Origin of the sequence: Corynebacterium sp. H78 (genome assembly GCF_037572275.1) — a bacterium.
Classification (GTDB): Bacteria; Actinomycetota; Actinomycetes; order Mycobacteriales; family Mycobacteriaceae; genus Corynebacterium.
Window position 1 is genome coordinate 1 of the sequence record NZ_JBBHKX010000001.1, and the last position, 115,343, is coordinate 115,343.

The following is a 115,343-nucleotide window of genomic DNA, read 5'->3' on the forward strand; positions in this document are numbered from 1 at the left end:
CCACCAAAAAAGACCCAGGTACCCACCAACGCAATCCATGCGCATCACAAAATAAAGTACATCGGCACACTATCGAGTTCTCAAACAACACCACCACCAACAACCACACACCAACCGTGCGCGCCCCTGGCAGCGAACGTTAACCTTACGCCACCCAGCCCGAAAAACAAAATCGAACCAAACAACCAGTTAACAAACACCAACAACAACCCCAACCACCAAGTGCTACACACCCCGCGGCCACAGCGTCGCTGACTCGGACTACAGTACACACCCCCACACAACAACACAAAACACCACGTCAAGGGGCACAAAGGCTCGAAATCTAGCGCCCCGGGAGTCACCCACAAAGAGTTTTCTCTAGATTTCGCCTCCTATTAACCTCAATTTGAGTATGGGCCGAGTCAGTTTCGCCCCTTCATCCCCAGTTCTCGAACCGTCCCTACCGCCGAGGCCGCTGAAAGCAACCCAGATACAAGGAACACCGAACCAACTCCCGTGGAGGTGGCGATGATTCCCGCTACTGGTGGCACTAACACTTGTGCCAAGCGATTGCCCATCAACCGGACAGACAGCGCGAGTGCTCGATCACGGTCGTCGACAAGCTGTGAAATCCAGGTCATGGTCATGGGCATGACAAATCCCCAAGCAAGGCCGCACACACCAGACAAAAGGGTGAGCTGAATAGAAGTGGTGGCGAACGGCATCGCTAACAGAGGTACTGCACCGACCGAGGTCGTCACGATCAGTACAAGGTTGCGGTTGGTATGCCGAAGCACCAGTGGCATAAGAGCCCGCGAAACAACCGCCATCGCCGATCGCGCCGCCAGAATGATGGTGACCTCCGCGACCGGGATCCCCAGTTCATGTCCCAGCACCGGCATATACGCGGTAAGTAGATCGATAGCGACGATCACAGCGATGGACGCAGTCATTGCACTTGGCATGCCGGGCAAGCGGAGCATTTCGAAAGTGCCGGTGCTTCTCGACGTTTCCGTGCCGGTCTTGTGCGACGAAGTGGTGAGGTCGAATCGTCGGAAAGCAGATGCGTTAAACCAACCAGCAGCAAGAGCTATCGCGGCGAGCCCGGTGAGCCACCATAATGCCGGGGTCGTGTTGACGCTCGTCGTGGTGGCGGGATCGGTGGCGCCAGTGATGTCAGATTCAGCGGCCATGGATGCAATGGCTCCGGCGAAGGAAATGCCAATGAGCTGGCCGACAGAAATGCCGAGGGTCAGATAGGCAAACAGAGAATCAAGACCTGAGCTTGAGCCCCGCAATTTGGAGGCCATTCCCTGACCAGCGATGAGAGTTGTCATGTGGGCAAAGCCAAGCGCTACATAAGAAAGGAAAAGAAGCGCAAAGTGTGACGACAGCGCCATGCCCGCCGGGGCAAACACGGTCACGATCAGCCCGGCGCGCATGATCGCTGGAGCTCGACCTGCGTCAACGAAACGGCCCGCCGGCACTGCAATAAGTAAAGGAACCAACGAGAAAGCTGCGGTGAACCAACCGATAAGAGCCGCATCGCCACCCATTGCCAGCACACGCCAACTCAATAAGACACGACCACCGTTGAAAACAGCTTGACTCAGAAGCGTCACCGCCACCAACATGGCGAACCAACGCTTCATGAATGTCCCCTTCCAGTGCTAAACCGAGTTGTGCCTGCCCCGTAAGGTTGAAGGTCATCGAAAAGACCAACCAGGTACGCGTCGTCACATCCCGGTTTAGCACTGGTGTAGCACTGATTTCATCTCGACTTTCAACGAAATCCGGCGAAACCAGCAAACCAAGAGATGTAATCTCGTGCATCCTGGAGGGTAGAACAAATTTAGATTAGCTAGAAATGAACGGATTGAAGGAGACCATGCTTGAACGCACACTTGTCTTTGTTGACACCTCTTATTTACTCGCGAGCTTCTATAACTCGTGGGAGACCGGAGCCCGCGGCCAATTAGAAATCGACCTTCGAGACGTAGTTTCAGTTTTAGACAGAATGATTAGCCAGCAGCTGGACCAGCCAGTTCAGCGTCAACTCTGGTACGACGGAATCCCCGAATCAGGCCCACACCGATATCAACGATCGCTCCGCACCATCGACGGCGTCCAGCTTCGCGCCGGTCAGCTCATCGAATGGGGTGATCGTCGCACGCAAAAGGCAGTCGATACCCGTTTGGTCGCTGACATGGTTATCGCCGCGATCCGTGGTCAAGCCTCTGACATCGTGCTGGTCTCCGGTGACGCCGACATGCTTCCTGGCGTCAACGAAGCATCAAACGCTGGTGTCCGCGTGCACTTGTACGGCTTCGGTTGGGATTCCATGTCATCCGCACTCCGCCATGCCTGCGATTCCACCACGATCCTTGATCCACGCGAAGACTTCGCAGACTCCATGCAGATCAACGTTCTCGAAGGTCCGATCCCGCCGGTCATCCGCGACAAGCCACTCGGCGACATCGAGCCGGAGGAAGAAGCCGGACCTACCGTCGTTCCAGATACTCGCATCCCGGAACCATCCGCCGTGGAGAAATCCTCCGAAACTACGCCTGACGACGATTGCTGCCCGGGCGCCACTCCCTACGCCAAGGCAGAAGTGCCGAAGGTACGGGAAGTGGAAGCGGCAGCAAAAGTGGGCGCTCGCGAAATCCCAGTTCAGGCCGAACATACGGCAGCAGAGTCAGCCAAGGTGGTCGAAGAGCAGGCACCACAGTCTGACGTGACTACTCCAACCGCTGAGGTGGCGAAGGAGGAGGTTGTTGCTGAGGGTGAGTCCGTCGCAAAGCCTGAACCGACCCCAAGTCCAGCGAAGCCAGGTCCACGTCCGAATCCATCGATGATGGCACCGCGCCGAAAGCTGCGTTCCCGATACGTTCCATTGCCGAATGAGGTGTGGGCATCGGCTGGATTTCAGACGCCATTCGATGTGGGCCAGCAGTACGCGAACTGGTGGTATGAGAATGTGGCATCTGAACAGGCTCGTGACGAAGCGCACCTCTTGTCAGGGGGCGGTCTACCTCCAGAAATTGACCGCCCACTGTTGCAGTTCGCGTGCGAAACGTTGCACGAATACACGCTGACGGAAAACCAGCGCGTGAATCTGCGCGATGGTTTCCATGCTGGAATCCGAGGCGTGCTGCTTAGTCGCAAGCAACAGGCTGAAAAGGAAGGTCGCGGAGAGTCCTAACTCCAGTCTGACAAGAATGACCGTAGCTGCAGCTGTTTGCTGTAGCTACGGTCATTGCATGTGAGAGGCGTCTCGGAAAAGACACCGAAGACGTCATTGTTACGAACTTGACGGGCTACTTGTCCTCGTCGGCGGTACCTGCAGCGCCGGCCTGATCCTGGTCAGCGTATTCTGCGTCGACCTCTTCGTACTGCTCGTCGACGGCAGTCTCCGTGGCATTAGAAGTCTGAGGGGCGCCGACAGCGTCAGCGTCATCCACGTTCTCTGCATCATTGGTGGCATCTGCAGCGCCTGCGTAGTCCGCGACGGCAGCATCCGCCTCTGGAGCTGCATTGAGTTCACCCGCTGGCTTGTCGGACGAAGAACCAGATTCGAGCGCATTGTTTTCATTGGCCATCTGCGCGCGGATCTCTGCAAGACGAGCATCCGCCTTCATGTCCACGCCACTAGCCTCGATCTCAGCCATGCGACCTGCATGGCTGTCTGCTGCCAATTCCTGAGCACCGAGAGCATTCGCATAGCGCGACTCAATCTTTTCTCGGACGGAATCAAGCGTGGGAGTATTCGGATCGTTGGAGACGCCCTTCATTCGAGACAAAGTCTCCGACGCAGTCTCCTGCATCTTTGCCTGATCCGCCTGAGCCTCCAGCTCGCGAATCTGACCCTTCATTTGCTCGTACTGCATCTGGGACTGCTTAGCCTGCTTCTGCGCTTCATCAGCAGCACGAACTGCCTGCTCATGCATCTGAGTCGTCTGCTCGAGCTCAGTTTCCACACTCACCAACTGTGAAGCGAAAACCTCTGCGGTCTGCTCGAAGTTGACTGCCTTCGCTTCATCACCAGCCGAGCGGGCAGCATCTGCCTGCTGCAACGCGGCACGAGTATTCGTGGTCAGCTTCTCGCGTTCCTTTGTCAGCCGGCCAAGCTGCATTTCCAGCTGATTACGATTACCAATAACCGCTGCAGCTTGACGCTGAATTTCCTGATGCTGCTTGCGCGCAGCTTCGGCAGCCTGGTGAATCTGGACCTTCGGATCTGCATTGTCATCGATCGACTTATCGAACGATGCCATCATGTACTTCCAGCCCTTGCTGAATGGATTGGCCATGGGAGTTGTGTCCTTCCGAAGAGTGCAGTTGCCACCTAATCTAATGACATCTCTCTAGAGATTCTACGCAACGAATACACTCCCGGCGTTAATGCCATTCACCGCTGTTTCGCGACATGACCGCCGTTAACACACCTCCCAAGCAGAAGTCCTAGTTATCTCGTTGTAATGTTTCAATCTATGTTCGCTTCTCGACGATCGGCTGTTAAGGCCTCTGCCACCGCTGTGGCGGCCGCTTGCCTCCTTGCTTCTGGCCCTGTTGTCCTTGCAGACGATGCAATGGCTCAGGACAAGACATCTACATCCTCAAAGCCTGGGCCAGAGAAGGCTTCGAGCTCGAAGGTTTCCGAACCATCGAAGGAAAAGGCGACGTCGAAGACCACTACGAAGAGCGCCGAAAAGTCTTCCAAAAAGAAGACCGCCGAGAAGCAGGCCACCTATTCCGAGACCCCGGACGATGAAGTCGAGCGCTACTCGGACGGCCCAACTACCAACCGGGGTAAGGGCATCCAGGAGCGCATGGACAAGGTCACCACCGCAATCGAGAAGGACGGTGGCGAGTTCGGTATCGGCTTCCTCGACCGCAAGACCGGCGAGTTCATTTGTAACTCTGCCTGCGATGAGTCCTTTGAACTAGCGAGTTTGTCGAAGGTCTTTATTGCCGAAACCGTGGGTTTCACTAATTACAACCAGCCCACCGGCAAGATCGAAGGTGGCGAAGGCGAAGCTCCAGTTGATGGCAATCAGGATGCCATGCTCCGTGATGACATGATCCGCTACTCCGATAATGAAGCTACAAATCAATTGTGGGCCACGTACGGCGGTACCGACATTATCGCCAGTGCGAAGGAGCGCTACCAGCTTTCGTCCTCAACGCAACCCAATCCAGACTGGGGCGCCACGGCCAGCTCCCCTGCCGACATGGTTCGCTTCTTTGACGGCGTCCTGTCGTCGGAAGGCGGAATGAGTGAAGCTGAAACTGACTACTTCATTCGCATGATGTACTCCGTGCCACGCTTTTCTTATGGCAGTGCCGACCAGAATATCGGTCTTCGCGCTGCGCTTCCCGACGAGCGAATCGCCGTCAAGGGTGGCTGGTACGACCCAGAAATCCGCGCGGTTGGCGGGTTCATGGGCGAAGACAATCGATACATTGTGGTCGCGCTTGCGAGTTACGTTTCTCCGGAAGACTTCACCCAAGCTATTGCCGACGTCTTCCCTGACGGACACATTCCAGACGAAACAAACGATGACTCCAAGGACATTGCGGCCATGGAACCGCTCGAAGAAGGCGCAGAAGCCGATGGTGGTCTCCTGAAGGTCGTCGGAGGAATGGCCCTACTGGCTGTAGGTGTCGCAATTGGTTGGTTCTTGCCTCGTCGCAAGAAGGCATAAGCCCAGTAGAAACACGAAAGTGGCTAGCCGCCCTTGACTTGGAAGGGACGGCTAGCCACTTTTTCTTGTACAGCAGCTCCTCTACCAATCCAGCGGAAGCTGCTATCAACCCTCGGTTGCCTTCGGGCTGTTGAGACAGATTTAGGCTTCTGGAGCCTTGCCCTGCTCGTCTGCGATCTGCTTACGGACATCGTCCATGTCGAGCTCAGCAGCCTGCTTCAAAACATCGTCGATAGCCTGTGGAGGCAACACACCCGAGTGCTGGAACAGCAGGACACCCTCGCGGAACAGGAAGATGGATGGAATTGCCTGGATGCCCAGCGCTGCAGAGACTTCCTGGTTTGCGTCAGTATCGAGCTTTGCGAACACAACATCCTTGTGATCTTCCGAAGCCTTCTCGAAGATCGGTGCGAACTGACGGCAAGGACCACACCACGACGCCCAAGCGTCGACAATAACTGTGTCGTTGTCCTTAATAGTCGACTCAAAGGTCTCGTTGGTGACATCAACGGTAGCCATAAAATACTCCTAGAGGTATCCGTATAGGTGGTTGCTCCCTGCAACGCTACTTCATGTCAGTTAATTCCCGATACCCCTAAAGATCCCGAAAATTGCCTATATACCGCTTTAGCGAATACGAATAGTGTTCTGCTGTTCACCCAGACCATCGATGGCCACGCGCACTACCTGGCCGTCCTGGAGGTACACAGGTGGCTTCATGCCATGCCCCACACCGGCTGGCGTACCCGTCGAAATAACATCGCCAGGGTTCAGCTGAACGAATTGCGACACATAGGACACCAACATGGCTGGCGGGAACACGAGATCGGCAATTGGGGCATCCTGACGAAGTTCACCGTCGACCCATGTCCGCACCCGCGCCGCCTCCGCGTCGAATTCATCCGCCGTCAATAACCAGGGACCGAAACCTGATGCCCTCTGTAAAGTTTTTCCCTGTAACCACTGCTGCGTCGCATACTGCTTATCGCGCTGCGTGAAATCATCCATGATCGCGTACCCGGCAATCGCCTTCTCGGCTGCTGCCTCGTCCACACCGAACACGGTCTCGCCGAGTACTACCGCCAACTCACCCTCGTAATCCAACGCTTTCACGCCAGCCGACTCTGGCACAATCACGTCGTCACGAGCACCCGCAACCGCATCCGCGAACTTCGCAAACAAAGTCGGCACCTCGGGACGCTCATGCCCCATCTCTTCGATGTGCGCCGCATAGTTCAGCCCCACGCACACGATCTTGCCCGGGCGAGGAATCAATGGGGCAAACGCCCATTCTGACTCCGGCAACACTTCCCCTGGTTGTGGATCCACAATCTCAGCTTTACGACGAACCTTATCTGCCCACCCTTCCTGTGCGAGCAATGAGCCCACACACGACTCGTCGAAAAGCAGAGCCGAAGTGGAGCGAAGAAGAGCGGCATGCGTCGAACCGTTGTGACGCAGAGTAGCTAAACGCATGTGGAGGACTTTCGTTGTGATGAGCAGGGACAGTGAATGACCACGATCACTATCGCACTACCGAGCTTAGACGGACTTCGGAGTGGTCATTCGCACAAACCAGGCCGGACGTTTAAACAACCAGCCGGCGCCAATGGAAATGAGAATCTTCTGCGCACCCAAGCACATGAGTGCAGCGAGGACGGTGGTCAGCGGAATCATGATGTACATGCCAGGATCCGCCGGCAGAATATTGTCACAGGTGAGAGCGACAACTTTGAGCATTGGAATGTGCATCAAGAAGATGGGCAGCGTTCGTTTACCCAACGCCTCGAATGGTCGAGCAAACGAATAATTCTGCACAATTGCCATGATGTTGACCGCTGCCAAGACACCCGTGATGCTCAGGAACAACCGCGTGTACCCCACGTTGCCAGCGTTGAAGGACGGATACGTCATCAAAATGTACGTCGCAACAGCCAGATACAGACCCAGGGCCACTGCCAAGAATGCTCCCTTGCGACGGTGCACCATTCGGAACAGCCACGGTGCACCATAAATGCCAAGCAAGTAGAACACGTACATCTTGGAAACAAAGTCCCACGACCAGCTGGTGCCAGCAAATGGCTCGTACACGTTGATCAATGCGGCAATGATGATCTGAACTACGGGATGAATATGCCGGGTGGCTTTCGTCAAAATGGCGAATAATGCAAGCGCCCACAAGAACCACAAGTACGACGTTGGTTCTACGGCTGCGTGCAAGGTGTTGTACGCAGCGCTAGGCCAGGTCTGCGGATCCCACAACGTTGGTCGCCGAGTGATGCCAAGGACTCCGACCCGACTGCCCGGTAGCAGGCCCAACGCAATCTCTCGCGCTGGCACCCAAATGACATACAGCCACACCATCACCCAAATACGACGGTTTGCCAGCTTCTCCCAGGATTCGGCCAACGCCTTTCCAGCGAAGAGACCCGACAGCAAGAAAAACAACGGCATACGGATGGGGCCGAGGAAGAAGTTAAACTCGGTCCAGAACTTGGTGTCATAGCCATGACCACCCATTTCTGTCACTGAGTGACCCAACACGACCAACAGGATACAAAGACCCTTTGCCGCGTCGACCCACAGCACACGAGGTTTATCGGACTTCTTTGACTTCGCCTTAGCCTGTGGCGCAGTTGTTTCGGGTTGTGCAGCAGAAGTCGTTGCCACTGTTGATTCTTCCGACAACTGACTCTGCCCTTTCCCACATTCCCACGGTACGCATCCAGCATTGCTGATTCGTCTAGTACTGGTTTGCCTAGTACTAGTTAGTTTGCGCATTATCTTCGATGGCATATCGATAGATACGCACACAAAACAGTAATCTTACCTGCGAAAAACGCTAGTTACGAAACTTCACCTGCATTAGTGTTCCGGGGCAAGGTCCACGAAACGCGAGTAATGCAGCTGGTGAGCAACGGCAATGGTGCCGATCGGGCCACCACGGTGCTTTGCCAAAATGATGTCTGCTTCGCCCGCGCGCTCGCTGCTTTCGTCCTGCGAATCTGGGCGATACAACAGCATAACCATATCGGCATCCTGCTCTAGCGAACCAGATTCACGCAGATCGGATACCTGTGGTTTCTTATCTGTACGAGACTCTGGGCCACGGTTCAGCTGAGAAATGGCGATCAACGGAACATCGACTTCCTTCGCCAACAGCTTCAATTGACGAGAGAACTCCGAAACTTCTTGCTGACGGGATTCAACCTTCTTGCCCGAGCTCATCAGCTGCAAGTAGTCGACCACGATCAAACCGAGATCATGCTTCTGCTTTAGCTGACGTGCCTTTGCACGAATCTCCATCATGGTCATGTTTGGCGAGTCATCAATGAACAGCGGAGCATCCGCAATCTGCTCTGTCCGTTCAACAAGCTTTGCCCAGTCCTTCTCTTCCATGCGACCCGAACGCAGCTTTGCCAAATTGATCTTGGTCTCCGCCGACAGCATGCGCATCATAATCTCGATCTTCGACATTTCCAACGAGAAAATGACACTGGCCTTGCCATGCGTAATAGACGCCGAACGCATGAAGTCCAGCGCCAACGTTGACTTACCAACACCCGGACGCGCCGCGATGATCACCATCTGACCGCCGTGGAGACCGTTCGTCAGTTCGTCGAGACGAGAGAAGCCCGTAGGAATACCCTGCGCAAGACCACCCTCCTCACTGATCTTCTCCAACTCCGCCAAAGTCGGATCAAGCAATTCGGACAGCGACGAGTAGTCCGTCTTCTCGTTGTCTCGACCAACACCGAAAATCAGCTGCTGCGCCTGATCGACCAACACCTCAGGTTCAGCGTCCTCAGCACCCGCGTAGGCAATCTGCGTGATCTGCGTGCCCGCCTCCACCAAGCGACGAACCAGCGCCTTCTCCGCGACAATCTTCGCGTAGTAATGAGCATTCGCTGCAGTGGGCACCATCGACATCAATGTGTGCAAATACGGTGCGCCACCGACCCGCTCGAGTTCGCCCAACCGGTCCAACCGACCCGCCACCAGGATTGGGTCCACCTCGGAGGACTCGCCATACAAATGCAGAATTGCCTGATAGACCAGCTGATGCGCTGGACGGTAGAAATCCTCTGGCCGCAAAATTTCGTACACATCCGCGACCGCCTGCGGATTCAGCAGCATGCCTCCCAGCACACCCTGCTCCGCTTCAATGCTGTGAGGCAGTTCGCGACCATAATCAGTGCCACGCGAGGCAACCTCGCCACGCCGGCGATCGTCATCGAAACGATTGCTTCGCGACGACCCGCCGGTAGCTCCACCACCACTAAAGGCTGGTTCCGGCGGCAACGGAACATCGTCGATGCTTGCATCAAACGCAGCGCTGTCATCTGCTTCGAACGCCTGGCTCATGGTTCCTCGGTACTCGTTTCTGTATATCTGGGCTTAGTCTTCATTGTGCAGAAAACCCTGGATCACTGTGGATAACTGACGTTCGAAAATGCAACCTTCAAGGTCAACTTTAGAGAGTTATCCACAGGCTTTGTGGATAACCATGGGGATAAATTGTGAACGCCTGATGAATTCCCATGACAAAGTGTGGATAGATCTCGAGAAAATTGTGAGTAGTACGAGTTCTGCGGTAATAGCTCGTTAAAGCGCCTATTTATGCAGGTCACAGCCTTTTTAGGAAGAATCCCCGTTTCAGGGGTACCCGTTAGGCCGCCATCCTCGCAACTATCTCGCAACTATTGCTTTACTTTCTATGCAGCACACCGGCTCGTCGTAACGCAAAAGCCCAGGTAATTGTCAACAGTTTCTCCACAGGCCATGTCCAACTAGTCACAACTATCCACACTGACACCACGACACAAACACTGAAGGCCCTGCGAACCCACAACGTGGGAACCAGGACCTTCAGTGCGCTGTTGTCATTGGGCTGGTGTGAGCCAGCCGCCGTCGTTAAAAGTTTTGCTCCGGATTAACCGGCGACGACCTGTACGGAGACGTGCGCGACAACCTGTGGGTGCAGCGCAATGTCAACGGTGTGCTTACCAAGAGACTTGATCTGGCTTGGAGCGAGCTCTACCGCACGCTTGTCCACTGCCTGACCAGAAGCCTTACGAACTGCATCGGCGATATCGCCCTTAGTCACGGAGCCGAAGAGCTTGCCGGACTCGGATGCCTTAACAGTTACAGTCACGTTCTCAAGAGCATCGAGAGATGCCTTGACCTCGCGTGCGTGATCCAGGTCGCGAATTTCGCGAGCCTCGGTTGCACGGCGGATGCCTTCAATCTGCTTCTCTGCGCCACGGGTAGCTACAATTGCCAGTCCGCGGGGAAGCAGGTAATTACGTCCATAGCCGGCCTTGACCTCAACGATGTCGCCTGCGACACCGAGGTTATCAACGGCGGCGGTGAGGATCAGCTTCATGATCCCTGCCTTTCGCTGGAAATGTCTAGTGAATTAAATGCTTGTTTGATCTACTGATCTATGCGAAAACGCGCTTAGAAAGGTGGCTCTGAGTCGCCACCAGCGAAACCGCCACCGGACATTGGTGCAGAGTTCCACGGATCTTCAGTTGGCGCTCCGCCACCGAAGCCCTGGTTACCACCCTGGCCACCGCCCTGATTAAAACCACCCTGATTGCCGCCGCCGAAGCCACGACCACCCTGGTTGGCACCACCCTGACGGGCACCGCCACCAAAACCACCCTGACCCTGGCCACCGCCAGAGTTACGAGGATTGCGATTGACCTGAGCCGAAGCGAAGCGCAACGAAGGTCCAACCTCGTCTACTTCAACCTCGTACACGGTACGACGCTCGCCCTCGCGAGTTTCGTAATTACGCTGGCGCAGACGGCCATACACGATAACGCGCATGCCCTTACTGAGAGTCTCGACTACATTTTCAGCTGCGTCACGCCAGACGTTGCAGGTGAGGAACAAGCCATCACCATCGGTCCACTGATTGGTGTCCCTGTTGTAGAACCGTGGCGTCGAAGCGATACGGAAATTAGCAACAGCAGCACCAGACTGCGTGTACTTCAGCTCTGGTTCAGCAACAACGTTGCCTACCAGCGTAATCGGAGTCTCTCCCTGTGCCATGTCTTACTCCTAGGTTGTTTTGGGGCTTACTCGGTTTTCTATCAACGCGAGGAATCCAGCGACATATAGCCAGCTATTGCTGACACTAGACATCGCTCGCCATCCTACGTTGAGCGTTTTCATCTCGTCAGTTGTTTAACAACCAACGAGAAAGACGCATGATTAGCGATCGCCCCGCAGCACCTTGGTGCGCAGGATGGAGTCGTTCAGGTTCAGACGACGGTCGAGCTCGAGTACCGTTGCGGACTCGCACTTCAGGTCGAGAACAGCGTAAATGCCCTCTTCCTTCTTCTCGATTGGGTAAGCAAGGTGGCGCTTGCCCCAGATGTCTACCTTCTCTACCTGACCGTTTTCCTTACGGACGACGTCCAAGTACTTCTCCAGCGACGGGCCTACGGTGCGTTCATCCAGCGATGGATCGAGGATGATCATTACTTCGTATTGACGCACGGACCTCATCACCTCCTATGGTCTAGTTTCGAATATTTCGGCCACGAAAAGCTCTTCGTGGCAGGAGGGTCGTTGCGTCAGGCAACCCTGCAAGGGTAGCCCATGACACGCGTTTTACCTAATCACAGGAAGCAAAAAGAACCCCACCCTGTGTTACGGGTGAGGTTCTTTACGACGAGCTCGTCGTCAGGCAAACACAGTGTCAGACAACAACATGGGAGTTATGGAGTCGTCGTGGCTGCGTGCGAAACGGCGATGATCACTGGAATAACAGTCACTAGGACGAATGCTCCGATACATAGGCCCCAGATAATGCTCTTTTCCCACTTAGACATGTAACCGAAGAACGCTGCGCCGAAGAAGAGGAATCCCACGCCGACGCAGGCCATGGTCAGGATCAACCAGGTATCCACTACGCACCGCCGCCGAAGAGATCTTCAAGTGCGGGTGGAATAGGAGGTGCTCCGCCACCGCCACCGTCAGCCGGTGGAGCTGGCGGCTCTGGGATCTCGATTGGTGGAATCTCAGGTACTACTGGCTCCACAGGGGCTTCCTCGATGACCGTCGTCTCTTCGGTAGTCGCTTCCGGCGTGTACTGCTGGGTGTACTGCTGAGTAGTCTGTGCTCCTCCGCCACCACTGCTGCCGCTACCGGACCAGCCCGGCGCGCCCGCGACACCACCGATTGCCTCTGGATCAGAGAATGGAATCCAGTCCTCATTCGCCAGCGAGTCGTCCATGACCGACTTCCACAAGTCGGACGGCGTGTGCGAACCGAACATGTTGCCGCCCCAACGGTTGTACAACGCGGAACCATCAACGTTGCCAACCCATACAGCGGTCGACAGCTGAGGAGTTGCGCCGATCATCCAGGCATCCTTGTTCTGGCCAGTATCACCAAGCTGAGAAGTACCCGTCTTTGCTGCCGACATGCGACCGCCAGCCAGCGCGTGACTGTTGCGCGATGCAATTGGCTTCATAGCATCAATGACATTCGTCGCTACGGCCTTGGAGACACGTCGGTCTCCCTTTTCATCCTTGCGTTCAAGCAGGACATCACCGTCGACCGTTTCGACCTTCTTGACGAAGTGGGTCTTGTGGTAGACGCCATCGTTAGCCAACGTTGCCAGGCCTACCGCCATATCCAGCGGACGGGTTAGATACTGGCCAAGCGTGATGCCGTCTTGGGAGTGGCCATTGTCTTCCATCAGGGTCTTTTCGATACCCGGAATGGACTTGGCAACACCCAGCTTGTGAGCCATTGCTGCGGTGTCATCAGGGCCATTCTTCAGATCGCGCTGGAGGCGAATGAACGGCGTGTTCAGCGACTGACGCAGTGCTTCCGAAATTGGGCACGAGCCACAGGACATACCGCTTGAGTTTTCAATCGTCGCCGCACCTGACTCCACTGGTGCAGACGAGTAGTACTTCGACAGTGGGATGCCTTGGTCAAGAGCAGCGGCCAAGGCGAAGATCTTGAAAGTCGAACCAGTCTGCAGGCCAGAATTTGCGTAGTCCCAACCATTTGGATCGTCGCCACCGTAGTAGCCAAGGACCGCGCCGTCGCGTGGGTCAACAGAAACAATGGCGGTACGCAGGCCGGTGGATTGATCGACCCACGACTCCACTGCATCCAGCGTTGCTTCCTGAACTGTCGGGTCGATGGTGGTGGTGATACGCAAACCACGAGTGTTGACGTCTTGTTCGCTAATGCCCTCGGCTTCCAGCTCCGCCAGAACCTGATTCTTGATCATGGCTTCTGGGCCCGGCTCTGGAGCAACCTCGGACACCTTGGCAGGGTCAAGCGTGTCAGGATATGTCAGCTGTGCGCGCTCTGCCTGTGGCAGGACGTTCATCTGCACCATGCCGTCAAGGACGTAATTCCAGCGCTGCTCAGCCTCTGGACGGTTCGTCCATGGATCCAACGCGGATGGGCGCTGAATGGTTGCCGCCAAAACTGCAGCCTCGCCTGCGGTCAGCTCATTCACTGGCTTGCCGAAGTACGCATCCGAGGCAGCTGCAATGCCATATGCATTACGACCGAAGTAGATGGTGTTCAGGTAAGCCTCGAGGATTTCATCCTTCGACCATTCCCGAGCCATCTTCGCGGACATGACGAATTCCTTCGCCTTACGCGTGATGGTGCGTTCGTTACCAACGACCGCATTCTTCACATACTGCTGTGTAATGGTCGAGCCGCCACCTGCAGATGCATTACCTGTAATGACGCCCCACGCCGCACGGCCGTAGCCACTGAGCGAGAAGCCAGGGTTCGTGTAGAACTCACGGTCCTCGGCAGCAAGCACTGCGTTACGGACCTCATCGGGTACGTCTTCAATCTGGACGTTACGACGGTTGCCTGCCTCAGGCACAATACGAGTGATTTCCTTTTCACCCGTGTTGTCGAAGACAAACGAAATCTGGTCATTAACCAGCTCATCTGGCTCCGGCACATCCGTCGACACGTAGGCTACGCCGAAAACAACCACCGGGAACAACACGACAAGTACAGCCGCGAGACCGATCCATGCCCAGATGTTGCCGGGCCCCTTCGACTTGCTGTCTTCCTTTTCGGAGTCGTCAGCCAATTCTTCTTCCTCGCGTGGTTCGGCTGCATCCGCAGCGTCGTCGGCACCATTCGTACCTTCGTTGACAGGTTCAGTTTCCACTGCGCTAAACGCTGCGGTGCTATCTGAATCCGTGGTGCTATCCGAGGTCGACGAATCGGGATCGGGCTGATCCCACCATTCGGAGGCCTCATTATGTGCGCCATTCGCGCCAGTGCCTGTATCCCCTGGCCCGTTGACGCCACTGTGTGGATCTTTGCTCACAGGCGTACTCCCTAAAAATTTTTGTCATATGACAGCGGTGGCAGTTCGTACTATGAAATTCCACCTACAGTCTGGGCACACCTCAACTTGTTTGACAGTGCAGTCCCCATATTGCGCAACAAGCGCTTCGAGTTCTGACTGACTACAAGCAGTTCCGGAACGGCGACCCAGATTCTGTCCGAATACCCAGGATACGAGTCTCAAGTCTCTCTTGCGACACACCGGGCACACGTGTGTTGCCTTTTGCCCGTGAAAACGAGCAGCAGCGACAAGACGCGAATCGGCATCACATAGAGAGCGAGTGGCTATTTCGCCAGCTCGCCACTGCGCTAGCGCGTTATTCCGCACCAGCGTGTGATCGACTTCGTCCTGCCACTTAAGCACCCGAACAGACTAGCAGGTACAGCCCCCACTACCCCTTCTTTATCGGTTCATCTTCTCCCCCGCGCGGTTTCAGCAACAGGTTGCTTCGCAAATAGGTATAGCGTCGGCGGAGTTGGCTCAAGTTATTAAGGAGACTGCAAGTCTATGAGTTCCGTACGCGTAGCAATTGTCGGTGTCGGCAACTGTGCATCCTCACTCGTCCAAGGCGTCGAGTTTTACCGCAATGCCAAGGCTGACGAGACCGTCCCTGGCTTGATGCATGTCCAGTTCGGCGAGTACCACGTTTCCGACGTTGAGTTCGTTGCTGCATTTGATGTCGACGACAAGAAGGTCGGCAAGGATCTTTCTGAAGCAATCAACGCTTCCGAGAACTGCACCATCCAGATCGCTGAAGTCCCTACCCTGGGCATCGAAGTTCAGCGTGGCCCAACCCTCGATGGCGTTGGCAAGTACTACGCCGAGACCATCGATGAGTCGGCTGCTGAACCCGTCGATGTTGTCCAGGCTCTGAAGGATGCCAAGGTCGATGTCATGGTTTCTTACCTGCCAGTTGGTTCTGAGCAGGCAGATAAGTTCTATGCACAGTGTGCAATCGATGCCAATGTTGCATTCGTGAACGCACTGCCAGTCTTCATCGCTTCTGACCCAGAGTGGGCAAAGAAGTTCGAGGACGCCGGCGTCCCAATCGTTGGCGACGATATTAAGTCTCAGGTTGGCGCAACCATCACCCACCGCGTCATGGCAAAGCTCTTCGAAGACCGTGGCGTCCGTTTGGAGCGCACCTTGCAGCTGAACGTCGGCGGCAACATGGACTTCAAGAACATGCTGGAGCGCGAGCGTCTCGAGTCAAAGAAGATCTCCAAGACTCAGGCTGTGACGTCGAACTTGACTGGCCCACTGGCTGGCAAGATCGACGATCGCAATGTTCACATCGGCCCATCGGACTGGATCGATTGGTTGGATGACCGCAAGTGGGCGTACGTCCGCTTGGAGGGTAAGGCATTCGGCGAGGTTCCACTAAACCTTGAGTACAAGCTGGAAGTTTGGGACTCCCCTAACTCCGCTGGCATCATCATCGATGCTCTGCGTGCTGCAAAGATCGCTAAGGACCGTGGCATCGGTGGCCCGGTTTACGCTGCTTCGTCTTACCTGATGAAGTCGCCTCCTCGTCAGCTTCCTGATGACCAGGCTCGCGCAGACCTCGAGAAGTTCATCGCTGGCGAGTAGCCGCTCAGTCCCCACCCGGGGTTGATGCCTTTATTAATAAGGCATCGTTGCTTGATAGAAAACGTCGCTAAGCAGCTTTTGCTTAGCGACGTTTTTGCTTGGGCGTACCACCACTAAAACGGGGAATCCGGTCATAGCCGGGCATATCCAATCAGTATCAATCAATTTTTTCCGAAGTATGACTGAATCAAATTGTAGCCTCATCAGCAGTTTTGTGAGGAAAATAAGGGCGCCGTTAGTTTATGCTCATTAACCTCTAATTAGATACATAGGCAAAGAGACTATTTTGTATTGGTAACTTGTACAAATCCCAGTTAGCATAAAGGCATGACTGAGAACACCTCCGCGAGCACCTCCGCACCTGAGAACACCGAGATTGATGCTCTTTCTTTGGCCAAGAGGTTGCGACCACTGCTGACGCGTGCGGAGCTACTGTATAGCCGTCGCTCAACCGAGTCTCAACTGAGCCGTGCTCAGCTCTCCATCATGATGACATTGAATTCGCTCGGCGCATGCCGCATCAATCAGATCGCGCAGGCAGAAGCAATTCGAATGCCTACCGCATCGAACGCTATCCATCACCTCGAAGATGCCGGCATGGTCGAGCGCATCCGTGACAGCCACGACCGCCGAGGCGTACGCGTCGAGCTGACAGAAAAGGGTCGTGCAGAGCTAAAGCGCGTATCCGACGAACGCGATGAGCAGATGGCCCAGATGTTCTCTACCCTCAACAAGGAAGAGCTGCAGGTTGGTCTAGCGCTCGAGCCTGTTTTGAAGCGCGTCCTGGAAACCTACTCTGACAAGCACAACCCGGCTCAGTAATCTCCGGCAGGTATACGGCAAACACACAATGCGTGGTCAGCCGATCACTTTCGTTAAGTGTTTTTGATTTCACGAATTCTCCTGGAAAAGTAGGCTGGTAAGTAAGCCTTCTACCCAACAAGGTGCCCCAAGGAGAATTCGTCATGCCCTCAAGCCCGCTCCGTATCCTGGTTGCGTGGCGCCCGGGTAAAACCGGCATGGAAGCCATGTCGTACGCTGCCTGGCTTTCGCGAACATGCAAAGTCCAGATTCGCGTCGTCACTGTACTGTCGCGCGGGTGGCCACTGACCTCGCTCGCCCGCCTCAGTGATAACGACTCATGGATCAGCAACGAAACCCAATCGGAGGCTAAGGCAGCTCGCGCCGCATTCAAGGCGGCGGGGATTCGCAAGGGCATGCTCGATGAAGATCCAATTCACACCATCGAGTCCTCCTCCGAAGCTGACTCCATTATTCGTGCTGCTCGAGACTTCAAAGCGGATATCATTCTGCTGGGAGCACAGATCCACGCGCCGGCTGGCCGATTCCACATCGGCTCCACGTCAGACGCCTTGCTGCACTGCTCTCCTTTCCCACTGGGGTTGGCGCCACGGGCACCCAAGCTGTCGAAGAATGGCGTCACCCGAGTCAATGTGGCCTACATCGACACTGCTCAGTCCCACAATGCGCTGACCAAGGCTGGAGAGCTCGCCCACCGCTGGGATGTTCCACTACGACTGGTCGCGTTCACTCCCCGTGGCGCAACGATGTATCCCACTGAGCATGGTTTCGGCACTTCCGAAGATTTGATGGTCGAATGGCGTGAACAAGCGATGGCTCTGCTTGACCGTGGCCTGGACCGTGCGCAGACTCGCTTCCCAGACCTACCTGTCGACACGGCTATCGGCTCGGGCCATGGTTGGGATGAAGCACTGTCTAGCATCAAGTGGAAAAAGGGCGACCTCTTGGTTCTAGGATCCTCGACCTTGGCGTCATTCGGTCGGGTGTTCATCGGCTCCTCGACAAATCAGATTGTCCGCCACTGCCCTGTCCCGACAGTAATTACGCCAGCGTAGGCTATGAGGCATGACTGGTACTGGTAAAGACTCTGGCGAGAATCCGGATCATTTCATTGATCCTCACGACGATCCTCTAGTTCGACTGGAGAAGGAGGAATACTCCTTCAAGCCAGCCATCAAGTTCACCCTTTCAGTCATCGCGGCGACGCTTGTGACGGCACTCGTCATTGGCATCGCCGGTGCGATCTCTGGTGGCCCCGCTTGCGATGCTGGCAAGACCACGTTCTTATGCTCCCGCACGTGGGAGCTTGCCTTCCCTCTCATTCCGGGCCTCGTAGCTCTTATCGGCTGCATCTGGGGTTTCTGGATCACCTACATCCAGTGGAAGAGTTTCAAGAACTGGCGTGCGTGGCTGGCTATGTGCTGGGTACTGATGCCATTCACTTTGCTCTGGATGGTCTCCACCTTCGGAATTGCCATTCTTGGTATCGATTAGCACAGGCAGTGGCACCTCAATTATCGGTGCAGACCAACCAATTGATAGCGCATAAAAAGCTCGGAACCACACCTGTTCCGAGCTTTTCGCTTTACGACGGTCGTTACTTCACAACAACGTTTACCATCTTGCCGGGCACGACAATGACTTTCACGACATTACCGCTACCGACAGCGGCGATCGACGCCTGGACCTTTTCGTCGGCAAGTGCGAGCGACTCGATCTCTTCGCGGGATGCGTCGACGGCGACATCAACACGAGCGCGAACCTTACCGTTGATCTGGACTGGCATCTCGACGGTGTCGTCAACAAGCCACTTCTCATCAACCATCGGCCACGGGCCGTGGGCGAGTGGCTCGGTGTGACCTAGACGCGCCCACAGTTCCTCCGCAATATGCGGCGCCACTGGGCCGAGCATCAACACGAGTGGTTCCACGGCGGAACGCGGTGCGCCCGTCTTGCCGTAGTTCTTGGTCAGGTAGTTGACATACTCGATCAGCTTTGCGACGGCGGTGTTGTCACGCAACTCTGCATAATCCAGGGTCACACCGTCAATCGTGCGGTTGATGGCCTTGAGGTCATCGTCGGAAAGCGGAGCATCCGTGACAGAGAGTTCGCCGGAGTTCTCATCCACAACTAAACGCCATGCGCGCTGCAGGAAGCGCTGGGAACCAACCAAGTCCTTGGTTGCCCATGGGCGAGAGGTGTCCAGAGGACCCATTGCCATTTCGTATACGCGGAGGGTGTCGGCACCGTAGTTGTCACAGACTTCGTCAGGGGAGACGGAGTTCTTCAGCGACTTGCCCATCTTGCCGTATTCCTGGAATACCTCCAGGTCAGAGCCATCTGCACCAGCACCTGGGATGAGGAACTTGCCGTCACGTTCGACGACATCAGCAGCCGGCTGGTACACGCCACGGGAATCCGTGTATGCGTACGCCTGGATGTAGCCCTGGTTGAACAGGCGTCGGTATGGCTCGACGGACGTCACGTGACCTAGGTCGAACAGCACCTTGTGCCAGAAACGGGAGTAGAGCAGGTGCAGCACTGCGTGCTCGACACCACCGACGTACAAGTCCACACCGCCTGGGTCGCCAGCGCCGTGGATTTCTGGGCGTGGACCAGTCCAGTAGCGCTCGTTTTCGACATCGCACATTGCATCAGCATTGTTCGGATCAATGTAGCGGAGCTGGTACCACGACGAACCTGCCCAGTTAGGCATGACGTTGGTATCGCGGCGGTACATCTTCGGGCCGTCGCCAAGATCCAGCTCAACGTTGACCCACTCGGTGGCCTTGTTCAGTGGAGCTTGTGGCTCGGAATCTGGGGTGTCTGGGTCGAAGGTGACTGGCTTGTAGTCTTCTACTTCTGGCAGTTCGACCGGCAGCATCGATTCTGGAAGTGCATGCGCGACATCATTTTCGTCGTAGACGATAGGGAAGGGTTCGCCCCAGTAGCGCTGGCGAGCGAACAGCCAGTCACGCAACTTGTACTGAGTCTGGCCGTAGCCAATGCCCTTTTCTTCCAGCCATGTGATGGTCGCAGCCTTCGCCTGCTCAAGGCCCATGCCGTTGATATCGAGGCCATCGTCGTTTGCCGAATTGACGGCAGTACCAGCGTCCGTAAACGCTTCCTTTGCGACGTCGCCACCCGCAACAACCTCCACAATTGGCAAGTTGAATTCAGTGGCAAACTCATAGTCACGGGTGTCGTGTGCAGGCACAGCCATGATCGCGCCAGTGCCGTAACCAGCAAGAACGTAGTCAGCGATGAACACTGGCACCTTAGCGCCCGACACTGGGTTCGTAGCGTAGCAACCAGTGAAAACGCCAGTCTTTTCCTTGTTTTCCTGACGCTCCAAATCCGACTTCGAAGCGATCTGGCGACGGTATTCAGCCACAGCCTCAACAGGCGTTGAGGATCCGCCTGTCCACTTCTCATCGGTGCCTTCAGGCCAGGTTGCCTCGACGAGTTCGTCGACAAGCGGGAGCTCGGGAGCGAGCACCATGTACGTCGCGCCAAAGAGCGTATCTGGGCGGGTGGTGAAAACCTCGATGGTGCGCTCAGTGCCATCGTTGGCTGGGGCAGTGAAGCCGACCTGAGCACCGCGGGAACGACCGATCCAGTTGTGCTGCATGGCCTTGACCTTCTCCGGCCAATCCAGCAGATCAAGGTCAGCGTCGAGACGATCAGCGTAAGCGGTAATACGCATCATCCACTGGCTCAGACGCTTACGGAAAACAGGGAAGTTGCCACGCTCGGAACGGCCTTCAGCAGTTACTTCCTCATTGGACAACACCGTGCCAAGACCTGGGCACCAATTGACCATCGACTTCGAGCGGTACACGAGACGTCGCGCATCGAGAGCCTCATCACGCTCCTTCTCGCTCAATTCAGCCCACGTGCGACCTTCGAACCCTTCGGGAAGCTCCACCTCGCCGGCCTCGTAGGCCTGAATCAAGGTGTCAATAGGACGAGCCTTCTGCTCGCGCTCATCGAACCACGAATTGAAGATCTGCAAGAAAATCCACTGCGTCCACTTGTAGTAGTCCGTGTCAGTGGTGGCGAACGAACGGCGCTTGTCATGACCCAGCCCCAGGCGACCGAGCTGACGCTCCATGTTCTGGATATTTGCCTCGGTAGTCACGCGTGGGTGCGTACCGGTCTGAACGGCGAACTGCTCGGCGGGAAGACCGAAAGCGTCGTAGCCCAAGGTGTGCAAGACGTTCGCGCCCTGCATGCGGTGGAAACGGGCGAACACATCGGTGGCGATGTAGCCCAGCGGGTGGCCAACATGCAGACCAACACCAGATGGGTACGGGAACATGTCCTGCACGAACAGCTTGTTGTCGGATGGGGTAGTGCCTGTTGGATCTGCCAGGTCACCGACAGGATTAGGCGCGTGGAACGTGCCTTGCTCAGACCAGAAAGACTGCCATTTCTGCTCGATCTCAGCTGCCACGGCCGGGGTGTAACGGTAGTCGGCACCCGCGTCTGGCTGCTTCTCGGACTGCATCTCAGAGTTCCCGCTGTTCGTCATGGTCACTCAGTCTAATAGGAGTGCATACAGACAGTGCAGTCGGCCGGTTATGTCGCAGGGGTATTCAGTCCTACTATTGAGGACATGATCGCAATCCCAGTCCTTCTCCTGGTTATCGCACTTACCGTTGCTGTTGTTGCAGGCTTGGCATGGACTGCCAATTTACCTGGTAACAACGTTGTGGGCATTCGTGCTCCGGAGGCTCGTAAGTCGCAAGAGAACTGGGACATCACCCACCGCGTGGCCGGCCCTTCGTGGGCCGTATCCGCTATCGCGTTCCTCGGCGCAGCTGCGTTGTCCTACCTTGCCATTCAGCCATCCGCTACGAGTTGGATGTGGCTCTGGGTAGCCGTCGCTGTGCTTGCCGGTCTCGCGATGGTCGGTGTCGGTGCCGCCATGGGTGCGCACACCATTGCTTTGTACGACGCTAAGAAAGTTGCTGCAGAAGAAGCCGAGTCTGGCTGCTGTGGTGGTACGTCCTCCGCCGATTCCTGTGGCACCGACTCTTGCGGTACTGAGGCCGCCGACTCTGCAGCAGATGCCGGCTGCTCCGGTTCATGCTCTTCCTGCACCAGTGGTGGCCTCTGCGGTACGCCTCCGCAGGTCGATCACAATGCTTTGCGACGAGCCGCCGAGAAGTCGGATACCGCAAACTAGTAACGCAGATCGCGGAGAAACTAAACTTCCCGAGACCATGTAGCCACTACGCTGAGTGGCTATGTGGTCTCGTTTGCGTTCATGGCGTCCCGATCCTCTTATCGTGCTCATTGTGATTGCCGTCATCTTGGCAATCATCATTCCCGCGCGTGGAGCCTTCGCGGATGGCTTCTCACTTGCTACCAAAATTGCTATCGGTTTCTTGTTCTTCTTGTATGGCGCTCGATTGAGCCCTCAGGAAGCGCTCGCTGGTTTGAAACACTGGCGGTTGCACCTGACAATTCTGGCATTCACGTTTGTGGCTTTCCCGCTCATCGGTCTAGCTATGAAGCCATTGGATTTCGTACTCGCGCCAGGTTTATACCTCGGCATTTTGTACATGACGCTGGTGCCATCAACGGTTCAGTCGAGTGTGAACTTCACATCCATTGCGCACGGCAATATCGCGGGGTCAATTGTGAGTGCCTCGGCGTCGAACCTGCTGGGCATCGTCGTAACGCCTGTCCTCGTGATGCTGTTGATGACTCAAGGCGGGGGAGTCACCGTCGACGGCTCAGTGTTCCTCGATATTTCCCTGCAGCTGCTGTTGCCGTTCGCAATTGGTCAGTTGTTGAGGCGCTGGGTGTTCAAGTTCGCTGCCGCTAAAACGACCAAGAATGTTGACCGTGTTTCCATCGCAATGGTTGTGTATTCAGCGTTTTCGCAGGGTGTTGTGGATGGCATTTGGTCGAAGGTTCCGGTGCTGGACATCGTCGCGGTGTGCGTCATGTCTGTGCTTCTCGTCGAAGCGATGCTGCGTGTGTCGGGCCTGGTGGCGAAGAAATTGGGCTTTAATCGTGGCGATCGAATTGCCATTCAGTTTTGTGGTTCAAAGAAGTCCCTCGCTACTGGTTTGCCGATGGCAGCAGTCATTTTCGGTGGTCAGGCAGGTTTGATTATTCTGCCGTTGATGATTTTCCACCAGATTCAGCTCATGATGTGCGCTGCCTACGCCGCAAAATGGGGCAAAGAATACGAGCGTGAGCAACAGTCCGTAACTGCCGGTAGCTAGTAGATTGAACGGTAACCCCTCGTCGAGCAACAGCGATCTGTAGGAAGCTCGACACCACGAGAACGAGAGAAGCCAGTGACGACTGACACCACCCAGCCAGGCAACAACGTCCCGCCGAACCCCAACGCGCCGCTGTTCCGCGAAGCACAGCAGGAGGCTATCGAAGCGTTCTGGGACTGGTGGCAGGAGACTGGCGCCGACGTGCTCGACGGCATGTTCTCGGCAATGGTCAACACCAATGACATGGCTGGCAGCGACACCCCTGGCTCGACCGCTGCTTCCGCCGCACCTGTCGAGACCATCGATATTCAGGACGAAGTTGGTGGCCGTCTCGCGGCTATCCACCCACGACTGATTTGGGGATTCGAACCCGGCGCACCGCTGTCGAAGCACCTCATGACTGTCACCGCCGCAGGCGATCCCGAGCTTCGACCAATCGCTCGTCGCTGGCTCAATTCAGCACCTGACGACGACGCCACCTGGGCCTTCACCGACCTTCGCCAAGCAGATCCAGCCATGCCTATCGACTGGGACATGGGTCCGGTCGTTGATGCGGAAGGGCGGCTCGTCGAAAAGCACGATGGTTCGGCGAACATGCAGACCATCGATCCAGCCGATGCACGCGTCCAGTGCACGCCGGGGAACGGCTTCGTCGATGTGCGTTTGTACCATCCGGCGTTCGAGGAGTTGGCTCGCAAGGGCGAGTCGGGGCAGCGGTCGGTGATTCAGCTTGGTTTCACCATGATGCAACTTGCTCTCGGTGAGGAAGATTTTGGGCTGTGGCTGCGCAATTTCGCGTTCTCTGAGGTGGATCCACCGAATAGTGTGGCGCTCCCGGACTTGCATCAGGAGATCGCGAAGGTTGCCGAGGATTGCCCAGGTTGGCTCACAATTGATGCGGAAGCAAACGGTGAACCGGTTCGCGTAACGACGAGCGCGCCACTGGTGCAGCTGGTCAATCCATTGTTCACGGAGCATGTGGTTATCCAGTTGCTGTACACCGGTTTGGATGAGAAAAAGCTACCGGACGAACAGTCGCATAAGGCGATTACGGAGATGAACGCCAAGCTGATCGATGCGCTCGGGGAAGACGGCGTGGTCGTTGCCACCGAGACTTCAGATGGCGTGTACTTGCTGCATGCGTATGTCGATTCGGTAAGCTCGGCTGGCTCTGAGGCTGGTCTCGTTGATGTCGAAACTGAGACTCCCGCGCAGCGTTTGGAGCGCATCGCACAAGGGTGGAGTGAAGGCCAGGTCGATGTTGAAGCGACGTATGACCCAGCGTGGGAGCGTGTAGGACACTTGCGGGTGTAGGGGGAGTGGGGGGACCGTCGTCGAATCGGAGAAGGTGAGCTGGACTTACTGCGGACAATTTAGCTACATGACTCAGAAGCCTATGCCTGGTCACGGCTTTATCGACGAAGCCGAAGCCCGGCGACGATATCGTGACCCAAGTGCGTTGTTGACGCTTCTGCCTTCGGTCGATGCTGTGACGGGGATCGTGCCCTTTTATATCGTCGTGACCACTGGCCCGCGACTCGCGTTTACTGTGTTCGAACAGATTTCTCCAGGCGTTGTTGAAGCAGAGGTAAGGTTTTCGCCGTCTGCGGATGGCCGACTGTTTGCATTTCGAGCAGTGGTCCGACAGTTTCCGCCAGTAGAGGAATTGCTGGTTCGAAACAACGCTCTCGCGACCAAGACGCTGATCGTAGAGAACAGGGAAGATGGCACCGGTCGCACAGAGATCAGGCAGCGAGACAATTCAATCGTTGATGTAACTGATCGTCGCGACGTGCCGGTAGCTTCGCTCTATCGAGATCTTCCAGAGTTCGGACAGTGGCAGACTCTGCGTGTGCTGTGACATGCGCAGACATCTGAGCTTGTGGTTAGAAAGCAGAGCTGACGGTAAGAAGGCGGTGCTTGTTCCCCCAGCCTCATACCACTACATTCACCAGCACCATATACACACCAGTACCAGCGAAAACAGAGAGCACCGCGCTTCGTCGCCACAGGTGCAGGACGACAGTAGCCAGCAGCGCTAGAGGTGCCGCCCACATTCCCCCAGGGTCGCCACCATTTTGCGCACCGATGCCCATACGTGCGAACACCGTGTATACAACGAGAGCGACCATCACGCCGACAGGCATAGTGACACCCAAGAACTGGAATAGGGAAGAGCCCTTCAGCGCCCTCACAAATGCGAAAGGCAGCCAGCGAAGAAGCACCGTCACGGCACCCATCACTAACAGTGATGCCAGTACAAAACCACTGCTAGGCACGCTTCTCACCGCCCGCCCCCGCGGTATCCTCAACATGCGTTGAGCGCCACGTCAGTGTCTTGTCCACTCGAGGATTGAAGCTTCGAAGCAGCAGCAACAAGAAGTACAGAACCAGTCCCAGGACCAGCATCTGGGATGGCCAAATCGCACCTCCGATGAGCGTGCACACTACCGCGAAAAAGGGCAGTGACCAGTCCTTATTCACCTCGAAAGCATCAAGTGCCAGCACAGCGAATAGCGCTACGAGCGCGAACTCTGCACCCTTGATTCCTTCGGGCAAGGCAGCGCCTGCCAGCGCACCGATTGTCGCTGGCAACACCCACATAGACTGGCAAAACACCTGGATGGCTAACAGCCTCGGCCCGGTCAACTTAGGAGCGCTCGGACGCCTGGAGGAGATGATGGCATACGCCTCGTCGATAAGTGCGTACGTCGAATACGCCTGACCGAGGCGAGACGTGATCACATCACGGGGAAATGTCAGCCCGTAGAAGATGTGGCGGAAATTCACCATGAAAGCGGTAACCGCCGAACCGATGAGACCCGTATGGGCCATGATTAGCCCCACTGCGAGATACTCCATCGAACCGGCGAAGATAATCACGGAAAACAGCGGTGCCCACCACCAAGACAAGCCCGCCTGCACCACGACCAGGCCAAACGCCAGCCCCAAGGGGATCAAACCCGCCGCAACAGGCAACGCCTCTTTCACGCCGCCAGCGACTTCAGTTCCGATTGAGGGAGCACTTTCCAAGGATGTCGGTGCCTCCGCCGGTACCTCTGCTGGCACTTCCGCCGGTACCTCTGCCGGAGTCCCATCGTTCGACATAATCTGACCTCCCACCCTCATCGCACACGTTTCACGTGAAACTGACTCTGCGAGCAGCCAAATTACCTGGAACTACCAGTCAGCCTCAACTAGCGGTACTGGCAGCGGGCAATGCGCCCAGTTATCAATCCGCCTAGTTATCCCGGACATCCATCGGGAAAGTTGCATACATCGGAAGTGGCCATGACTGACGACGCATCACATCACCCCAAACATCCGCACCCGCTGGAGCGAGTACATCCGACGGCAATGCTGGCGCGACGAACCAGTCGCCTCGCTGGATTTCGTCGTGAAGCTGACCAGGCTCCCAGCCCGCGTAGCCCACAAAAATACGAGCAGACTCAATGTAGTCGCTGAATCCATTCGGGTCAGCACCCAAGTTGAGTAGGGCAAAGCGGTGGGCGAGCTTCTCCATCATTGGCAGTCCATTGTCAGGGGCAACTGTTTCCGGCACATCCTTGACACCGTTCTTCAGCACGCCAATGCACAGAGGCTGCGTTTGATTCACTGGACCACCAATGTAGACCACCGGTGGCTTATGCATCAGCGGGGCCCAGGATTCCATGACGTTATGCACCGGGGTCTCCGAACGAGCAGTCAAATCCACGCCCAACGTGCCATTCGCATCGTGCTCGATGATGAAAATGACTGATCGCGCGAACTCTGGTGCCATCATGCCCGGCGCGGCCACCAGCAGCGTTCCTGCTGCCGGGTCGTTACGCTCGAGAGCATTAAACAGTCGGTCGCCGAACAAATCGGAAGATTCCATGTCGCTCATTATCTTGCGTTCCTCACCCTCAATGTCACCCTTGAAACTCTTCCCACCAGTGCTTTAGCTCCAGGATCGCATCTTCGCGTTCCAGTGGCCCCTTGTCTAGTCGCACTTCTTTCATGTGCTTCCAGGCTGCTCCGACTTCCGGCCCTGGCTTTAGGTCCAGGATTTCCATGATGTCGTTGCCGTCCAAGTCCGGGCGCACTTTTGCTAAATCTTCGGCTGCAGCGAGCTCGTCGATCCGCACTTCTAAATCATCGCAGGCTCGCGCTAATCGTGCTGCTTTGCGACGATTCCTCGTCGTACAGTCCGCCCGCACAATCTTGTTCAACCGTGGCAACAGGTCTCCGGCATCAGTGACGTAGCGTCGCACCGCTGAGTCTGTCCACTTTGCATCGCCGTAACCATGGAAGCGCATGTGCAGGAATACCAACTGCGCGATGTCCTCCGTCGTTCTCTTGGCGTACTTGAGTTTGCGGAAGCGACGTCGAACAAGCTTTGCGCCGACAACTTCGTGGTGGTGGAAAGTCACCGCGCCTGATTCCGAGTACGCCCGGGTGTTTGGTTTTCCGCAGTCGTGGAGGAGGGCTGCCCAACGAAGCACCAAGTCTGGTTCGCCGGGTTCTTCCTGCTCCATTGCCTGACGCATGACTTGCAGGGAGTGCTGATACACGTCTTTGTGTTGGCGGTGTTCGTCCTGCATCATTTTCATGGCTGGGATCTCGGGAATGATGAACTCCGCCAGTCCTGATTCCACCATGAGATCAATGCCTAACGACGGATCAGCGCCACAAATCAACTTGTCCAGTTCAGCGCCGATTCGCTCGACGGTAATGCGAGTGATCTGGCCACTCATGTCCGACAGGGCTTCCAGCACCCGCGGTGCGACGGTGAAGCCCAGTTGGGAGGCAAAGCGGCAAGCGCGCAACATGCGCAGTGGGTCGTCGCCGAAACTGACTTCCGGTTCACCTGGCGTGTCCAAGACACCTGCGACGACGTCATCGAAGCCACCAAGTGGATCGATGAATTCACGGGAGTCGTCGCCCCTCACTGCTACGGCGATAGCGTTGCATCGGAAGTCACGTCGGATGAGATCGCCCTCAAGGGTGTCGCCGAAAGTGACCTCGGGGTTGCGACTGACTTGATCGTACGTATCCGCACGAAATGTCGTGATCTCGATCTGGCGACCACGCTTCTCCGCAGATAGCGTGCCAAACTCAATGCCGGTGTCCCAGACCACCTCGGCCCAGCTATCCAGAATCTCGCGGGTGGTGTCTGGGCGAGCGTCCGTCGTGAAGTCAAGGTCATTGCCAAGACGGCCCAACAACGCATCGCGGACGGAACCGCCCACCAGATATAAGGAATGCCCACGCTTGTTGAATTCCGCAGCCAGCGGAGTCAAGATCGCCGATTCCTTTTCAATAGCTTGATCTGCCACCGCCAACATTCCCATGCGCTTAGCTGTCGCATCAGGAGTAGGCCCAGTTGGAGATGAAGTATTGAACGAAGAAGTCACGTCCGACACAATACCCGCTCGATACCCGCTCCATTTGCGCCGACCGGTAACGTATAAGGAATGAACAATGCCGATCGCACGGAGTCCTCGGCGACGTCGCAACAACAGCCACGTCGCCGACGTCCGCGACGGCGCAGTAGGAGCAACCAGCACATCACGAAGCATGCTGGTGGTCAGCAGTCCGGACACCAGCAGGCGAGCAACCAGCAGGGTGGCGGTCAGCCACGTGACGGTCAACAGGGCGGCAACCAGCAGAAGGACAGGCCGACGAATGCGAATCGCAATCGTCGCCGTCGCAGCGGAGCCACAGCTAAGGGCCAGAAGTCGAAGCAGACTGGCACAGCTAAAACTGGCACCACTAAGTCCAATACCAGCAAGTCCGGCACCTCCCAAGCACGCAACCAGCGTCGCCGGGGAAGTGCTGCTCGCAGGCCGAGTCGTCGTCCAGCACCAGCACGGAATGCGAATGCGAACCGTGGTGGGATGAAGACGTCGATCGAGACGTCGGCAGGCGGTCTTGTGGTGTCGGGTCTCGCGGAGGCGGTCCAGCCGGATGGAAGTGTCGATCTATCACGCATTTATGTGGCGCTGATCGGTCGGCTTGACCGTCGCGGTCGTTTGCTGTGGTCGATGCCGAAGGGGCACGTCGAGGCCGGGGAAGCCCATGACAGTACCGCTGAGCGGGAAGTCTGGGAAGAAACCGGAATCCATGGCAAGGTGCTGACTGAGCTGGGTGTCATCGACTATTGGTTCGTGTCGGATGGCACACGGATTCATAAGACGGTGCACCATTACTTACTGCGCTTTGTGGACGGAGATCTTAACGACGAAGACCCAGAAGTCACCGAAGTATCATGGGTGCCAGCCTCGACATTGGTTGAGAACCTGGCGTATGCGGATGAGCGCAAACTCGCCCGCCGCGCCCATGATCTTTTGCCAGAGCTAGCCAAGGCGGAGAAGCACGCCGGACGGGCCACACCACGCTCATGAGTGTTTATCGCGGACGCAGGGCGACAGCTGCATCGGTCAGCTGCGCGCTTTTAGCGGTCGTGATGCCGGTTGTGGCTACTGCTCAGCCTGCGGTTCCGACTGCACCTGACGACGACTCGATTGCCGAGCAATGGGGAAGTGCCTCCGCTCGCGGTTCAGAGTCGTATCAGGTTGTCGGCGAATCGATGGGGCCGTTGGCTTTGTCAATTGATAGCGTCAGCCCGCAGGTCGCAGCACCCGACAATTACGTGAGTGTGCAGGTCACAGTGCGCAATACATCGGAGCAAAAGGTTTCCGATATTGCCTTGCGGCTGCAACGCGGTGAACGCCTCAATGGCGTTGAGGATGCTCGGACATCTCTTGCCAATGCCGAAAACGCATTTGGTTACGTAACCAATTTCAACGATTCGTTTTCGTTGAGGCCGAAAGAGAAGAAGACAGTAACTGTTACTGCGCCAGTGGGTGCGAATGCTCCAGAAGGTCTGAGTATCAACGAGTCTGGCGTGTATCCGCTATTGATTAATGCCAATGGTGCGCCCGGCAATGACATTGTTCAGTTTCTTGCCGAAACACGCACGTTGCTGCCCGTGAACACACCACCTGACCCGGAAAACGAAGCTCCCGATGTCCCGCTGTCGCTGGTGTGGCCGTTGGCAGAAACCATTCCTGTGGTTCCAGGTGAAACGGGCGACGCACCCGAGGCTGCCGAGCTGATCATGTCAGATGAGTCCTTGGCGCGGTCATTGGAGCCTGGTGGTCGCCTCGATACCCTGCTGGCTACGTTGGAATCCGGCATGTCTGGACCGAATGGAGCCCAGCTGAAGAAGGCAACTTGCGTTGCCATCGATCCGGAGACTCTTGATGCGGTCGTTCGTATGAGCGACGGCTATCTGGTCGGCGCGTCTCGGCCAAGCCCCGTGAAGAAGTCGCAACGCTTGCGCGACTCGTGGGGCAACAATGACAACGAGGGTCTCACGGAGGGCACTGGCGCTGAGGCTGCGGCCGACTGGCTCGCCCGGTTCCGTTCTATTGCATCCGACACGTGTGTCTTCTCGCTGCCGTGGGCCTCTGCTGAGGTAAATGCCATCGCAAAGACAAATGACGTGGAACTTGTGTCAGAGGGTTTGTTTGCGGGGACGGAAGTCGTCGCAACGCAAGCAGAGACAACTCCCCTGAACAATGTCATCGCACCGCCGGAGGGCTATCTCACCCCGGAAAGTGTGCGGTGGCTGAGCCCACGCAATAACGCGCTGCGAGCGTCGTCGGAACTAACTCCGTATCCTTCGGCAGAAACGACGGCGTCGCCGGAGCAGCCGAACGCCGAGGCCCAGGATCCTGCCACACCCCCCGAATCGGCTCCCTCGGATTCGGGCGTGACGACGGCACTCGTGGCAGGCAATTCCCTCACTCGCGATGATGGAAACATTGCGCTGAGTGGTGAGACAGGAGTTCTCGCCGAAAATGCCCATGCGTTCGCTGTGCCCGGCGCGCTGACAGCAGCGTTGGCGGCAACGGGGTCGAAGCCGGAGCAGGCGGGCTTTTCGGCGCTAGAGGGTCGTTATGACTTGGCGCTCGATTCCTCGCAGGCACGTATGCAGACGGCGGTGGGAACTCTGCATCAGGAGATTGCCGATTCAGCCGCGGCTGCTCAGGTAATGGCGGAGCAGGCTGAAACTGAGGAAGCCACCCCGGGCGAGGAGACTGAAGCCGAGCGCCCTACGCCTGAGCCCGAGCAGACAGCGCGCAGTGTGGTTGCGGTGCCGCCGACGAGTTGGTCCGTATCCAAGGATGACGTAACGGCATGGCTGACCGCCGTCTCTGGCACGTTCGACGCTGGCACTACCACTCCGGTGCCTCTGTATGAGGTCATCAATGAGTCCGCAACGAAACACAACATCGGCTCCGTCAAGGCAACGGCGCCGAACCCTGACCCGGGCGCGACGCCAGATTCGGAAGTTCTGCACGTCCAGCAGTTGTCGCGCGAACTCACATCGTTGGCTCAATTTATGGCCGACGATCCGAACGTGACTCTGACTCGCTACGGTTTCACACTTCCGTTACGACGAGACCTCCTCCGGTCATTCAGCAGTGAATGGCGACGCAACCGTGCAGAGCACGTCGCCATGGACACCCGAGCCCGCTCAATTCGCAATGGCGCGGGTTCCATGGTCGATCAGCTTCGAAACTCTGTTTCGTTGGTGACTCCCGGTGGCTTGTTCACTCGCGCGACCGGTATGTCCCCGATTGTGGTGCTTGGTCGGAACGGTCTTCCTTTGCCGGTGCCGGTCGTCGTCAGGGTGAAGGGCGATGGTGGTGACGAGGCATCGAAGCACTCAGCCGTGCTGCCAGCGAAGGGCTCTGTCACTGTGCAGTTGGATCCGCAGACACATGGGCAGACATCACATAAAAGCCTCGAGATGTGGTTGGAAACGCCCGCGGGAACTCAGATTTCGACTCCAACGGATGTGGCTATTCGATCGGGTGTCAGTACGACCGCCATCATTATCTTCACGGCTTTGCTCGCTACCGGAGCTTTAATCTTCGGTGCCACTAGGTCGCGTCGATTCCGAAAGTAAGCGTCAAATCAGCCACAATGGGGGAGTGACTGATCCCGATGCTCAACAATTTGGACAGCGAAGCCGAATACGAAAACCCGCTCCGCCGGCACCCGTTCCGGTTCGGCGGGCCCCTCGGCCCTCGCCAAGCTCCGAGCTCGCGCCAAACCTGACGCAGCATCCAAAGAATCAACCTGCCGTGCCAGCTACCACTTCGACGGTGGCAACGGCTAACGACGAGTCGTCGCAAAGCGATTCCGATGTTGTACGTTCGACGGGTTCGATGGCAATTGCGACGCTGATCTCGCGCATTACCGGGTTCCTCCGTAATGCGCTGATTGGTATCACGCTCGGACCGGCGGTGGCGTCTGCGTTTAATACGGCCAATACGCTGCCGAATCTTATTACCGAGATCGTGCTCGGCGCCGTACTGACCTCGCTAGTCGTGCCAGTATTGGTTCGTGCAGAGAAGGAAGACCCCGACCGGGGTGCGGCCTTCATCAGACGACTGCTCACTGTGTCGCTGTCGCTGCTGGCGTTCATCACTGTGGTGACAGTGATTGGAGCACCGATTCTGACGCGAGTAACACTGGACGCTGACGGTAAGGTCAACGTCCCGCTGTCTACAGCATTCGCCTTCTTACTGTTACCGCAGATCATTTTCTATGGTGTGTTCTCGCTGCTCATGGCAGTGTTGAACACGAAGGGTGTGTTCAAACCCGGGGCCTGGGCGCCGGTTGCGAACAACATTATTGCCATCGCAACGCTGGCCGTTTATTGGCTTATTCCTGGCAGTATTTCGGAAACCAGCGAAGGTTCGCTGAGCGATCCACACATTCTGCTGCTTGGCATCGGCACCACGTTAGGTGTTGTTGTGCAGGCCCTCATCATGATTCCGCCTCTACGACGGGCGGGTATCGATTTGCGCCCGCTGTGGGGAATTGATGACCGCATCAAGCAGTTCGGCTCGATGGGTATCGCCATTGTCGCGTACGTGGCGGTGTCGCAGTTGGGCTATGTCATTACGACGCGCATCGCCTCCATGGCAGATGCTGCCGCCCCGACGGTGTACCAACAGCATTGGCTGCTGTTGCAGGTGCCGTACGGCATCATCGGCGTGACGTTGTTGACCGCGATCATGCCTCGGCTGTCTCGCAATGCTGCGGACGGCAACGACCGCGCTGTCGTCCGAGATTTGTCAGTCGGTACTCGCCTGACCATGCTCGCGCTGATTCCTATCGTGGTGTTCTTCACCATATTCGGTCAGCCCATCGCTATTGCCTTGTTCGCATACGGCAACTTCGATGTGGAGACAGCCAAGATCCTCGGCTGGACGCTGTCGTTCTCCGCATTCTCGCTGCTGCCGTATGCGGTAGTACTTTTGCACCTTCGTGTCTTCTATGCACGCGAAGAAGCGTGGACTCCGACGTTCATCATTCTCGGTATTACCTTCGTCAAGATCGTGCTGTCGATGGCTGCTCCACTCGTCGCTTCCTCCGGCAAGGTCGTAGTGGTTTTGCTCGGTGCCGCGAACGGCTTTGGTTTCGCTGCCGGTGCTGTCATTGGCTACCTACTTTTGCGACGAACACTCGGTAACCTTCAGCTGCGCTCCGTCGTGAAGACAACTTCTTGGGCGCTGATCGCCTCAATCATCGGCGGTGGCGTTGCATGGGTGCTGGGGCGCTTCACCATGAAGCTCAGTGAAATGGGCGAGCCGGGCACCGTGACAAGCGGTGTGGGCATGATCGTCAGTGTGGCAATCTGTGGCGTTGTTTTCCTCATTGTCACGGGTATCGTGCTGTCACGTTCGAACCTTGACGAGGTTCGTACCGTGGGTGGCATGCTCGGCCGTATTCCTGGTTTGCGCCGGTTCGCGCCGTCACCAAGCAAGGAGAAGAGCGACCAGCAGTTCAGCTCCGACTCCTTCGCTGCGGACGGCTTCACGGCTGCACCAATGGCACTCGTTGGCGAGTCTGCGGGTCTGGCTGGCGAGGGTTTCACGGCATCGCCACTCATGCCTCCAATGCCGACTGATGCTTCCCGGCCAACCCGCTTCGTGCCGGGTGAGATTGTGATGGGCGGTCGCTTCCGCTTGCGTTCCGAACAGGGCACGCGTCCGGGTATCCGATACTGGCGCGCAACGGATCAGATGAGCCCGAATCGCGATGAAGTCGCGCTCGTGTTCATCGATACCTTGGCGCTGCCATACACGGGCCTCATGCCAGTGGAAGCTGCGCGCGATATTGCTTCGCGTGCGCAGAGGTTGATGGAGATTGAGGCTCCGGGCATTGCATCGATTCGTAGTGCCGCCGCATCCCGTACCGATGTCTTGATTTCCGCCGACTGGGTTCCAGGTATTGCTTTCGATGCTCTGGCTCAGACGCCTAACCCAGATGCTGCTGCCATCGCCGTGGCTACTCTCTCGGAAGCTGCCGGCGCGGCTCACGAGAAGGACGCATCGCTTGGACTGAAGCACACCGACGCACTCCGCATTTCGACGGCCGGCGATGTCGTTCTGGCATTCCCAACACCATTGCCGGGATCCACGCCTCAGTCCGACATGCACTGCATTGGAGATTCACTCCAGGCGCTGACAAATAAGTGTCAGCACGTACCGTCTGACATTCGCCAACTCCTTGACTCAACACGTCAGCCAGTCGAGCAGGGTGCTGCTGCGAAGCTCGCTCACGATCTTCGTAAGGTCGCCTTTGGCCCGGATTCCGAAGAGTTCCAAGTGATTTCCTCGGACACGGATGCTCCATCTGATCCCGCGATGAAGTCCGTGGCGCAGCCGCTCCAGCATGAGCGCGCACCGAAGAAGCTATTGCTCAGCACCAGCGCCATCGTAATTGCGTCGGTGATCGTTATTGCCCTGCTGGCCACTGCCGCATTCGCGTGGCTGAACCGTTCCGACGATGCCCCTCTGACGCCAGACTCCGTGAAGCGCGGTCCACAGGTGGCAGAAGAGAAGATTGGGGAGCGCGTCGTCAAGCCTGCGTCCGTCGCGGAATGGCAGGCGCAGAATCCGAATCCACAAGCGGGTCCAGATAATCCGCAGAGTGCCGCGAACGCGACCGATGAGGACCCTGCAACTGCCTGGGAATCGAGCCAGTACTTCGAGCAATTCGGGCCAACGGCATTCAAGCCGGGCATTGGTGTGCTCTTAGAATTCGACGAGGACATCTCACCGGAGGCAGTCGAAATTCTTGGCTCTCCAGACGCGGAGCTCGAGATCCGCACGCTCACCGATGGCACAAACACGGATCTGACGACGACTACCGTCATCGGCAAAACCACCCTGACCGACAAGGTCGCTACGGTTTCGCTTAACGACGCACCTGCTAGTCGCTATCTCCTCATTTGGGTGACGAAGTTGCCTGAAAGCAGCCCGCAGGTCTTTGCGCCGGTGTCGATTGCGGAGGTCGTCGTCAAGCAGTAGTTCAGTGGTTCGTGCTTGGCACGAGGATTAGTCCACAGTTAGGGAAGTATCCACAAGTGGTATTTTTCTTCCAGAAATAAAGTCGCGCCCCATCTCACCGTGTGTTGAGATGGGGCTGTGAACTTCGGGGGGAGGGTCACGGCGCTGTCGGCGCGCGTAGACCATAAGCAAAGTAAGTCAGTTCGGGTTCGACCAGCAGCGGGGGCTGCGGGAGACACCGAGTTATTGGATGCTCATGTCGCGGGGGACATGCGGGCGTTTGGCAGATTGATGCACAAGTATCAACGCCAGCTGCAATGGCTCGCCCGGAACTACAGTTACGGGGACGCAGATGCGTCAGATGCCTTGCAGGATGCATGGTTCAAGGCCATGACGAAGGCGCATTCCTATCGGGGTGATGCCGAAGTGTCAACGTGGCTAAATCGCATTGTGGTGAATACCTGTCGTGATCGGCTGCGGCGTCGCTGCGAGCACACGCATGGCGGCGTCGATGACATCGCCGCCATGGCCGATGCCGAACAGTTTCGGCAAGGCACATCGGATCCGACGTTGTTGCTCACCATGCACTCTGCATTGCGTCGGCTGTCAGCAGATCAACGAATCGTGGTGCAGGCAGTCGATGTCATGGGGTTTTCGGTAGCTGAGGCTGCGCAGGTTTTCGGGGTCGCGGAGGGGACTATCAAGTCACGCCGCGCACGGGCGCGGGTACACATGCGGGAATACCTGAGCGGGTAATCATGTTGTGTGGTTCAGACACCTAGGATTTGCTCGCACCCTAATACTGTGGGTGGCAGAGTGATCTACACATGATTATTGGAGGCACAACCATGAGCGAGACCATTCACGATGTCATCATCGTCGGATCGGGCCCTGCTGGATACACCGCAGCAATTTATGCTGCACGCGCAGAAATGAAGCCGGTCGTTTTCGAGGGCATTGAGTTTGGTGGTTCGCTGATGACCACTACTGAGGTCGAAAACTTCCCAGGTTTCGCTCAGGGTATCCAGGGCCCAGAACTGATGGATCAGATGCGTGCACAGGCCGAGCGTTTCGGTGCGGATCTGCGGATGGAGATTGTGGACCGCATGGATCTCACCGGTGATATCAAGAAGGTCTGGGTGGGCGAGGAAGAGCATCAGGCTCGCTCTGTCATTCTGGCTATGGGTGCAGCACCTCGCTACATCGGTGCTGAGGGCGAGAACGAGTTGCTGGGCCACGGTGTGAGCTCGTGTGCTACTTGCGATGGCTTCTTCTTCCGCGACCACGACATTGCAGTAGTTGGTGGCGGTGACTCCGCGATGGAGGAAGCAACGTTCTTGACCAAGTTCGCTAAGTCGGTCACGATTGTTCATCGTCGGGACGAGTTCCGCGCTTCCGCTATTATGGTTGAGCGCGCTAAGGCAAACGAGAAGATCCGCTTTGCTACCAACAAGGTTGTGTCCAAGGTTTTGGGTGACGGCAATGTCACTGGGCTGGAGCTGACCGATACCGTCACCGGTGAAAAGTCTGAACTACCAGTTACCGCTATGTTTGTAGCTATTGGCCATGACCCACGTTCTACGATGGTCAAGGATCAGGTCGAGTTGGACGAGGACGGCTACGTCAAGGTCGATTCACCTTCGACGAAAACGTCTCTACCTGGTGTGTTTGCAGCAGGAGACTTGGTTGACTCCCACTATCAGCAGGCCATTACGGCCGCAGGTACTGGCTGCACGGCTGCTCTTGATGTTGAACACTACATCGCATCGCTGGGGCAGTAGTCACCAGTTGCGTGGCGCGATGTCCCACTGTGCACCACCATTGACCCTTTATTCTTCTATCCGTCGGAGGTACTCCCATGTCCGTTATCAATGTAAAGACCGATTCCTTCAAGTCCACTGTCATCGACTCTGACAAGCCAGTTCTCGTTGACTTCTGGGCAGAGTGGTGTGGACCTTGCCGCAAGCTCGGTCCAGTAATTGATGAGTTGTCTGAAGAAATGGCTGACCAGGCTGTTTTCGCCAAGGTGAACGTCGATGAGGAGCGCACGCTCGCTGGCATGTTCCAGATCATGTCGATTCCTACTGTCCTGATCTTTAAGGATGGCCAGAAGGTCGAGGAACTTGTCGGTGTTCGTCCAAAGTCCGATATCCGCGCGAAGCTCGAAGCTCACGCCTAATTGACGCGCCCTGTGCGATGTGTGGCACTGAACAGGGGTACTCCGTTGGATTCCCGGCGTTAGTCGGATCACATTATGGCGTGCCCCTAGTTTCGGTGGCACGTTAAGTGTGTTTTGGATGTAAACTTCTGTGGTTCTGGTGGGTTCGCTAGTTATCCATAGCTGAACACCGTGAACTATTAACGATCTCGATAGTCATTAACTATTGGATCGTTATTAAACACCAGGTCTAACCCGTATTTTGTTCCAAGCTTTTTTTGCTCTAGCTGGTAGTCTATTCACACGTTAGGCGCATGAAAGCTGCCTTTCACTGTCGTGAATTCGAAGGGAGTCGACGTGCCAGAGTTTCTCCAGGTTGGGGACCGTTCACCTCGCGTAGCTGAGGTTCGTTCCACTCTGGCTCGCCTTGGACTGCTCCCCAATTGGGGTGGCGATGTCTCTGGTGGCAATTCTCCACAATGGTCTGGAGATGACGACGTTTTTGACGAAGAGCTGTGCGAAGCTCTTCTGGCCTTTCAGCAGTCTCGTGGCATTCTCGCTGACGGTATTATCCGTGATCAGACTTTGAACCTTCTCCGCGAAGCGTCGTACAAACTGGGCGCACGTGTACTCAGCTTTGATCCGATGACTCCAATGACCGGCGAGGATGTCGCCCAGTTGCAGTCCACTCTGCAGGAGCTTGGGTTCCACGACGCACGGGTCGATGGTCATTTTGGTCCACGAACCGATGCCGCTGTCCGCGAATACCAGATGAACTACGGCCTTGAATCTGACGGTATTTGTGGTCCTAAGACTCTTCGCGCCCTCAGCTACCTCGGTCGCCGGGTGACCGGCGGATCTCATGTTCGTTTTCACGAGCGGGAGGCAGTTCGCGCAGCTGGCCCAAAGCTCGGTGGCAAGCGCATTGTAATCGATCCTGGCCTTGGCTCTGGAAATCCGGGTCAGGTAGTTCAGGGACCATTCGGGCGGATTACTGAAGAGGAGATCCTATGGGATCTTGCTTCACGCATCGAAGGACGTCTTGTGGCCACCGGTGCCGAAACAATTCTGTCCCGACCACGCACCGATAACCCTTCAGTGGAAGACCGTGCGGAACTTGCCAACGCATTCGGCGCGGACGTAGTGATCTCTCTGCAGGCCGATGGATACTGCAACGAACGCGCCTCTGGTGTTTCTACCTTTTACTTCGGCTCTGAAGCAGGAAATAGCTCCATTCTGGGCGAGCAGTTGTCTGGACTGATCCAGCGTGAAATTGTTGCTCGGACGTCCCTCGCGGATTGCCGCACTCATGCTCGTACGTGGGACGTACTGCGTCTCACGCGCATGCCGACGGTTGAGGTGTGCGTTGGCTACCTGACCAATCCTGATGACGTCGCTGTATTGACTTCACCGCAGGATCGCGATGCTATTGCCGAATCCATTGTGGTGGCAGTAAAGCGCTTGTACCTTGCCGACGAAGACGAGCAGCCGTTGACCGGAACCTACAGTTTCGTTCAACTTCTGGAAGCCGAGAAGAACTCGTAGTTCTTCTTTCCCATGGCCGACTGCAAGGCAACCTGACGGTCCAACGCACTACCCATCGCCTCACTCCAATCCAGATTGGGAGTGAGGTTTTTTCGTAGGCGTGGGTGCGTTGGATGGGGCCTTACGACGGTAAAGCCTGCCTCAATCAATACCTTCGTGCTAATTAGATCTCCCGGCCCATGCGCCACATCGGACATCTTGTCTGCAGTGCAAGCATGGGCAGCATTCTTGAGATCCAGAGAATCGATGACCTGCTCGGTCAGCGTGAGATTCTCTGGAAGCGTTCCTTCCTCCATTTGGTCGATGTTGCCTGAGCAACCGAATGCCTCGACAGCCTTAATGCCTCGGTTTGTGAGGTGGCTGAGAGCGACCTCGATAAGCGCTCGTTGATTCGACTCTGTGACCTCAAAGGGTGCGTAGTGGAGGCTCGCAAGAAGGATTGCGTCAGACGATACTGGCGCGGTGGGGAGGCAACGAGCACGCGGCGTGAAGCCCGGCGGGGCGAAGAGGAGGGTGGCGATTGGTGTGTGCTGGTTTGTGCGTCTCAAAGAGAAGCCGCAGAGGCCCCAGGTAAGCGTTACGGCATTGAGCCAAGACTCTTTCTCGAAGCGCGTATCTGAAGGCGTCTGGGAGCCTTCTGACGCCCGTTCTGCACCGTTTCTAGCCGAAATCAGCCCGCTACTCAACTCTGTGGACCCAGAATCGACCCCAGGTTCGTCGCACGTCTGCCAAAACGTGCTGTTGAGGGCTTCGGAGTAGATCCCATCAAGGTCAGTGAGCTCGATGGGTTGTATGTAGACGGGACTCATGGACTTGGATTCTTAACTGTCGTTGTTCTCGATCATTGACATAATGCGGTCGAAGTCGTCAAGATCGCCGAACTCGATGACGATCTTGCCCTTGCGCTTACCCATGGTTGCGGTCACCTTGGTGTCGAAGGTGTCCGCCAGACGGCTAGCCCAGGTGTTCAAACGTTCTGGTTGTTCAATGGTGTTGCGTGCACGACGTGGCTCCGGCTGCTGTCCACGGTTGAGGAGAGTGACAGCCTCTTCAGTGGCACGCACCGACATACCCTCGGCCACGATGCGATTGGCAAGTGCCTCTTGATCATCTCGACCCGTCCGAACTCCCAGTAGTGCTCGGGCATGACCTGCCGACAGAACACCGGCCGCGACACGACGCTGCACTGGGACCGGCAACTGAAGCAGACGAATCATGTTGGTGATCATTGGTCGCGAACGCCCGATCTTATCCGCAAGTTGTTGTTGCGTGACATCGAACTCTTCGAGGAGCTGTTGGTAGGCTGCAGCCTCTTCGAGAGGATTCAGTTGGACGCGGTGGATATTCTCCAGCAAGGCATCGCGAAGCATGTCGGTGTCCGACGTCTCGCGAACAATCGCGGGGATAGTCTCCTGCTCCGCCCGCTGGCTTGCTCGCCAACGGCGCTCACCCATAATGATTTCAAACTCGGGCTGCACCGCGTCAGCATTGCGCTCCCGCGCTTGCTCCAGCGCCGTAGCACGGTCCTTGTCCTGGAGCGCGCGGACAACGATCGGCTGCATGAGTCCGAACTCGCGAATGGAGTGGGCGAGTTCGTTCAGCGGTTCTTCGTCGAAGACTTCACGGGGCTGCCGTGGATTCGGCGCAATCAGCTCTAGCGGAATTTCACGGTAGGTGGCACCAATTTCGGATGGGGCTTCAGTGGCCCCGCCCTGAGTTGTTGCGCTTCGACTGTCGCCCGACATTGTTTCACGTGAAACATCTCCACGTCCAGAACTTTTTTCGTCACCGTGACGTAATGCCCCCTCACTCAGGTGCCCGCCAGAAAGACCGGAATTTCGCGCCTTTCCACCTAAAAGTGGGTTCTCACGATTCGCAGTACCGCTGGGCTTACCGTTGCCGCTGCCGTTTCCAAAAATGATGTCGGCAGCAGAATCACCCACACCCACATGCGGATCCGGGGTAGTAGGGATCAGCGCAGCGAGTCCACGACCGAGACCACCACGTCGTGGCTCGTTCTTCTCATTAGACATTGTCAGCTAATCCCTTCTAGTTGTCACCTGACGACGGCTCGTCGTCACGCTTTTTCTCCGGAGAAACACCAATTGCCCCGGAAGTATCAGACGGAGTGTAGTCACCGCGCTTGGCCAATTCCTTAGCTGCATCCAAGTAGGCGAGTGCTCCGCGAGAGCCTGGATCGTATGCGATGACAGACTTGCCGTAGCCAGGAGCCTCGGAGACCTTAACCGAACGCGGAATGATATTGCGCAGAACTGCGTCACCAAAGTAGTTCCGCACCTCGTTGGCAACGTCCTCAGAAAGACGCGTCCTACTGTCGTGCATCGTGAGCAACACGGCACTGATGTGGAGGCGCTTGTTCAAATGCTGACGGATCATCTCAACGTTATTGAGAAGCTGGGTCACGCCCTCCAGAGCATAGAACTCGCACTGGATCGGAATAATGACTTCCTCGGCCGCCGTCATTGAGTTAAGAGTCAGCAACCCCAATGATGGGGGACAGTCAATGATCAAATAGTCAAAGTCATTGTCGATCAGGAAATCATCCGAGATTGCCTGGCGGAGACGCCGTTCGCGATTGAGGAGATTAACCAATTCTATCTCCGAACCAGCAAGATCCAGAGTCGCAGGTATCACCCACAGATTTTCAGACTCGGGGGACTGGCGCATGACATCCTCTGGTGACATTTCACCAAGAAGAATCTCGTACGTAGATGGAGTACCACTGCGATGCTCCACGCTGAGCGCCGTCGAAGCGTTGCCCTGCGGATCATTGTCGACCACTAGAACCTTCAGGCCATGCCGCGCAAGCGCCGAGGCGATGTTCACCGTCGAGGTGGTTTTGCCAACACCGCCCTTCTGGTTAGCGATGGTGATCCGTCGCGGATACTTGGGCTTAGGTAGTGAAAGACGATTAGGACCCTTTACCTTAGCCGCGCGTCGAGCAGCGGCTGCAATCGGAGTATCTTCCCAAGTCTCTCGACCCATTACATGTCCCCTTTGTAGTCAGATATCGGCACAGTAGTTGGCCTTTTCACATACTTGGTGGTGACTAAAGCTGCCGAAAGGGAGAACGTCACTGTGCGACGATCATGACCTCTTCCGAGCAGCTGTAGGCTTACCACCTTACTTCTTCTCGATACGAACGACATAGGTTGGGGTAGCCAAGTACTCGCTACCGACTTCAATCACCTCTGCGTTCATACCCTTCGCCTTCTTAATATCCCGCGCATCGCGTTCAATCTCCTCAGCTGCCGTCGATCCCTTCAGCGCGATCATATGACCGCCAGTCCTCACAAGAGGCAGCGACCACTTCGCAAGTTTGCCCAGGGGAGCTACCGCGCGAGACGTTGCAACATCCACTGCACCAATCTGCTTGACGACGGCCTTCTCCTCAGCGCGGCCCCGCACGACGGTAACGTTTTCGAGTGCTAGGTCAGCAACCACTTCATCGAGAAAGGTAGTTCGTCGAAGGAGGGGCTCAAGCAATGTGATCGTGAGGTCAGGCCGAGCGAGAGCTAGTGGGATGCCCGGCAATCCAGCGCCCGAACCGATGTCAACGACTGACTTATCTTCCTCGATCGCATCGCCCACTGCAGCGCAATTCAGGATGTGACGTTCCCACAAGCGTGGCACCTCTCGTGGGCCGATCAAACCTCGCACGGTGGCTTCAGCGCTCAGCCAACCCCAATATTCACGGGCCTTGTCTGCGTTCTCGCCGAACACACGCTCAATTTCGATTGTTGGTTCAGCGGGGATTTCTTCCGCTTCTCGTGGAGCTGCAATGTCGTCAGACATCAATCTTGACCTCTATCTGTAGCCGGCTAGCTATGGGGCAGTGGCACGCTATGCTCACTGGACGATAAGCGAAAAAGGATTCCCTCGCCGATGCTCTACGCAATGAGACTCTCTAAGGAATGAAACTCTCTTGGTTTCACGTGAAACATTGAGAATGAAACCCTGGCAGTCACATTGGCAAAACCCACGACGAGAACGAATCCGAACCGCTATCCATCTGAGTTAAACGATACCGGCTTGAACTGAGAACTCGCTAAACGGGGAACTCCGCGACAGCCAAATGGAGAGGTTTCACGTGAAACCATCGATGTTCCACGTGAAACCAAGGCGACAGCGCAAACGGGCCCCTTAATTACATCAATGACATTCCACCCGGAAGGCGACTCTTTCCGTCGCGGAGCGACGAACGATGATCGTCGCCTTCCGCAGACCGCCCGATCAAAGCGGGGCGCAAGGCCCTCCTCGGTAACCCAAACGAACACGGAAATCCCGCACGGCCAAAACTGCACTCTCGCTTCCTGGCGAACTCAACACATAAAGACCCAACACATAAAGAAAGCCCCCACCGAATGGTGGGGGTTTCAATTCTTCGTAGACGCCAACTTCGCTACAACTGTGAGCGCTTAACGCTTACGCTTCTTCTTCTTCCTTTGCTGCGGGCGTTGACCCGGCGCAGGCTTAGCTCCAGGAGTTCCCGTCACTGAGTCCTTCACTGGGCCCTGCTGGCCCTTAGAAGAGTCGCCAGATGGCAGGTGGCTCGACTTCACAGCGTTTCCAGGCTTCCCGACGGAGCCGTCGTTACGCGAGCCCGCAGACTGAGGCTTGCCGCCCTTCTTAGGGTTGACAGGCTTGGCGCCTGGCTTAGGGGCGAGGTTCTCCTGAACGCGACGCTTCTCCTCGGCCTTAGTAGCGAGCTCCTCAGCCTCTTCCTTATCCAGCTTCGAGAAGATGTACTTCTGCTGGAAGAAGGTCCAAATGTTGTTTGTGAGCATGTACACCAAAAGGCCGATGTGCCACATAAAGCCAGTGCCCAGAATCATCAGAGGGATGAACCAGAGCATCATCTTGTTCATCATGTCCATCTGCTGGCCCATTGGGCCTTCCTGGCGCTGCTGGAGGCCTGCCGCCTGACGAGCCTGCGTACGGTTCACCGACATGCGAGCGTTGAAGTGGGTAGCCAGTGCGGAGATGATCATCAGCGGGATAGCGACGATCATGATGTCCGTGCGTGTGAAGTCTGGTGCAGTACCAGGCGCGGTAAAGGCTGCGTACTGATCCTGGCCCATTGCTACGGAACCAGACAGTGGAGCATTCAGAACACGTGCCAGCAAGAAAGAGCGAACTTCCTCAACACCGAACAAGTAATTCGCTGTGTTCCAGTTCTGCTCGACACTCAGGCCGGCCTGTCCCGCGCCGGTGCCGGTGCGGTTGAACGAACGGAGTACGTGGAACAAACCAATGAAGACCGGCATCTGCACGAGCATTGGCAGACAGCCAGCAAGTGGGTTGACACCCATATCCTTCTGCAGCTTGCGCATCTCGAGTGCTTGCTGCTGCTGATCGTTCTTGTACTTCTCACGAATGGCAGCCATTGCTGGCTGCATCTGCTGCATCTTGATAGCAGACCGCTGCTGCTTCAACATCGGGCGGAAGAGAAGAACGCGGATCGTCATCACCAGGAGGACGATTGCGAGCACCCACGAGATTCCCGACTGTGGATCGAGAATAAATCCTGTGGCCTGGTGCCAGAACCACAAGATGGCCGAAATCGGCCAATAGACAAAATTGAGCACGGTGTAGGACTCACTCCTTACGGTTTTTCGAGTCGTGCGTTGTATAGCGGTCGCGTCTACGACAGCATTGTTACGACAGTCTTCCTAGAGGTTACCTGTGCATTCGCCTCCACCACGGCGCCAGGCCGGGATACGAGCGGGGGACTGGGTCCCAACCACCCGGGTGCCACGGCGCACACCGCATAATGCGAAGAAACGTCAACCACGTTCCACGAATCGCACCGAAGCGACGGACCGCAGTCAGACCGTAAGCGGAGCACGTCGGTTCAAACCGACAAGTGCCGCCACCTTTTAACGGCGAAATCCGCCGGCGGTAGAAAAGGAAGATACTTTCCACGGCTCGAGCACCAATAGATAGGCGGTTAGTGGGTTCGGAATGCTTTATGACGTCGTCGTCATGCGTGATTCCGTGTTTCCGTGTGGATTCATCGTCGCGGTGCGATTTTGAGGGCTGACCGCACATCTTTCTCCAACTCCTCGCTAGTGGCATCTGCACTTCGTGGTAGAGCTCGAATGACGATATCGAGATCAGCTGATATCTCTGGGGCTACCGCTGCAGCGATATGTCGGAGTTTTCGGGCAATTGCATGCCTCACCACCGAGTTGCCAACAGCTTTAGACACAATAAGGCCGACGTGCGGTCCGCCTTGTCTGACGAACGGCACATCGGCCTTCGCTCCCTGATAAGCAGAGCGGTCAAGAATATGCAGGACTACAGTCCTGCGTCCGACTCGGCGTCCTTTACGCACCACAAACGAGAAGTCTGCGGAACTTTGCAGCTTGAACTGCTGAGGGAGCACCTTGAATCGGTGTCTCTCTTAAGCAGAAAGACGTGCGCGGCCCTTGTTGCGGCGAGCTGCCACAACGGCACGGCCAGAACGGGTACGCATACGGGTACGGAAGCCGTGCACGCGTGCACGACGACGGTTATTCGGCTGGAACGTCCGCTTCGACACGGTTGACACTCCTAGGGTCTCTGAAACATTTTCTCTGGTCGTGATTGCAAGCGAACCCATCGGAATGAATTCAAGCTGACGCAATCAGGTCCGCGGGTTGTGCACAGTGAATAGCTAACCAAGTACTCGTTAACCACGTTCTGCACTATCGCGGGGTCATACTGTGTTCGCTCGACACCGTAACAACGAAGCGTGAACTTCACGGCTACAAGACATCAAACGTCAGAATATGACAGACCAGAACAGACTACGTTGTTTGGAGCCTGGAATACAAATCAACGCCCCGTCAAGTTACGAGGTCAATGAACCAATACACGCGATGTGAGCTGTGAGAACTCCACCAATTCCACAACTTTCCACAGTCACCCATTTTCATACAACTGTGGATAACTTGAAACACACGAGTCACAGTCGAGCTGGGACTTTAGAGTAAACGCCCAGGTCAACTCGACGCCATTTCAGCGTTAACCCCGTTTCACACGGTCCTGTGAGTTGTGGATAGACTGTGGATTAGTTTGATTCGATCGTTCTCCACAGCTGTGTATAACTTTGTGGAAGGCCAGGCCAGACGGCGTGGCTCAATGTGGACAAGAATCCCACACCCGATCGTTTCGTGGAATTTCATATTTTTGCAGTTTTCTACCTACGGTTGTCATACAACGACGAACAGCGCACCGTATCGGGGGACTGTTTTTCATGGTGTCTGTAACTCTCAAAAGGAATGTGCAATTTGTCTGAAGAATCGATGGAACTCGAACAGCTGTGGAAGAGCGTTCTTGATGTCCTGCTGTCAGACGAGGGCGCACCAGATCTTGGAATTGAACCTCTAGCAGCTCGCCACAAAGTACTTTTGAGGTCTGTGTCAGCAGGGGGACTTTTCCCAGGCTTCATCTTGCTTGTGGCACAGAACGAAATCACGCAGACGCTGGCAAAACTCGAGCTCAAGGACGAGATCGAGAAGGTTCTGACTTCTATTACTGGCGAGCCATTTAGCGCGACGATCACCATTGCAGAACCCGAACAATCGGCTCAGCAATTCCCAACGCAACACAACGTCCCTCAACAAATGCCATCACAAGCGCCGCAGGGACAGGATTATCAGGAACCGCAGCATTTCGGTGATCACACACCTCCAGTTCCGATGCCTCCGCAGCCCTCATCGGCTCACCCTGGTCAGTCGCAGCAGCTACCTCATCAGCAGACACCACAGCAGGGTCAGGTCCCACAACAGTCAGCTGAATTTCAAGAACCGTATAACGACTGGCGAAGCGTGAATCTGACGCATGGGGGAGATTCTCCACAAGCACCGCAGGCTAAGAAGCCTTTTCAGCGCTATGGCCGAACAGCTGAGACCCCTTTCGAAATGATGACTCCGGATCGCGAACCATCGTTGAATCCGAAATACACCTTCGAGACGTTCGTTATCGGGCCACAAAATCAGTTCGCACACGCATCAGCGATCGCAGTCGCTGAACAGCCAGCACGTGCCTACAATCCGCTGTTCATTTCTGGTGGTTCTGGCCTAGGTAAGACACATTTGTTGCACGCTATTGGTCACTACGCTCGCAATCTGGATCCAAAATTGCGAGTTCGATACGTGTCTAGTGAAGAGTTCACCAACGACTTCATTAATTCGGTCCGTGACGACGCCCAGGAATCATTCAAGCGTCGATACCGCGAACTCGACATGTTGATGATCGACGACATCCAGTTCCTCGAAGGCAAGGAGGGTACTCAGGATGAGTTCTTCCACACTTTCAACGCGTTGCACCAGGCCAACCGCCAAATTGTATTGACGTCCGACCGCCCGCCTCGCGAGCTAAAGACACTGGAAGAGCGCCTGCGCACCCGCTTCGAGTGGGGGCTGATGACTGACCTGCAGTTCCCGGATCTGGAAACTCGCATTGCAATTTTGTCCAAGAAAGCTCGCATTGACGATCTGCAGGTACCTCACGAAGTACTGCAGTACATTGCGGAAAATGCTTCATCGTCGATCCGCGAGCTCGAGGGAAGTCTGATTCAGGTCACGGCGAATGCGTCGATGCGCAAGATTCCTGTGACTCTGGAGTTGGCGGAAGAGATCATTGGCACAAATGCCGCAGAGATCGAGTTGACCCCGGACATCATCATTTCCGCTACGGCTGAGTACTACGACCTCAAGGTGTCTGATCTGCTGGGAAGCAGCAAAACTCGTCCGGTAGCGCATGCTCGCCAAATCGCGATGTACCTGACGCGATCTCTCATCGACCTTTCCTTGCCTGCAATTGGCAAGGAGTTTGGCAACCGCGACCATTCGACTGTTTTGTACGCATATCGCAAGATCAGCAAGGAGATCGCGGAAAAGAAGCCAACGAAGGACCAGGTCAACGATTTGACCACCCGCGTCCGGGACAAGGCTCGCGGCCACTAGCTTCTCCGTACGCTCACATTGCGCACACCTTTCAGGTCTGTGCTTTACGACGACCGCCCCTGTGGATCATTTCGATGCTCCATGGGGGTGTTCGTCGTTAAGTGGGGTGAGCGAGTGGGGGATCGCGCGGAACGTGGGCACCCGTTTTTGCATGTCACGTATGTAATTACACAAATGTAATTTATGGCATCAGCTTGTTGGCAACCACCGGATTTACAGTGGAGCAAGCTGTGGATGAATAGGAGGATCTGTGGATAACGCGGTATGCATCAAATCTATCCACAGAGGAAGTAGGTTATCCACAAACTCTGCACTGAAGTGTAAACAGCAATAAAACGGCGTCGACCAGCGCAGTTCGGCTCATTCCACAGAGTGCACAGGACCTACAACTACTACCCACTATCTAAATCTCAGAAACGTGAAAAGAAAAGGGAGCTCAACTTTTCTGTGAATGACAAAATTTCAAAGAGGAACGCCGGACACCCAACCGTCAAGGATTAGAATTTGTAACTTGCCTGGAGTTCGCTGGCTTACGACTCTGGGATAAGGTTGTAGTTCAAAGAACGTGAATGAAGCACAAGATTTTGTCGGAGGATCGAGACCACGATGAGTTACGAGAACGTACGTTTCCGCGCTGCAAAGCATGATCTCGCGGAAGCAGTGGGATGGGTTGCTCGTAATTTGCCAGCTCGACCTACACAGCCGATTCTTCGTGCCATGGTTTTCGAAGCCACGTTTGAGGGACTGGAAATCGTTGGATACGACTACGAAGTTTCCACACAGATTCGAATCTCCGCTGAGGTTGAACAGCCAGGTCGATTCGCGGTGAATGGCAAACTTGTTGCAGATATCGTGTCGAAGCTACCGAATATGCCAATCGAGATGAACTTCGATGGCACCAAGGTTTTTGTCACTTGTGGCCAGTCCAACTTCGAACTGCCAAGCATGACTCTCGAGGATTACCCAGCTTTACCAGAGATTCCTGCGGCAACAGGCACCATTGACCAGAAGCTATTTTCTGATGCCATTCATCAGGTTGTGGTGGCAGCAGGCAGGGATGAAACACTGCCGATGCTTACTGGTGTGCGGATGGAAACTGAGGGCAACCATGTCACGATGGCCGCGACCGACCGCTTCCGCCTTGCAGTTCGTACTTTTGAGTGGAACCAGATTCCCGAGGGCAACGCAGCTCTGATCATTCCTGCAAAGACTTTGACCGAAGCCGCGCGTTCGTTGGAAACTTCCAGCAGCGAGCCTGTGACCTTGGCATTTGGCGACGGATCCGATGGTAAGGCTATTGGTGAAGGTGGCATGCTGGGCATTTTGGGCGAGGAACGTCGCACGACGACTCGTCTGCTCGATACTGACTTCCCAAAGTTCGGTCCACTATTGCCAACGCACCATTCGTCGCTGGCTGCAATCCAGATCGAGCCACTGCGGGAAGCTATTCGCCGTGTGTCGCTCGTTACGGATCGAAATGCTCGTATTCAGATGAGCTTCTCCGAGGGGTCGTTGGTGCTGTCTGCACACGGTGATGAAGCTGGTCGTGCTGAAGAAACCATTCCTTGCGATTTCTACGGCGAACCTTTGACTGTTGCTTTCAACCCGGCGTACTTGTCTGATGGCCTGACGGCTGTCGATAGCGATCGCGTGGTCATGGGCTTCACTCAGCCATCGCGACCTGCAATTATGATTCCGGAACCAGAGGAACTGCCAACCCCTGATGAATCCGGTATGTACCCAACTCCTGAGACGTACTACACGTACCTTCTCATGCCACTTCGCTTGTCCAACTAGTGCGCTAGCGCGCCGCTGGTCAGGCCGCAAAGGCTTCCATGTACCTTCGTTATTTGTCTCTTCGTGATTTTCGGTCGTGGCCCGAGTTCGAACTCGAGCTGACGCCCGGAATCACGGTATTCACCGGCAAAAATGGCTATGGAAAGACCAATATTGTGGAGGCCGTCGGCTATCTGTCCACGTTGTCATCGCACCGGGTGTCACAGGATGCGCCTCTTATTCGCTCTGGTGCCGAATCAGCCCGTATTTCTGCCACGGCTGTGAACGATGGTCGAGAACTCACTGCTCATCTGCTCATCAATCCGCACCGTGCCAACCAAGCTCAGCTGAATCGCACGCGATTGCGCAGCACACGCGAACTTTTGGGCACAGTGCGTTCAGTGTTCTTTGCCCCCGAGGATTTGGAGTTGGTGAAGGGCGATCCTGGTGGTCGACGTCGCTATCTCGACGATCTTCTCGCTTTACGACGACCGCGACTAGCCGGTATCCGCATCGAATATGACAGAATCCTCCGCCAGCGAAACGCCCTGCTGAAAACTGCTGGTGCATCGTTGCGTCGGGGCTATTCTTCGGCGGAAGGTGAAGCCGCGCTGGCCACCTTGGATACGTGGGATGCACAGATCGCCCAGGTAGGAGCTGTATTAACTTCGGCTCGCGCCGAGCTTGTCCGGGAACTTGGCCCATTGGTGGAGGATGCGTATAAGACGTTGGCGCCGTCGTCACGTTTGGCGAAAATCTCTTACGTGTCGAAGCTGACGGAAGACCTGGGTGGCGAGGACATCCCGGTGGATGTCGAGATGGTCGAGGCTTTGCTGCTTGCTCGGCTGGGTCGAATGCGCCAGCGCGAAATCGAGCGTGGTGTGTCACTAGTGGGGCCGCATCGCGATGACCTGGGACTTATTCTGGGCCAGGATCCGGCAAAGGGGTTCGCCAGTCACGGTGAGACATGGTCTTTTGCACTATCACTGCGACTTGCGTCGTACTTCCTGTTGAAGGAGGACGGACCAGACCCGATTCTCGTGCTCGATGATGTGTTCGCGGAGCTTGATCGACAGCGTCGTGAAGCATTGATCGATATTGCGGTGCACGCTGAACAGGTGTTGATTACCTCAGCGGTGGGCGAGGAATTGCCGAAAGCGCTGTTTGCAGTGGCAAAGGACAATAATGTGCAGGTCAGCACCTACTCTGTGACGGTAAAGGACACCCACGAGGGTCGCGTGTCCGTGTTGGCGGGGGCTGACAGTGACTGACGATACGACAGCTAAGGCAAGCGGCAAGGATGCAGCAACCGAGTCAGCGAGCCACGATCTGGTGGCGCTGACTTTTGCAAGAATGCGGTCTCAGGCAGAAAGTGCTGGGTATAAGCCACCGTCATTGCAAAGGCCACCGCGAAGGAATTCGGGGTGGAGTTTGGAGGCAGCGTCGACACGGCCGAACACGCTTGGCGAGAGTGATGTTGCTGAGGATGGCAAACCTGTGGTCAGGGACATTGCAGGAACGCGTGTTCCAGATCAATTTCTGTACTCGCCGGGTATCAAAATCTGGCGGAAGAAGGACCGGTCGCCAGTTAGCATCGGTTCGGTCTTAGCTAAGCAATCGACGGAGCGTGGCTGGCATCGAAATATTGCGCATGGCGTGATCATGACGAAGTGGCCTGAGATTGTGGGCAGTGTTGTCGCAGAGCACACGGAAGTGCGTGAGTTCAAGGATTCAACGGTGATCGTGCAGTGCTCCTCGAGTGCGTGGGCGACACAACTAAGATTAGCGCAGGCCACAGTGCTCAAAAACATTGCAGAGGCCGTTGGGGATGGCATCGTTGATGAGCTAAAGATATACGGTCCACAGGCGCCTAGCTGGCGAAAGGGTCGGTTTCACGTCAAAGGTCGCGGTCCGCGCGACACGTATGGCTGATCCCGGAAGACATAAAATCGCAACGATATTCTCTGAATTAATCCCACAACACGGACGATAGAATCGCCTCAACGGCGATTTAAGCCGGTTGTGTTGGCGGTCAAGTGGGGGACTACAGGGTATGATGGTCTAAGGTTATTATTTTGGCTCAGGACGCGAACTTTCAGTGCACTCCCGAGTTTTATTGTTGAACATAGAAGGAGACCTGCTCCACGTGACTGCTAGCGAGAAGCAATATGATGCGTCATCGATCACCATTCTCGAGGGGTTAGAGGCTGTCCGTAAGCGGCCGGGCATGTACATCGGCTCTACCGGTGAACGCGGTCTGCATCACCTGGTGTGGGAAGTAGTCGACAACTCAGTCGATGAAGCTATGGCGGGCCACGCTACCAACGTTGAAGTCACCTTGTTGGAAGACGGTGGCGTTGAAGTTATTGACGATGGTCGTGGCATTCCAGTTGAGATGCACCCATCCGGCGCACCGACTGTGCAGGTAGTTATGACGCAGCTGCACGCTGGTGGCAAGTTCGACTCTGATTCTTATGCAGTCTCGGGCGGTTTGCATGGTGTGGGTATCTCCGTCGTCAACGCACTTTCAACGCGCGTTGAGGCACATATTACTCGCGATGGCTACCAGTGGATTCAGAAGTTCAACAATGCTCAACCAGAAGCATTGGTCCAGGGTAAGAAAGCTCGTGGTTCCGGAACGGTCATTCGGTTCTGGCCAGATCCAGAAATTTTTGAAACCACTGATTTCAACTTCGATACCATCGCTCGACGCCTCCGGGAGATGGCCTTCCTGAACAAGGGCCTCACCATCACGCTCGTCGATAAGCGAGTGTCGGAAGAGGAGATTGAGAAGGAAGAGCTTGCTGAACAGGCTGAGCTTGAGTCGGCTGCAATCGCAAAGGATGCGACTGAAGCGGAATCCGAGAAGGAAGAAAAGGAAACCAAGAAGCGCGAGAAGCGCAAGGTGTACCACTACCCGAACGGTTTGATCGACTACGTCGATGCGCTGAATAAGTCGAAGACGATAATTCATCCAACCATCGTGAGCTTCGATGCTGCGGCAGAAGAGCACGAGGTAGAAATTGCGATGCAGTGGAACTCCGGTTACTCGGAGTCCGTACACACTTTCGCCAACACTATTAATACGGTCGAAGGCGGTACGCACGAAGAGGGTTTCCGTTCTGCGTTGACGTCGTTGATGAACCGCTATGCCCGCGAGCACAAGCTGCTGAAGGAAAAGGAAAGCAACCTCACTGGTGAGGATTGCCGCGAAGGCCTCGCAGCTGTTATTTCGGTCCGTGTGGCAGATCCTCAGTTCGAGGGTCAGACGAAGACGAAACTGGGCAATACCGAGATTCGTTCCTACGTACAGCGCATGACCAACGAGCACATCGGTCACTGGCTGGAGGCAAATCCAGCCGAAGCGAAGACGATCATTAATAAGGCGATTTCGTCGGCTCATGCTCGGCAGGCGGCGCGAAAGGCCCGTGACCTGGTTCGTCGTAAGTCTGCGACGGACCTGGGTGGATTGCCGGGCAAGTTGGCAGATTGCCGCTCGAAGGATCCGTCACAGTCTGAACTGTTCATCGTGGAGGGCGACTCCGCAGGTGGTTCCGCGAAGTCGGGCCGTAACTCGATGTTCCAGGCAATTCTTCCTCTGCGAGGCAAGATTCTGAATGTTGAAAAGGCCCGTCTGGATAAGACCCTGAAGAACGCCGAGGTCCAGGCGATCATCACCGCGCTGGGTACCGGCATTCACGATGAGTTCGATATTTCGAAGCTGCGGTATCACAAGATTGTGCTGATGGCCGATGCTGACGTCGACGGCCAGCACATTGCGACGCTGCTGCTCACCCTGCTGTTCCGATTGATGCGTCCGCTCATTGAAGAAGGTCACGTCTACTTGGCGCAGCCACCTCTCTACAAGTTGAAGTGGGGTAAGGGCGAGCCTGGTTATGCGTACTCGGATGTCGAGCGCGATGAGCAGCTCGAAATCGGCTTGAAGGCAAATCGCAAGATTAACCAGGACGATGGTATTCAGCGTTACAAGGGTCTCGGTGAAATGAACGCCGCTGAGCTGTGGGAAACCACAATGGATCCAACAAACCGAGTGCTTCGCCAGGTTTCTTTGGAAGATGCCCAGCGTGCGGATGAACTGTTCACCATCCTCATGGGTGACGATGTCGCTTCACGACGGTCGTTTATTACCCGCAACGCCAAGGACGTTCGATTCTTGGATGTCTAGTGTGAACTAGGCCTTAGAGCAAGTAGTACCTTTGAGCAGCAACGCCACTGTGGGCGTTGCTGCTTTTTGTTTCTATTTTTTCTATGTTCGGGACCGTTGAAACGCTGCGGTTTGGCCAGAATACGAGACCTGCGATTTCCAATCGGTTCGGTAGCTCCACTGCAGCCCATGAGAAAAACATGCGACCTGGGCTTTTGCGAAAAAGGATCGGGCTGCATAGGAGCTACCGAGCCGATTGAATGTGTTGGATACTCGCTCATTCGAACTTCGATAAGACCAGTTCAACATGCATTGATTATTGGTAAACCCCAATCATAGGCACAAATGAAAAATCAGCCAAGCCCCACTATAGGACTGGCTGATCATTTACTCTTCCCGCAATACTCGTGCAATATTCGTATGCACTTTGGCAATTGCCACCATGTATCGTCGCCGACGGCCTCAATAACCACCGAACACAACATAGTCACACCGAAGACAACATTACTCTCTTGTGGCCAATGTGAAAAGACGGGTTCCGCTACCCACGGCTGACCCAGCCAAGTTGTCAAATGTCTCATTTCTACAACAAAACCGTTATTCTATCCGCTATGACTCGACCAGATAGTGAATCTCGGCGCCCGGGCATGATGTTTAACGGTGAGCCTGCAGAGAAGCCATACATCGTCCGTCAGCAGCTCGCTGATGGTTCGGTTACTCCTATGGCGCTGCGGTGGCCGGAGGGACAGCCTCGCGGGATCGTCGTTATCTGGCCTGGTTTCGGCATGGGTTCTCGCTACTACCGTCCAATGGCAAAGGAGCTCCAAGAACGAGGTTTCTCTGTCCTGGTGTCTGAGTTGCGTGGTCAGGGAAGTCAGACGGCGATCGCTTCTCGACGAAGCAATTGGGGCTACCACGACCTTGCTAGCATCGACTACGTTGCTGCAGTTCGAGTGGCTCGTCGTGAATTCGAGACGGACGGCAAGAAATTGCCACTCTATTTCATGTGCCATTCCATGGGTGGCCAGATTGCATCGCTCTATGTGTCCAGGCCAGAAGCTGATGTGGACGGAGTTATGACCATTGGATCGGGCACCCCGCATTACATTCGCTTCTCTGGTCGAGAGAAGAAGCGTTTGATTTGGGGCGCTCCAGTGATGCAGTACGTGTCGTTCATTTTCGGCTATTGGCCTGCTGGGCGGCTTGATCTAGCACGATATGGCCGTCAGGCTGCCAATCATGTTCGTGAATGGGCAGGTTTTGCGCGAACCGGTCGAATTCGTCCGTACCGAGCTGACCAAAACTACGAGCGCGAGATGCTGAAGGTCAGAACCCCCATGCTCATGGTGACTTGCGGTGGCGACCGCGACTGCCCACCAGACTCAGCAATGGACTTGGCATCACGTCTGCCAAAGGCCGCCGCATTTGAGTTCATCGAACGCCGACTAGGTCATAACCGCTGGGCGCGAGAGCCAGAAACCGTTGCCGATCGTTTCGAGCAGTTCATCGACGATATCGCCCAGGGAAAGCACAACCCTAGCGTTCCAACGCCGAAGCGACACGACTAAGTACCGCAGCGAACTCCTCATTCGAGCTGGTCAACGGCTCCAAACGCGTGATCGTATCGACAATGGCACGATTACGCTGCCCCCGCGACCTATACAGTTCAACCCCGCCAATTTGCGCCGAAGTGACAGCCGCCACGGCCACCAATGCGGGCATTGATCTGATGGTCGCCCCAAACTCATCACAGATGACATCTGCGATGACAAGTACGTCATCAGCGTTCATGGATGCCTCCTACTGACCACGGCGAACACGGGCGCTCAACGCTCGAAACTCGGCAACTTCAGCTCGCGCCAGCTCTTGCAGTTCAGCAGTGCGCACTGTTCGTGCTGCCTTCTCGACGATCGCCCGCGCAGCAGCTTCCTGTTTTGACACGCCTTGCGCTTGAGCAAGGAGAGTCAGTGCGGTGTCTTGTTCTTGGGTTAGTCGCAACGTCATGGCCATAGCGCCGAGAATACGCCAGAAACATGCGCTGTTGGTATCACCTTGGTATCAGATTTGAGGCGTGCTCGTCGTAAAGCGGGCATCAGGAGCACGTAGAATGAAAAGGTCTGATCCCTAATAAAGGAATATGAGTGAGCGACAACAATAACGACGGCACTCTTGGTGGCGGTGGGCATCACGGAGAGATCCGGCCAATCGACATCAATGAGGAGATGCAGTCCAGCTATATCGATTACGCCATGAGTGTGATCGTGGGTCGTGCGCTACCAGAAGTGCGCGACGGCCTGAAGCCGGTGCATCGCCGCATTCTGTATGCAATGTTCGACAATGGTTATCGGCCAGAACGCGGATACGTAAAGTCCGCGAAGCCGGTTTCGGACACCATGGGTAACTACCACCCACATGGTGACGCCGCCATTTACGACACCATGGTTCGCATGGCTCAGCCATGGTCCATGCGCTACCCGCTGGTAGATGGCCAGGGCAACTTCGGTTCGCGTGGCGACGACGGCCCTGCAGCGATGCGATACACCGAGGCCCGTCTGACACCGTTGGCAATGGAGATGGTTCGCGATATTCGCGAGAATACCGTCGACTTCCAGCCAAACTACGACGGTCGTACGACCGAGCCTGTGGTGATGCCATCGCGCATTCCACAGCTGCTCATGAATGGTTCCGGCGGTATTGCCGTCGGTATGGCAACCAACATTCCTCCGCACAACCTGAATGAGGTTGCCGCGGCTATTAACTGGTGCCTGGATAACCCAGAGGCAGATGACAAGACGGCTTTGGAAGCTGTCATGGAACGCATCAAGGGACCTGACTTCCCAACGGCGGCACTGATCGTTGGCGACAAGGGCATCAAGGAGGCGTACACCACGGGTCGCGGTTCGATCCGCATGCGTGGTGTCACCGAGATTGAGCAGGAAGGCAATCGCCAGTCGATTGTCATCACTGAGCTGCCATACCAGGTCAACCCAGACCGCATGATCGCAAATATTGCGGATCAGGTTCGCGACGGTCGTCTCGCAGGCATTGCGTCGATTGAAGACGAAACTGACTTGAAGTGGGGCATGCGCATTGTCGTTAAGCTCAAGCGCGATGCAGTGCCACGCGTGGTACTGAACAATCTGTACAAGCACTCGCAGCTGCAGACCAGCTTCGGTGCGAACATGCTCTCCATCGTCGATGGCGTGCCACGCACGCTACGTATCGACCAGATGGTGCGCCTGTACGTCGATCATCAGATCGAAGTCATCATTCGACGTACTCAGTTCCGTCTCGATGAGAAGGAAAAGCGCGCTCACATTCTCCGCGGCCTGGTTAAGGCCCTGGACATGTTGGACGAGGTCATTGCCCTGATTCGCCGCTCGGCGACGGTCGACACTGCGCGCACCGGATTGATGGATCTCCTGGATATCGACGAGATTCAGGCAGACGCCATCTTGGCTATGCAGCTGCGTCGTCTCGCAGCTCTGGAACGCCAGAAGATCGTCGACGAACTCGCCGAGATCGAAGAAATCATCGCAGACCTGAAAGACATTCTGGCAAGCCCAGAGCGTCAGCGTCAGATCGTCAAGGATGAACTGGCGGAGGTCGTCGGAAAGTTCGGTGACGAACGCCGAACCCAGATCATCGCCGCAGATGGTGACGTGACGGAAGAGGACCTGATCGCGCGTGAGAACGTAGTTGTCACGATTACGTCGACTGGTTACGCCAAGCGCACCAAGGTTGATGCGTACAAGGCTCAGCGACGTGGCGGGAAGGGCGTTCGTGGTGCGGATCTGAAGCAGGATGACATCATCCGTCACTTCTTCGTCTGCTCGACGCACGACTGGATTCTGTTCTTCACCAACCTTGGTCGCGTTTACCGTCTCAAGGCATACGAATTGCCAGAGGCAACGCGTGCGGCACGTGGTCAGCACGTTGCTAACCTGCTGGAGTTCCAGCCAGGCGAGCGTATCGCCGAGGTCCTGCAGATTCAGACCTACCAGGACAGCCCATACCTCGTCTTGGCAACGCAGTCCGGCAAGGTGAAGAAGTCTCGCCTGGAGGACTACGAATCTGCACGCTCTGCTGGCCTTATTGCCATCAACCTGAAGGATGGAGACCGTCTCATCGGTGCCCGTCTGTGCGATGCGGACAACGACCTACTGCTCGTCTCCGAGCGCGGTCAGGCGATCCGCTTCAGCGCTGACGATGACGCACTGCGCCCAATGGGCCGCGCCACCGCTGGTGTCCAGGGCATGCGCTTCAAGGGTGACGACAAGCTGCTGTCCATGGTTGTCGTTGAAGAGGATCACAACTTGCTCGTTGTCACCACAGGTGGCTTCGGTAAGAAGACCAAGCTCAGCGAATACACGCCACAGAAGCGTGGCGGCATGGGCGTACTCACCCTGAAGTACGACCCGAAGCGAGGTCCGCTGATGGGCGCACTGGTTGTAGACAACGACGCGGAAGTCTTCGCTGTCACCACCGCAGGCGACATCATCCGCACCCGAGTCAACGAGATCCGCGCTACTTCGCGTGCAACGAAGGGCGTGGCACTGGTCAAGCTTGCACCAGGTAACGAAGTCCTCGCTATCGACCGCAACGTTGAAGAGGAAGGCGAAGAAACCGCATCTAAGGTTTCTGAAGCTGGCACTCTGGACGTGGTAGCTGCACGCGCTGGCGGAGTCTCCGCGGATACCAACGTGGATTCCCCGGCCGTGAACCCAAGCGACGATGCAGATGATGCTGACAACGCTGACAACGAAGGCAAGGAGTAATCCACATGTCTGATGCGACTGACACGCACCTGACGATTCGCCAAATCAGCCCCTGGGCCGTCATGCGAATCTCGGCAGCGGTCGGTGTCGTAGGTTTCCTGGCGTGGATGATTGCCGTAGGCCTCATTTACGTCGTCCTCGAAGGCATGGGCTTTTGGAACCGCTTCGCCGAGCTTGTCGGTGGCGACGGCGGCGTCTCAGCTGGTCTGGTCTTCGGCCTCGGCGCAGCAATCGGTGCTCTCTGGATGGTTTTGGTTACGGCCCTGGCTACCCTCGGCGCGATTGTCTACAACGCATGTTCCGATTTCGTCGGCGGCATCAAGATTGCCGTCCGCGATACGGACTAGTTGGTACTGAGCTTCGTACCCAGCTTCACGACGGCACCCTCCTCAGCACTTCCTCCATCAATGGGGGAGGAGTTGGGGAGGGTTTTCGCTGTGTTTACGAACTATTTAGAGGAATTTTTGGTCCGTAGGCGAGGATGCGGGGAAAAGAGCGTCGTAAAGCGTGCTTCAATGATGCTGTAAATATGGCCTTTGACCAGGCGATTTGTGTTCAGTAAGCCGTTCGGGTTAAGTTATATCCCGGTTCAGGGCCTATAGCTCAGGCGGTTAGAGCACTTCGCTGATAACGAAGGGGTCGGAGGTTCAAGTCCTCCTAGGCCCACCCCGAACTGATTTTGTTCAGACAGAACAGTCTGATACAATCTTTTTGTTCGGTAAGGGGCTTTAGCTCAATTGGTAGAGCACCACCTTTGCAAGGTGGGGGTCAGGGGTTCGATTCCCCTAAGCTCCACAACTTCCCCAGGGATTCGCGAAAGCGGGTTCCTGGGTTTTTTGCATGAGTCGGTGGCGGAGGCGGTTAGGGGCCGATGCCTTGAGATTTCATCCTCTGGCCACTTATGACCGCGTGGACAACATTTCACGCTTTTTCGGCGGATATTGTTGCTGGCACGGTCATAGGTGGCCGGTAGTGAAGTGTTTGGGCGGTAGATCGCGCTTGAGGGCTACGAAACAATGAAAAAGCGCCAGGCTCTGATCCTCGGATACCAATCGGAATCCGAGCGACCAGAACACTGGCGCGGAGTAACGCTTCGTAGCTAACTCAACCGGCTAGCTAGTTTGCCCTACTTGTTGGAGCCTGGCTTTGGCTTCTTGACCTGAACTGGCTTTGGAGCCTTTGGCTTCTTTGCAGCTGCCGCAGAACCTGGCTTTGGCGGCTGCACGACTGAGGGCGAAACCTCAGCCTGGCTGGACACCTCGTTAACTACAGCGTCGTCAGCCTTATCGTTCAGAACCTTGTCGCCGGCATCGGTGCCTGGAGCGTCCGTTTCTGGGGTCTCTGGTGCGACTGGAGCGTCCGCATCAGCGATAACGGTTGGCTCTGCAGCCTCAGCAGCCTCGGACTCGGAAACGTTGACGTCCTCGTCAGTTACCTGCGCCTCAGCGACCTTGTCTGCATTCGCAGCCTTCTTCTCGGCGCGAGCAGCCTTCGCGTCGGCTGCCTTGGCAGCAGCGGTTTCCTTAACGTCAGCTGCCTTCTTCGAGACTGCGGACTTCACCTCAGTTGCCTTCTGCTTCACTGGGGTTGGATCCACTGGGAGCTTCTCATCCTTGCGGAGCTTCCATACCAGCGCTGCAATCAGAGCAGAGACGAATACGAAAACCAGGGTAGCGGTAGCGAGGCGACCAGACTTCTCACGCTCTGCTTCCTTGCCGGAAACGCGATCCACAGCCTTCTGTGCCTTTACCTCCAAGTCCTTGCGGGTCTTGGCGGCATCCTTGCGCAGCTGCTTCGCATCCTTGCGAGCCTGCTTCTTCGCCTTGCACGACTGCTTCGAAGCCTTCTTCTTGGCCTCCTTGCTCTTCTTCAGGCCGTCGTCAAGTAGAGCCTGGCGCTTCTGTGCAACAGCATCGCGCTTTTCGGCAGCTACCTCACGAGCATCCTCCGCGAACGCAGTTGCCCGCTTCTTAGCTTCGGCATTGCGCTCGGCGGCAAGCTTCTTGGCTTCCTGAATGGTGTCGTACAACTCGACCTGCTTCTTTGCTCGGTACTCGTCGTACATCGAGTAAGCCTGCTTCGCCCCTGCAAGAGCGAGAGACAGCGTCTTGGTGTTCATTAAACTCTCCTGACGTGTTTCGCTTTCTGTCGCAGTAAACGACAGACAGTTACCTACAACAATATGCGGTTTCCGGGAACAATGTTCGTCTAAGTGAGGCATCCGCAGCACTCTTGACACACTTGTAATGCACAGTTCACCCAACCACGACTTAGATCCATGACTGTGAACGCCCTTTTCGGCGAGCTTTACGACGCAAAATCCCGAGGAAGTACTCACAGTCGAAAGTAAAGGTAGGTATCGTTGGCGACGTGACTATTAAGACTGCAACCGCAACCATGCACACCAACCACGGCGACATTGTCATCGAGCTGTTTGGCAACCATGCGCCAAACACCGTGGACAACTTCGTTGGCCTCGCTGAGGGAACCAAGGAGTACTCCAGCCAGAACGCTGCTGGTAATGACTCCGGCCCGTTCTACGATGAGGCGATCTTCCACCGCATCATCGCTGGCTTCATGATCCAGGGTGGCGACCCATTGGGCACCGGCACCGGCGGACCTGGCTACATGTTCGACGACGAGATTCACCCTGAACTGCAGTTCGACCGCCCATACTTGCTTGCTATGGCTAATGCAGGCAAGCGCGGTGGCCGTGGCACCAACGGCTCGCAGTTCTTCATCACCGTCGTTCCAACCCCACACCTGAACGGCAACCACACCATTTTCGGTGAGGTCACCGACGAGGCATCCAAGAAGGTTGTCGACGAAATCGCTCGCGTCGCTACCGACCACTGGGATCGCCCACTGGAGCCAGTTGTGATTACCTCGATCGATATCGAGAAGTAAATACCTGGTAGTTCGTGAAGTGGCGCTGCTAGATCATCTCTAGCGCTCAACTTTTTGACCGCATGCACCTTCGGGTGTGTGCGGTTTTTTCGTACCTGGGTACGGGGTCGTACGTGGACAGGGGACTGCGGTCAGGGCTTGAACCCTCATTCGAGTCTCAATGTGTACTTTAGGGGCAAACGGGGGGATCTAGTAATTCCACATATACACAACCCTGTGGATAACTTCCTCCACTGTTGCGCATGATTCGACGGCGTGATTCGAGCTGGCAGAGTCAAAACTATCCACAGATTGCCTTATCCACCGTTGTCCACAGTAGAGTCCACAGATGTGGATAATCTCAAAGTTGTAATTTACGAAAATCTGTGCGAATGCGTGACAAATCGCGTGTATACACAGTGTTATCCACCATTGTGAGTAAATTCTCAATTTTGTGCACAGAGTTATCCACAGGCTGTTAATAGTGTGGAGCGCGCTCCCAGTGGCTCAAATCCCACAATTCCACAACTTGCGGCCTCAATTCTTGCAATTTACTAGCAGTGAGTTATCCCCAGTTATCCACAAATTACAAGCTTGTTATCCAGCATTTTGTGGATAACCAACAGATACTGTTAATGCTTCTTTGGTCGGAAATCTACGCGCTAAATGTGAGATTCAGGGGTGCATAGGGGGCATCCGTTTCTGTGCCGTAAACCGCGCTACATCCGCTAAATCAAGGAATTCGCCGTATCGGAACTACAATTTCGCGCTCCGCCAGCTGTGAAACTACCCGGATATACAAAAATCCCCAGGAAGAACAGATTGCTCCGTTCTAACCCTGGGGAAGGGGGCGTTACGCCGTGAAGATCTACTTCCAACCCATCGTCATCAACAATCCGATGATGAACAAACCGAAGCCGATCAAGTAATTCCATACATTTAGCTCAATCATGAATGGAATCTGCGGGCCAGCGATGTAGTACACAACCAACCACAGCAGACCTGCAAGAATGCAGGTAAACATCAAGATCTTGTACCAGAGTGGAGTCTGGGTGCTGTTGATCTTGACAGGCGTGCGGCTGACACCGGTTGAACTTGCCTGTGAGTCACCCGAGTGGTTTACCTTTGCCTTTGGCATTGCGCCTCTTCCGTCTTTCGTCAGTAAATGTAGAGCAGCACCCGTATCTAGCCATCCAATCAGATGTCCATTACCTGCTACCCAGTCACGTATCAGGAACCAATCTAGCAGTATGATTCTGTCTCATGCGCATCCTCGTAGTCGATAATTACGACAGCTTCGTCTTCAACCTGGTTCAATACATCGGCCAGCTAGGGGAGACTGTGACTGTGTGGCGTAATGATGATGAGTCGCTACAGAATCCTGGCGACATCGTCAAGCAATTCGATGCAGTATTGCTGTCGCCGGGTCCGGGTGCACCTGCGAACGCGGGGCAGACGCCGGCTATGGTGAGGGCGTGCACGGATGCGGGTATCCCGACGTTGGGTGTGTGCCTTGGGCATCAGGCTATCGGTGAGGTTTTTGGTGCTGATGTTGTGCGTGCCGACGAACTCCTTCATGGTAAAACGTCGCAGGTCACACACGATGGCACGGGTGTGTTGCGTGCGGTGCCGAGCCCGTTTGTGGCGACTCGATACCACTCGTTGATGGTGGATCCAGCCACGCTTCCCGACGAGCTCATCCCAACGGCATGGACTGCGTCGGGAATGCTCATGGCCATGCGCCATCGCGATGCGCCAATTCACGGCGTGCAATATCACCCAGAGTCAGTATTGACGCAGTTTGGTCACCGCATGCTGGCGAACTGGCTGACAGAAGCCGGAGGAGAGTACTCCGAGGAATTGCTGCAGGAGCTAGAAAAGCAGCAAGCCGGATACCAGCGAGCTTTCGACGACGTTGTCGCGCAAGCGTAGCTAGCAACCGGCTGCAGCGGGGAGAGCGGAGAAATTATCTCTGCTGTGTTTCCCTCATTTAGTTTCCTCCGCCCAGGAGGTCATCAATGATGTTTCCGCCCGGCGGTGGCACTGGGTTCGGTAGTGGTGGCAGTGGGATGTCTGGTTGGTCCGGCGACGGCGATGGTGAAGGGCTTGGCGTCGGAGTTGGCGCCTGCTTGTAAATCACCAGCGTGACTTCACCGTCCTTCGTCAGAGCACCATTGGCTGATGGGCTCGACGACTGAACCTTGCCGACCTGGCCAGAATCCTGGGTGTCAGTTTCCTGTTCGTTAATGTTTCCCGTGAAACCAGCCGCGCGGAGAATCGACTCAGCTTCGGAGCGGGTCTTGCCATTGACATCAGGCATCTTGATTTGGTTGCCCTTCGACACCTGCAATTCAACCGTCGTGCCAACGGTTAATTCCTGACCGGCCTGCGGAACAGCAAGCACACGACCTTCCGGCTCCGTGGAATCAACCTCGGTGACCTGGACGACGAACTTCATCGACTCCAAGGTCGCGCGCGCAGAATCAAGCTTCTGACCCGCGAGATTAGGCACCTTGTGCATCTCGATGCCCGACGACACAGTCAACGTCACACGAGTGCCCTTGGATACCTGCGAACCAGCAGCAGGGGACTGCTCGATCACGTGACCACGTGGGATTTCCTCGTGAGGCTGCTCCCGCAGTACCGGATCAACTTTCAATCCGGCTTCTTCCAACAGTTTGCGAGCTTCCTCAGCCTTCTTGTCACGCACATCTGGCACATCGGTGATCTCCGGTCCCGATGACACATGCAACGTCACCGACGAACCCTTCTGCACATTCGAACCAAACGCAGGATCAGTACCGATCACGAAGTTGCGCGGAATTTCAGGATCTGGAGTGTCTTCTCGGTCAACAACAAAACCTGCATCTTCCAGTACCTTTGTTGCTTCTGCTGCCGACATTCCCTTCACTTGCGGGATTGCCAGCGACTGGCTTTGCGACGAATCCGTGAACATGCGATACGACACATACCCCACCGTGCCGACAAGCAACAGTGCAACAGCCGACCATGCCGCAAGAGCGCCAGCGGTGGCCTTCTTCTTGGTGCTTGGCGACGAATCGTCGACAGGTGCAATGTCGCCACCAGCATCGTCGCCAGCATTATCGCCGCTGTCGTAGCCGTTGTAGTCAGCTGGTGCGACGGCGGTGAGGTCGTCACCGTTGCTACCGTTGCCATTCCCACTGCCACCGGCAAAATCGGCATCAGCAGCTGGGTTTGAGCTGGCGCCTGCCATGCCTGCACCTGCTGCAAGACCTGCTGCGCCAGCACCGAGAGCACCAGCGCGACCAGCATTGCCATGCTGAGGTTCGAAAGTCGTGGTTGGAGAGTTGCTGCCCGCAAAACCATCCAAGTGCGGACGAGCTGCCAACGGAACCTCGCCGTTTGCTACCCGACGGAGATCGTCGGCAAGATCGCCGGCGGTGTCGTACCGCTCGTCTGGATCCTTCGCCATAGCCGTGAGAAGAACGGCATCGATGGCGGTGGCATCGCGATCGGAAAGGCCTTGGATGAAGTCCGACGGTAGCGGAGGTTCATCCTGAACATGCTGGTAAGCGACCGAAAGTGGAGTTTCACCAGTAAACGGAGGCTCGCCAGTGATGGCTTCGAAAAGTACGCAACCCACGGAGTAAATGTCAGAACGAGCATCGGCTGGTTTGCCGCGTGCCTGCTCTGGCGACAGGTACTGAGCGGTACCGATGACTGCAGCCGTTTGCGTCATGGTGGTCGAATCACCGAGCGCGCGGGCGATGCCGAAATCCATCACTTTCACGACACCAGTGTTCGTAATCATGATGTTCGCCGGCTTCACATCGCGGTGAATAATGCCAGTCTGATGCGAGAAATTCAGGGCATCGCACACATCCGCCATGACTGCAGCGGCGCGCTTCGTGTCCATTGGACCTTCACGACGAACGATGTCGCGAAGCGTCTCACCCTGCACGAGCTCCATCACGATAAAGGGAACCGTGCCCAGCGGACCGTCGGTCTCGCCGGTGTCGTAAATGGCAACGATGGCCGAGTGGTTGAGCCGAGCCGCGTTCTTTGCCTCGCGACGAAAGCGTTCGAGGAAGTTTTCATCCCTCGCCAAGTCGGCGCGCATCTTCTTAACTGCGACCCTGCGGCCGAGTAGAACATCGTCAGCGGTGTAGACATCGGACATGCCACCGACGCCGATAAGCTCGCCGAGCCGGTAGCGGCCGGAGAGTAGTTCGTCATCGCGAGACATGAGCCATTTCCCTTTCGATCCTAATAACGTGTGATTCGTCAATTATTGCTGGTCGATAGCGCATTTCTAAAATGCACCGCCGATCGTGGAGACCCCATTGCCCAATGCTGCGGGATCTGGAACCGCGTCCGGTAGCAAATCGTCGAGGGACGGGAGATCATTTCCACTATTCCCATTGCCACTGTCGCTATTGCCGCTGTTCCCAGTGGAGTCCGTTCCGTCACCAGTGGAATTATCGGGTGCAGGCACTTCAGTCTCAGTGTTGCCGGAGTCGGTGCCCGAATCCTGATTGCCACCCCAACCCGTATCGCCAGAGCCGGTGTCGGTGTCAGTGCCAGCTCCCGTGTCGCCGCCGGTTCCCCAGCCACCGTCAGTGCCTGAGTTGTCATTCCACGAGTAACCAGGATTCTGATCTTCCGTGGTTTGTTCCGTCGAGGACGTGGAATTGTCCAGGCCTGGAATTTCGTTGCCTTGCAACATCGAAATGACAATCGCGACCGCAGCGGCCAATAGTGCTAACAGGATGAATAGGACTGCACAGCCCAGACCATTTTTCTTTTTGTGTACAGGTCGAGGCGTTGGTCGAGCTGATGGCCGGGGAGCCGGACGCTGTGCAGATCGGGTCGCTGGGCGTGGCGCCATCGGACGAGCGGCAGTGTGTGCCACGCGCGTGTTCGTCGTTGGGCCGATGCCTGGAGCCCGAGTTTGCATGCCCGGACGCGTCATTGCACCGAGCTCACTCGTCGCAGGATTTGCCGCGTTCGACTGTTTGTAGACAGTCGGTTGCACACCCTTTGGCTGTGGTGGACGCGAACCATTGCGTACCGCTCGAACAGCACGAGCTAATTCGCGACCATCTGCGTACCGGCGCTGCGGATCCTTCCGCAACATGATTCCGACGAGCTCGCGAATGTGCGGATGCACCGTTGGAGGAAGCGGCTGAGGCGGTTCGTTAATATGCGCCACTGCGACTGCCACGGTGGAGTCACCTTGGAACGGTCGTCGTCCAGCGAGCATTTCGTAGGCAACACAACCGAGCGAATAAATATCCGTTGACGGCTGTACCTGCTTACCCTGCGCCTGCTCCGGCGACACATACTGGGCGGTGCCGACGACCATTCCCGTGCGAGTCAACGGCACAGCTTCGGCTGCCTTCGCGATGCCGAAGTCGGTGATCTTCACCGTGCCTTCCGGGGTGACCAAAAGGTTGCCCGGCTTGATGTCTCGGTGGATCAGATTGGCGGCGTGAATAGCGGACAGTCCGTGGGCGGTCTGTTCCACAACGTCAAGCGCCAGGTGCTCGGGGAGGGTCGTGCGGCGACGCAAAACCTCGGAGAGAGACTCGCCACGAATGAACTCCATGACGATGTAACACGCGCCATGACCTTCAGCGGCGCCCTCTTGGTAAGTGTCGATACTGACCACATTTGGGCTATCGACGCTGCGCGCCGCCGACGCTTCATTTCGGAAACGCTGGCGGAACTCTGGGTTGTCGCCGAGCTCTTGATTAAGAAGCTTGATTGCTACCTGGCGGCCGGCAGCCAAGTCCGTTGCCAGCCAGACGGTGGACATGCCACCGCGGCCAAGGAGCTTCTCGATGCGATACCTATCGGTGCCAACGATGTGTTGTAGCTGCGCGATATCCATGATTATCGACCCGCGCCTTCAACGGCCGCGATAAGCTCGCGACCGACGGGACCTGCAACAGACGAACCGGTTGCACTCTGGCCCTGTCCGCCACCGCTCTCGACGACAACTGCAACAGCAACGTCGGAGTCAGGTGCAAACGCGATGTACCAGACGTGCGGTGCGTACTCGCCACGAACTTCGCCGTGTTCAGCAGTACCGGTCTTGGATGCGATGTGTCCGCCATTGCCACCGGAGTAGCTTTCCGACGCACGCATCAACTCAGTCAGCATTCCCGCCGTATCAGGATGGATAGCTTCGTTGACTTCCTTTGGCTTGGTTGCCGACAGCTCCGACATGTCGCGACCCTGCACGGACTTCACCAAGTGAGGTTCCATGCGCTTGCCACCATTAGCAATCGTCGCAGCAATCACCGCATTATCCAGGGGCGTGAACTGAACGTCACGCTGACCAATTGCCGTCATACCTAGGGCAGCATCATCTGGAATTTCACCGAGTACAGACGCATCCTGGTTGATACCGAGGTTCTTGTACGTCTCGCCGATACCAAATCGCTCTGCGACGTCACGCAACGAATCAGCACCATTATCGATGGCAAGTTGCACGAAAGATGTGTTGCATGACTTGGCGAAAGCGTCGCGAAGTGTGGTGGTGCCACCACAAGAAGAGCCACCGTAGTTCTCCAACGTGGTTGCGGTTCCAGGCAGAGTAATCGACGCAGCACCGGTGACTGAGGTGTTCAAGTTAGCGCCGTTTTCGATGGCGGCGATACTGGTGAGCACCTTGAAGGTTGATCCCGGTGGGAGTGGTCGCTGTGTTGCATGGTTCAGCAGGGGAGCATCCTCGTTAGCGTTCAAGGAGCTCCACGCGTCGGCGTCGTTTGCTGCGATGTCATTTGGGTTGAACGATGGCGTGGATGCCATAGCGAGGATCTCGCCAGTCGACGGGCGAATAGCAACTGCCGAACCAACGTAACCACGACTCGACAGCGAATCATAAGCGGTGCGCTGAGCCTCTGGGATCAGAGTTAGATCGATGTTTGCGCCCACGTTTTCTTTGCCGGTCACCGCATCCCAGGCGCGGGTGGCAAACAGGGAAGCGTCGGTACCGTTGAGGATGTCGTTTTGCGACTGCTCCAAACCCGACGAACCATACGTGTCTGACAGGTAGCCAACGACTGGGCCGTAGGTTTCCGGACTGGAATCGTAAAAGCGGTTGTAGTACTTGTCTTCGTCCCGCTCAGAGCGTGCGATGACTTCGCCACCTGCAGTGATCTGACCGCGCGGACGCTGCTTGTCTTCCAGGAACTGGCGGCTATTTAGCGGATTATGCGCGTACTTGTCCTGCTGGAATCCCTGCAGCCACGTGAGGTTTGCAAAGAGGAGGAACAACAGTACGAAGGTGAAGATCAGAACTTGTCGGATGGACTTGTTCACTATCGATTCACCTCCGGGTTCTGGTGCATGTGTGGCTGGTTTTGCTGTGGCTGCTGGATGGCGTTTCCTGCTGGGTTAGTCATCGGATGCGCAGGGGACGCAATCGCTGCCGGAGCTGCCGTTCCGGTCGTTGCACCCCACGGGCGCCGTGCCGAATCAGAAATTCGAAGCAAGATGGCGATCAGGATGTAGTTCGCCAGCAAGGATGAACCACCGGCGGACATGAATGGAGTTGTCAGACCGGTCAGTGGCATCAGCTTCGAGATACCCGCTGCAACAACGAAAACCTGAATGGCAATGGTCAATGCGAGGCCGGAAGCGAGGAGCTTGCCGAAAGAATCGCGCACCTGCATTGCGCTGTTCATGCCGCGAGCAACGATGACCGCGAACAACAAAATGATGGCGACAAGACCCGCGAAACCAAGCTCTTCACCGAACGATGCGAGGATGAAGTCAGCGTGCGCGACTGGCACATTCTGCGGGTAGCCCTGACCCAAACCAGTGCCAGTAACACCGCCCCAGCTCATGCCGAACAGGGCCTGCGACAGCTGGTAACCATTGCCGTCGAAGCTTGCGAGCGGGTCCACAAAGTGCGCGACGCGGTCCTGAATCTTGGCAGACACCTGGTACACACCAACGCCACCGACAGCGACCAGCACCAGACCGATGAGCAACCATGAACCACGAGCCGTCGCAATGTAGAGCATGCCCAGTACGGTGCCGAACAGCAGCAGTGCCGGGCCGAAGTCGTTCTGCAGCGCCATGATGACAAGCGCGATTCCCCAGACGACGAGGATCGGGCCGAGGTCACGAATGCGCGGGAAATCGATGCCGAGGAAGCGCTTTCCAGCGACGTTAAATAGCGAGCGCTTATTCACCAACAGCTGCGCGAAGAAGATGAGCAGCAAGACCTTGGCGAACTCGCCAGGCTGAACCGAGAACGGTCCGATAGAGATCCAAATTCGCGCGTCCGCGTTAATAGGCGATGGCCACACGAGTGGCAACGCCAACAGGAACAAGCCCAACAAGCCCAGGAGATAGGAGTATCTGGATAAGGAGCGGTGATCACGCAACATGATCATGACACCGGTAAACATGGCGACACCCAATACCGTCCACATGATCTGGTTACGAACCAGACCCGTGTCGTTGGCAATGTCGAGGCGATAGATCATGACCAAGCCCAAGCCGTTCAGCGCAGCCGAAACGGGCAAGAGCACTTGGTCAGACCACGGCGCGAAAATGCGCAACACCACATGGGCGACACCGAAGATAAGGATGAAACCACCGAGGATGTACAGCATCTCGATGGTTACTGTGTTCTCCTGAGCGAGCTCGAGAGAAACGAGAGACAGCAGAGTCAGACCGCCAGCGAGCATCAGCAGCCAGAACTCCCGGGCACGCCCCGGACGCTTGACGTCAGTGTTGTCCTTACTCACTTGTCAGTCACCTCCCGACAGTTCTCGCCTGGAACCGAGCCAGTGGCAAGGTTCCCTTCGGCCGCATCCTGCTGTGCTTCCTTTTCGGTAGAAGCCTCTGCGGTACCGTCCTTCTCGGCATTCGCTGGGTCATCGACACCTGCAGCCGTCTTCGGCTTCACCTGAAGACAGATAGGCAACGCCTGCTCGGCTAGCCGACCAATTTGATTGCGCACGCCGTCGTAAGAATCGGCTGGCAACCCCTCGATCTGCGAGCGAGCTGCAGGGGAGAGGTCGTCGGCACGCATGAGATGGCAGTTCGTCTTCTCCCGAGGAGTGTTCGGGTCCGGCAACTTGATCTCGTTCGTATCTGACAGGCAGATGTATTGATGGTGACTGTTGAGCGAAATGCCCAACAAAGAACCAGGAACGCCGTGCATGACCTGAACCGTGCCATCGGCAACCGCCAAGTGATACATCGACTCTTTCTTTTGCCAGCCCCACGCGCCGAGACCAGCAATACCAGCAAGCAGAAGCAACACAACTGCGGCGACAAGCCAACGGCCGCGTGACTTGCCGGGGTTCTTCACCGGCTCAGCGGTGACTGCAATGGACTGTGAAGCGCGGGGGCGGAAGGCCGCGGCACGACCAGCGGCCGTGTTCGGGCGAGGAAGTTCCTCTTCCAAACTGGTGAGAGCTCCGGCGAGCGAAGGCTCGGTCGAAGTCTGCTCGGAGCTATCGACGACATCAGCGATGACGATGGTCACGTTGTCCGGGCCACCAGAACGCAGTGCCAAGTCGACGAGACGTGCTGCAGCCTCGGCTGGGGTGCCCTCTGCGAGGGCTTCGGCGATTGTTTCATGTGAAACGGGATCCGACAGGCCATCAGAGCACAGAAGATAGCGATCGCCCTTACGGACTTCGCGATACTGCAACGACGGTTCTACCGGGCGGCCAGTCAAGGCCTTCAAGATGAGCGACCGCTGCGGATGCATCGATGCTTCCTCAGCGGTGATCTGACCTTCATCCACCAACGACTGCACATACGTGTCGTCGCGAGTGATGCGAATCAACTCGCCATCCCGCAGCAAGTAACCACGTGAATCGCCGACGTGGCAGAGACCTAGGCGATTGCCGTCGAAAAGCAGAGCAGTAAGTGTCGTGCCCATGCCCTGCGTCACAGGGTTGGCTTCGATCTCCTCGGCAATAGAAGCATTGCCCTCGGCACAGGCGAGTGCGAGGGCATCGAGGAGATCCGCGCCGGGCTCGTCGGCATCGAGCTTGGATACCGCCGCGATCATGAGCTGGGAAGCAATTTCGCCAGCAGCATGGCCGCCCATGCCGTCCGCAAGAGCGAGCAGACGTGGGCCAGCGTACGCAGAATCTTCGTTATTCTGTCGGACCAAACCGCGGTCGGACAGAGTGGTGTAATTCAGTGCAAAACTCACGGCTGCAACCTCAACGTTGTTCGACCGATACGGATTTCCATGCCTGGTTGTAGCTTCTCCGGCTGATCGACGCGCTGGCCATTCAAGAACGTGCCATTGCGGGAGTCCAGGTCTTCGAGGTACCACTCGTTATCTCGGTGAAGGAGACGAGCGTGGTGGGACGACGCGTAGTCGTCATTAAGAACGAACGCAGAGTCATCGGCACGGCCGATGGTGATGTCCCGCTGATTGTCCAAATTCATACGCGAACCAGCAAGTGGGCCAGCAGTTACCAACAGCTGGCGAGGTACTTGTGGCCGGTGGAACGGATTTCCCCGCGTTTGATTTGGCAGGGCAGCACGAACTGGCCGCAGACCTGACGCGGCGTTTGCGTCAGCGCGAAGTGCCCGCATGGTCATCCAAATGAAAAACCACAGAACGACCAGCACGCCAATGCGTGACAGCAGGAAGACGATCGCCTCCACGTTGTGAACCTCCTTATTGTGGCACCATCCGTGGTGCGATTATTCCAGCACTAACGGATTCGGACCTCCATGACAGAGTGACCCATAGAGACTATGTCGCCATCTGCCAAGAGCCAGTTATCAATTGGCCCATCATTAACAATCGTGCCATTAGTTGAATGAAGGTCAACCAGAATGGCGTCGCGTCCGTCCCACGTAATCTCTGCGTGCTGACGCGAAACACCCGTATCCGGCAACCTGAAATCCGACGCGGTGCCACGGCCAATGATGTTTGAACCAGGTCGAACCTCAAACTTTCGGTTGGATCCGTCCTGCAAGTACAACGTGACAGTTGGGGTGTTCTGTTCCGGCTCCTGGGGTCCTGGGGGAACTTGTACCGGGCGCGAGGCGGTAGAAAACGTCTCGACGTGCGCATTCTCGCTCTGCTGCGCAAAGTCAGCGTCGGCGGCATTATCGTCAGCGCTAACCCCGGGTGCTGCAGGTGCTGCTTGTGCGTCGGGCACAGCCTGTGCATCGGGTGCGCCGGTCGTTGGCTTTGCGACGGAGTCCTGCCCAGGCGACGAACCCCAACCCTGGCTTTGGGCAGCCGGGTTATTGGACTTGTAGTTCGCTGGGTTGTTGTAGTCGCCTGCATCGACGTGATTGACGTTGACATGGTTGGCGTCGTCGTGTGGGCGGAATGCCGATGAGGTTGGTGCGCTTGCGGCAGCACCTGCGACTCCGGCAGCCGCGCCCGCACCAGCGGCTCCGGCAGCGACGCCCGCATTGGCACCTGCGCCAGCAACGCCGGCTCCAGCCACGCCAGCGCCGGCGTCTGCTGACTCCGAAGGGTTATTAGCATCAGGGGACTGGTTGGCTTGCGACGATTCGTCGGGAAGATCGGTGAGAACCTGCCCATCCTCGCCGAGGTATGCGGACTGCGTGCCGGACTCTTCGAGGAATTGACTGGCTGTCTTGAGCTGGCCGGTGTGCAAAGAATCGAGCTTTTGCAACACCACGGCAACTGGACCTGCAAGAACCCAGCCGTTGTTGCGACAGTAACGGGACATGCGGTTGGCAAGGTGCTCTGGCAGTTGTGGCTCGGTTGCGGTGAGGTTAGCGAAGTCCTTGGGGCTGATGCCGATGCGGAATTCGTTGGGTGCGAGGAAACGACCCTGGGCATCTTGCATCAGGAAGTCTTCGATTTCCTGCTTCAAGCACTCTTCGAGCTCATTCGGGACGACCTTGCCGCCAAAAACACGCGCAAAGCTATTGTCCAGACCACGCTGGAGCGAGCTGTCAAGCTTGCGGATGCGTCCAAGAAAATCCATCGAATGAATTATCGCCTTCTCCCGCTAAACTACGGCGGGTTATGAGAGCCACTGTGGCTCAGGTCGTAACGTGACAAAAGTATCGAGTTGTAAAGATATGTCGAGAGCGTCGGGTTGCCAAGAGTTCCGTAAAGAATAAGGCAAGCGCAGCGCAACGTACGAATGCTAATCGCTACGAGTGACACTGTAAATAGACATCTATGTATCAGCCATTCGAGCGGTTGTAGAGCACCCTGCACGCGCTGATCTAACTACGCTTACCTATCTATATGCATCCCTCAAGCTCTTGTTATGCGTTTTCAGTATAGAGGCGACGCAGTCCATTCCCAGCTTTCTATGACGCTTTCCTGCTACTTTTCCCACGTCGGGTCAGCCGTTGGGGTTGGCTTGCCGGCTTTGCGACGGCGTCGTAAAGATCCTTGAAAGTTGCTGTGAACTGCGCGTTTGGTGTTGGATATACCCGCGGTGATATAGTTCTTTCGTTGCCACGGGCGAGTGGCGGAATGGCAGACGCGCTGGCTTCAGGTGCCAGTGTCCTTCGGGACGTGGGGGTTCAAGTCCCCCTTCGCCCACAAAGAGCGGTTCTCGAACTGCGACGGCCGGAGGTCACAAACTCGAAAGGGTATGTGACCTCCGGTTTTTTCGTGTCCGGGCACGAGTGTAGTCAATTTTTGTGAATGCGGGAGTATCCCGTTCGAGTCCCGGGGATGGGATGGCGTGCCGGCGTCCTTCCGTGATCCTGCCCACCCGGTCGATGAACCGATCTGGTGACCATCAGGTACGCCGGAACCACCATCACTAGAAGATGGACAACAAGGAACTCTGACCGTGACCGCCAGGAATTTCTGCGAACTTGACGTGTCATACCCGGCCTAGCAGGTGCGCTGAGATCAGACCATGCGTTGCTTCCAAAGACGAGCGGAATCGTCACAAGGAAGCCGCGTTTGGAATCATCAACACGGCAGCGATCTCGACTTCTTGACCACAGTGCGGGCACTTGGCGTGCCCATCAGTGAGCGGTGTGACAGGCCGAGCGTTTTGCTGAGACTGGTCACGGTACTCAATGGGAAGGAGGCCAGTGATGCATCGAAATTGTCGCGCAGCATTGCCTCGGCTGCGCCATCCCACCTCGTGCATCAGTTCACCGACAGGACGTCGACTGCGCGCGAGCAGTGTCGCTCGTTGGACGCAGCGAACCCGCGTCAGGTACTTCATCGGGCTGATCCCGTACCGCCGCGTGAAAACTCGACCCAGCTGAGACGGCGAAATGTGCACCTCTTTTGCCAGTGACTCCAGAGTCCATTGCACTTCCAGCCGGTCGTTGAGCAGTGATGCAGTAATCTCAGCAGGGCCAGGTTCCGCCACTTGACGTTGAGACCCCATACGGTTGCGACTCATACGAGCCTCCACAGACCCATCCGCGAGGAGGTCGAGTGCTTAGCGCGACAGGGCTCGATCACTGCGCAAGAGGAGAACGATGCCCATGAACCCGACAAGGCATGCAGCCGCTGCGAGCGCCAGCGAAACCTGGTATCCCTCAGCTCCGCAGGAGGGTTCACGGGCCATGAACGCCGCGTAGATGCTGCCTAGCAACGTGACGGAGATCAGGCTGCCGAACTCGTATGACACTTCCTCGACGCCGGAGGCCATCCCGGCCCGATCAGCAGACACGTTGGAAATGATCGTGGAGGAAGCCACTGTGATCAGGACTCCAATTCCTGTGCCCGCAAGGAACAGGCTGACCGCGAACATCCACAAGTTCGCCTCCAGAACCAGGGTTGCCAGAGCATAACCCCCGCCCGCAACAACACAGCCAGCGCCGAGCAGGCGACGCGGCCCGACTCGGGAAAGCACTGAACCCGCAAGGAGGGAGGTCACCGTCGCGCCCGCCGCGATCGCGGCCAACAGGAGTCCGCTCTGCAGGGGTGAGAATCCACGAGCCAGCTGGAAGTGCTGAGAAGTCACCGTCCCAACTCCGGCAAAGACGAATGTAGCCAGCCCTGCTGCCAAGACACCGGCGACGACCGATCGGCTGCGGAAGACCGAGAAATCCAGGAGCGGTGTTGGGAGTCTGCGCTGGCGCCGTGCGAACCACCAGAAGCAGACGAAACTCGTCGCAAGTGCCCCTGTAATGAACACACCGGAGGGGGCCGATACGACACCCTGCTTGATCGCTGCGACTAGGCCAGTCAACCCAACGAGAGCCAGCACAGATGACAGCAAGTCCCAGGACGTTCTTGCCGATGCGCGAGCCGCTGGCGCGTACATGGCCGTCAACAAGAAAGTCACGAGGGCAAAGGGGACGTTGATGAGGAAGACCGAGCCCCACCAGAACCACTCCAGGAGCAGGCCTCCCACGAGCGGACCGAAGGCAATGCCACCGATCGAGACACTCGACCAAACAGCGATGGCGACGTTGCGCTCATCCTCGTCCTCGAACGTGAACCGGATGATCGCGAGTGTCGCGGGCAGCATCAGTGCTGCACCCACCGCGAGTAGTGCCCGCGCGACGATCAGCACCCACGCGTTTGGAGAGAAGGCTGCGAGTAGGGAAGCTATCCCGAACGCGCTGATGCCAATCTGGAACACCAGCTTGTGTCCGAACCTATCCCCGAGCGTCCCGGTGCCCAGCAGTAGGCCAGTCATGACGAGGGGGTACATGTTGATGATCCACAGTGACTCACTTACGCTCGCCGACAACTCGTCCGTCAGAAGAGGCGCGACCACGTAGAGAATCGAAGTGTCGACCGTTGCAAGCAGCAAACCGAGCGAGACGGCGGTGAGCACGAACCACCGTGTGCGCTGCGAGGCCGGCGCAGGGGGATCTTGAGTCATCTCAGCCTTTCAATATGCCGATACGTCGTCAGAGCGCGGTGGATTTGGGAGCCGCGTACAAGGAGCATGAAAGTCAGACTCCCGATCATTGGCGCATGTGCTCGGAGGTAAGTCGCGCGAAGATGAGGGTGTCGGTCCATTCGCCCTTGCTGAACCAGTCCTGGACGTGATGTGCTTCGAGCCGGAGCCCGACACGACGAGCCAGTGCTGCCGAGGCGCTGTTGCGGGCATCCATCTGCGCGGTGATGCGGTGGAGCTTGTAGTGGTCGAACCCGAGGGCGAGTACTGCTCGGACGGCTTCGCTGGCGAAACCTTGCCCACCGTGCGCCGGGTCGAGAACCCACCCGATCTCGCCTTGACGGTGGTCGTTATCGGTGAGCCACAACGCGACGTCTCCGATCGGGACGCCGTCATGCTCGATGACCAGCGCAAGCGCGCCAGTCTCGCCATCGATGCTGGTCTTCGCTAGCCGCTCGGCGAGCTTGTCGTGGGTGACTTCCGCGGTCCATGGCTCGTCCAGCAGGTAGCGGGCAACGTCGGGTCGCGAGTACAGCTCGTGAAGCCATTCGGCATCGTCGGCGTTATGCGGACGGAGATGGAGTCGCTCCGTCGCCAACGGCCACTGGGCGCTGGGCTTGAGATCGCGCCGGTAGTGGATCAACTCCTCGTGCTGTCCTGCGGGTGTGGTCCCGACGGCTCGCTCGACCTCACGGAACCCTGCGTTCGTCAAGCATCGCTGGGAGGCCTTGTTCTCCGGGAGTGTGCGTGCTGTCAAGGTTCGAAGTCCACTGTTGTGCGCGAAGCGCGATGCCAGCTCCAGGCCCCGACGAGCGTGCCCTGCTCCCCGCGCATCCGGATGAATCCAGAACCCGACCTCGGCAGCCTCGGAGCTGACGTCGAATAGTACCAAGGAGCCCACGAACCGGTCCGTCTCGGCGTCGGCAAGTGTGAGGACTGCCAGCGTGCCTGACGACATACCCGCCGCGACCTCTTCGCGGATCATCCGTCGCACGGAGTCGGGGGTGTAGTCGGGCTCGGGCAGGTGGCCGAAGCGCCGCACAGCTTCATCCTTGGTGCCGGCTGCATAAGCGTCTGCGTCCAGCTCAGAGAGGGGGCGTAGGCGAGTGTTCTCAAAGGTGATCGGGAGGGTGGTGGCATCCAGCATGCGTTAAACCTAACATAGAATGGATAGCTAACTGAAGCATGTTTGGTTAGGCTGGTGGGGTGAGCTACTGGGAACACCGCAAACCTGTGCAACGCCTCCGCGCAGTGGACATCGTCGAGGTTGCGAGGGCATCGGTGAGGCTGCTGGACGAAGGCGGGTTGAGGGCCCTCACCCTGCGATCTGTGGCGCAACAGGTGGGTGTCGCTCCAGCCAGCCTGTACTCCCGCGTCGAATCCGTCGACGATCTGTTCGACCTCGCCCTCGACACAGCGCTTGCAGACGATCCCGTGATGTCCGAGTCAATCCGCAACGCCGACCTGCCCGCCCTGATGCACGCCTTCTTCGCGCACCTCACGACCCACCGGTGGGCCGGTCAGGTCATCGGTATGCGCGCTCCCAGGGGGCCCGCGTACCTGGCCCTTTCCGAGCGGATGTGCGTCCTGCTCGAACAAGCGGGTACCCCGGATCCGCTCGGAACTGCCTACCGATTGTCCAACCTGGCGATTGGCGCCTCCCTGACCGCACCCATGGCATCGGACGAGAAGCGTGTCGCCATCGACCCTGACCAAGCCCCTACCTATGCGCGACTCCACGCGACGCACCACATCAGCCCACGCGAGATTCTCTCCGACGGCATCACGGCACTCCTGTCGTGAGGGGCCTTTTGATTCGGGGCTGCCGTGCGTTGCTGATGGCCACCGGCCAGTCTCCGTGAGAGATCGCCCAATCGCAGTGCGCCGATTACTTGACGGGCTCATCCCGACGATGGGGGTGAACTGCCGTGCGGCATGCCCACGGCTGCGCCACCCGACTTTTGTGAGGGCGACACCGACTGAAAGGTCGGTCTCGACCAGGAGCTCGGTTAGCCCGTGGGCCCGAACATGGGCCAGGTGCCGCATGAGCGGCATGTGGAATCGCTGTGTGAACGTACGCTCCTGCAGTCGTAGCCGCCGCGTGACACCGCGCCCGTCACAGGCAGCCCGGAGGCACCGCGTGCCGTGGGCACCCGTGCCTCATTTGGTCACGCCACCATTACTGGTGTGAGGGTCCCGGTCCGGCCCAGGGACTTCATGTCTGTGGCAGGAGTGTGCAGGGTGCGGCCGGCACCGAGCGGCTCATCAGCTACGCGATCCTCCCGTTCGAGAGGCAGTCGTCGGCCGTAAGCCCCCGATCCAGACGCTGTGGTGAGGGCGGCAGCCCCTGTGCTTGGAATCAATCCTGCGCACGGTCACTGTTCTCCCGCGTCTCGGTTCTGATGTACGCGTCGAAGCCCCCGGCGGTATCAAGACCAAGCTCCTGTGCCACAACGACGACCAGACAGCCATGTCGTGCCGGTCCAGACCCAGCTCCATGCGGTCACCTCCGGGTACCAAGGATCGCATCATCTTCCGGAGCTGCCACGCGTCTTGCAGATCGAGGTTGGGAGGGTGCTGGCTCACCTGTGTGACGAGCAGTTGAGGGGTGGTTTGGGTGACGGTGTCGATGCGGGTGATGTCGGCTGGTGATGGCTACAAGTACCTGCTGCGCACGGTGGCGGCTGGTGATGGTGACCGGTCGTTGTCGACTCCGTTGACCCGTTACTACGCCGAGGCGGGAACCCCGCCCGGACGCTGGCTCGGCTCCGGCGTCACCGCTCTGGGTAATGGCGAACTCACACCTGGCGCCCAGGTCTCAGAGGCACAGCTCCAGTTGCTGGTGGGGATGGGGCGGGATCCGATTACTGGTGTGCCGTTGGGGCGGGCGTATCCGGTGTACAGCTCGACGGCGGAGCGGGTTGCGGACCGTGTCAACCAACTGGGCCCGTCGCTGGGGGCGGTGGAGCGGGGTCGTGCGGTTGCGCAGATTGAGGCGGAGGAGGCTGCGCAGGGGTCGCGGCGTGCGGTGGCGGGGTTTGATTTCACGTTCAGTGTGCCGAAGTCGGCGTCGGTGTTGTGGGCGGTTGCGGACGCGGGGACGCAGGCGTTGATTGCGCAAGCTCATCATGAGGCGGTTGCGGCGGTGGTTGCGTTCAAGGAGCGCGAGGTTGCAGCCACCCGCACCGGTGCAACTGCTGGGGATGGCGCGGTTGCACAGGTCGACGTCACCGGTCTGATCGCGACCGCGTTCGATCACTTCGATTCTCGCGCTGGGGACCCGCACTTGCATACGCATGTGGTGATCAGCAACAAGGCCTGCACGGTGTTGGATGGGAAGTGGCGGAGTTTGGATGGGCGGCCGATGCATGCCGCGGTGGTCGCGTTGTCGGAGCTGCACGAGGCCGTGTTCGCCGATCACATGACCCGTACCTTTGGCGTGACGTGGGAGCCGCGGGAGATGGGCCGGGACCGGAACCCGTCGTGGGCGATCACCGACGTCCCCGAGGAACTGGTCGTGGAGTTTTCCACGAGGGCGCGGCAGATCGAGGTGGAGAAGGACCGGCTGGTGGCCGACTACGTGGCCACCCATGGACGGCAGCCATCGGATGCCACCGTGATCCGGTTGCGTGCGCAGGCCACGCTCGCGACGCGTCCGGAGAAGCAGGTCCGCTCGTTGGCGGAGTTGACCGAACAGTGGCGTGCCCGCGCCAGCCAGCAGCTCGGCGTGGATGCCACCGTGTGGGCGCGGACCGTCACCGGCGGGGAACGGCCGTTGCTGTTGCGGGCTGATGATGTGCCGCTGGATCTGATCGGACAGGTGGGGCGCTCGGTGGTCGAGGTGGTCGGTGAGAAGCGTTCGACGTGGCGGCGCTGGAACCTGATGGCCGAAGCCGCCCGCCAAACGATGGGGTGGCGGTTCGCCACCGTCGAGGACCGCGAAGCCATCACCGCCATGGTCGCCGACGCCGCCGAACAGGCCTCCCTGCGCCTGACCCCACCCGAACTGACCACGAGCCCGGTGGAGTTCCGCCGCCCCGACGGAACAAGCGTCTTTCGGCCGAAGCACTCGACCGCGTTCTCCTCCGACACCCTCCTCGCGGCAGAGGACCGCCTCCTGCAACGGGCCCGCACGACCACCGGGCCGAGCATCGACCTGACCACCGTCGAAACGATCACGAGCAAGCCTGACGCTGAGGGTCGGGTGCTCGGTCCCGACCAGGCTGAAGCTTTGGCGTCGGTCGCGGTGTCGGGCCGGGTGGTGGATGTGTTGGTGGGGCCGGCGGGAGCCGGGAATACCACATGGGATCTTTGACACGTCTACTGTGTCAAAATGGCCGGGACGGGGTGGGGCTTGATTGGCCTTCTCACTGCCGCCACACGGAGGCTGGATGGAAGGGACGGGCATGATCGGTGCTGGAGCGAGTGCGGGCTCGGCAAGGTTCGCGCGAGTGCTTGGTGATATCGATGTCGAGGACTTCGGGGACCCGGCACAAGAGCTGTCCCTATTCTCTGGCTGCGAGTCCGTCGCGGACGTGCGATCAGTTCTTCGCGAGCAGGTGGAGCTTGAGACCTCCGTGATGCTTGATCTTGTTGCGGAGGCTGACGCGTTCGATGTGATCGAGCTGATGCGCATGCGTGAGTTCCCCCCGGTCCCCGATCCACGAGTGACGATGCCAGGCGGGTCGGCGTTGGCCGTGGAGTTGGTGGCTGCCATGCTGCTTTCTCGCTCCAGTCGGAAGCCGAGCGATGTCCCCCGTGAGGAGACCCGTCCGCACGAGAAGATCGAGGAACTGCACGCGCGCGCCAAGCGGCTTGCTCGACTGGCGACATACCGGCAGCAGTATGAGGCCTATCTCAGCGGGCATGTGCTGGCGCGTCTTGCGGCGGAGTACCAGGCTGCCGTGCTGAACATTCGAAACCTTCAGTACGACCACATCCGAGATGAGCAGGAGCGTCGTCTCTTCCAGCATCCCGTGGTCGAGGGACTCATGAATCAGCACCTGGGCTACGGGTACGACGACGTGGTCGGTGTCCGTAATGCGCTGAAAGCGATTTCTGCAGACCGGATGACGAGTCTTCGGGATGAGACCGGCGGCATCATGCTCGAAAACCAGGGGGTCTCTCCGGAAGAGATGCCGGAACAAGTGATCGCCCGTTTCCGGGAGGCGATGATAGACTTCATGTTCCTGCCCGGGGAGCGTGCGACGATCCGCGCCAACGAGCTTGCCGAAGCTGGCCAGCTAGACGAGGCGAGAGTTCTCACCGTACTGAACTCGTACTCCCAAGTCTTCGATGATTCGATCTCTGCGGGGACGAGAGTCTTCGATCTCCTTACGGCCACCAATCCGTTCCTCATCACTCCGCTCGTTGCGGACGGCGCCGGTGGCTTCGTGTCGACAGTCAACGATCCTGGGCTCGATTCGCTGCGCCGTGTACTAGAGCGAGCACTCGCGCCACACTCGGCCGACATGCGCCGCTACGACCAGCGGGCTCGGCAGTCGGTGAGCGAGAGCCTTGCGATCGCGAGTCTCGAACGTATTCTCGGGTGCGCGGCGCTTCATTCGGGTTTCCATTACTACGCGCCGAAGAAGGGACGGAGCGAGGCAGCGCTCGACGTAGGATGCAGCGACGTGAACCTCGTGGCGGACCGCGTCGAGGGAGACGGTCTCTTTTTGGTCGACGACGTCGCGATCGTTGTCGAGGTGAAGGCGAAGTCCGTCGCTAGTCAGTCTCGACGTGGCGACGTTCGCAGACTCGAATCCGATCTGAAGGCGACGATCGGCGACGCCAACAATCAAGCCGTACGGCTGCAACGACTGATCGAAGTGAACGGAGGCGTCTGGCTCGCACCGGACTCATGGCTAGACCTGTCGCAGGTCCGCGAGGTGCGTTCGGTCATCGTCTTGCTGGACGATGTCGGTCCGCTCGGTGTCGCCATTGGTGATCTTCAGGCTGCTGGACTGCTCGCTGAGCGGCGGCCTCCGTGGGTTGCGTCATTGCATGACCTGATGGTGATCGCCGAGATCTGCGATCGGCCCAGCGAGTTTCTTCTGTATCTGCGACGCCGGACTGACAGCGGAGTGGCCACGTTCTACCGCGGGGCCGATGAACTCGATCTCTTCATGTTGTTCCTCGGCGGAGACCTTTACGTTGAGGATGATCCGGACGATGTGCGGCGTGAGCACGTATCCGCCCCTCCAACGAAAGCCCGGGACAGAAGGCGGCGCGACGAGAGCGCAGTCGGGACAATGGTCGCCGATCACTGCCAACCGCTAAGCGAGTGGTACCTGCGTGATCAGATTCCCGAGTTTGAACCGCGACCCGCGAAACCCACTTTCAACATCGCTGCCGAGATCGTCCCGGTCCTTGATGCGATCGCTGCCCGGGGTGAGCCCGGCTGGTTGCGATGCACAACTGATCTGCTCGGCCTTGCCGGCGAGACGCAGACACGACTAGTGAAGGGCATCCGCGAGTGTTGTCGGAGGACCTCCGCGGACGGCAGCTACCACGACATGCTCATGTCTTTCGCGGGCATGTGGGGGCATCCCACCGTGTTCGTTGGAGTAGCTCCGGAGACCGGGAACAGCCCCGCTTACCGCGATCAGCTATCCCAGTATGTGAGGGTCAAAGGGTACCAGCTGCAATCGGATCGCGCGTATGGTCTGCTCTTTAGCACAGAAGGGGATCTCCTCGAGTTCATCTACCTGACGAATCCTCCACGTTCCGATCCGGGTCTCGACCGATTGGTCGAAGAGATGGGCCTGCAGCCTGTTGGTCGAGGCAGCAGGCCCATCCCGCCGTCCGCGCGACGCTCAACGAAGAGGCTGCGTGGGAAGAGGAAGCGTGGGAAGAGGAAGCGCCGCTAGCGTGGAGAGAAACGCGAAATCCCGGCCGTAATGCCTTCCATGGCGTCGGCGGTTGCCCTCGATATCCGTGGACTCGGTACTGCTTCGAGTCAGTGCTGTTCGCTCAGCAGCCGCTGCGCTGAACGTTCCCACGGTGCCGCTGTGTTGCTCCGCGCGGGTCGGCAGCACCTCCGCGTCGAAGTACGTCGTTGTGTACTTAGCGTACGGGGCACGCGCTTCTGCCACGGTCTCACGGTCGTGATGGTGCTGTTGCAAAGTTGGGCGGAGAGCCGTGACGACCCAGTCTTCATCCTCTGATGCTCGCTGCGGGTCGGCGTTCTCAGGAAGCCTCGAACACCCGGCTGACGATCACCGCGTCCGGGTTCGGTTGCCCGTAGGCAAACATCGCGCCTTGCCCTTTCCGCAATGAGTGCATCGCTTCCACCCCTTTCAACGTCCGGTACGCCGAGGTCCGGTTTTTGAACGCGCCTTTCGGCCCGAGGATCCGCTTCAGCCGACCATGGTCGCCTTCCAGGATGTTGTTGAGGTATTTCACCTGACGGTGCTCCACTGTTGGCGGGCAGATTCCCTCTGACTTCAACTCGGCGATTGCCCTGGCCAGGGAGGGTGCCTTATCTGTATTAATCACCCGCGAGGACCCGGCCGACGCGTTTGACCTCAGGGTCTTAGCCAGGAAACGCTTCGCTGCCGCGACGTTCCGCTTCGGGGAGAGATAAAAGTCCAGGGTCTGCCCACCGGCGGTGATCGCACGGTAGAGATAGCACCACTTCCCGCCGACCCGGATGTAGGTCTCATCCACCCGCCAGGACCTGGCCTGCCAATCAGGTACCTGCCGGTACCACCGTGTTTGCTTGTCCAGCTCAGGGGCGTTTTTCTGGACCCAGCGGTAGATCGTGGTGTGATCGACCGGCACGCCCCGCTCGGTCATCATTTCCTCCAAGTCTCGGTAGCTCACCCCGTAGCGGCAGTACCACCGCACTGCCCACAGAATGATGTCACGGGGGAAATGACGACCGGAGAAGATACCCATGGCTGTGATTATTTCACGTCGCTCTTCCTACTGCCCCAACTTTGCAACAGCACCAGACAGATCGGTCATCTGCGGTGGCAGACAACAGGGCGGATGGTTCACTGCCCCCTTGCCAAACGCCCTCGGAGTGGCGAAGCGTGATGACCTGCACACCATGTGTGTCGGCAAGCTCAGCAACGGTGTCCTCCCACTCCCGGAACTCTTCGGAGGAATGCGGGTCGACAATTCCGTACTCGTCATGCCAGTGCTGCGACTCAGGACGCCACGGTGCCGCACCCAGCGTCGCTCGAACCTGCTCAAGGGACGCTTCCGCCTCGTCGAGAGCCTGCTTAGCTTTGTCTCTTCTGGCGCGCGTGTCAGCGGAGCAACGCTTTGGCCCTCCTTGTTCCTTAGCGGACTTGCACATCACGCCTCCGTGCGCTTCTTAGGGCGAGGAACAAACGCGATATGTGCAACAGGCTTGTCCGGCGTGACATCCTTAACCCCCGGTGGCAGTGGATCGACCTGAGGGTTCAGTGGGGCCTTGAAACGCTTGGCGTAATTATTCGCCTCAATGAGACTCGCGATTTCTTCGTCCTTCGGGCACGCATCAAGCAACATATCAATATGGTCATCGGCATCCACCTGCAGAAGGTGGTACAACGCTTCCCCGCGCTTCTTCATACTAAGAGCCTTGAACTCCTCGACGGAGATAAACGGGTCTTCTGGGGCAACGTAGGTTTCGTACTTCTTTGGTTCGCTCATGATGATTCTTCTTTCTGAATGTTCAACATGGTGTGCCTCTAGGCTTCCACACTCACCATGACTGTTGGCACAAACACTATTCATTCAGCGTGGTGGCCTTTTACGAGCTTCTTGGTGATGCTGTGCACATCATCTAATACGGTGTAGCAGAGTTCTTGTCTTCTACAGCCTTCCGCTTCGGAGCAGCGGTGATAGTGTCTTTGAAGATAGTCAAGTCCCGAATGATTTCTTCCCTCTGCTGTTGCAAAGTTGGGGCAGTAGGAAGATCGACGTGAAATAATCACAGCCATGGGTATCTTCTCCGGTCGTCATTTCCCCCGTGACATCATTCTGTGGGCAGTGCGGTGGTACTGCCGCTACGGGGTGAGCTACCGAGACTTGGAGGAAATGATGACCGAGCGGGGCGTGCCGGTCGATCACACCACGATCTACCGCTGGGTCCAGAAAAACGCCCCTGAGCTGGACAAGCAAACACGGTGGTACCGGCAGGTACCTGACTGGCAGGCCAGGTCCTGGCGGGTGGATGAGACCTACATCCGGGTCGGCGGGAAGTGGTGCTATCTCTACCGTGCGATCACCGCCGGTGGGCAGACCCTGGACTTTTACCTCTCCCCGAAGCGCAACGTCGCGGCAGCGAAGCGTTTCCTGGCCAAGGCCCTCAGATCCAATGCGTCAGCCGGGTATCCCAGAGTGATCAACACCGATAAAGCACCCTCCCTAGCCAGGGCAATCGACGAGTTGAAGTCAGAGGGAATCTGCCCGCCAACAGTGGAACACCGGCAGGTGAAATACCTCAACAACATCCTGGAAGGCGACCATGGTCGGCTGAAACGGATCCTGGGGCCGAAAGGAGCATTCAAAAACCGGACTTCGGCCTACCGGACTCTGAAAGGGATGGAGGCGATGCACTCATTGCGGAAAGGCCAGGGCCCGATGTTTGCCTACGGGCAACCGAACCCGGATGCGGTGATCATCAGCCGGGTCTTCGAGACGGCCTGAGAACGCCCACACGCAGCGGCCATCAGGGAATGAGAAACTGAGTCTTCGCTGCTCTCCGCCCAACTTTGCAACAGCACCCGTACGTTTTCGTCACTGTAGTCCTGAAGTTCCCTTATGATCTCATACCAGACCCTGGTTTCCCGGCCCAGTACCCACTGGGAATCCGCCGGTCCTGCAGTCGGTCACCCCGTGCTGAGGACTCAGCAACAAGACCTGTGAAAAATCCGGGCTAGGCTTGGAAGAAATCTTTTCTGATCTACGGAGGAAGAGCCATGAAAGGCCACGTCACTCGAATTTTGACGGTGTTCGACGGAAACAGCAAACGTCTGATCATCCCCGTTTATCAGCGAAATTACAACTGGCGACCCGAGCAGTGCGAGAGGCTCTACGATGACCTGGTGGATATCATCCGCACGGAACGTCCGACGCACTTCTTCGGCTCGGTCGTAGGAGAAAACGAGGATGTTTTCACCTATGTAGTTATCGATGGGCAGCAACGTCTGACTACCACTAGCCTTCTCCTTCTCGCTCTGACTCATTCCCTCGAGAACGGCATCCTCACGTCCGATAATCCCGGACTGGTGCGACGAATCCGCCGCACTTATCTAGAGACGAACGATGCTTTTGACGAATCCAGCAATGAGGTCAAGTTCAAGCTCAAACCGGTAAAAGATGACGGGGAGGCATACCGTCGACTCCTTGCCGGAGACGACGACCTGATCGACAGTTCCACGATAACGATTAACTACCGCTATTTCATGAAGCGCATTGAACAGGGAGAACTAAGCGGTGATGAGCTTTTTACCGCTATCGGCCGACTTCAGATCATGCTGCTTGAACTAGAGGATCAGGACGCTCCCCAGCGGATCTTCGAGAGTCTGAACTCCACCGGTCTGGAGCTAAGCGAGGCTGATAAGATCCGCAATCTCGTCCTGATGGATCTCACTGCTCAAGAGCAGGAGCATCTTTATGAAAACTACTGGAACCGAATAGAGAAAACCGTCGATTATCGAACGGACTGGTTCATCCGGTGGTATTTGACCGCGAAAACACGGAAGACACCTCGCCAGGACCGAGTTTATGAGGCATTTCGGAAGTTCCTGGGAACCAAGGACATTGCTGCCCGAGGGATCCCGGACATACTGCATGAGATGCGCGAATTCGCGGAACACACCCGCCAGCTATTACACGCCGACACCGGCATCCCCGCCGCCGACAGGAAACTACGTCGCTTCTTCATGATACCCCGCGACATCAGCCTCCCGTTCCTTATGCCCCTGCTATCAGACGTTCGTGCTGGCGTGGTCTCGGAAGAGTCTTTTGCCGCGATTATTGGGATGCTTGACTCCTATCTGTTCAGGCGCTTTGTTTGCAATATTGGGACGAACGCGTTGAACAAAATCTTCGCCACTATGTATTCCGAGCTCCGAAAATTTCGTGGTGAAAACACTTCCGTGGAGTCGGTGGTCGCCTATCTCATTACCTCCCGCTCCGGCTCAGGGCGATTCCCCAGAAAGGAAGAATTCACTCAGGCGTTCCGATCCCGAAATTTCTACCACGCGAACAGTGCCACCCGTTCATACCTGTTCGAGTGTCTGGAGAACCTGGATTCGAATGATACGCACGATATCGCCGGTGCGTTGGAAAGCGGTGCGCTCACTGTGGAGCACATTATGCCGCAGAGCCTCACCGCGGAGTGGAAAGCGGAACTGGGGGCTGATGCCGAGGCGATCCACGCGGAGTGGCTGCACCGGATCGGTAACCTGACCGTCACCGGGTATAATTCTGCCTACTCCAATCGTTCTTTTCAGGAAAAGAAGCAGACTAAGAATGGGTTTGAAAATTCCCCCTATCGACTGAACAGTATCGTCAAAAACAGCGATCATTGGAATGCGGATGTCATGCGGGAACGCACCGAGGCATTAACGAGCTCGGCATTATCGTACTGGTCTGAGGTCGAGTCTGACTTCGATCCGCCGGCCAAGCAGATGGACACGATGCCGTTGGGTGACGAGACTTCTTTTACCAATCGCACTGCTGTCGCGTTCGAATTCAACGGGACTCGGCAGACCGTACAATCTTGGCGGGATGTTCAGCAGGGTGTTTTTCAGTTACTTGTTGCTGAATACCACGATGAGGTGTTTACGTTCGCGGAGACAGTCTCTCTTCTCACCACAGATCGCACGCGTGGGAAATTCTGGAACGAGGTGATCCCCGGCTTGTGGGTTGATCCCCATAACTCCACTGCAGCGAAGGTGGCATTGTTTCGGTCAGCTTTCGATTTTCTGGGGATAGACACCGATGAGTTGATCATTTATCTTCGTCCTGTTGAAGAAGACGCAAATGTCCCCGCACCGGAGATGGAGAGGTTACCCCATGCTGAGCTGATCAAATTCGCTCCGGAATTTGATTCTCTTGTCAACACCACAGCTCTTGCGGAGGATACCGCCGAGATCCGGGAAGAGTGGACCCACGCGATGGCTTCCTTCCTGGTGGAGAACCCTCAAAAGCAGTTGGGAAATAAACGGCCTGAGCAGATTGCAGACAAGGAGTTCCTCGACAACTGCTCAACGGACGACGTACTCGCGGCGTTTACACTCTTGGGTTACCTAGATGCATTAGTCCCAGCCACGGTGCACCAGGCGATTCTGAATGGAACGTTTTCCGGACTTCTCGGCCGTCTTGAGGAATTGGATAGGCAATTGTTAGCTTCCTGACCTCGCACTTGCTTACATTTTCAGAGTGCGTTGATCATTTACCTCATTAGGGCATACCTCAGCAGAACAATCTCATTCCATTCTTTCGACATGAACGAGTGGCCGCTGTGAGACATTGCGCCACCCCACAGAAAGATTCCGACGCTTACGGTTGGCGCCGGAATCGGACTGCGCGGACCCTTCGTCCGGCGCAGCTATCGTTTTGTAAACTTGACCAAAATTATTGACGGTAAGGAACTGCATGCCGAATGAAGAAGAAATCCTGGCGGCCCGAACTGCTCAGGGGGCTGGACGAAGGCCCAATTAGCGGAGTGGGGTGTGCCGTGGCCTCCTCCCAGAGGCTGGAAAGAACGCCTGGTAGAAGAGAGCCGACTGCAGGGATTCCGTCTCGGAAGAACGGCCGGAGATTACCATGGGCAGCAGTGAGGTAAATACGCGTCCGGAAGGTAGTAACTGGCAATGGAAAACATCCATGGAAGAGACCCGGGGACGTGGCAGGATCTTGTTTCTGCGGCCGTTGAATCCCTCCAGGAAACCGCCCGGATAGGAGGAAAAACCACTTACACCGACCTCAACCGGGAGATAAGCGAGAAAACCGGTCAGCCAGGTTTCGATTTCTCCTCCCCGGAAGGCCGAAACGCGATGAGCGATTTGCTCGGCCACGTCGTTGAGCAGACCTATCCAGAACATCAGGCCATGCTGTCAGCGCTGGTGATGTACCTCAACGAAAACAAGCCAGGCCCGGGCTTCTACCATCTGGCCACGACCATGGGGATCCTTTCCCGAGAAGCCTCTCCTGAAGAAAAAGAGGCGTTCTGGTTCACCCAGTACAACAAGGCAATCGAAGCTTGCGGTTCACCCAAAAGTCGTCATCCTCGACGTCGCAATCGATGACGCTATACACCCAGTAGCAATAGGACCTCGGCGCACCGGACGCTGAAGGGGATGGAAGCGATTCCCGTCTCCTTGGGCACGGGACTTCTGACGGTGCTGTTGCAAAGTGGGGTGGAGAGCCTGATGACTTTGGCTTTCATCCTCTGGAGGTTGTTGAGAGCCGGCGTTCTCAGGCATTCTCGAATACCCGGCTGACGATCACCGCGTCCGGGTTCGGTTGCCCGTAGGCAAACATCGGGCCCTGGCCTTTCCGCAATGAGTGCATCGCCTCCACCCCTTTCAACGTCCGGTACGCCGAAGTCCGGTTTTTGAACGCGCCTTTCGGCCCCAGGATCCGCTTCAGCCGACCATGGTCGCCCTCGAGAACATTGTTCAGGTATTTCACCTGCCGGTGCCCCACCGTAGGAGGACAGATCCCCTCCGCCTTCAGCTCGGCGATCGCCTTCGCCAGGGCGGGTGCCTTATCTGTATTAATCACCCGCGAGGACCCGGCCGACGCGTTTGACCTCAGGGTCTTAGCCAGGAAACGCTTCGCTGCCGCGACGTTCCGCTTCGGGGAGAGATAAAAGTCCAGGGTCTGCCCACCGGCGGTGATCGCACGGTAGAGATAGCACCACTTCCCGCCGACCCGGATGTAGGTCTCATCCACCCGCCAGGACCTGGCCTGCCAATCAGGTACCTGCCGGTACCACCGTGTTTGCTTGTCCAGCTCAGGGGCGTATTTCTGGACCCAGCGGTAGATCGTGGTGTGATCGACCGGCACGCCCCGCTCGGTCATCATTTCCCCCAGATCGTGGTAGCTCACCCCGTAGCGGCAGTACCACCGCACTGCCCACAGAATGATGTCACGGGGAAATGACGACCCGAGAAGATACCCATGGCTGTGATTATTTCACGTCGCTCTTCCTACTGCCCCAACTTTGCAACAGCACCGTGCGCAACGATGTTGCGATGGTTGTGCACTGCGAGCGTAGGAAACCCCGGCACCGCACGAATGCAATGCCGGGCTAGTAGTTGCTAGTCAACGTCTGGCAGCTCGCCAAAAGCAAGCGTCGTATCCGCTGGCATCCCGGAGTAGGTCTCAGGATCTCGGGGTGTCAGTCGATGACGTGTCCTACTTCAGCTTTGCGACGAGAACCTTCGCAAGCTTCTCGGATGACTGCGGGTTCTGCCCGGTAAACAGGTTGTCATCTTGAACAATATGAGGTCGGAAAGGGAAGCTCATCGAGTAGTCCAGCCCGTTTTCCTCCAGCTTGTCCTGAAGCAACCATTTCGCCTTCCATGAAAACGGATTGATGCGCTCCTCTACATTGGACAGCCCAGTGACCCGACGTCCAGCGAAAGGCGAGCGCTCGGAACCTGTGCTCGTAGCAAGCAAAGCAGCTGGTGCATGGCACAGCAGGGCCAGGAGCTTCCCCGAGGCTAAACGATTGTTGAGCATCGTGCCGACGGTCGCATCATCCGACAGATCTTCCATTGGGCCGTGTCCGCCAGGGAAGAAGATCAGATCGTAATCGTCCGCAGAAACCAGGTGCAGATCCTTTGGGCTTGTCAGGACACTATCCAGCTCCTGAAGTCGCTCCTCCAACTTCTTTGCCGCCTCAGGGAACACTCCGCCCTTCATGCTCAAGCTGAGCTTGTCGACAACCGGCTGCTTGCCCCCAGGTGTTGCCACATCGACGTCGAATCCGGCATTAACGAAAATGTCGTACGGTACGACGAATTCTTCTGCCCAAAATCCTGTTGGGTGCTTACTTCCATCTTTCAAGGTCCAGGAATCGGCTGCGCTGAGCGCCATCAGAATTGTTGTCATAGTCGCGAAGCTTAAAAGCCAGACCGGTCATAGTTCAATAGATAAGCGGTTGCAATTTCGTAAACTGCAACTACTCGAATTCCGAGCGCGACACCCCGCCAGCGCAACTATGATTCGCCACTAGCGCTATCGAGATTCTCCGACCGTACCAGCCTCCCGTGCACTCACTCGTTTCGCCATTGTTCGTCCCATTGCCCGCAGTGTCAGCAAAAACGGCAGTCGTGCATAACGCTTCGAATACCATGCGAACAGGGCGAATGCGTCCGGTGTAACCACCGTTCGACGCGCCTCGATACCCTTCAACGCTCGTTGAGCAATGACTTCAGACGTTAACCACGTCCCATTGAGAAGCTTACGAGCCGTCGCATCCATCGCATCGTCGTCGCCAACCAGCGAATCCGCAAGCCCCGACTTAAAGAACTGCGGGCACACCACGGTCGTACTGATCCCACGGTGCCGCAGCTCCGCGTCCAACGTTTCACCCAACGCAACCATCGCGGCCTTCGTAGTGTTGTACGTTGCCATCCCCGGCGCATGAACAAGACCCGCCAGAGATGCGGTCAGCACAATTTGTCCACCGTCATTGAGCTTTGCGACGAACGCTCGAGCACCTCGCACCGAACCCAGAACATTGATGTCCAGTGCTCGCTGCCATGTCTCAATCGTGGTCTTGGTGATGCGCCCACCAATGGCGATACCCGCGTTACTGACAAGAATGTCCAGCTCATCGACGGCATCCGCGGCAGCCCGCCAATCATCATCACTGGTTACATCTAGTTTTCGGTAGACCCAATCACCGTCTAGAGCCGCGACGTTGCGTGGGGCTTCAGCGTGCACATCAGTAACGATCACGTGGTCGCCTTTAGCGAGAAAAAGCTTGGCCAGCTCCAGTCCGAGTCCTGATGCCGCGCCGGTGATTAGTACTGTGCGTGGTGCGCTGTCTTTGTGTCGCATGGTTAGTGTGCTGGTTCCTTCTCATCAGTTGCGGTGTGCTGAGCGGCGGGGTCGTCGTGACGCAGAAAGCCCAGGAGGGAGTCCGCGAATTCTTGAGGAAACTCGAGCTGCGGCATATGGCCACAACCATCGAACACGACGGCATGATCAACATCGATCTGCTCTAAACAGGCGCGGAAATCCCGGTAGGGCAGGATGGCATCTTTGTTTCCCCAGGTCAGCATGACGGGGATCTGAGGTCGGCGCGCCTCGACATCCGTATCTTGGCTCGAATCTCGACCGGCGACTTCATTGAAACGAGCCACCAGATCCTCGCGCCATTCAGGCCTGATTCCCTTCAGTCCGCCAAGCACCCGGACAAAGGAGTAGAACGTGCGAGAACGATGTGGATGGCGGGCGATGGCACCTTGAACAGCGACTCGTCGTGAAGTAGCTGATCCTGGGCGACGCAGAATCACGTGCTCAATCGGTGCGTACATGAGCTTCAATTTGGTGGCCGCGGCACTAAGCTGACCAACCCGCGGAGCGGCGACGAGTCGAAGCAGCGGAGTCGTAGAATCACCGAAACCGGCGGGGTCGATCAAGGCGACGCTTACTACGGCATCGGGGCGCTGCGCGGTCATCTCCATGGACAGGGCACCACCTAGCGAATTGCCAACGAGATGGATACGCTTCTCGCCGAGTTCATCAAGCGTCGCCCACAGCAGCTCAGCTGTACCGGCCAGGGTGATCTCCGCCGCCGGGTCGCTGAATCCGAAGCCTGGAATGTCAATGGCAATGAAACGCTTGTGCTTGCCGACGAATATTGCCTGGTCATCCCAGTCCTCCAGGGAGCGACCAATGCCGTGAATCATGACGATGGGGATGTCGTCTACGTGGTTTCCGGCTGTATTGTCGGCATCTGTGTGACCAACGTCGCTTGGCCTGCCGCTTGGCCCACCGCGACGCACGCGCACTGTGCGCCCGTTGACCGTGATGTTCTCGGTTTCCGGGAGATCGGTCAGGTCGGTTTCGGTAAATGGCTCGTCGGAGGTAATGGTTGTGACCGCTGGCCCCAGGCGCCGTGGCCCCGGCGTTGATGAACTGGCCATGTCGAGGCAGTCTTGGCCGAAGAGCATCTCACGACGCTGGTCACCATAGGTAATCTCCGGAACCTCGGAAATATAGTTCTGTGTGTACTGCCATGGGGAGCTATCACCCTGAGTAGGGAACCGCCGAATGCCACGATGAATGTAACCGGCATCGAGTTCCATCATCGGAATATCAGTACGCCCAGTTGGCAGCGCCGGGCAGTAGTATTGCTCGCCGGTTTTCCAGAGCTTGATCATGTATCGCGCGACCATGTCCGACCGCAGTGTCCACGACGCATTGACGTAACCAATGGTGAAACTGAAGTTCGGCAGTCCAGCCAGCATGATGCCACGGTAAAACACCTGTTCGTCGAGCTTTAGCTCATTGCCATCGATACTCAACGTGCCGCCACCGAATGCCTCGAGCTCTAAGCCAGTCGCAGAAACGATAATGTCGGCTTTAAGTTCTTGGCCCGACATCAACAAGATTCCATCCGGGGTGAAGCGATCAATGGTATCCGTGACGACGCTCGCATTACGCTTCAGTGCAGTGAAAATGTCACCATTGGGAGCCTTGCATACGCGCTGGTCCCACGGGTTATACGTCGGGGTGAAATGCTTGTCGATTTCACGAGCAGGCAGGAATGGCCGCTGCATCATGCGAATTCCAAATTTGAGCAGCTTTGGTGTGCGCTTGGCCATTTCCCATTGCGCCATGTCTCGCGCGATGTGATTGGCGCGGGCGACACGGGAGCCGAGGTCGTCGGGAAGCACGGTTTTCCAGAATCCACTGATGAGATCGACAGCGGGCAGGGGAGCGACATAGCTCGGGCTGCGTTGCAGCATGGTGGCGTGCGCACCCCCGTCGTCAAGCGCAGGAATCAGAGTTACCGCCGTCGCGCCGGAACCAATGACGACGATCTTCTTTCCAGCAACATCGAGATCTTCTGGCCACTGCTGTGGGTGAATGATCTCGCCAGTGAAGTCCTCCTCGCCTGGAAAAGTCGGCCGGTAGCCACGGTCGTGGGCGTAGTACCCGGAACCATAGTGGACGCGCCGGGCGTAGATTGTGCGCTCGCCATCGCTGGTCACAGCAGTAATTGCGTAGAGATTCTTGTCGGTTTGCCAGTCTGCATTCTTGATCCAGGAGCCCGTGTGCAGGCGATCGAGCGCACCACAATCGCGGGCGACGTCGCGAAGATACTCTTTGATCTCGGGACCACCACCGAGCGTGCCCTTGTGCGGCCACGGGCGGAACGGAAATGCAAAGGTGGCCATGTCCGAGTCGGAACGGATGCCGGGGTAACGGAATGTGTGCCAGGTGCCACCGATGTCATCGTGGACATCGTGCATTTCCCATGACCAGCTGGGGAAATTCTCCGCCACATGATGAGCCATATTGATGCCCGAAAGACCTGCGCCCACGATGAGCAGGTCAAGTGGGTTGTCGACGGTGCCGGCAGTGTTGGCAGGGTCGGTGGTGCTCTCAGTGCCATGCTGTGTAGTCATGGGCACAGAATAATTAAGTTAATGAAACAAAATGCCAGAATGCTGGAATCGCTTCCTTAAGTTCAGCTTACCCTCGATGCACATCACTTGACCAAAAGCAAGTAATGCCCTAAAGTGAGGGTGGGCAAGGAAAGGGGCTTGCCCATGACAGTTGGTTGATCACTTCTACTGAGGAGATGAATCATGGCTGATATTTCCCGTTGGGATCCTTTTGCTGAACTGAACGCGCTCCAAAAGGCCTTCTTTGGAGACAACCCGAGCACTCCGGCACGTGCCGTGAACATTCCGACAACAGATGTTTACACACGTGATGGTGCTATCGTCGTCGAGGCGCATCTTCCAAGCTTCAAGAAGGAAGATATCGACTTGGATGTTGATGGTCGTACGCTAACTATTAGCGCCAGCCGTCATGAAGTCACGAAAGACACAGACAAGAAGTACGTCATTCGAGAGTCTGCGTCTAACTTCCAGCGGCGCGTAACGCTTCCAGAGGGCACAGACACTGAGAAGATTGAAGCGAACCTCACCGACGGCGTGTTGGTGATTACCATCCCTACGCCAGAAGCGAAGAGCTCGAAGAAGAAGATTGCGATCACCTCGAATGCTCAGCCAGAGGCTATTGAGGCTGCCGAGGGTGAAGGCGAAAACAAGGAGTCAGAGGTAGTGGACTCCTAAAAGAGTCAAGGAAAGGGCTACAAAGAATCATTATGTAGCCCTTTCTTTGTGTCTGAAACCAAATACCCAGCATCTTCTCGTGCCATCATGTGAGTGCGACACCAAACCAGCGTCTCTGTGACCTTACCGAGCCAGCCGTCACGTACTCACTGGTCAATGGGATCGAGAGTGAAGCCGAGCTCGTCGGCACCGTTCGTCGTGAGGTTCACCGCCAACGGAATCTGATGCGAAGCACTTTCCAGAATGTGCATGAAGTAGCCACCTGTGTTGGGCAGCGCGACGATGTCGCCGACAGCGATGCCTTCCGGGAAGACGATGCGTCGGCGAACGATCACTTCATCCTCAATGCAGTAGGCGCCGACGAGGAATCCACTGTAGACAGAGCTGGCACCGCGATCGGATCCACGACCAGAACCACCATTCGACGCACACGGCACAAGGATCGGATCAACAAGAATGTCGTCAGTCGTCGTTCGGCACTGAGTGCGGTTCATTTCGAGGCCGATCAGCGGAACCCCGTCGCTACGTTCTTTCAAGAAAGCGACGCGAGCTAGCGTCATGCCGGCACCATCCAAGACAGAGCGCCCTGGCTCCAAATGAAGTCGCAGTCCACGTGATGCCAACGCGTCAGCAGCGCTGCGCTGAGTTCCGCCATCTGTCAGCATTCCGCCAAGAAGCTGCCGGAGCCAGTCACCACGAGTTGGTTCCTGATGGAACGGATAAATCGACTGGAGTGGGTCGTTCTTCCAGGTAAACTGCTCGTTAGGCATCGAGTCAAGATGCGCCCGCTGTTCCAGGAACGCATCCCATTGACGACGGTCGTCGAGATAACTCATCGGCACACCACCACCAAGATCGACGAACTCTGCTACGTGGCCACATTCGCGAGCCTGGTCCACAATCTGAAGAGCCTGCTCCAAGGCAATGCACCGGTCCGATGCGGAATACCCATGCAAATGAACGTGCACGCCGACGACGTCGATAGGACCAGCACCGTCTTCCGCGTGAGCGCTCGTACCTAGTGTGCGCAGCCAGGAATTCCATGTCTCCACAGACGCACCGAAGCGAGTGGCCGGAAGAGTTGCTGGGTCGGGTGCCAATCGGGGAGCAACCTGAACGCGAGTGCCACGCTCTGCGGCGATAGCCATCGCGCGGTTGGCCTCCGCTGGCGCATCAACGGAAATCACGGCACCGGCATCAATCGCACGAGTCAGAAACACGTCGGGCTTGATCGCTGAGCTCACGATAATCCTGCCGCCAGGCACCCCGCGCTGCAGGACCTGTTCCAGTTCACGCTGACTTGCGACATCAACACCATGACCGGCATCTCTCATGGCATCGACAATGCTCAGAGTCTTGTTCGCCTTCCGAGCCATGAACACCCGCACCTCGACACCGAAGTCCTGACCAGCTGCCGTCAACTCGTTGATATTGCGCAGCACCGGCGCAGGGTGATGAACATTAATCGGCGATTGATGCTGCTCAACCAGCGATTCGCACACCTGTGGCTGTTCGAGCAGCTCAATCATCCAGGGTTCGAGTCGTCCCGTTAGTGGCACCGTCGCGTGCGCACGCGGATTGCCGATCGCCGTGACCCGATGCTGCGTAACCACCCTTCGCGCCCACCTTGGCACAACATTGTGCAGCTCACGCGATAGCGTGTCGGACCCCGGAAGCCTGATCTCAGCCGCGCGTCCAATCACCGACAGACCTGCGAAGCCCTCGACACCGCCAGCACCATCAACCCGCAGCTCCTGGCCACCCAGCACCTGAGCCACCAGCATCTCTGGCAGCATCCCTTGCGGTGCCAGCACCGCATCAATCACGAAGTCCGCTTCATCCAAGAAGCGTGACGACGTCAACCGCCCACAATCCACACACCCCGACTTAATGAGAGCCAGCAATTTAGAAGCATTCTCCGAGGTTGGACCAAAAGCGACCCGCTCCAAAATACGAGCCAATCGGTAGAACTCCTCGTGTAGAGGTTCCCGATTCTGGTTGGCCACCCGGCTCACAATCGTCGGATACATCTGCCGGAAAGCCTGTCCCACCGCCCAGCGCGCGCCGGGCGACGTTGCACCCACAGCAATATCCCGAGAACAACGGAAAGCCTCGATTGCCGATTCGTCGTCACGGAAATCCGCGCCCGCGATGACTGCAGGAATATTCGCCACCTCGTCGCGGACACGGGGGTCTGCCGCGCCAGCGACCGACAGCAATGCCGCTGCATAGTCCGCGAGAGCACCTGTCAGCTCGTCGATATTCGAGCAGGTACGCACAGCAATGCACGCAGCCTCCAGCGCGGCGTCGTCGCGATAGTTGGCCAGCGGAGTATCAGGATCCGGCTTGACCTCCATGAACCGACCGCCGCGCCCGACCGGAAAGACTGTGCCCGGCTCACGGCCACTGCGCTGATACTCCAACTCTCCGGCAGCGCCACGAGCGAAAACGCCGCCGCGACCTTCCGTGAGTTCCAGCGCAGCATCAATGAATGTCAGCGCAGTTCCGCGACTTGCGACGACCGCACCCTCCGGAATGCCCCGCAATTGCTCTGGCGGATACACGCCAACAGTTCGATTATCCCGAGGCAGCGCACCGGACCAATTCTGTTCGTGCCCCGTCACCAGGAGCACTTCTTGGTACTCACGTTGGTATTCCTGCGTCGGAGCATCATCGCTGCTCAGAACCCACGAGCTATCGTCGTTGTCGCTTCTTTGAACAGAGGTGACTCGGCTTTTGACATGACGAACAGTGCACCACGGCGCTGCCTGCTCACCAATGTGCTGCCATGACTCGGCAAGAAACTGACCGACCAAAGCACGAGGAGGGAAGTGGCTCAGCGGTTCGGATTCTCCCCGGGCACGGCGCCAGTCGTCGAAAAGCCCAAGCGAAGACTTGATGATCCGCGAAGACACATTCAACGTCCAATAATCCGGCTGCTCCGGACTATAAGCAGAACCGGCGCCTGGCGGAGCTGGATCCCACACGTCCACGGCAATCGGAACGCGATGCGCGCGGGCATGTGCAGCCAACTCTTCGACCGCCCACAATCCACGTGGACCAGCACCGACGATAGCAATGCGCACCGGAGTTGAGGTGCTAGTGGACTGTGGCATCATGCGGGCTCCTCGTAGTTGGTGGTGTGGTCTGGATTCGGTTGGGTGAGCAGATTCGGCAAGCTTTCGGGTTCGCAAACGTTACGACGAACCCAGTCATCGTCGTACACCGTATCCAGGTAGGCATTGCCGTGATCATGGAAAATCAGGACGGCATCGTCGTTGTCGTCGAACTCATTGATCATCGACAGGAACGCCGCAGCCACCGCGCCACCTGATGCACCGGGTAGGAAGCCTTCGCGCTGGGCTACAAGGCGGGCACCCGCAATTGCGTGGGGAGAATCGATGCGGATGACGTCGTCAGGTGTGAACTGACGGGAAAGCTCCGGGACGACACCAGCGCCGAACCCCGGCAGAACCCGATCTGCACGGGTGCCGTCATAGAGAACCGATCCCATTGCATCAACTGCGATGACCTTGGTGTTCGCATCGATCTCGCGCAGATAACGCAGACAACCACCGATGGTTCCTGTAGTGCTAACGGCCACGAAGAGGTGCGACGGCGCATGTCCCAGCTGTGTGACGATCTCGCGCATCGTGCCCTGAGAATGGGCCTCAAACACTGCTTGATTGGAGTACTGGTCCAGATTTATGGAGTTTGGAAACTCCTGAAGAAGCTCCGCCACCTTAGTTTGCCGAGCTGCCAACCAGTCGCCAGTTTCCGGATCTGGCTGCGTCACATGATGAACAGTCGCGCCCAATGCTGCCATCGTGGCGACAGTTTGACTATTCGCGCGAGGATCAACCACGCAGTGAAAATGCAGCGAACGCAGGGCACATTCTCGGGCGAGCGCAACGCCGAGATTGCCCGAACTCGACTCAATGACAGTTCCACCGGGGCTTACCTGTCCGCGCATGAGTGCATCTTCGAGCAGAGCTGCGGCAGAGCGATCTTTAGCACTGCCTCCGGGATTGAAACTCTCTAGCTTTCCCCATATGGAGATTCCGGAATCGGAGCTCATCCGACTGAGCCGCACCAGTGGCGTATTGCCCTTGGTTTCATTAATGCTGTCTACGGGGGCTTGTGTCGGCGTGTTCATTGCCGACAAATTTACACCGTTAACTCTCTGCCTCGTAGGGAAAAAACGGTAACAATTGAGGAAAGTATCTAGCCCTCGAACAACGACGGCAATTAAAAATTTGCCATGCTTGACCTGTGCTAACAGTGAATTGAAGGCCCGCCACAATGAACGACACTAGTACCGACTCACCTATCCACCCCGTCATTATTATCGGTGCCGGCCAGGCTGGTCTCGCCACCGCCTATTACCTCCAGCGCGCTGGGATCCGTCCCTTGCTTTTCGACGACCAGCCCTCCCCAGGAGGCGCCTGGCTCCACGTGTGGCCATCCATGACGTTGTTCTCGACTTCTGACTTTTCCAATTTGCCAGGCAAACCCATGCCGAAGTTCGAGGGATTTCCGCCTGCCGAGCACGTCGTGAAGTATCTGGCCGACTATGAAAAGCGCTACGACTTTGATGTGCGCCGGCCAGTAAAGGTCACGAGTGTGGAGGCAATCGAGACTGATGAGACGGACTCCGGCATTGTCTTTACAGTCCATGCTGAGTCGAGCGAGGGGGCCGGCGAAACTTATCGCGCGCGACACATCGTGGCAGCGACAGGGACGTGGTCGTCGCCATTCGTGCCAGCGGTGCCAGGGAGGTTCACTGGCAGACAATGGCACTCGGCGAATTACCCGGGATCAGAAGCATTCCGCGGAAGTTCAGTGGCTGTAGTTGGTGCCGCGAATTCGGCAGCGCAGCTCGCCGCAGAATTGGCGCTGGACCCGGAGGTAGGCGAGGTCACGTGGTACACGCGTCACGAACCACGCTGGATGCCCGATGATGTCGATGGACGCGTCCTATTCCAGCGCAATTCTCAGCGTGCGCTCGCTGTACTGCGCGGTGAACCCGATCCGGGAGCGGATTCTGCGCTCGGTGACATTGTCATGTTGCCTGCGGTCAAACAGGCGCGGGATCAGGGCTTGCTTACAGCTACGCCGATGTTTCACACGCTTGACGACGTCCACTCAGACCACATCATCTGGTGCACAGGTTTCCGGCCAGCATTGGGGCCAGTGCGAGGGCTGCTCACCGGACGAAAGCCGAAGTACCCAGGAGTTCACCTGGTTGGCTACGGCGACTGGGTAGGTCCTGGATCGGCAACAATTACGGGCGTGGGCCCATCAGCGAAAGCTGCAGCGTTAGCCGTCATCGAAGCCGAGGGACGTGAATCGGCGACGATGGCAGACTAGCGACAAATTCGCAGCAGACTAGCCGTTCACTCCCTGAGCATCTTCCACGTCAGCTAGCTTGCGCTCCCTTGGGAATGGATTCTTCAAGTACTCCTTGAGCAGCTCAAAACCATCCTTACCCAGCACATATGGAGCCTCGGCGTGGCCGGTGGTCTCGGGGTCGTCGATAGGAATAGCCGAACCGTGCGACAGCACGTGCTCGCCTGGGGTCAACTGACGAATACCAATACCAGCGATCCGATCAGGGTGTTCGGCGGCAATATTTCCGTAGATGAGCGGGTCGTGCTGGCCGTCATCGCCAACGAGAATCCACTTGATATTGGGGAAGTCGATAATCAGATTTCGCAGCTGCACCTTCTTGTGTTCCTGTCCGGAACGGAACAAGCCAGTAGGCGTTGGACCCCAGTCGGTCAACAGCATCGGCCCCTTCGGCAGCAAGTGCTTGCCAATAAAATCGACCAGGCTGTCGTAGGTGTTCCACGCGCCCGTCGACAAGTAAAAGACAGGTGCGTTCGGATGGCGCTTCAACAGCTCAGCGTAAAAGCTCGACATTCCTGGAACCGGCTTGCGGGCATTCGTGCGCAGCACCCACGAGTTGTACGCGGCAAGCAGTGCACGTGGCAGCCAGGTGACCATGATGGTGTCATCAATATCGGAGACCAGGCCAATCTTCGTGCCAGGTTCGATGATGAACACCTCCGCCTCGACGGGTTCGGCATCCTGCGCCTCGATGGTCACCTTCTGCCAGCCCGGTTCGAGACCGTGGTCCTTCACCTGGACTTCGACATAACCATTCTCGTTGGAATGAGCCTCAACTACTGCATTACCAGCGCGGACTGTGACTGGGTGGCCACCAACCTGGATGGTAAAGAACTGGCGAAAACCGCGCTGCGCCTTCGTAGAAAGAGAAGAATTGGCAGTCGCCTCGTTGTCCATGCGCTCTTCATCTGGATCACGCATGAGCACTCGAGCGAGCACACGGATCATCCCCTCATCACCGTAACCGTAGTAACCGGTGATGGAGGGTTTCCAACCTGCTTCGGCTGACCGTTTGGTGCCAACCTTGTTCATAAGTTGTTCGGACTTGCGGACAATGTCTGCGATTCCCATGCCTCCCAGAATACGGACTCGGGGGCTTCAGGTTAGCGTTTTGTCAATTCGTAACTGGCATGTAATAAATCGAGCGCGTCGTCTGTATTGGCGCTGCCGTCGAGAAGCACAGTCACCCAGTGCTCCTTATTCATGTGATACCCGCGCGCAAATCCAGGCTGTTCCACGAGAGCATCAATCAGCGGTGGCTCGGACTTTACGACGACGATGTCAATCACCTCATCCGAATCGTGGCCAGCGCTGTCAGCACTCAACGCGGAGCGACGAACCTTGGCGAGAACGGCAAACCACTTACCCTGGTGCGGATGACGCAACACCGACCACATTGGGTGAGCAGAGAAGATGTACTTGGGCTTGGCACCCAGGAACTCGTCCGCGTACATGACGATGTCATCGACAGTTGCGTTCATGGCGAACTACATCCCCTGCTTGACGGCCTCCGCGATCGGTGTTGAACCGTCGTGGAAGTTGAGAGTTTTCTTGATCGACGCAGGCTCATCGACCACTGCTGCAACAACGGCGGCGACATTAGCGCGCGATGTTGCTGGGACAGACAGATCGCTGACGTTGTCCAGATCTGCATCATCGGAGACAACTGTGATCTGATCGGTTGGGGCATCGAGAGTCAACACCGAAGGGCCAAGAACGGTCCAATCCAAGTCGGTTTCCTTGCGGAGATACTCGTCCGCCTGGGACTTCGCGTTGTAATAGGCGTACATGCCGTCGGACTTCGCCACACCTGGGACTTCACCATCGACGAGGTGAGAATTGAAGTACGACACCATGACGAAACGTTGCACGTCAGCTCTTTCGGCTGCCTGCATGACGCGGATTGCGGTGTCGCGGTCGAATCGCCAGGTTCGGTCCGGGTCGCCACCGCCAACTCCTGCGGACCACACAATGGCAGAACTGCCTGCGATTAGTTGAGCAATGGAGTCGACGTCGAGAAGCTCGACGTTCGCTACCACCGCGTTGGCGCCGGTGGCTTCAACAGCCTCAACTTGCTCCTGCTTACGAATGATCGAGCGCACCGTGTGCCCTGAGTCAATAAGCAATGGTGCTGCAAGTAGCGCAACTTTTCCGTGGCCACCGATGATTGTGACAGTGGACATTGTGTTCCTCCTTCGCCGCAAACAGCCGGTGGTGCCACGATACAGATTCTTGGCCCCGGTGTCGGGAAATTCCTTTAGTCGCAGGAGGCTTTCTCCACTACGGGAGGTTACTTCGCTCCGTAAATGGGGAGGAGGGTGTCGTCGACGATAGCGTCGATGGTTTCGTCTGAGCATGAGCCCTGGGCGATGAATTCACCGACGAACACCTGGATTGCCATTCGATGCAAGCGGAATAACTCAACTGGTTCGGGGATTTCCCCTTGCTCATGTGCGAGTTCCAAACTCGATCTGATGTGACACAGCGCAGGTGACAGCTCGTAGCTGGCGAACTTCGCGCGAAGCTCAGGAGTGGCCTCAGCCATGAGCCCGAGAGTGGTTTCGACCCTGTATTCATCGAAACCCGCGCGCAGGATCTTCCCAATGGTGCGAAGGTTCTCCCGAAGAGTCGGCTGAAGCGGTTGACTCAATTGAGGTTGTGCCATCCGGGTGATTGCGAAGAAGACCATCTCAGGGCGGGCGGCCCAGCGTCGATAAAGAACGGGCTTGCTGGTTTCTGCTCTCCGAGCTACTCCTTCGAAAGTCACCCCGTGATAGCCCTCATCCTGGAGTTCTTTGAGCACAGCTGTAGCAATGGCATCGAGTAGTTCATCACCGGTGCGTCGAGTTTCGGGCTTCATTCCTCACAGTTTAGATGTTTTGTGTAAGCCATTAACTTAATTGCGTTAACTTCGTGTCGGATTCGACTTTTCGTAGGGGGTATTGACCATGACGCGACGTGATGGATCAAGCTAGAACCATGAGAATTTCGGAGGTTGCCAGTGCTGCTGGTTGTTCGGTGCGGGCGGTGCGTCACTACCACGAAGCAGGCGCGCTGCCGGAACCCAAGCGGGACTCTAATGGGTACCGAAACTACTCACTCTCTGATTTGGCTGGGTTGCTTCGTGTTCGAACGTGCGTGGAAGCAGGAATTCCCCTGTCAACGATCCACGAGCCAGACGCGATGAGCAGGGCGTTGACTCTCATTGACGATCGCATCGCTGAACTGGAAGTGCAGCGCGATCGCCTATATGCCCTTATGCGCGATGAACAGAATGTTCCAAGCGATATCGTCGAGACAATCGGGATGCTGATCGACGATCCTGCTCTGCGTAAGCAAGAACTGGACTCCTTGTCATTAATGGCACTCACCGGGGTCGCGACTGCCGCAACCTGGTCGACTCTGCGGTACAACCTTGGCAATCAGGAGTGCCTAGATACCTCGCGCAGACTTACTCGACTCTGGCGTGAGCTCGGGATGATATCTGCGAAGGATCTAGGCGTTCAACAAATGTTGACTGAGTTCGTTGAGTTGTTTCCGCAAGGTTGGATGAAGGGGGTCGTTGACACGCTCGTTCCTGGGGATTTGCCGTTGACCACTAGTGACGTCAACTTCGTTGGTGCGCAGGCATTGATTCCAGAAGCGTTGGCGGCGGTGCTAGAAAGTGGCAATACCGGTGTATGTCCAGAGTAAGAAGCTGCGTCACGCCCTTGAGCTTGTATGGAACCATCATCCAGGGTTTCGAATACTCCGGTGGGAGATGAAGAACTGGGCAGATTTGGTTCGGCTCATCCGAAGGCAGGAGTTGGTTCCGGCAGATGCGACACCACTGCGTGGATCAGCGGACATCTGGCATCTTCCGTTAGCGATGACCATCGCGTCAGTAATCGAAATCGTCGCTATTGAATTGCTGGTCAATGCGCTATGGTTGCGACTCCTGCTGCTAATCATGTCCATCTACGGGGTCTTGATGATGTGGGGGATCATCGGTGGTCAACTCACTCGTCCGCACTATGCGACACCGACGAACATCGTCCTGCGGCACGGGCGGGAAGTCCTGGCCGTAATACCTCGGACCACAATCACGAGGATCCGGCACGCTCGTGGATACTGCGATGAACGCCGAGTCTGTGACGGCAATCATCTCGTGTTGGGAGGGCCGAACGGGACTAATGTGCTCATTGAGCTGAGTCATCCGGTCAAGGTCGCCCACGACACGTGGCCGTGGCAGAAGAAGCGGGTTTCCGAAGTATCGGAGGTCGAAATGTGGGTAGCCGACCTTGATAGTCTGCGGTGGTGAAGTCAAACCAAATCGTTGTTAGCGCCGTAGTGATTCGTGACCAGCAAGGTCGGCTGTTGACAGTCCGCAAGAGAGGGACGAGCGCCTTCATGCTTCCGGGCGGAAAGCCAGAACTAGGCGAGAGCTTTGAAGAAGCAGTGGTACGTGAGGCTCGTGAAGAACTAGGAGCCGAACTCGACTCGTCGGCGTTACGGAAACTGGGTTCGTTCAAGACAGACGCAGCAAATGAACCGAATTTCGAAGTTGCAGCAACTGTCTTTGAGCACCCATTCGTGGAAGTTGGTGCTCCAGCTGCTGAAATCGAGGCAATGCGTTGGATGGATCTTGATAATGATTCACCGCTACCGGGTGATCTTGCCCCGCTTCTCACCAATGCAGTGCTGCCGGTTCTGAATAGCCGCAAACTACGGCAGATCACAATTTTTACTGGTGCCCGACCAGGAAATGATCCCCGTTTTGACGCGCAAGCAGCCAAGCTAGCGTCTTACCTAGGAAGTGAGGGAATTGGGGTGGTGTTCGGTGGAGGTAAGGCTGGACTCATGGGGACAATTGCTGACTGTGCTCTCGGGGAGGGAGGAGCGGTAACTGGTGTAATGCCACAGCATTTGGTTGATGCCGAGATCGCTCATACCGGACTGACCTCGTTGGAAGTTGTCGGCACGATGCATGAACGAAAAGCCCGCATGGTTGAGCTCGGTGATGCGTTCGTTGCAATGCCGGGTGGTGCCGGTACGCTCGACGAGCTCTTCGAAGCCTGGACCTGGTTGCAATTGGGCATCCATACGAAGCCCGTTGCGTTGTATGACTCGGCATACTGGGCACCACTGCTGGAGGCTTTGAAGCACATGATGAACCATGGTTTTGTGCGTTCCGAGGACTTCGATTCGCTAGTCGTCGCGGATGATCCCGAGGAGTTGATTTCGAAGCTCCGTGATTGGGAGCCCCCAATCCCCAAATGGACCAATCGTTGATGATTAATTACGTTTAGAATGGGTGCTGCGTGGCGACGAATCCGTCGTAAAGCTGTCTTCCATACAACCGCACATCAGCGATTGGAGCACCCATGTCCGAGAACCCAGATTTGCGAGTAGGTGATCCAGAGCGGTCACAGGCATTGGACGTGTTGGGGGAGCACTTCGCGAATGGCTATCTGGACCTGGCTGAGTTCGAAGAACGGACGGAGAAGGCGGCGCAGGCAAAGATGCGTTCCGAGTTGGATGCGCTGTTTGCCGATTTGCCGGGTGGCATTGAGGCGAACGCCCGCGCTGACGTAGCCCGTACTGACCTGGCGCGACGAGGTACAGGTGGCGTGAGCGGTGCCAGTGGTGTGGGGGCCGTCGGTGCTGGAGCGAACTCGCTGCCATCCCGAGCAAGTGCGCTGGATACCGAGTACGAACTGGATCGCATTATCGAGCGCGGCAAGAAAGTAGAGCGCGCTGACTGGCTGATCGGGTCGGTGACGATGATCGTGTTCTTCTTGGGGCTGTTCGTCTTCGAGTGGAGCTACTTCTGGTTGGCATTCCTCGTCGGTGGTGCGGCGGCGGTGGGCGTCCGAGCTTTCTACGGTCTCGATGACGAAGATGAAGACATCTACGACGAACTCAGCGAGGCTGAGAAGAAGGAACGAAAGGAACGCCTGAAGTTGGCCGTGGAACGTCGCCGCGAGTTGGGGAAGTAGCTCAATAAATCAGTCTCGTTGGTGTTGTAGTGGAATTGTTTTTCGCAGATCTCAATATCGGTGGCGTCCCCATCGATGCACTCGGACTTGTTCTGCTGCTTCTCGCTGGCATTGGTGCAGGAATTGCCGACGCAACCACTGGTGGCGGTGGTGTCGTTCAAATTCCTATCCTGTTCTCAGTAGCTTCTGGAGCGCCCGTTGCTCCGACAATGGCCCTCAACAAAGCATCTGCCGCTGCGGGAAATCTTGTTTCTTACCTGCGGTTTCGTCGCGCGCCGGGCGTTGCCCATCTTGATACGCGCGCCGCTGCGGTCGCCTGTGCAGTGGGTATTCCTCTTGCCTCGGCGGGTGTGCTGTTAGCCTCCCGCTTTTCGACCGCCGTTTTTACGCCACTCATCGCAATCACCATGGTGGCTGTCCTGTTTTATATCGTGGCTGTCCAACCACGGTTGGCACGAAAGCAGCAGGCAACGATTGAAACGGGTGAAGCTCCTTCGCCGAACCTGATCGTATTCGTATTGATTGTGAGCGCAGTTGCCTTCTATGACGGGTTTCTGGGCCCTGCGACAGGCAGTTTTCTCATTCTGATCATCCAGTACATTCTGTCGGTGAGTTTGGGTCGTGCTTTAGCGACCGCCAAGTTCATACAGCTGATTCTGAACACCACTGGTGCAATCGCCTATTGGCTAATCAGTCCTCCTTCTCTGGCGCTGGTTCTACTTCTCGCGCTCGGCAATGCCGTTGGTGGCTGGTTCGGTTCCAAGTGGGTAGTGAGGTTCTCCGATTCGACGATTCGAGCCTGTCTTGTCGTAGGTGTCATTGCATCGCTTGTGTTGATGCTTGGACGAGCACTAATCAACTGACGAACATGGTGCTTGGCATGGCAGTTTGACCACAACAGTTAGCACCTGCAGCGGTGGCAGCACGCCAATCTGGGGGAGTCGGCCTGAGAAAAATAACAAATTAAGAAAATTCAAGGAATAACGCTAAAAACAGCGCAATTTTGACCGGCGATAAAACACAGTTGCGCTGGCCTGATGAGGTGCATGCCGTTCAGTCGGGGTGGTCGTCGTGACGTTATCGAACTGAAATAAGCCTCTGCGAGTCCCCTTGACAGACCGGGGAGGAGGTCGGCTACGTTAGGCGCCCATGGGTGGTCAAAGAGAATCTTTGGCTCGACCTACGCTTCGTGGCACGGCTGCGCTGCGGTCACCTGGGGTCTCAACGAAGAATGAGGCGCAGGAGTCCGCTTTAGGCGAAAAGTACCAAGTAGGAGAAAACACCTTTATGCGTTCTTCCATCAAGAAGACTGTTACCGGCACCGCAATGGCACTCGGCATCGCAGCAGCTCCACTGCTGGTTGCCCCAGCTGCACAGGCAGCAACCGTTGAGCAGTGGGACCAGGTCGCACAGTGCGAGTCCGGTGGCGACTGGCACATCAACACCGGCAACGGCTACTACGGTGGCCTGCAGTTCAGCCCAACCACCTGGACCGGTTTCGGTGGCGACCAGTACGCACCAACCGCTGACCAGGCAACCAAGGAACAGCAGATCGAAATCGCTGAGCGCGTCCTCGAGGGCCAGGGCCCAGGCGCATGGCCAAACTGTGGTGGCCCACTGTACTAAACAACAAACCTCTGCGGACGGTCGTCGTAACGCGTTAGCCTGACACCCATGTCAGAACTCTTCGCGCTATCAGACGTACCGCACTGGGAGCTACCAGGTTTTCGCCGAACGTATGCACCTGGTTCGCTCACCATTGGTTTGTCACTTCCTATTGAGGAAGATTCTGAAGAGTCGCCCGACGACCACCTGGACAACCAGGTTCGCCTTGTAAAGAAGGCCGAGTCGGGCGGCTTTTCGGCTGTCTGGGTGCGGGACATTCCACTGCGCGTCGAAACCTTCGGTGACGTTGGGCAAGTCTATGACCCATGGATGTACCTGAGTTACCTGGCAGCTCATACGAAGTCAATTGCGCTGGGCACAGGCGCGATCGTGGTGCCGTTCCAGCACCCGTTAGTGATGGCGAAGCGCGCAGCCACCATCGATCGACTCAGCGGCGGTCGATTCCTGTTCGGTGTTGCTACCGGAGACCGTCCCGAAGAATTCCCGGCTTTCGGCCAGGACAAGGGCAAGCGTGACGACGTCTTCCGCGAACACATCGCCGTCTACCGCAAAGCAATGACCACGAGTTACCGCCCTATTAAGTGGAGCGGCGGAAAAATGGGTGGTTCCGATGTCGTGCCTAAACCGATCGCGCGCGAGGTACCACTGATTGCGACAGGGTCCTGCCAGCAATCTATGGAATGGAAGGCCGAGCACATGCACGGCTGGTTTACCTATCACCGCAGTTTGCCGGAGCAGAAGGTCAATATTGCGCGGTGGCGGGAAGCGACCGCTGACTATGAGGACTTCAAACCATTTAGTGAATCCTTGTGGTTGGACCTTGTCGAAGATCCAGACGCACCTGCTGCAGGTGCCGACTTCGGATACCGGCCAGGCAGGAATGCGTTGCTGGAGTTGTTGGATTCGCAACGGGCGCTGGGCATCAATCATGTGTCGGTGAATTTCCGGCGGAGTCGTCGTCCAGCGGAGGACCAGATGGATGAGTTCATCGAATATGTAATGCCGGAAATAGGATGCGCAATTAGCGAGTGATTCGGTAGCGTGCGAGTATGAGTGAAACCATCTCGACCTCTGACCGGAGTGCGAACCAGAATTCCCAGCTTTTCGAACCGCTGACCGCGGGCGAACTGACGCTGAACAACCGTCTGACTATGGCTGCGCTGACCAGGCAACGCGCAGGCGAGGACGGCACGCCGACGGACCTGCATCGTGACTACTACTCGCAACGCGCAAGCGCCGGCATGGTGGTTACCGAAGGCGTGTTTCCGGCGTACAGCTGCCGCGCTTTCCCTGGTCAGGCCGGAATCGCGAATGATGAGCATGCTGCGGCATGGGAGCCCGTCGTCAAGAAGGTGCATGAAGCGGGTGGTACTTTCGTTATGCAGATCATGCACGGCGGGCGCACGTCGCACCCGGATTTGCTGCGCGGGGCCGAGCCGGAAGCGCCCAGCGCGTTGGCGACGGGCTGGCCGGCGCGAGGATTTGGCGGAAAGATTGAGGCGCCGGTGCCTCGGGAAATGACGCTTGACGACGTCGCCCGCGTGAAGCGCGAGTTTCTGGATGCGGCGCGCCGGGCCATGGCTGCCGGTTTTGATGGTGTCGAGCTCCATGGGGCGAATGGGTACTTGCTGCACCAATTCTTGAGCCCGGTGTCGAATGTGCGAACTGACGAGTACGGCGGATCGCCGGATGGGCGGGCGCGGATTGTCGTGGAGTTGCTGCGTGAGCTGGCCGAAGAGATTGGGGCCGGGCGCGTGGGCTTGCGGATTTCGCCACAGCACAACATCCAAGGTGCGCTGGAAGAAGACGATGCCGATGTGCTGGCGACGTACGGGGCTGTGATGGATGCAGCTCGGGAGTTGGGCATCGCGTATGTGTCGATGTTGTACGCGGATGTTGACGGTTTGGGTGCCGGCGGTGATGTGGGTGCTGGCGATGGCCGTGGGTTGGTTGCCCAGTTGCGTGAGCGTTTTGGGGGCGTGTTTATCCTGAACAGCGGTTTTGCTGAGGTCACGCAGCTCGATGATGCCCTTCACATCGTTGAGGACGATCTCGCCGATGCTGTCGCTGTGGGGCGCATGTTTATCGCTAACCCGGATCTGGTGCGTCGTTGGCGTGATGGCCTTGAGCTCAACGAACCTGATACGTCCACGTTCTATGTTGGCGGCGCGCACGGGTACACGGATTATCCGTTTGTGGATTAACTAGCGCGTTGCTGGGTGTTGGCTGCGGGAGCGTTGCTGTCTCGGGTGAGTGGCTGTGGCGCGTGGAAAGCGCAGACACCGCAAGCGGCTGTGTTGCGCTGCGGGCTCCGTCGTAAAGCAGAGGTATTGATAGGTAAACCCTCTGTCGAACCATCATTAATAGAAATATGTGTTTGGTCACGTTCTATTGAAAGTATTATTCAATACCTCTAGGCTGGAGTTATCCCCCGAGGGGTATAGGGGAATGGTTTTACCAGCACGTTCATCTATTTGGTTCGTCTATAGGAGGCACCATGTCTACCGAAAACACCGCTGCTAACAACACCGCCACGCAGAACACCGCTACCGAGAACGCTCCAATCGTTCACTCGATGCCACGCATCGGCGACCAGGCACCAAGCTTCACCGCCGAGTCCACGCAGGGCACCGTCAATTACCCTGAGGACTACGCAGGTAAGTGGTCGATTCTTTTCTCCCACCCAGCTGACTTCACTCCAGTCTGCACCTCTGAGTTCATGACCTTCGCTGTCATGGCCGACGAGTTCCGCAAGTACAACACCGAACTGGTTGGTGTCTCCGTCGACGGCCTGCACAGCCACATTGCTTGGCTGCGCACCATCGAGGAGAAGATGGAGTTCCGTGGCTGGAAGAACGTCCAGGTCAAGTTCCCATTGATCGATGACGTTTCCATGAACGTCTCCCGCAAGTACGGCATGATCATGCCTGGCGAAGGCGAGACTTCAGGCGTTCGCGCTGTCTTTATCGTGGACCCAACGGGCAAGGTTCGTACGATTCTGTACTACCCGCAGTCGACTGGCCGAAACTTTGACGAGATTCTGCGCGTCGTCAAGGCTCTGCAGACCGCGGACAACTTTGGCGTCGCAACGCCTGCTGACTGGCGTCCAGGCGAGCGCGTCATCGTTCCACCAGCTGGTTCGTGTGGTGTCGCGAAGGATCGCATGGCCGGCGAGGAAGAGGGCGTCGAGTGCGTGGACTGGTTCTTCTGCACCAAGGCCATCGATGAGGAGACCATCGAGAACACTATTCAGGGCAAGAAGTAGGGCCTGAATTAGGGCTTCAACCTGGGAGCTGCTTTGCGACGATCACGTCGTGAAGCAGCTCTTTTGTTTAATGGGGTGTTAGCATGGGCCGCACGAATGTTCGGTTGAGTTCGGTTAGTGCAGAGTTCAGTTAGCGGGGAGTCGAGTTGAAGAAGCGAATTAACGTCACGGGCGCCGTGCTTGTTCGAGATGACAAGGTGTTGGCTGCAAAGCGTGGCGCTGGTAAATCGCTTGCTGGCTACTGGGAATTCCCCGGCGGCAAGATTGAAGAGGGGGAAACCCCGGAACAGTCGCTCGCTCGTGAACTCCGCGAAGAACTGATGTGTGATGCCAAGGTGGGGGAGCACGTCACCACGACGGAGCATGAATATGACTTCGGCATTGTCATTTTGTCGACGTATTACTGCACTCTTGAAAGTGGCGAACCCCAGCTCACCGAGCATGAGGAGATCCGTTGGGTCAACGGCTCTGAAATGACCGAATTGATGTGGGCTCCTGCAGATATTCCGGCAGTTGAGATTATCTCCAAAGAGCTCTAAACACCATGGCCAGCGGACCAATAGCCAGCGGGGCCACTGATAGGGACGTAGTCAGTCTCAGACATGACCTGAACTTCGGCTTTGTCGATCATGCGGTTGAGTCGCCACGCATCTACGAACCGCAATTGATTGCCAATACACCAGATGTGTCGATGCTGGGCGCTCTGCACGAAGAGCTGAAACGCTCCGACAGTTTTAAGTTCTCGATCGCTTTTGTGTCCGCGACTGGGTTGGCACTGCTGAAACAGGCGCTGCTTGATTTCAAAGGTCGAGGCACGATTGTCACGTCGCGCTATCTCGATTTCAATCACCCTGATGTTTTCCGGGAGCTGTTGCTTCTCGACAACGTCGATGTCTATATCTATGACAACCCGCGTGCTGGTTTCCACGCTAAGGGCTACGTCTTCGAGCAAACGCCTTTGTTGACGGCGATAATTGGTAGCTCCAATCTGACGGATTCTGCGCTGGTGTCGAACCAGGAGTGGAATTTCCGTTTCTCGGCGAGCACCGACGGCGATATTGCATATCAGCTGTCCGCGGCTATTGATCGTCAGTTGGCTGATTCCTTTCCGCTCACTGCCGAATGGATCTTGGAGTATGAGCGGGTACGGAAGCCGCGGGTCGCGGTACAAACCGTCTCCGACGAGGGCTTTGATCTCGACGCAGATGCCCGCATTGAGCCGAATGCGATGCAGGCAGACGCTTTAGAAAAGATCGATGAGTTGCGTCTAGCTGGCGAACGACGAGCCGTCGTCGTCTCTGCAACTGGCACAGGAAAGACAATTCTCGCGGCTCTTGCTGTGCGAAACGCCAACCCAGCCCGGATGCTCTTCATCGTTCACCGCGAACAAATTCTGGACAAGGCAATCGAGGAGTTCCGGCGAGTACTCGAACGGCCACGTTCAGACTTCGGCAAGTTCGTTGGGGCATCGCGTGAACTGGACACGCCTTTTGTATTCGCCTCTATCCAGTCGTTGTCGCGCGCGGAAACGCTTGGCCAGATTCCTTCCGATGCCTTCGACTATATAATCGTCGACGAAGTGCATCGCTCCGGTGCCACTTCTTATCGACGAGTGATTGACCACTTCAGCCCCGAGTTCCTATTGGGTCTGACAGCTACACCGGAGCGTACTGACGGCTTTAACGTATATGAGCTGTTCGACTACAACGTTCCGTATGAGATTCGTTTGCATGCAGCTTTAGAAGAAGAAATGCTGGTGCCGTTTCACTACTACGGCGTGACGGACTTTGTGAATGAGAACAACGAGACAGTTACTGACACGTCAGAACTGGCATACCTCGTTAATGAAGAACGCGTGAAGCACATCTTGGAGAAGCTTCGACAGTATGGGCATCCACGTGGGGCACGAGGGTTGATCTTCTGCAGCCGAAAGACTGAAGCCCGAGAGCTTTCGGTACTTCTCAACAGGGAAAAGCTGAATGGATTGCGACTTCGAACCGCGGCGCTGACTGGTGAGTCTGACATTCGTGAGCGCAATGCGACCGTCGCAAAGCTAGAGGCCGGCGAACTTGATTACATCGTCACGGTTGACTTGTTCAATGAAGGCATTGATATTCCAACGATCAACCAAATTGTGATGCTGCGTGGCACGCAGTCGAGCATTATTTTCACGCAACAATTGGGCCGAGGTTTGCGTAAAGCACCTGGTAAAGACCATCTGCGGGTTATTGATTTCATTGGTAATTATGCCAATAACTATCTAATTCCGATTGCACTTTTTGGCGATAACTCACGCGATAAGGACCGAATTCGAAAAAGCATTATCGAGTCTAGCCACCGCGCACTGTCGGGTGTCTCTAGTGTCAACTTTGACGAGATATCGCAGGCGAAGATTCTGCAGTCGCTAGCCGTGGCACGGATCTCCGGCAAGCAAGAGTTCAAGAAGGACATCCTCAACCTGCAGGAACGCTTGAATGCGATCCCACGGCTGATGGACTTCGCCCGTTTCCAGACAGTCGATCCCGTAGTGCTGTCGACGAAGTATGAAAACTACTGGTCGTTGTTGCATTCATTGAAGTTTGTTGAATCAGCGCCGGGTGCCGTCGAGAAGCCCATCCTTGATTTCATGTCGAAAGAGCT

98 protein-coding genes, 3 tRNA genes and 2 pseudogenes (1 of these 103 running past the window's edge) are annotated in these 115,343 nt (G+C 56.8%); 50 read left to right on the top strand and 53 right to left on the bottom strand.

Annotated features, from left to right (window positions below; all coding sequences use genetic code 11):
• Positions 1 to 404 precede the first annotated feature (404 nt).
• Positions 405 to 1,634, bottom strand: a complete 1,230-nt coding sequence (locus tag WG934_RS00005) for an MFS transporter (protein ID WP_339988162.1) — start codon at positions 1,632 to 1,634, stop codon at positions 405 to 407.
• Positions 1,635 to 1,870: 236 nt separating this feature from the next.
• Here WG934_RS00005 and WG934_RS00010 point away from each other — a divergent pair, with 236 nt between their 5' ends.
• Positions 1,871 to 3,187 carry an NYN domain-containing protein gene (locus WG934_RS00010; protein WP_339988370.1) on the top strand — a complete coding sequence of 439 codons (1,317 nt, stop codon included), beginning with the start codon at positions 1,871 to 1,873 and terminating at the stop codon, positions 3,185 to 3,187.
• Positions 3,188 to 3,302: 115 nt separating this feature from the next.
• Here WG934_RS00010 and WG934_RS00015 read toward each other — a convergent pair whose 3' ends face one another.
• Complete coding sequence (locus tag WG934_RS00015) at positions 3,303 to 4,295, bottom strand: PspA/IM30 family protein (protein WP_339976302.1); 993 nt, start codon at positions 4,293 to 4,295, stop codon at positions 3,303 to 3,305.
• A 180-nt stretch (positions 4,296 to 4,475) separates the two neighbouring features.
• Between WG934_RS00015 and WG934_RS00020 the strand changes: the two genes are divergently transcribed.
• Positions 4,476 to 5,690 carry a serine hydrolase gene (locus WG934_RS00020; RefSeq protein WP_339988163.1) on the top strand — a complete coding sequence of 405 codons (1,215 nt, stop codon included), beginning with the start codon at positions 4,476 to 4,478 and terminating at the stop codon, positions 5,688 to 5,690.
• Positions 5,691 to 5,831: 141 nt separating this feature from the next.
• Here WG934_RS00020 and trxA (WG934_RS00025) read toward each other — a convergent pair whose 3' ends face one another.
• The 10 genes from trxA (WG934_RS00025) to WG934_RS00070 all read right to left on the bottom strand — a co-directional run bounded on the left by trxA (WG934_RS00025) (position 5,832) and on the right by WG934_RS00070 (position 15,414).
• Positions 5,832 to 6,209 carry a thioredoxin gene (gene trxA, locus WG934_RS00025; RefSeq protein WP_339976306.1) on the bottom strand — a complete coding sequence of 126 codons (378 nt, stop codon included), beginning with the start codon at positions 6,207 to 6,209 and terminating at the stop codon, positions 5,832 to 5,834.
• A 108-nt stretch (positions 6,210 to 6,317) separates the two neighbouring features.
• A complete protein-coding gene (locus WG934_RS00030) occupies positions 6,318 to 7,166 on the bottom strand; it encodes a fumarylacetoacetate hydrolase family protein (RefSeq protein ID WP_339988164.1) in 849 nt (282 codons plus the stop codon).
• A 66-nt stretch (positions 7,167 to 7,232) separates the two neighbouring features.
• Positions 7,233 to 8,360, bottom strand: a complete 1,128-nt coding sequence (locus WG934_RS00035; RefSeq protein WP_339976310.1) for an acyltransferase family protein — start codon at positions 8,358 to 8,360, stop codon at positions 7,233 to 7,235.
• Positions 8,361 to 8,555: 195 nt separating this feature from the next.
• Positions 8,556 to 10,055, bottom strand: a complete 1,500-nt coding sequence (dnaB, locus tag WG934_RS00040; protein ID WP_339988165.1) for a replicative DNA helicase — start codon at positions 10,053 to 10,055, stop codon at positions 8,556 to 8,558.
• A gap of 568 nt (positions 10,056 to 10,623) precedes the next feature.
• Positions 10,624 to 11,076 carry a 50S ribosomal protein L9 gene (rplI, locus tag WG934_RS00045; protein WP_339976314.1) on the bottom strand — a complete coding sequence of 151 codons (453 nt, stop codon included), beginning with the start codon at positions 11,074 to 11,076 and terminating at the stop codon, positions 10,624 to 10,626.
• A 74-nt stretch (positions 11,077 to 11,150) separates the two neighbouring features.
• Positions 11,151 to 11,750 carry a single-stranded DNA-binding protein gene (locus WG934_RS00050; RefSeq protein WP_339988166.1) on the bottom strand — a complete coding sequence of 200 codons (600 nt, stop codon included), beginning with the start codon at positions 11,748 to 11,750 and terminating at the stop codon, positions 11,151 to 11,153.
• Between the two features lie 162 nt (positions 11,751 to 11,912).
• Positions 11,913 to 12,200 (bottom strand): 30S ribosomal protein S6, encoded by a 288-nt coding sequence (rpsF, locus tag WG934_RS00055; protein WP_339988167.1) that lies wholly within the window; start codon positions 12,198 to 12,200, stop codon positions 11,913 to 11,915.
• 221 nt (positions 12,201 to 12,421) lie between these two features.
• Positions 12,422 to 12,613 carry a hypothetical protein gene (locus tag WG934_RS00060; protein ID WP_339988168.1) on the bottom strand — a complete coding sequence of 64 codons (192 nt, stop codon included), beginning with the start codon at positions 12,611 to 12,613 and terminating at the stop codon, positions 12,422 to 12,424.
• Positions 12,613 to 14,787, bottom strand: coding sequence for a transglycosylase domain-containing protein (locus WG934_RS00065; RefSeq protein WP_445228160.1), 2,175 nt, complete (start codon positions 14,785 to 14,787; stop codon positions 12,613 to 12,615). The genes WG934_RS00060 and WG934_RS00065 overlap by 1 nt, the downstream gene beginning before the upstream one ends.
• Positions 14,788 to 15,054: 267 nt before the next feature.
• The gene (locus tag WG934_RS00070; protein WP_339976322.1) at positions 15,055 to 15,414 is read right to left on the bottom strand and encodes a DUF5318 family protein; all 360 of its coding nucleotides are present in this window, start codon (positions 15,412 to 15,414) and stop codon (positions 15,055 to 15,057) included.
• 144 nt (positions 15,415 to 15,558) lie between these two features.
• Here WG934_RS00070 and WG934_RS00075 point away from each other — a divergent pair, with 144 nt between their 5' ends.
• From WG934_RS00075 to WG934_RS00090, 4 genes are all read left to right on the top strand, one after another.
• Positions 15,559 to 16,641, top strand: coding sequence for an inositol-3-phosphate synthase (locus tag WG934_RS00075; RefSeq protein ID WP_339976324.1), 1,083 nt, complete (start codon positions 15,559 to 15,561; stop codon positions 16,639 to 16,641).
• A gap of 327 nt (positions 16,642 to 16,968) precedes the next feature.
• A complete protein-coding gene (locus WG934_RS00080) occupies positions 16,969 to 17,463 on the top strand; it encodes a MarR family winged helix-turn-helix transcriptional regulator (RefSeq protein ID WP_339976326.1) in 495 nt (164 codons plus the stop codon).
• Positions 17,464 to 17,606: 143 nt separating this feature from the next.
• Positions 17,607 to 18,518, top strand: coding sequence for a universal stress protein (locus WG934_RS00085; protein ID WP_339976328.1), 912 nt, complete (start codon positions 17,607 to 17,609; stop codon positions 18,516 to 18,518).
• 10 nt (positions 18,519 to 18,528) lie between these two features.
• Positions 18,529 to 18,957, top strand: coding sequence for a hypothetical protein (locus tag WG934_RS00090; protein ID WP_339976330.1), 429 nt, complete (start codon positions 18,529 to 18,531; stop codon positions 18,955 to 18,957).
• A gap of 103 nt (positions 18,958 to 19,060) precedes the next feature.
• Here WG934_RS00090 and leuS read toward each other — a convergent pair whose 3' ends face one another.
• On the bottom strand, positions 19,061 to 21,997 hold the full coding sequence (gene leuS / locus WG934_RS00095; protein ID WP_339988169.1) for a leucine--tRNA ligase: 2,937 nt from the start codon (positions 21,995 to 21,997) through the stop codon (positions 19,061 to 19,063).
• An 84-nt stretch (positions 21,998 to 22,081) separates the two neighbouring features.
• Here leuS and WG934_RS00100 point away from each other — a divergent pair, with 84 nt between their 5' ends.
• From WG934_RS00100 to WG934_RS00115, 4 genes are all read left to right on the top strand, one after another.
• The gene (locus tag WG934_RS00100) at positions 22,082 to 22,654 is read left to right on the top strand and encodes an SdpI family protein (RefSeq protein ID WP_339988170.1); all 573 of its coding nucleotides are present in this window, start codon (positions 22,082 to 22,084) and stop codon (positions 22,652 to 22,654) included.
• A 61-nt stretch (positions 22,655 to 22,715) separates the two neighbouring features.
• Positions 22,716 to 23,705: a bile acid:sodium symporter family protein gene (locus tag WG934_RS00105; RefSeq protein ID WP_339988171.1), complete on the top strand. Its 990-nt coding sequence runs from the start codon at positions 22,716 to 22,718 to the stop codon at positions 23,703 to 23,705.
• 75 nt (positions 23,706 to 23,780) lie between these two features.
• Positions 23,781 to 25,019, top strand: a complete 1,239-nt coding sequence (locus WG934_RS00110) for a DUF695 domain-containing protein (RefSeq protein ID WP_339988172.1) — start codon at positions 23,781 to 23,783, stop codon at positions 25,017 to 25,019.
• 67 nt (positions 25,020 to 25,086) lie between these two features.
• A complete protein-coding gene (locus WG934_RS00115) occupies positions 25,087 to 25,566 on the top strand; it encodes a hypothetical protein (protein WP_339988173.1) in 480 nt (159 codons plus the stop codon).
• Positions 25,567 to 25,639: 73 nt separating this feature from the next.
• Here the strand turns inward: WG934_RS00115 and WG934_RS00120 are convergent, their stop codons facing one another.
• The 4 genes from WG934_RS00120 to WG934_RS00135 form a co-directional block, all read right to left on the bottom strand.
• Entirely contained in the window at positions 25,640 to 26,020 is a 381-nt protein-coding gene (locus WG934_RS00120) for a branched-chain amino acid transporter permease (protein WP_339988174.1), read from the bottom strand.
• A complete protein-coding gene (locus WG934_RS00125) occupies positions 25,977 to 26,813 on the bottom strand; it encodes an AzlC family ABC transporter permease (RefSeq protein ID WP_339988175.1) in 837 nt (278 codons plus the stop codon). The genes WG934_RS00120 and WG934_RS00125 overlap by 44 nt, the downstream gene beginning before the upstream one ends.
• A gap of 133 nt (positions 26,814 to 26,946) precedes the next feature.
• Complete coding sequence (locus tag WG934_RS00130; protein ID WP_339976344.1) at positions 26,947 to 27,582, bottom strand: YqgE/AlgH family protein; 636 nt, start codon at positions 27,580 to 27,582, stop codon at positions 26,947 to 26,949.
• 34 nt (positions 27,583 to 27,616) lie between these two features.
• Positions 27,617 to 29,032, bottom strand: coding sequence for a CCA tRNA nucleotidyltransferase (locus WG934_RS00135; RefSeq protein WP_339988374.1), 1,416 nt, complete (start codon positions 29,030 to 29,032; stop codon positions 27,617 to 27,619).
• Between the two features lie 129 nt (positions 29,033 to 29,161).
• On the opposite strand from WG934_RS00135, the gene WG934_RS00140 reads away from it, so the two are divergent.
• The 7 genes from WG934_RS00140 (at position 29,162) to WG934_RS00170 (ending at position 39,767) form a co-directional block, all read left to right on the top strand.
• Positions 29,162 to 30,091 carry an NUDIX hydrolase gene (locus WG934_RS00140; RefSeq protein WP_339988176.1) on the top strand — a complete coding sequence of 310 codons (930 nt, stop codon included), beginning with the start codon at positions 29,162 to 29,164 and terminating at the stop codon, positions 30,089 to 30,091.
• On the top strand, positions 30,088 to 32,667 hold the full coding sequence (locus tag WG934_RS00145) for a hypothetical protein (protein ID WP_339988178.1): 2,580 nt from the start codon (positions 30,088 to 30,090) through the stop codon (positions 32,665 to 32,667). Before WG934_RS00140 ends, WG934_RS00145 begins: the two co-directional genes overlap by 4 nt.
• A 25-nt stretch (positions 32,668 to 32,692) precedes the next feature.
• Positions 32,693 to 36,085: a murein biosynthesis integral membrane protein MurJ gene (murJ, locus tag WG934_RS00150; RefSeq protein ID WP_445228156.1), complete on the top strand. Its 3,393-nt coding sequence runs from the start codon at positions 32,693 to 32,695 to the stop codon at positions 36,083 to 36,085.
• 117 nt (positions 36,086 to 36,202) lie between these two features.
• On the top strand, positions 36,203 to 36,820 hold the full coding sequence (locus WG934_RS00155; protein ID WP_339976351.1) for a sigma-70 family RNA polymerase sigma factor: 618 nt from the start codon (positions 36,203 to 36,205) through the stop codon (positions 36,818 to 36,820).
• A 92-nt stretch (positions 36,821 to 36,912) separates the two neighbouring features.
• Positions 36,913 to 37,845, top strand: a complete 933-nt coding sequence (trxB, locus tag WG934_RS00160; RefSeq protein ID WP_339988180.1) for a thioredoxin-disulfide reductase — start codon at positions 36,913 to 36,915, stop codon at positions 37,843 to 37,845.
• A 77-nt stretch (positions 37,846 to 37,922) separates the two neighbouring features.
• On the top strand, positions 37,923 to 38,243 hold the full coding sequence (gene trxA, locus WG934_RS00165) for a thioredoxin (protein WP_339988181.1): 321 nt from the start codon (positions 37,923 to 37,925) through the stop codon (positions 38,241 to 38,243).
• A gap of 336 nt (positions 38,244 to 38,579) precedes the next feature.
• Positions 38,580 to 39,767, top strand: coding sequence for an N-acetylmuramoyl-L-alanine amidase (locus WG934_RS00170; protein WP_339976357.1), 1,188 nt, complete (start codon positions 38,580 to 38,582; stop codon positions 39,765 to 39,767).
• Here the strand turns inward: WG934_RS00170 and WG934_RS00175 are convergent.
• From WG934_RS00175 to rpmH, 8 genes are all read right to left on the bottom strand, one after another.
• The gene (locus WG934_RS00175) at positions 39,737 to 40,576 is read right to left on the bottom strand and encodes a hypothetical protein (protein WP_339988182.1); all 840 of its coding nucleotides are present in this window, start codon (positions 40,574 to 40,576) and stop codon (positions 39,737 to 39,739) included. The genes WG934_RS00170 and WG934_RS00175 overlap by 31 nt on opposite strands.
• Positions 40,577 to 40,588: 12 nt before the next feature.
• Positions 40,589 to 41,800: a ParB/RepB/Spo0J family partition protein gene (locus tag WG934_RS00180; RefSeq protein ID WP_339988183.1), complete on the bottom strand. Its 1,212-nt coding sequence runs from the start codon at positions 41,798 to 41,800 to the stop codon at positions 40,589 to 40,591.
• Between the two features lie 16 nt (positions 41,801 to 41,816).
• A complete protein-coding gene (locus WG934_RS00185; protein ID WP_339988184.1) occupies positions 41,817 to 42,773 on the bottom strand; it encodes a ParA family protein in 957 nt (318 codons plus the stop codon).
• A gap of 138 nt (positions 42,774 to 42,911) precedes the next feature.
• Positions 42,912 to 43,583 carry a 16S rRNA (guanine(527)-N(7))-methyltransferase RsmG gene (gene rsmG, locus WG934_RS00190; RefSeq protein ID WP_339988185.1) on the bottom strand — a complete coding sequence of 224 codons (672 nt, stop codon included), beginning with the start codon at positions 43,581 to 43,583 and terminating at the stop codon, positions 42,912 to 42,914.
• Positions 43,584 to 44,206: 623 nt separating this feature from the next.
• Positions 44,207 to 45,376 (bottom strand): membrane protein insertase YidC, encoded by a 1,170-nt coding sequence (gene yidC, locus WG934_RS00195; RefSeq protein ID WP_339988186.1) that lies wholly within the window; start codon positions 45,374 to 45,376, stop codon positions 44,207 to 44,209.
• Between the two features lie 91 nt (positions 45,377 to 45,467).
• Positions 45,468 to 45,866 carry a membrane protein insertion efficiency factor YidD gene (yidD, locus tag WG934_RS00200; protein ID WP_445228157.1) on the bottom strand — a complete coding sequence of 133 codons (399 nt, stop codon included), beginning with the start codon at positions 45,864 to 45,866 and terminating at the stop codon, positions 45,468 to 45,470.
• Positions 45,802 to 46,176, bottom strand: coding sequence for a ribonuclease P protein component (gene rnpA / locus WG934_RS00205; protein ID WP_339988187.1), 375 nt, complete (start codon positions 46,174 to 46,176; stop codon positions 45,802 to 45,804). The genes yidD and rnpA overlap by 65 nt, the downstream gene beginning before the upstream one ends.
• Positions 46,177 to 46,194: 18 nt before the next feature.
• Entirely contained in the window at positions 46,195 to 46,332 is a 138-nt protein-coding gene (gene rpmH, locus WG934_RS00210; RefSeq protein WP_035121629.1) for a 50S ribosomal protein L34, read from the bottom strand.
• A gap of 721 nt (positions 46,333 to 47,053) precedes the next feature.
• On the opposite strand from rpmH, the gene dnaA reads away from it, so the two are divergent.
• The 6 genes from dnaA to WG934_RS00240 all read left to right on the top strand — a co-directional run bounded on the left by dnaA (position 47,054) and on the right by WG934_RS00240 (position 56,251).
• Positions 47,054 to 48,742, top strand: coding sequence for a chromosomal replication initiator protein DnaA (dnaA, locus tag WG934_RS00215; RefSeq protein WP_339988188.1), 1,689 nt, complete (start codon positions 47,054 to 47,056; stop codon positions 48,740 to 48,742).
• Positions 48,743 to 49,348: 606 nt separating this feature from the next.
• Positions 49,349 to 50,539 carry a DNA polymerase III subunit beta gene (gene dnaN, locus WG934_RS00220; RefSeq protein ID WP_339976378.1) on the top strand — a complete coding sequence of 397 codons (1,191 nt, stop codon included), beginning with the start codon at positions 49,349 to 49,351 and terminating at the stop codon, positions 50,537 to 50,539.
• 38 nt (positions 50,540 to 50,577) lie between these two features.
• Positions 50,578 to 51,789, top strand: a complete 1,212-nt coding sequence (recF, locus tag WG934_RS00225) for a DNA replication/repair protein RecF (RefSeq protein WP_339988189.1) — start codon at positions 50,578 to 50,580, stop codon at positions 51,787 to 51,789.
• Positions 51,782 to 52,450: a DUF721 domain-containing protein gene (locus WG934_RS00230; RefSeq protein WP_339988190.1), complete on the top strand. Its 669-nt coding sequence runs from the start codon at positions 51,782 to 51,784 to the stop codon at positions 52,448 to 52,450. The genes recF and WG934_RS00230 overlap by 8 nt, the downstream gene beginning before the upstream one ends.
• A 214-nt stretch (positions 52,451 to 52,664) precedes the next feature.
• Positions 52,665 to 54,704, top strand: coding sequence for a DNA topoisomerase (ATP-hydrolyzing) subunit B (gyrB, locus tag WG934_RS00235; RefSeq protein WP_339988192.1), 2,040 nt, complete (start codon positions 52,665 to 52,667; stop codon positions 54,702 to 54,704).
• Positions 54,705 to 55,294: 590 nt separating this feature from the next.
• A complete protein-coding gene (locus tag WG934_RS00240; RefSeq protein WP_339976385.1) occupies positions 55,295 to 56,251 on the top strand; it encodes an alpha/beta fold hydrolase in 957 nt (318 codons plus the stop codon).
• Here the strand turns inward: WG934_RS00240 and WG934_RS00245 are convergent.
• Both WG934_RS00245 and WG934_RS00250 read right to left on the bottom strand, forming a co-directional pair.
• Positions 56,220 to 56,474, bottom strand: a complete 255-nt coding sequence (locus WG934_RS00245; protein ID WP_339988194.1) for a TetR family transcriptional regulator — start codon at positions 56,472 to 56,474, stop codon at positions 56,220 to 56,222. The genes WG934_RS00240 and WG934_RS00245 overlap by 32 nt on opposite strands.
• A 9-nt stretch (positions 56,475 to 56,483) precedes the next feature.
• Positions 56,484 to 56,693, bottom strand: a complete 210-nt coding sequence (locus WG934_RS00250; RefSeq protein WP_339976389.1) for a CopG family transcriptional regulator — start codon at positions 56,691 to 56,693, stop codon at positions 56,484 to 56,486.
• A 212-nt stretch (positions 56,694 to 56,905) separates the two neighbouring features.
• Here WG934_RS00250 and gyrA point away from each other — a divergent pair, with 212 nt between their 5' ends.
• The 4 genes from gyrA to WG934_RS00270 all read left to right on the top strand — a co-directional run bounded on the left by gyrA (position 56,906) and on the right by WG934_RS00270 (position 60,256).
• Positions 56,906 to 59,461, top strand: a complete 2,556-nt coding sequence (gene gyrA / locus WG934_RS00255; protein WP_445228161.1) for a DNA gyrase subunit A — start codon at positions 56,906 to 56,908, stop codon at positions 59,459 to 59,461.
• 5 nt (positions 59,462 to 59,466) lie between these two features.
• A complete protein-coding gene (locus tag WG934_RS00260) occupies positions 59,467 to 59,808 on the top strand; it encodes a DUF3566 domain-containing protein (RefSeq protein ID WP_339976393.1) in 342 nt (113 codons plus the stop codon).
• 245 nt (positions 59,809 to 60,053) lie between these two features.
• A tRNA-Ile gene (locus WG934_RS00265) sits at positions 60,054 to 60,127 on the top strand.
• Positions 60,128 to 60,183: 56 nt separating this feature from the next.
• Positions 60,184 to 60,256: transfer RNA gene (locus WG934_RS00270), tRNA-Ala, on the top strand.
• A gap of 331 nt (positions 60,257 to 60,587) precedes the next feature.
• Here WG934_RS00270 and WG934_RS00275 read toward each other — a convergent pair.
• The gene (locus WG934_RS00275; RefSeq protein WP_339988196.1) at positions 60,588 to 61,580 is read right to left on the bottom strand and encodes a hypothetical protein; all 993 of its coding nucleotides are present in this window, start codon (positions 61,578 to 61,580) and stop codon (positions 60,588 to 60,590) included.
• Between the two features lie 278 nt (positions 61,581 to 61,858).
• On the opposite strand from WG934_RS00275, the gene WG934_RS00280 reads away from it, so the two are divergent.
• Entirely contained in the window at positions 61,859 to 62,368 is a 510-nt protein-coding gene (locus tag WG934_RS00280) for a peptidylprolyl isomerase (protein ID WP_445228162.1), read from the top strand.
• 847 nt (positions 62,369 to 63,215) lie between these two features.
• On the opposite strand, the gene crgA is transcribed toward WG934_RS00280, so the two are convergent.
• The gene (gene crgA, locus WG934_RS00285) at positions 63,216 to 63,485 is read right to left on the bottom strand and encodes a cell division protein CrgA (protein WP_339976397.1); all 270 of its coding nucleotides are present in this window, start codon (positions 63,483 to 63,485) and stop codon (positions 63,216 to 63,218) included.
• Between the two features lie 125 nt (positions 63,486 to 63,610).
• On the opposite strand from crgA, the gene WG934_RS00290 reads away from it, so the two are divergent.
• Positions 63,611 to 64,279 carry an aminodeoxychorismate/anthranilate synthase component II gene (locus tag WG934_RS00290; RefSeq protein WP_339988198.1) on the top strand — a complete coding sequence of 223 codons (669 nt, stop codon included), beginning with the start codon at positions 63,611 to 63,613 and terminating at the stop codon, positions 64,277 to 64,279.
• A 58-nt stretch (positions 64,280 to 64,337) separates the two neighbouring features.
• Here WG934_RS00290 and pknB read toward each other — a convergent pair whose 3' ends face one another.
• The 7 genes from pknB to WG934_RS00325 form a co-directional block, all read right to left on the bottom strand.
• Positions 64,338 to 66,575: a Stk1 family PASTA domain-containing Ser/Thr kinase gene (gene pknB / locus WG934_RS00295; RefSeq protein ID WP_339976401.1), complete on the bottom strand. Its 2,238-nt coding sequence runs from the start codon at positions 66,573 to 66,575 to the stop codon at positions 64,338 to 64,340.
• Between the two features lie 66 nt (positions 66,576 to 66,641).
• On the bottom strand, positions 66,642 to 68,222 hold the full coding sequence (locus WG934_RS00300) for a serine/threonine-protein kinase (RefSeq protein ID WP_339988201.1): 1,581 nt from the start codon (positions 68,220 to 68,222) through the stop codon (positions 66,642 to 66,644).
• Positions 68,223 to 68,224: 2 nt separating this feature from the next.
• On the bottom strand, positions 68,225 to 69,658 hold the full coding sequence (locus WG934_RS00305; RefSeq protein ID WP_339976404.1) for a penicillin-binding transpeptidase domain-containing protein: 1,434 nt from the start codon (positions 69,656 to 69,658) through the stop codon (positions 68,225 to 68,227).
• Positions 69,658 to 71,037 carry an FtsW/RodA/SpoVE family cell cycle protein gene (locus WG934_RS00310; RefSeq protein ID WP_339976741.1) on the bottom strand — a complete coding sequence of 460 codons (1,380 nt, stop codon included), beginning with the start codon at positions 71,035 to 71,037 and terminating at the stop codon, positions 69,658 to 69,660. Before WG934_RS00310 ends, WG934_RS00305 begins: the two co-directional genes overlap by 1 nt.
• 56 nt (positions 71,038 to 71,093) lie before the next feature.
• Positions 71,094 to 72,524: a PP2C family protein-serine/threonine phosphatase gene (locus WG934_RS00315; RefSeq protein WP_339988203.1), complete on the bottom strand. Its 1,431-nt coding sequence runs from the start codon at positions 72,522 to 72,524 to the stop codon at positions 71,094 to 71,096.
• The gene (locus tag WG934_RS00320) at positions 72,521 to 72,988 is read right to left on the bottom strand and encodes an FHA domain-containing protein FhaB/FipA (RefSeq protein WP_339988205.1); all 468 of its coding nucleotides are present in this window, start codon (positions 72,986 to 72,988) and stop codon (positions 72,521 to 72,523) included. The genes WG934_RS00315 and WG934_RS00320 overlap by 4 nt, the downstream gene beginning before the upstream one ends.
• Positions 72,989 to 73,038: 50 nt before the next feature.
• Positions 73,039 to 74,298, bottom strand: a complete 1,260-nt coding sequence (locus WG934_RS00325; RefSeq protein ID WP_339988206.1) for a DUF3662 and FHA domain-containing protein — start codon at positions 74,296 to 74,298, stop codon at positions 73,039 to 73,041.
• A 489-nt stretch (positions 74,299 to 74,787) separates the two neighbouring features.
• Here WG934_RS00325 and WG934_RS00330 point away from each other — a divergent pair.
• Positions 74,788 to 74,870: transfer RNA gene (locus WG934_RS00330), tRNA-Leu, on the top strand.
• Between the two features lie 355 nt (positions 74,871 to 75,225).
• Here WG934_RS00330 and WG934_RS00335 read toward each other — a convergent pair.
• The 3 genes from WG934_RS00335 to WG934_RS00345 form a co-directional block, all read right to left on the bottom strand.
• A complete protein-coding gene (locus tag WG934_RS00335) occupies positions 75,226 to 75,696 on the bottom strand; it encodes a helix-turn-helix domain-containing protein (protein WP_339988207.1) in 471 nt (156 codons plus the stop codon).
• A 39-nt stretch (positions 75,697 to 75,735) separates the two neighbouring features.
• Positions 75,736 to 77,133: an MFS transporter gene (locus tag WG934_RS00340; RefSeq protein ID WP_339988208.1), complete on the bottom strand. Its 1,398-nt coding sequence runs from the start codon at positions 77,131 to 77,133 to the stop codon at positions 75,736 to 75,738.
• Between the two features lie 85 nt (positions 77,134 to 77,218).
• On the bottom strand, positions 77,219 to 78,298 hold the full coding sequence (locus WG934_RS00345) for a GNAT family N-acetyltransferase (RefSeq protein ID WP_339988209.1): 1,080 nt from the start codon (positions 78,296 to 78,298) through the stop codon (positions 77,219 to 77,221).
• Positions 78,299 to 78,357: 59 nt separating this feature from the next.
• On the opposite strand from WG934_RS00345, the gene WG934_RS00350 reads away from it, so the two are divergent.
• Positions 78,358 to 78,954 carry a TetR/AcrR family transcriptional regulator gene (locus tag WG934_RS00350; protein WP_339988210.1) on the top strand — a complete coding sequence of 199 codons (597 nt, stop codon included), beginning with the start codon at positions 78,358 to 78,360 and terminating at the stop codon, positions 78,952 to 78,954.
• Positions 78,955 to 79,044: 90 nt separating this feature from the next.
• Here the strand turns inward: WG934_RS00350 and WG934_RS10405 are convergent.
• A pseudogene (locus WG934_RS10405) lies at positions 79,045 to 79,239 on the bottom strand (helix-turn-helix domain-containing protein); the annotation flags it as partial.
• 387 nt (positions 79,240 to 79,626) lie between these two features.
• Here WG934_RS10405 and WG934_RS00355 point away from each other — a divergent pair.
• The 3 genes from WG934_RS00355 (at position 79,627) to WG934_RS00365 (ending at position 84,020) form a co-directional block, all read left to right on the top strand.
• The gene (locus tag WG934_RS00355) at positions 79,627 to 79,803 is read left to right on the top strand and encodes a hypothetical protein (RefSeq protein ID WP_339988211.1); all 177 of its coding nucleotides are present in this window, start codon (positions 79,627 to 79,629) and stop codon (positions 79,801 to 79,803) included.
• Positions 79,769 to 81,466, top strand: a complete 1,698-nt coding sequence (gene mobF, locus WG934_RS00360) for a MobF family relaxase (RefSeq protein ID WP_339988212.1) — start codon at positions 79,769 to 79,771, stop codon at positions 81,464 to 81,466. The genes WG934_RS00355 and mobF overlap by 35 nt, the downstream gene beginning before the upstream one ends.
• 91 nt (positions 81,467 to 81,557) lie before the next feature.
• A complete protein-coding gene (locus WG934_RS00365) occupies positions 81,558 to 84,020 on the top strand; it encodes a hypothetical protein (protein ID WP_339988213.1) in 2,463 nt (820 codons plus the stop codon).
• Between the two features lie 319 nt (positions 84,021 to 84,339).
• Here WG934_RS00365 and WG934_RS00370 read toward each other — a convergent pair whose 3' ends face one another.
• The 3 genes from WG934_RS00370 to WG934_RS00380 are packed head-to-tail and all read right to left on the bottom strand — an operon-like array spanning position 84,340 to position 85,794.
• A complete protein-coding gene (locus tag WG934_RS00370) occupies positions 84,340 to 85,050 on the bottom strand; it encodes an IS6 family transposase (protein WP_339988214.1) in 711 nt (236 codons plus the stop codon).
• A 13-nt stretch (positions 85,051 to 85,063) separates the two neighbouring features.
• Positions 85,064 to 85,456: a hypothetical protein gene (locus WG934_RS00375; protein WP_339988216.1), complete on the bottom strand. Its 393-nt coding sequence runs from the start codon at positions 85,454 to 85,456 to the stop codon at positions 85,064 to 85,066.
• Positions 85,456 to 85,794: a hypothetical protein gene (locus WG934_RS00380; RefSeq protein ID WP_339988218.1), complete on the bottom strand. Its 339-nt coding sequence runs from the start codon at positions 85,792 to 85,794 to the stop codon at positions 85,456 to 85,458. Before WG934_RS00380 ends, WG934_RS00375 begins: the two co-directional genes overlap by 1 nt.
• 288 nt (positions 85,795 to 86,082) lie before the next feature.
• On the opposite strand from WG934_RS00380, the gene WG934_RS00385 reads away from it, so the two are divergent.
• The 3 genes from WG934_RS00385 (at position 86,083) to WG934_RS00395 (ending at position 90,404) form a co-directional block, all read left to right on the top strand.
• On the top strand, positions 86,083 to 86,793 hold the full coding sequence (locus WG934_RS00385; RefSeq protein ID WP_339988219.1) for an IS6 family transposase: 711 nt from the start codon (positions 86,083 to 86,085) through the stop codon (positions 86,791 to 86,793).
• A gap of 272 nt (positions 86,794 to 87,065) precedes the next feature.
• A complete protein-coding gene (locus tag WG934_RS00390) occupies positions 87,066 to 89,510 on the top strand; it encodes a DUF262 domain-containing protein (protein WP_339988220.1) in 2,445 nt (814 codons plus the stop codon).
• 459 nt (positions 89,511 to 89,969) lie between these two features.
• Positions 89,970 to 90,404, top strand: coding sequence for a hypothetical protein (locus WG934_RS00395; RefSeq protein WP_339988221.1), 435 nt, complete (start codon positions 89,970 to 89,972; stop codon positions 90,402 to 90,404).
• A 169-nt stretch (positions 90,405 to 90,573) separates the two neighbouring features.
• On the opposite strand, the pseudogene WG934_RS00400 reads toward WG934_RS00395, so the two are convergent.
• From WG934_RS00400 to WG934_RS00415, 4 genes and pseudogenes are all read right to left on the bottom strand, one after another.
• Positions 90,574 to 91,283: pseudogene (locus WG934_RS00400) on the bottom strand (IS6 family transposase).
• A gap of 235 nt (positions 91,284 to 91,518) precedes the next feature.
• On the bottom strand, positions 91,519 to 92,217 hold the full coding sequence (locus WG934_RS00405) for a type 1 glutamine amidotransferase domain-containing protein (protein ID WP_339988222.1): 699 nt from the start codon (positions 92,215 to 92,217) through the stop codon (positions 91,519 to 91,521).
• Between the two features lie 126 nt (positions 92,218 to 92,343).
• Positions 92,344 to 93,171 (bottom strand): SDR family NAD(P)-dependent oxidoreductase, encoded by an 828-nt coding sequence (locus WG934_RS00410; protein ID WP_339988223.1) that lies wholly within the window; start codon positions 93,169 to 93,171, stop codon positions 92,344 to 92,346.
• Between the two features lie 2 nt (positions 93,172 to 93,173).
• Entirely contained in the window at positions 93,174 to 95,750 is a 2,577-nt protein-coding gene (locus WG934_RS00415; protein WP_339988224.1) for an alpha/beta fold hydrolase, read from the bottom strand.
• A 183-nt stretch (positions 95,751 to 95,933) separates the two neighbouring features.
• Between WG934_RS00415 and WG934_RS00420 the strand changes: the two genes are divergently transcribed.
• On the top strand, positions 95,934 to 96,425 hold the full coding sequence (locus WG934_RS00420) for an Hsp20/alpha crystallin family protein (protein WP_339976441.1): 492 nt from the start codon (positions 95,934 to 95,936) through the stop codon (positions 96,423 to 96,425).
• A 146-nt stretch (positions 96,426 to 96,571) separates the two neighbouring features.
• Here WG934_RS00420 and WG934_RS00425 read toward each other — a convergent pair whose 3' ends face one another.
• Both WG934_RS00425 and WG934_RS00430 read right to left on the bottom strand, forming a co-directional pair.
• Entirely contained in the window at positions 96,572 to 99,544 is a 2,973-nt protein-coding gene (locus WG934_RS00425) for an FAD/NAD(P)-binding protein (protein WP_339988225.1), read from the bottom strand.
• Positions 99,541 to 100,581 carry a pyridoxal-phosphate dependent enzyme gene (locus WG934_RS00430; protein ID WP_339988226.1) on the bottom strand — a complete coding sequence of 347 codons (1,041 nt, stop codon included), beginning with the start codon at positions 100,579 to 100,581 and terminating at the stop codon, positions 99,541 to 99,543. The genes WG934_RS00425 and WG934_RS00430 overlap by 4 nt, the downstream gene beginning before the upstream one ends.
• A 146-nt stretch (positions 100,582 to 100,727) precedes the next feature.
• Between WG934_RS00430 and WG934_RS00435 the strand changes: the two genes are divergently transcribed.
• Positions 100,728 to 101,795, top strand: coding sequence for an FAD-dependent oxidoreductase (locus WG934_RS00435; RefSeq protein ID WP_339976446.1), 1,068 nt, complete (start codon positions 100,728 to 100,730; stop codon positions 101,793 to 101,795).
• 18 nt (positions 101,796 to 101,813) lie between these two features.
• Here WG934_RS00435 and WG934_RS00440 read toward each other — a convergent pair whose 3' ends face one another.
• From WG934_RS00440 to WG934_RS00455, 4 genes are all read right to left on the bottom strand, one after another.
• Positions 101,814 to 102,905, bottom strand: coding sequence for an App1 family protein (locus tag WG934_RS00440; RefSeq protein WP_339988228.1), 1,092 nt, complete (start codon positions 102,903 to 102,905; stop codon positions 101,814 to 101,816).
• 32 nt (positions 102,906 to 102,937) lie between these two features.
• On the bottom strand, positions 102,938 to 103,315 hold the full coding sequence (locus WG934_RS00445; protein ID WP_339988229.1) for an MmcQ/YjbR family DNA-binding protein: 378 nt from the start codon (positions 103,313 to 103,315) through the stop codon (positions 102,938 to 102,940).
• A gap of 6 nt (positions 103,316 to 103,321) precedes the next feature.
• On the bottom strand, positions 103,322 to 104,017 hold the full coding sequence (locus WG934_RS00450; protein ID WP_339988230.1) for an NAD(P)H-binding protein: 696 nt from the start codon (positions 104,015 to 104,017) through the stop codon (positions 103,322 to 103,324).
• 107 nt (positions 104,018 to 104,124) lie between these two features.
• Positions 104,125 to 104,694, bottom strand: a complete 570-nt coding sequence (locus WG934_RS00455; protein WP_339988231.1) for a TetR/AcrR family transcriptional regulator — start codon at positions 104,692 to 104,694, stop codon at positions 104,125 to 104,127.
• Between the two features lie 119 nt (positions 104,695 to 104,813).
• Here WG934_RS00455 and WG934_RS00460 point away from each other — a divergent pair, with 119 nt between their 5' ends.
• The 11 genes from WG934_RS00460 to WG934_RS00515 form a co-directional block, all read left to right on the top strand.
• Positions 104,814 to 105,527, top strand: a complete 714-nt coding sequence (locus WG934_RS00460) for a MerR family transcriptional regulator (RefSeq protein WP_339988232.1) — start codon at positions 104,814 to 104,816, stop codon at positions 105,525 to 105,527.
• 67 nt (positions 105,528 to 105,594) lie between these two features.
• Positions 105,595 to 106,134, top strand: a complete 540-nt coding sequence (locus WG934_RS00465; protein WP_339988233.1) for a hypothetical protein — start codon at positions 105,595 to 105,597, stop codon at positions 106,132 to 106,134.
• Complete coding sequence (locus tag WG934_RS10410; protein ID WP_445228158.1) at positions 106,131 to 107,105, top strand: TIGR00730 family Rossman fold protein; 975 nt, start codon at positions 106,131 to 106,133, stop codon at positions 107,103 to 107,105. Before WG934_RS00465 ends, WG934_RS10410 begins: the two co-directional genes overlap by 4 nt.
• A 92-nt stretch (positions 107,106 to 107,197) precedes the next feature.
• Positions 107,198 to 107,812 (top strand): DUF1707 SHOCT-like domain-containing protein, encoded by a 615-nt coding sequence (locus WG934_RS00480; protein ID WP_339988234.1) that lies wholly within the window; start codon positions 107,198 to 107,200, stop codon positions 107,810 to 107,812.
• Between the two features lie 29 nt (positions 107,813 to 107,841).
• The gene (locus tag WG934_RS00485; RefSeq protein ID WP_339988235.1) at positions 107,842 to 108,675 is read left to right on the top strand and encodes a sulfite exporter TauE/SafE family protein; all 834 of its coding nucleotides are present in this window, start codon (positions 107,842 to 107,844) and stop codon (positions 108,673 to 108,675) included.
• Positions 108,676 to 109,099: 424 nt separating this feature from the next.
• Positions 109,100 to 109,438: a transglycosylase family protein gene (locus WG934_RS00490; RefSeq protein ID WP_339976743.1), complete on the top strand. Its 339-nt coding sequence runs from the start codon at positions 109,100 to 109,102 to the stop codon at positions 109,436 to 109,438.
• 48 nt (positions 109,439 to 109,486) lie between these two features.
• Positions 109,487 to 110,470, top strand: coding sequence for an LLM class oxidoreductase (locus WG934_RS00495; RefSeq protein ID WP_339988236.1), 984 nt, complete (start codon positions 109,487 to 109,489; stop codon positions 110,468 to 110,470).
• Positions 110,471 to 110,487: 17 nt separating this feature from the next.
• Positions 110,488 to 111,642 (top strand): alkene reductase, encoded by a 1,155-nt coding sequence (locus WG934_RS00500; RefSeq protein WP_339988237.1) that lies wholly within the window; start codon positions 110,488 to 110,490, stop codon positions 111,640 to 111,642.
• A gap of 371 nt (positions 111,643 to 112,013) precedes the next feature.
• The gene (locus tag WG934_RS00505) at positions 112,014 to 112,703 is read left to right on the top strand and encodes a peroxiredoxin (protein ID WP_339976744.1); all 690 of its coding nucleotides are present in this window, start codon (positions 112,014 to 112,016) and stop codon (positions 112,701 to 112,703) included.
• 146 nt (positions 112,704 to 112,849) lie between these two features.
• Positions 112,850 to 113,242, top strand: coding sequence for a (deoxy)nucleoside triphosphate pyrophosphohydrolase (locus WG934_RS00510; protein ID WP_339976472.1), 393 nt, complete (start codon positions 112,850 to 112,852; stop codon positions 113,240 to 113,242).
• Between the two features lie 5 nt (positions 113,243 to 113,247).
• Positions 113,248 to 115,343: the 5' portion of a DEAD/DEAH box helicase gene (locus WG934_RS00515; protein WP_339988238.1), read on the top strand. It continues 859 nt past the right edge of the window; the window shows 2,096 of its 2,955 coding nt (coding positions 1-2,096); its start codon is at positions 113,248 to 113,250; the stop codon falls past the right edge of the window.

Coding starts and splice junctions, on each gene's coding strand:
- WG934_RS00005 (WP_339988162.1), bottom strand. CDS start 1,634: ATGAAGCGTTGGTTCGCCATGTTGGTGGCGGTGACGCTTCTGAGTCAA.
- WG934_RS00010 (WP_339988370.1), top strand. CDS start 1,871: ATGCTTGAACGCACACTTGTCTTTGTTGACACCTCTTATTTACTCGCG.
- WG934_RS00015 (WP_339976302.1), bottom strand. CDS start 4,295: ATGGCCAATCCATTCAGCAAGGGCTGGAAGTACATGATGGCATCGTTC.
- WG934_RS00020 (WP_339988163.1), top strand. CDS start 4,476: ATGTTCGCTTCTCGACGATCGGCTGTTAAGGCCTCTGCCACCGCTGTG.
- trxA (WP_339976306.1), bottom strand. CDS start 6,209: ATGGCTACCGTTGATGTCACCAACGAGACCTTTGAGTCGACTATTAAG.
- WG934_RS00030 (WP_339988164.1), bottom strand. CDS start 7,166: ATGCGTTTAGCTACTCTGCGTCACAACGGTTCGACGCATGCCGCTCTT.
- dnaB (WP_339988165.1), bottom strand. CDS start 10,055: ATGAGCCAGGCGTTCGAAGCAGATGACAGCGCTGCGTTTGATGCAAGC.
- rplI (WP_339976314.1), bottom strand. CDS start 11,076: ATGAAGCTGATCCTCACCGCCGCCGTTGATAACCTCGGTGTCGCAGGC.
- WG934_RS00050 (WP_339988166.1), bottom strand. CDS start 11,750: ATGGCACAGGGAGAGACTCCGATTACGCTGGTAGGCAACGTTGTTGCT.
- WG934_RS00075 (WP_339976324.1), top strand. CDS start 15,559: ATGAGTTCCGTACGCGTAGCAATTGTCGGTGTCGGCAACTGTGCATCC.
- WG934_RS00080 (WP_339976326.1), top strand. CDS start 16,969: ATGACTGAGAACACCTCCGCGAGCACCTCCGCACCTGAGAACACCGAG.
- WG934_RS00085 (WP_339976328.1), top strand. CDS start 17,607: ATGCCCTCAAGCCCGCTCCGTATCCTGGTTGCGTGGCGCCCGGGTAAA.
- WG934_RS00090 (WP_339976330.1), top strand. CDS start 18,529: ATGACTGGTACTGGTAAAGACTCTGGCGAGAATCCGGATCATTTCATT.
- leuS (WP_339988169.1), bottom strand. CDS start 21,997: ATGACGAACAGCGGGAACTCTGAGATGCAGTCCGAGAAGCAGCCAGAC.
- WG934_RS00100 (WP_339988170.1), top strand. CDS start 22,082: ATGATCGCAATCCCAGTCCTTCTCCTGGTTATCGCACTTACCGTTGCT.
- WG934_RS00105 (WP_339988171.1), top strand. CDS start 22,716: ATGTGGTCTCGTTTGCGTTCATGGCGTCCCGATCCTCTTATCGTGCTC.
- WG934_RS00115 (WP_339988173.1), top strand. CDS start 25,087: ATGACTCAGAAGCCTATGCCTGGTCACGGCTTTATCGACGAAGCCGAA.
- WG934_RS00120 (WP_339988174.1), bottom strand. CDS start 26,020: ATGTTGAGGATACCGCGGGGGCGGGCGGTGAGAAGCGTGCCTAGCAGT.
- WG934_RS00125 (WP_339988175.1), bottom strand. CDS start 26,813: ATGTCGAACGATGGGACTCCGGCAGAGGTACCGGCGGAAGTGCCAGCA.
- WG934_RS00130 (WP_339976344.1), bottom strand. CDS start 27,582: ATGGAATCTTCCGATTTGTTCGGCGACCGACTGTTTAATGCTCTCGAG.
- WG934_RS00135 (WP_339988374.1), bottom strand. CDS start 29,032: ATGTTGGCGGTGGCAGATCAAGCTATTGAAAAGGAATCGGCGATCTTG.
- WG934_RS00140 (WP_339988176.1), top strand. CDS start 29,162: ATGAACAATGCCGATCGCACGGAGTCCTCGGCGACGTCGCAACAACAG.
- WG934_RS00145 (WP_339988178.1), top strand. CDS start 30,088: ATGAGTGTTTATCGCGGACGCAGGGCGACAGCTGCATCGGTCAGCTGC.
- trxB (WP_339988180.1), top strand. CDS start 36,913: ATGAGCGAGACCATTCACGATGTCATCATCGTCGGATCGGGCCCTGCT.
- trxA (WP_339988181.1), top strand. CDS start 37,923: ATGTCCGTTATCAATGTAAAGACCGATTCCTTCAAGTCCACTGTCATC.
- WG934_RS00175 (WP_339988182.1), bottom strand. CDS start 40,576: ATGAGTCCCGTCTACATACAACCCATCGAGCTCACTGACCTTGATGGG.
- WG934_RS00180 (WP_339988183.1), bottom strand. CDS start 41,800: ATGTCTAATGAGAAGAACGAGCCACGACGTGGTGGTCTCGGTCGTGGA.
- WG934_RS00185 (WP_339988184.1), bottom strand. CDS start 42,773: ATGGGTCGAGAGACTTGGGAAGATACTCCGATTGCAGCCGCTGCTCGA.
- rsmG (WP_339988185.1), bottom strand. CDS start 43,583: ATGTCTGACGACATTGCAGCTCCACGAGAAGCGGAAGAAATCCCCGCT.
- yidD (WP_445228157.1), bottom strand. CDS start 45,866: ATGCCACTAGCGAGGAGTTGGAGAAAGATGTGCGGTCAGCCCTCAAAA.
- dnaA (WP_339988188.1), top strand. CDS start 47,054: ATGTGCAATTTGTCTGAAGAATCGATGGAACTCGAACAGCTGTGGAAG.
- dnaN (WP_339976378.1), top strand. CDS start 49,349: ATGAGTTACGAGAACGTACGTTTCCGCGCTGCAAAGCATGATCTCGCG.
- recF (WP_339988189.1), top strand. CDS start 50,578: ATGTACCTTCGTTATTTGTCTCTTCGTGATTTTCGGTCGTGGCCCGAG.
- WG934_RS00240 (WP_339976385.1), top strand. CDS start 55,295: ATGACTCGACCAGATAGTGAATCTCGGCGCCCGGGCATGATGTTTAAC.
- WG934_RS00245 (WP_339988194.1), bottom strand. CDS start 56,474: ATGAACGCTGATGACGTACTTGTCATCGCAGATGTCATCTGTGATGAG.
- WG934_RS00250 (WP_339976389.1), bottom strand. CDS start 56,693: ATGGCCATGACGTTGCGACTAACCCAAGAACAAGACACCGCACTGACT.
- gyrA (WP_445228161.1), top strand. CDS start 56,906: ATGCAGTCCAGCTATATCGATTACGCCATGAGTGTGATCGTGGGTCGT.
- WG934_RS00260 (WP_339976393.1), top strand. CDS start 59,467: ATGTCTGATGCGACTGACACGCACCTGACGATTCGCCAAATCAGCCCC.
- WG934_RS00275 (WP_339988196.1), bottom strand. CDS start 61,580: ATGAACACCAAGACGCTGTCTCTCGCTCTTGCAGGGGCGAAGCAGGCT.
- WG934_RS00280 (WP_445228162.1), top strand. CDS start 61,859: ATGCACACCAACCACGGCGACATTGTCATCGAGCTGTTTGGCAACCAT.
- crgA (WP_339976397.1), bottom strand. CDS start 63,485: ATGCCAAAGGCAAAGGTAAACCACTCGGGTGACTCACAGGCAAGTTCA.
- WG934_RS00290 (WP_339988198.1), top strand. CDS start 63,611: ATGCGCATCCTCGTAGTCGATAATTACGACAGCTTCGTCTTCAACCTG.
- pknB (WP_339976401.1), bottom strand. CDS start 66,575: ATGTCTCGCGATGACGAACTACTCTCCGGCCGCTACCGGCTCGGCGAG.
- WG934_RS00300 (WP_339988201.1), bottom strand. CDS start 68,222: ATGGATATCGCGCAGCTACAACACATCGTTGGCACCGATAGGTATCGC.
- WG934_RS00310 (WP_339976741.1), bottom strand. CDS start 71,037: ATGCTCGCTGGCGGTCTGACTCTGCTGTCTCTCGTTTCTCTCGAGCTC.
- WG934_RS00325 (WP_339988206.1), bottom strand. CDS start 74,298: ATGGATTTTCTTGGACGCATCCGCAAGCTTGACAGCTCGCTCCAGCGT.
- WG934_RS00335 (WP_339988207.1), bottom strand. CDS start 75,696: ATGAGTCGCAACCGTATGGGGTCTCAACGTCAAGTGGCGGAACCTGGC.
- WG934_RS00340 (WP_339988208.1), bottom strand. CDS start 77,133: ATGACTCAAGATCCCCCTGCGCCGGCCTCGCAGCGCACACGGTGGTTC.
- WG934_RS00345 (WP_339988209.1), bottom strand. CDS start 78,298: ATGCTGGATGCCACCACCCTCCCGATCACCTTTGAGAACACTCGCCTA.
- WG934_RS00365 (WP_339988213.1), top strand. CDS start 81,558: ATGATCGGTGCTGGAGCGAGTGCGGGCTCGGCAAGGTTCGCGCGAGTG.
- WG934_RS00370 (WP_339988214.1), bottom strand. CDS start 85,050: ATGGGTATCTTCTCCGGTCGTCATTTCCCCCGTGACATCATTCTGTGG.
- WG934_RS00375 (WP_339988216.1), bottom strand. CDS start 85,456: ATGTGCAAGTCCGCTAAGGAACAAGGAGGGCCAAAGCGTTGCTCCGCT.
- WG934_RS00380 (WP_339988218.1), bottom strand. CDS start 85,794: ATGAGCGAACCAAAGAAGTACGAAACCTACGTTGCCCCAGAAGACCCG.
- WG934_RS00385 (WP_339988219.1), top strand. CDS start 86,083: ATGGGTATCTTCTCCGGTCGTCATTTCCCCCGTGACATCATTCTGTGG.
- WG934_RS00390 (WP_339988220.1), top strand. CDS start 87,066: ATGAAAGGCCACGTCACTCGAATTTTGACGGTGTTCGACGGAAACAGC.
- WG934_RS00395 (WP_339988221.1), top strand. CDS start 89,970: ATGGAAAACATCCATGGAAGAGACCCGGGGACGTGGCAGGATCTTGTT.
- WG934_RS00405 (WP_339988222.1), bottom strand. CDS start 92,217: ATGACAACAATTCTGATGGCGCTCAGCGCAGCCGATTCCTGGACCTTG.
- WG934_RS00410 (WP_339988223.1), bottom strand. CDS start 93,171: ATGCGACACAAAGACAGCGCACCACGCACAGTACTAATCACCGGCGCG.
- WG934_RS00415 (WP_339988224.1), bottom strand. CDS start 95,750: ATGACTACACAGCATGGCACTGAGAGCACCACCGACCCTGCCAACACT.
- WG934_RS00420 (WP_339976441.1), top strand. CDS start 95,934: ATGGCTGATATTTCCCGTTGGGATCCTTTTGCTGAACTGAACGCGCTC.
- WG934_RS00425 (WP_339988225.1), bottom strand. CDS start 99,544: ATGATGCCACAGTCCACTAGCACCTCAACTCCGGTGCGCATTGCTATC.
- WG934_RS00430 (WP_339988226.1), bottom strand. CDS start 100,581: ATGAACACGCCGACACAAGCCCCCGTAGACAGCATTAATGAAACCAAG.
- WG934_RS00435 (WP_339976446.1), top strand. CDS start 100,728: ATGAACGACACTAGTACCGACTCACCTATCCACCCCGTCATTATTATC.
- WG934_RS00440 (WP_339988228.1), bottom strand. CDS start 102,905: ATGGGAATCGCAGACATTGTCCGCAAGTCCGAACAACTTATGAACAAG.
- WG934_RS00445 (WP_339988229.1), bottom strand. CDS start 103,315: ATGAACGCAACTGTCGATGACATCGTCATGTACGCGGACGAGTTCCTG.
- WG934_RS00450 (WP_339988230.1), bottom strand. CDS start 104,017: ATGTCCACTGTCACAATCATCGGTGGCCACGGAAAAGTTGCGCTACTT.
- WG934_RS00455 (WP_339988231.1), bottom strand. CDS start 104,694: ATGAAGCCCGAAACTCGACGCACCGGTGATGAACTACTCGATGCCATT.
- WG934_RS00460 (WP_339988232.1), top strand. CDS start 104,814: ATGAGAATTTCGGAGGTTGCCAGTGCTGCTGGTTGTTCGGTGCGGGCG.
- WG934_RS00465 (WP_339988233.1), top strand. CDS start 105,595: ATGAAGAACTGGGCAGATTTGGTTCGGCTCATCCGAAGGCAGGAGTTG.
- WG934_RS00480 (WP_339988234.1), top strand. CDS start 107,198: ATGTCCGAGAACCCAGATTTGCGAGTAGGTGATCCAGAGCGGTCACAG.
- WG934_RS00490 (WP_339976743.1), top strand. CDS start 109,100: ATGCGTTCTTCCATCAAGAAGACTGTTACCGGCACCGCAATGGCACTC.
- WG934_RS00495 (WP_339988236.1), top strand. CDS start 109,487: ATGTCAGAACTCTTCGCGCTATCAGACGTACCGCACTGGGAGCTACCA.
- WG934_RS00500 (WP_339988237.1), top strand. CDS start 110,488: ATGAGTGAAACCATCTCGACCTCTGACCGGAGTGCGAACCAGAATTCC.
- WG934_RS00505 (WP_339976744.1), top strand. CDS start 112,014: ATGCCACGCATCGGCGACCAGGCACCAAGCTTCACCGCCGAGTCCACG.